The following is a 90,976-nucleotide window of genomic DNA, read 5'->3' as shown; positions in this document are numbered from 1 at the left end:
CTCTGCTCCCTCGATAGTGTCCACAATCCATCTTCACAGGATTCCGAACGGCTCCCCCAGCAGGTGTCCTACGTGCCTCGCGCGCCTGACGGCGCACTCGGAAGACGAAGCTGAGCGACCAGTGCATCGGTCGGCGGTTGGGCTCTGCGCGATTTGAAGGCTTCGCGCCCCCGCCGCCCGACCCCACCGTCGGTGCCACTGACACTTCTATCTGGCACAAACTGCGACATCTCTAATCGGCCTAGACAAGCTATGTAGCTGCAAAATGCAAATGTCAGTGCTGCGCAATTAAGTCGTCACAGTCTCCCCTGGTCGGATTTGGCCATGTGGACGCACAGACCTTGCGGTATCGGTTAGCCAGGCTATAAGATTCCGCGGAGATCGGAGCATTCTAATGAACCTGGCTTGGTCCAAAATCATGTTCGTGCCAGACCGGCAAGTCGCCGAACAAACCGCCTTGGCGTGGAAGTGGCTGGTCCCCGGCCCTTGGAAAATCATATTCTCGTCGATGTTTGGTGGCATCTTCCTGGAAAAGGAAGCCGGCGACGTCCATTGGCTGGAATGCGGTACTGGGCTCATTGTGAAGGTCGCGAACAGCGCCGACGAATTTCACACATTTCTCGGCGGAACGCGCGACGACGCCTGGGCTAGCCGTGTCGAAAATTGGTTTCTCCCGCCGCTCGTAGAGCAACTCCATGACGCAGGAAAGATAGCTGGTCCTGGTCAATGTTACGGTTTCACTATCCTGCCAATCTTCGAAGGCGGCAAATATATTGTCGAGAATGCATTTGTCGTGTCAGCGCAAGAGTGGCTCACCTTGACTGGGTCTGTCCATGAACAAGTGCGAAATGTGCCCAATGGCGGCCAAGTCAGGATGAAGGTCGTGGACTAGCCCGGCACGCTACCGCCCACCCGTCTTATGCTTATTCAGCAGGCGGTTCCCAAAGTTCGATGGCATTGCCTTCTGGGTCGAAGATGCGCGCAAAACGGCCCATTTCCGGGGAATCCCAGGCCGGATCCGTCTTGCATTCGATCCCCGCACCTCGCAGGTTGGAGAGCAGATCGTCGAGCGCCGAAACGCGGAAATTGATCATCCACTGCTTGTCGGCCGGGAAATAATCCGTGTCTGGCGCAAAGGGCATAAACACCGTCGAGCCGGCTTCCTGCTGCCACACACTCTCCGCGCTCGGCGGCGTGACACCCAGGTGCGTGCGGTACCAGTCCGTCAGGCCTTTGGGATCCTTCGCCCGGAAAAATAAGCCACCAATTCCAGTTACGGGCATGTCAACCTCCTGATCAGACTGCGTCGAAGCACAGGCTACGATATTCTGTCCGGCATGGCTATCCGTTGCGACGTCGTCCTACGGTTAGATCTGCGCAGTTAAGATGTCACATGAAGTTGCAAATGTGACGATCATTCTGCGCGGGGCTTGTATTGACGAATGACAGGTGTTATCTGCCCGCCCATGACCAGATACGGATATGAATCGTTTAGCACCACCACATAACGTCTCTCGTTAACCGAGGGGCTGGGCCTCTCACGTGTTCGTTCGAACCCTGGCAGGTCTCTCCTCCAGGGTTTTTTCATGCCCGGATTTCAAGGCCCACGCCTCGGAACGGGCGCACAAAAGGATTGTAACCATGCCGGCCATGTCGCTGCTCAGCGTCTCGGAAATTGTGCTCGCGGAAGCTCCGCGCGCCGCCGATGCCGCATGGGCAATCGCAACCTGACGCTCCGTGCCTGTGCCCGGAGCCGCTGACGGTCTCCGGGTTTGATCTTTTTCAACTCGCCGGGTTCCGCTCGGCGAGTTTTTTGTTTTGGGCCGCGCCACTTCCCGCAAAAGGGTGCGCGGCCCCTCCCCCGATTTGGCGCGCCAAATGCCAATGGCCGTCGGGCCCGGACTGATCACCCGGTTTCGGCGGCGTTTTAAAAAAGAAGGAAGTAAGCGTGAACTCATGACCAAGATACACGTGAATGTCGGCACAATCGGCCACGTCGACCATGGCAAGACCACCTTGACCTCTGCGATCACGCAGGTTCAGGCGGCGCGTCTGGGCGGCAAGGGCCTGTCGTTCGACGAGATCGACCGCGCGCCGGAAGAAAAGGCCCGCGGCATCACCATCAACACGACCCATGTCGAGTACGAGTCCGAAGTGCGCCACTATGCGCATATCGACTGTCCCGGCCATGCCGACTATGTGAAAAACATGATCACAGGCGCGTCCCAGATGGACGGCGCGATCCTGCTCGTCGACGCCACCAAGGGCGCGGCGAAACAGACGATCGAGCATATCCTGCTGGCGCGGCAGGTTGGCGTCCGCCATATGATCGTGTTCGTCAACAAGCTGGACGCCCTGGCCGAGGATGAGCGCGAAGACATGATGGCGCTGATCCAGCTCGAAACCGCGGCGCTGCTCGAAACCCAGGGCTATGAAGATACGCCCTTCGTGTTCGGCAGTGCCCTGAAGGCACTGGAAGCGGTGACGCGCGGTGACCTGGTCGATCCTGCCGTTCAGGGCATTGTCGATCTGGTGGCGGCGCTCGACCGCGCCATCCCCGATCCGGTACGCGACTTCGACAGTCCGTTCCTGATGCCGATCGAGGGTGTCCACACGATCGAAGGCCGGGGCACGGTTGTCTCCGGCCGTGTCGAACGCGGTGTCATCAAGGTCGGCGACAAGGTCGAGATTGTCGGCCTCGACAACGGCGGCCGCGAAGTCGTGGTCACCGGCACCCAGGCTTTCCGGAAGGATATTCCGGAGGCGCGTGCCGGGATGAATGTCGGCCTCCTGCTGCGCGGTCTCAAGCGTGACGGTGTCGAACGCGGCCAGGTCCTGTCCGTGCCCGGCGCCATCAAGGCCCGGACCCGCGGCAAGGCGCAGATATTCGTCCTGACCAAGGAAGAAGGTGGCCGGCATACGCCGTTTGGCGACGGTTACCAGCCGCAGTTCTTCTTCGGCGTTACCGACGTCACCGGCGTCATTACGGTTGCCGACGACGGTGTGGTGTCGCCCGGCGACCAGGCGGAGATCAGCTTTGATCTGCGCAAGCCGGTCGGCATCGAGACCGGCATGCGGTTCGCCATCCGCGAAGGCGGCAAGACTGTCGGCGCGGGCCTGGTGACCGAAGTCCTGGCCTAAGCAAAGCTCCCGGCGTCGGATTATTCCGGCGCCGGGAGTAGGTTTAAGAAGCGCCCGTGGGGCAATCTCAATAGGACTCACTCTGCTACTGATGGGGCTGGAGCTCAGAAAACAAAACGCAACTTGCCTGAATCGGCTCATACTCGCGGTCAGGCTTTATTCGAAATGAGAAAATACGTCCCAATGCCTTTGACTTCGTTAGGCAAATCAGGTCTGGCGATTGCGATGTCGGGAGCCGTGTTGCTGGCCGGCTGTGCCACCTATGCGCCTGCGCCTGTCACGGTCGGCACGGTGGGTGCCTACTCCGTCCATCGCCCCGACCTGCCGCCAGGCAACGATGTCCCTGGCCTGCTTCGCCTGGCCCTCGACCATGACCCGGCGGTCGCCGCGGCGCGCGCCACCCTTGCGTCGGCGATGGCGGCGCAAAAAGCGGCCCGTAACCTGCCGCCTTTGACCCTGAGCCTGACGGCGGAATATTCGAAGGATTCCGACCCGCAAAAACCCTGGCTGTACGGCGGCGCTGTCGGCATCCCGCTCGATATCGGCGCCAAGCGTAAGGCACGGAACACGTCGGCCGATCTGGCGGTTGTCAAGGCGCGTTACGCCCTGGGCGAAGCGGTATGGGCGTCGCGCCAGCGTCTTATGCAGTCGATCAGCGACCTTAGCCTCGCTCGCGATGAAATCACGGCGGCCCAAACCCTGGTAGAACAACGCATGGCCTTCCAGGCCCATATGGAAAAGCGTGTGACCCACGGCGAGGACGCCAATGGCCTGGTCGCCCAGGCCGGTCTCGATGTGTCGGCCGCCCGCCAGGTCCTGGCCCAGGCGCAAAACCGCCGCCTGCAGGCCATGGCTGCCCTGGCCCGGGCGCTCGATGCCGATCCGGCGGATGTTGAGGGCCTGGAACTGTTGCCTCAGCCCCTGACCCCGCTCGACACGGCGCAGATCGAGACCATGGTCGAAACATCGCTGTATGTCCGTTCGGACGTTCTTCTCGCCGTTGCCGATTATGATCTCGCGGAAAACGATTTGCGGCTGGCCGTGGCGGCGCAGTATCCCGATATCACTATCCAGCCCGGCTACACCTGGGAGCGTGGCGTGGTCAAGATTCCGCTCGCGCTTAACCTCACCCTGCCGCCGCTGGACGGCAATCGTGCCGCCATCGACGCCGCCCAGTCAGCACGGGTCGCCACCGGCAAGACGCTGGAGGATCGTGTCAAGACGGCCCGCGCCACGGCACTGCAGGCTGCATCAACCTATGAGGTCGATGCTGCAACGGCCGATACTATTCGCCGGACAGACCTGCCGACGTCGCGGGACATGGCCGCACGCACCGAACGGATGAAAAACGCCGGCGAAATCGACCAGACGGAAAACCTGCTGGCCCAGATCGACGCCACCCAGACGGAACTCAACCTGATCCAGGCCGAACGCACCGCGCGCAACGACCGGCTGACTCTGGAGGACGCGTTGCACCTGGCCTTCGATCCCGCCGAAACCCAGATACTGACCGACGTCATGACCAAGACTGCTGAAGAGGCGCGCCCGTGAAACCCTTTCCCTTCGCTTTGCTGCTTCTTCTGGCCGCATCTGCTGTCCATGCGCAGGACAAGCCACTGCAACTTGACGCCAAAACCCAGACACGCCTGCAACTCCGTGTCGCGCCCATCCAGGCGGCGCACAGTTCGGACTCGGTCACCGGCTTTGCCAGCGTCGTCGACCAGACTCCCCTCCTTACGATTCTCAGCGAGCTGGCGACGGCACAGTCGGCCTATAATGCGTCGCAGGTCGAGGCGACGCGCACCCAAGCCCTCGCCAAGGACGCTACGGTAGCAACCAAGGTGGCCGAAGCGGCCGTCGCTGCCGCCCACGCCGACCAGGCCAGGGTCACCCTGCTGCAACAGCGCCTGGCTCTCGAATGGGGCACCTATTTCTCGAACCTGTCCGACCAGGCCCTGCGCCAGTTGGGCGGCGACCTGGCCTCGGGTCGCGCCGCCCTGGTGCGCATCGACACGCCGTCCGGCCAGGGACTGAAGGGCGCACGATCGGCGACGCTGGACCTGGGCGCGCTCGGTTCGGTCGAAGCGCGCGTACTGGGCATTGCCCGCACCGCCGACCAGCGCCTGCAGTCGCCCGGATTAATGAGCCTGGTCACAGGCCCGAACGCTGCCTATCTCAGCAACGGCCTGACCATGAAGGCCACGCTCTATAATGGTGGGGGCAGCAGCGGCCTGCTGATCCCCAATGCTGCCCTCCTGCGCAGCGGCGGCAAGATCTATGCCTTCGTCAAGACCGGTCCGCAGGCCTTTGTGCAGCGTCCCGTTACAGCCACCAAGGTCACCCCCGACGGCCTGATCGTCGGCGACGGGTTCCAGCCCGGCGAACAGGTCGTGGTCCAGGGCGCTTCCGCCCTCCTGACGGCCGCTACATCTACGCTGGCGGGCGAATAGGCCATGCTGAGCGCCCTCGTCCGTCTCAGCCTTAATCATGCCCGGCTGGTGGCCCTGGCTATTTGCCTGCTGCTGATCGCTGGCGGTTTGACGCTGGTTCATGCCAACTACGACGTCTTTCCGGATTTCGTGCCGGCGCAGGCCGTGGTCCAGACCGAGGCGCCGGGCTTGGCCGCCGATCAGGTTGAACAACTGATCACGCGGCCGGTGGAACAGGCGATCAACGGTGCCGCAGGCGTGCAAAGCGTGCGTTCGGAGTCGATCCAAGGGCTCAGCCTGGTGACTGTCAGCTTCAAGGAAGGCGCCGAGCCGTATCGAGCGCGGCAGATCGTCGCCGAAGCGCTGAGCGAAGCCGCTTCCAACCTGCCTGCTGGCGCTGGGACGCCGAAGGTCGTGCCGCTGACCTCATCGACCATGGATCTGCTCAAGGTCGGCTTTGTCAGTGAAAAGCTGGACCCGCAGGACCTGCGCGACTTCGTTCAGTGGCAGTTGCGGCCGCGCCTTATGGCTGTCCCCGGCGTTGCCCGCGCCACCGTCTTTGGCGGAAGCGTCCGGCGTATCGAGGTTAGGGTCAATCCGGACGCACTCTCGGCGCGCGGCCTCAGCCTGGATGATGTCTTGAAAGCAACCCAGACCTCGACGGCGCTGAGCGGCGGCGGCTTTATCGATACCTCCGAGCAACGCATCCTGGTCGAACCGCGCGCTCAGGCCGCAACAGTGGCCGATATTGCCGCCACACCTTTGGCGGCGGCGACGGGTAACGCGCCCGGCACGCCGTCGGCTGTTGTTCACATTGGTGACGTCGCCGAAGTGGTCGAAGCTCCGGCGCCCGACTTCGGCGACGCCGTCGTCATGGGGCAGCCCGGCGTCCTGATCTCGATGTCCAGCCAATACGGCGCCAATACCTTGAAGGTCACGCGCGACGTCGAGGCCGCCCTGGCCGAGATGGCGCCGGCCCTGAAGTCTCAGGGCATAACCATGTCGGCCAATCTGCACCGCCCGGCCAACTTCATCGAAACGGCGCTCAGGGGCATAATGGACGACCTGCTGATCGGCGCCGTACTGATTGCCGTCATCCTGTTCGCCTTCATGCGTAACATTAAGACGGTTTTGATATCCTTTGTAAGTATTCCGCTTTCGCTCGTGGCAACCGTCATGCTGATGGACCGCATGGGCCTCAGTATCAACACCATGACCCTCGGTGGCCTCGCCGTCGCCCTGGGCGTCGTGGTTGACGACGCCGTCATTGACGTCGAGAATATCGTCCACCGCCTGCGCGAACGCCCCGAAAGCACCGGCATCGCTGAGACCATCCTGCATGCCTCGCTCGAGGTCCGGTCCCCGGTTATCTACGCCACCCTGGTCGTTGCGCTGATCCTCGTGCCGGTGCTTATGATGCATGGTCTGCAGGGCGCATTCTTCGCCCCTCTCGCCTTCGCCTTCATCCTGTCGACCCTGATTTCCCTGGCGGTGGCGATCATCGTCACGCCGGCGCTCAGCCTGATCTTCCTGCGCAGGACGGTACTGCCGAACGAGCCCAGGCTGTTGGTCAGCCTCAAGACCTGGCATGCCGGAGTGTTGGAAAAAATCTGCCTCCGTCCGCAGGTTCTGTTCGCCGTTTCCGGCCTGGTCAGCCTCCTGGCCGTCATCGGACTATTCTTCTTCCCCAGCGAACTGCTGCCGTCGTTCAAGGAAGGGCACTTTGTCCTTGCCGTTTCGGCCCAGCCCGGTACTTCGCTGTCGGTCATGCGGCGCTATGGCGAATCCATTTCGCAGGAGATTCTGGCTATAGACGGCATAGCCTCGGTCGAGCAGCAGATCGGCCGATCGGAAGGTGGCGAAGACACCTGGGGACCTGAGAAGAGCGAGTTCCACGTTGAACTCAAGCCCCACCTGTCGGGCGGCAAACAGGATGAAGTCGAGGCCGCCATCCACAAGGTCCTCGACGGCTATCCCGGCCTGAAAACCGAAGTCCTCACCTTTCTCGGAGATCGCATCGGCGAGTCCCTGACCGGTGAAACTGCCGCCCTCGCCGTCAACATCTATGGTGGTGACGGCGATACGCTTGCCACTACCGCGGAGCAGGTGTCGGCGGAACTGTCAAAGATCAAGTCGGCTGGCGACGTCCAGATCCAGACTCCACCGTCGACCCCAAGCGTCCATATCGATATCGACCGTGTTGCCGCAGCCCAGCATGGCCTCACGCCCGTCGACATACTGGGCGCGGTCCAGAGCGCCTACGAGGGTACCAATGCCGCGCAGATCTACCGCAACGACCGTACGCTCGACGTCGCCGTTACCCTGCCCAACGAACTGCGCCAGAGCCCGGAAGGCGTCAGCGACCTGCTGGTCCGTGGTCCAGGCGGTTCCATTGCCCGCCTCGGTGATATTGCCAAGGTGACGCTGGATGAAAGCCGCACCATCATTAAGCACAATGGCGGCCGCCTGGTCGAAACCGTTACCGCCAATCCGGCGCCGTCCGATGTCGCTGCCGTGACCAAGGCTGCCCAGGCCGGCATAGCTGCGCATGTCAAACTGCCGCCCGGGGTCTATGTCGAATATGTCAGTGTCGCCGATGAGGCGAAAAAGGCAACCCAAGAGTTGCTTCTCAACACAGGTATGGCGATCGTCGGTATTATCGCGCTCCTCAGTCTGGCTTTCGGCAATGCCCGTGCCGTCGGCCTGATCATCGCCTCGGCGCCCTTCGCGCTGGTCGGCGGGGTGATCGCGGTCGCCCTGACCGGCGGCAGCCTTTCTCTGGGATCACTCGTCGGTTTCGTGACATTGATCGGCGTCGCTGCGCGCAACGCCATCCTGCTTTTGGCTCATACCCAACAACTGACGAACGACGGCCACGCGTGGAGCCTGGAGACCATTATGCTCGCCACGCGTGAGCGCGTAACGCCCATCCTGATGACCGCCCTGGTCACGGCGCTGGGCTTGCTGCCGTTGGCCTTCGGCACAGGCCAGGCGGGACGCGAGATCCAAGGTCCCATGGCGATCGTTATTCTGGGCGGGCTAATTACCTCGACCATCATGAGTCTTGTGGTTCTGCCGGCCATGATCTGGCGCTTTGGTCGGGGCCGAGACGCTTGACTCCACCTTCCGGGAACCCGACACTAGCTGACGTAAAGACAAAGTTGCCGGAGGAAACCGATGAAGATCTTGAGCGCCCTGTTCGCTGCCATGGCGATGGCCTGCGCCACGCCGGCCCTGTGCAAGGAAAATTTCCATATCGGCGGGCGCACGACCTACACCGGCCAGGCCGAACACTCCACGCCAGGAGGCCCCACGATCGTTGTCCGCCCCTTCCATAGGTACCAATGGCCCGGCGTCTATTTCGAAACGCGTTTCAAGGGCCAAGCCATCGATATCTCCACTACCGACGGCTATAGCCGCTACCGCCTGCTGATCGACAACAACGCCCCGGTCATCATCGATCGCCCGGCCAATGTCGCCTTCCCCTACCACGTTACCAGCCTGAAAGCCGGCTGGCACACCCTGCGCCTCGAAAAACTGAGCGAAAGCCAAGGTGAACCCGCTGCCTTCTTGGGCTTCGACCTGCCGAACGGGCAGTTTGGCGACCTGCCCGTCCGTACACGCCAGATCGAATTTATCGGCGACTCTTACACGGTCGGCTACGGCAACACCTCGGGCAAACGCCAATGCACGCCCGAAGAACTGCGCCTGTCCACGGACACGCAGCAGGCCTATGGGCCCTTGACCGCCAAACATTTTAACGCCGACTACCAGATCAACGCTTTTTCCGGCCGCGGCATTGTGCGCAACTACGACGGCTTTGCCGGCGACTCCCTGCCGGAACTCTATCCCTATAGCCTTTATGACAAGAGTGAACGCTACGAAGACGCTGCCTGGAAACCCCAGGTCATCGTTATTGGCCTAGGCGGCAACGACTTCTCGACGCCGGTCAAACCCGGTGAAAAATGGCCGGACGATGCAGCGCTGCGCGCCGATTACGAAAACACTTTCGTTGCCTTCGTCAAAGCTCTGCGTGCGAAAAACCCGCAAGCCTTCTTCCTGCTCACCATGTATGAAGGTCCAACGGTTGCCGAAGAGGTCATCAAGGTCGCCGCCCGGCTCAAGGCGGACGGTGAAACGCGGATCGATACACTGGGGCTCGATGGCTTCGGCCTGAACGGCTGCGACTGGCATCTCGACACGACGGATGACAAACGCATTGCCGAGCAACTGACCGGCTATTTCGAGGCCCATGCCGAGCTCTGGCAGGGCCGGTAACCCAATTCAGATATCGTAACCCGGCCACCCATCACGGCAAATGGCGCCACACTGGATTCGGCGGCGAACAAGGTCTCCATCCGGACCAGGACAGTCGCACTCCGGGCCCTCCCCCCGGCTCTCTTAGCCCGGCTGGCGGTGAGAAAATTAACCTTTGTTATCAATTTTCTATCCGTCAGTCCTCAGACCTGTCCCCCAGCCCTAGGCAATACTCAATATTGACCGGCTTCTCATCTGTAAGATCAACGACTGCCAACGCTTGGCAAATCGCCTGACGCAGCTTAAGACTCCCAACAGGCGATTTGCCGTCACGCGGAACGGGAGCAGGAACATGGCATCGGGGGGATCCGAAACGGACAAGGTGCCATTCGGCCGGCTGCTGGCCTTTATCGGACCCTGCGTGCCCTTTGCGGCGCTGGGCTTGCCGATCGTCGCCATTCTGCCGGAATATTACGGCACGCAACTGCAGTTGGGCGCTGTGGTCGGCATCGTCTTCATGGTCGTGCGCTGTTTCGATATCCTGATCGATCCGCCGCTCGGCTATTTCATGGACCGGACGCGCACCAAGCTCGGCCGTTTCAAGCTGTGGATGCTGATCTGCCTGCCGATCTTGTTTGTCAGCACGGGCTTTATCTTCCTGGCACACAAGGGCGTAGGCACAATCTATCTCGGCCTATGGCTGTTTGTTCTCTATGTCGGCTTCTCGATCGCCGCGCTCAGCCAAGCCAGTTGGGGTACCGTTCTCTCTACCAACTATAATGAGCGTTCGCGCATCTTTGCTTGGTGGCAGGTCGGCAATATCTTCGGAATCCTGATGGCGGCCATTATCCCGGTTGCCGCTCAGTCCCTGGGCTATTCCTATAATCTCGGCGTGCAGATCATGGGCCTGTTCATCATGCTCACCCTGCCTTTGTCGATCGGCATTGCGCTGTGGCGTGTGCCGGAAAAGGTCTCGAATACCTCTACTCACGACCTGAAGCTCAGCCACTATTTCGATATGTGGAAGCGTAAGAACGTCCGCTGCATCCTGTGGGCGGATCTGTTCATGGGCCTGGCGCCCGGTGTCATGGCCGCCCTCTTCTACTACTTCTTCGAAGAGGCCAAGGGCCTGACCCGTATGCAATGCAGCATAGCCATGCTGCTCTATTTCGTCGCCGGGATTGCAGGCGCGCCGATCTGGACCTGGGCATCCAGGCGCCTGGGCAAGCATACGGCCCTGATCTGGTCCAGCGTACTTTTTGCTGCGCTATACGGCGCCATGTATTTTGCACCGAAAGGCAATTTCATCGTCTGCGCCATGATGACCTTTGCCAACGGCATTCCCTACGCTGCGTCTTTGTTGCTTACGCGGGCGCTGATGGCCGATATAGGCGACGAAGTCATGCTCGAAACCGGCCACGATCACAAAGGGACGCTGATGGCCATCCTGTCGGCGACAACCAAGGTCGGCTATGCCATCTCCGCCCTGACCATCACCCTGCTGGGCCTGCTGCATTTTAACGTCAAGAATCCCGCGGCCAGCCCGCCGGGCGCCGTGATCTGGGTCGAGATCTTCTTCATCGGCCTGCCGGTCATTTTCCTGATCCTCGGTGCGCTGTCGATGATGCGCTATAATCTGACGCCGGAACGCCACGCCCAAATCATGAGTGAACTGAAAGCAAAGGAAATCCTGTGATGGACGCGCCGGCGGAAGGAATGCAAAGCCTGCTTGAGGTCATGCGCCGTCTGCGCGATCCGGTCGGCGGTTGTCCGTGGGACAAGGAGCAGACCTTTGAGACTATTGCCCCCTATACGATCGAGGAATCCTATGAAGTCGCCGACGCCATCCAGCGCCAGGACATGCGCGACCTGAAGGAGGAACTGGGCGATCTGTTGTTCCAGGTTGTCTTTCATGCCCGTTTGGCCGAGGAACAGGGCCTTTTCGATTTCAATGACGTCGCGGCCGGCATGTCGGAAAAGCTGATCCGCCGCCACCCCCACGTTTTCGGCGACGCTGGCCATCGCGATGCAGACGAACAGACGGTGGCCTGGGAGGTCACCAAGGCTCAGGAACGCAAGGCCAAGAACAAGACCGGCATTCTCGATGATGTGCCGATCGGCCTGCCGGCCCTGACGCGCGCTGCCAAGCTGACCAAACGCGCCGCCCGGGTTGGCTTCGACTGGCCCAGCGTGCACGAGGTAGTCGACAAGCTGGACGAAGAAACACAGGAATTGAAGGCAGAGTTGGCGCAAGGCGATCTTGCCAAGGCACGTGAGGAGCTTGGCGATATTTTGTTTGTTCTGGCCAATCTGGCGCGAAAACTTGATGTAGAACCTGAAGACGCGCTGCGCCTGACCAACCGAAAATTCGTTCGCCGCTTTCAGTCGATCGAAGCCGCTCTTGCCGATCGGGGTCGCACACCCGACCAATCTAACCTGGAAGAAATGGACGCCCTGTGGAACGCGGCCAAAAGCACGGAACGCGAAGCCCAGTCATGACCGGGCCGCATAGGCTGCTGCCGAAGTCTGGCCGATCAAAGCGCCATATGAATATGATAGCTAGTGTCGCGCTCTGCGCCGGCTTGATGATCGCCTTCTATCTTTCGGTCGGTCAGGGCCATATCGACACTGATACCCACATCACCTTGGAACGGCATGACTGCGCGTTCGGCTGTCCGGCGTATCAGGTCGACGTTCTGGCTAATGGTGCAACTGTGTATCAGGGTCGCTCTGTGACGGGTTTGAACGGAATATATCGCTATAAGCTATCCAAATTCGCCGTACGACGCATGCTGCGCGTCTTCGACCGGGCCCGTTTTTTCGATCTGAAAGTCAACGGCTATGCGGTCGATCCGGCCAAGCCCGTCTGCACCCTGACCCTGACATCGGGACGGCAGAAAATGTCGGTCCGCCATAGCTGCAACGAAACGGCACTCGAAATTGCCAAACCGATTTCGGCGGTAGAACTGGCGACGCGTGTGGCTGATATAGCAAAAGGCCGGGTTCGCGCCACAGGCCTTCATCCCGCACCCACCACCCTGGCTCCCAATGATGTAGTTCGCCCATTAGCCGCCGACCATTTTCCGTAAAGCCGCGGTAATTGGTGTTGTTGCAGTTGCCGGTTACGATAGGCCATGGCAAATCGCAAATTCAGACTCAAGCTTAACCTGAACTTCGACCCTCAGATTATTCGGCTCGTTCTGATCGCCGGCGCTATTTTGGTAGCCGCCTTAGCCGCGATGGGTTTTACGCCGGCCTTCCAATCCTGGCACGATAAACAGGAACTGCGCCGCAGCCATATCACCTATATCCAATATCCGTGCGAAACGATGAATCCAGCCGGTGGCTGTCCTGCCTACCGACTGGACGTTTTCGGTGACGGCACGGTCATCTACAAAAGCACCAGCGACACCCGGATCAAGGGCACCTATACCTATCATGTCGCCGATGAACCCCTGCACGATTTCATGCGTGACTTCTCGGTCTCCACCTTCTGGTCCACACCCATGCCCGCCGGCCCAAGCCGTAATGGTGGCTCCTGTCTCGTCATCCTTCAGATGCACAACGAGACGCACCGCAATGGCTGCCTGAAATGGAAACCGGACAGCGACCAGGCGCTGGATGACCCTGGCGTCTCCGAAAGTGTGACGCAGTTGGAAGCTTTGACCCAGGTCAACAGCCTGGCGCGCGGCGACGGGCGAACACAGGAACTTATGCGCAAAGCTAAGCCTTATAAGGGGAAACTGGATAGCTTGTAATCCGAAAGTGTCGCTAGATACCCCTTGTGTGAAACAAGCAAAATGTATGATCGCTTGCATATGCGCAGTTAATTTGCCTTGCTGATTGCGAATCGCAAGCCGGCCGCTTAAGAGGTGCCGTGAGCCCTCAAAACGACCGGTGACCGACGTATGAAACGCACGACAAAAGCCACGCCGCCCCCTGCCCTTGGCAAGGCGCCCCGGTCGAAACTGGTACGCGCGGCGCCGGCTCCGGCAAAGCCGGCGGCGAAAATTCAGCCCGACAAGTCGCATCGCTCGCGCTGCCCGATCAACCTGACCCTGGAACTGATCGGCGACTCCTGGACCATGCTGATCATCCGTGACCTGATGCTGCGTGGTCACACGGGCTATCAGGCCTTTTTGCGTTCAGAAGAAAAGATCGCCACCAATATCCTGGCTGACCGACTCGTGCGTCTCGAGCAACACGGCCTCGTCAGCAAGGGCCCGGATCCGGCCGATGCGCGCAAGTTCATCTACGCTCTGACGGAAAAGGGCGCCGATCTCGCGCCATTGCTGGTCGAGCTCGCGCTGTTCAGCATCAAGCACGAAAAGCGCGTCGAGATGCCGAAGGAGGTTGTGCTCGACATGCAGCGCAACAAACCGGCCTTCGTGACACGCCTGATCCGCCATTCGGCGCCCAAGGTCCGCGCCAAACCGGTCCGCAAGACCGAGAGGCGCGAGCCCGGTGATGAGACGCTAAGCCTTTTTTGACAGGGCGGTTCGGTATAGTCCCAATCGGGATTGCCAACTCCATGCTATGGCGGCAAGCTAGCGCCGGACTGTCACGGGGCTAGGCATGAAGAGCATTATTCCGAAAACTTGTAAGGGTCCTGTCACGCGGGCTGTGCTCGGCGCAACAACGGCTATCGCCATTCTGGCGACGTGCCTGCCGGTCACGACCGGTATTGCCGCTGAATCGGTGACGGCGACCGCACCCCAGGCTTGCGGCGTGTCGGCCGAGGACCGCGCGTGGCTCGACAGGTCTGTTACCGCTTGGCGCAACAGACTTTCTCGCCTCGGTCCGCCGGGTGGAATTCGGCGCCGCACTGCCATTATCTTCGACTCCCAATGCATGCTGACCAGCGACGATGCGATGCAGTCGGCGGGTCCGGTAACCTGGACGGCTTCGCCGCACGACGGAATGGTGACTCTGCCGGATGGACAAAGAATGCCGGCGGGCGTGACTTCGTTTGCGGGTGGCGACAATCAGACCGGCTTTTTCGTTATGTCCACCCCCAGCGTTTGGCAACAGGGTGGTGTTCCAGGCGGCCCCATGGGGCTCGAAACCCTGATGACGGCGGTCATGCTCCACGAAGGCTCGCACATTCTGCAACTGAACACCTATATGCAGCGGATAACCGATCTGTCGCTTCGCAACGCCTTGCCCGACTCATTCAGCGACGACAGCATCCAGAAACGTTTCGAAAGCGAACCTGAGTTCAAAGCCTCGGTCGAGCGTGAAACCGATCTGCTCTTTAGCGCTGCGGCTGCTCCGGATGATGCCACCGCGCGTCAATTGGCAAAAGCGGCGCGGAAGCTGATTGCCGAACGGCAGAGTCGCTGGTTTACGGGCCAGGATGCCTATCTTGCCGAAGCGGAAGATGTTTTCCTGACACTCGAGGGTTCCGGGCAGTGGCAGGGCTTCGAATGGTTGATTAGCTCTGACGGCGCGGCGCTCGCGCCCGACGCGGCCATGTCGGGATTTGGCCGACGCAGCAAATGGTGGAGCCAGAAGGAGGGCCTTGCCCTGTTTCTGGTGGTAGATCGCCTGTATGGTCCGGCATGGCGCGGCGATGTATTCGGACCTGGAACGCTCACGGGTCTGCAGTGGCTCGACAGCGCTCTGGTAAAGTCCTAAAAATATAAATAAATGAGTTATATATTTGCCTTTCCTAATGCCGTCTCAGATCAACGGCGAAGCCACAACTAAGCTGCAGGAGATTTCCGCTACTCCATCGCCGCCAGATCGATATGCTCCTTCTCCGCTGGCCCCGCCTTCTTCTTTGGCGCCTCGATGAGCAAAAGCAGGGGAATGACCAGCAGGGTCAGGATCAGCATCAGCCAGAAGTTATCGACATAGGCTATCATGCTGGCCTGGCGCGTCACCTCGGTGTTGATGGCCGACAAACCGGCCACGCCGCTTTGTGCATAGATACTGTCCTGAAAGGCGCGATTGGTCGGCGTGATCATGCTGGCCAGGCCCTCGTGCGCCTTCTGGGCATTGGAGACCTGAAGCGCCTGGACCATGGCGATACCGATACTGCTGCCGATATTGCGCACCAGGCTGAAGATCGAGGTGCCGTCGGGCCGCAACTCCCCGGCCAGGGTCGCAAAGGAAGCCGCGCTGAGCGGAACGAAGACCAGACCCATGCCGATACCCTGGATAATGCCCGGCCAGATGATGTCGCCCTTCGACAGGACGATGGTGTATCGGCACATCATGGCCAGCGACACGGCGGTCAAGGCGAAGCCCACGGCCAGGATTAGGCGCAGATCGACCTTGCCGACCAGCCGTCCGACGATCAGCATGGCCAGCATGGTGCCAAGGCCACTGGGCGCGGTGACAATGCCGGCATCGACCGCCGAATAGCCCATCAGGCCCTGGAGCATCGATGGCATCAGGGCGCGCGTGGCAAACAGCACCATGCCGACGATGAAGATGAACAACAGGCCGGTGAAGAAGTTGCGGTTGAACAGCAAACGATAGTCGAAAAACGACTTGCCGGCCGGCAGGGTGACGGTGTGGATGATGAAACAGATCAGGCTCAACAGGGTGATGATCGCCTCGATCCAGGTCTCGGTCGACGAAAACCAGTCGTTCTGCTGCCCGCGGTCCAGGAGCATCTGCAAAGATCCAATGGCCAGACTCAAGGCCGCAAAACCGAAGACATCGAAACGGATGCTGCGCTTGGCAATCGATTTGGGGATATAGCGCCAGATGCCGAACAAGGCGGCCAGCCCGATCGGCACATTGATGAAGAAGCACCAGCGCCAGTCATAGGAATCGGTCAGCCAGCCGCCCAGCGTCGGTCCGAGAATGGGCCCAACCATGACGCCCATGCCCCAGACCGCCATGGCCGATCCGTGTTTTTCGCGTGGATTGATGTCCAGCAGGGTTGATTGCGACAAGGGCACCAGGGCGGCACCAAATATACCCTGCAACAGGCGCGCGGCGACCATCTCGCTCATTGAGCCTGCGATGCCGCAGAAAACCGAGGCCAGGGTGAAGCCGGCGATCGACACCAGGAACAGGCGCTTCAGGCCGAATCGGTCGCTCAGCCAACCCGTCAAGGGCGTGGCAATGGCGGCGGCGACGATGAACGAGGTCAGCACCCACGTGATCTGGTCGGAAGAGGCGTTCAGGCTGCCCTGCATGTGCGGCAGGGCGACATTGGCAATCGTGCCGTCGATCGCCTGGATGATGGTCGCGCCCATGATCGAGATCGTGATCATCGGCCGGTTAAGAGGCTCCGAATTCACAGGTGCAGAGGTGACGCCGGACATCAGGATATCTCAATAAGCGACTGTAGTTTTTCAAGGAGTAGTGTTGCGCTGTGCAGTTCAGCCGCGTCGATATCGCGGAGTAGTTCGACCCGCATGGCGTCGGCTTTTTCGCGCACCTTGGTATAGAGCGCCTGGCCATCCGTCGTTAGTACGAGATGCTTGACGCGACGGTCTGTCGGTGATGGCGTGCGCTCTACCAGGCCGGCCTTTTCCAGCCTGTCCAGGGTAGTGACCAGGGTGGCGGCCTCGACCGCCAGCAGCCCGGCCAGTTCGCTTTGCGATATTGGCCCGGTCGCCTTGGCGATATAGGCGACCGCCAGCCAGCCCGCCTGGGAGATTCCCAAATCCTTCATGCGCCGATCCAAAGCCATACGCCACAGGCGTGCGCTGTTATGCAAGGCGGCGGAAAATCGTTCTTCAGGAGTCATGGTAAGAAAGCTAATAGTTAGATTACTAACTATCTAGTCCTGAGTCTGCAGCTTGACAAGAGCCAACGGAAGATTTGCCGCGGTCCGCATAATGGGCTTGCCCGAATGCCCAGATCCGGTTATTTGTCAGACAAAATAAACATGCCGAGGAAATAATGAAATTACGTAGTTGGATCTTGGCAAGTGCCGCAATGTCGCTGGCGATCTTGGGTGCAGCCGTGGCCCAGCCGGTTACCTGGCATGCCGATAACGGCAACGGAACCTATACCAACCCACTGTTTTACGATGAATTTTCCGATCCTGACCTGATCCGCGTCGGCGACGACTTTTACCTGACTGGCACCACCATGCACACCATGCCGGGCCTGCCGATCCTGCATTCGCGCGACCTGGTCAACTGGGAATTCCTCACCTACGCCGCCGACAAGCTCGATCTGGGCCCTGCCTATCGTCTCGAGGACGGCAAGAGCATCTACGGCCAGGGGTTCTGGGCGCCCTGCTTCCGCTATCACGACGGCACCTTCTATATCTTCAGTAATGTCAATGGCGCCACGACCCAATTGCTGACCGCGAAGGATCCGCGCGGACCGTGGACGCGGACGGCGATGAAGCGCACCCTGCACGACCTATCGGTCCTGTTCAATGATGACGGCAAGGTCTATGTCGTCTGGGGCTACCAGGATATCCACCTCGCCCAACTGGACGCCAGCCTGACCGACATCGTCCCCGGCACGGAACAGATCATCATCCCGAAAAGCGACGGCATGGGCGAAGGGTCGCATTTCTATAAGTTCGGCCAGACCTATTTCATCACCAGCGCTGAGTGGAACGGTATGCGTATGGCGGCCGCACGATCTTCGTCACCGACTGGCCCGTACGAGGTCAATCTCGCCATCAGCCGCGACGAAGACTTCGGCCTGACGCGCGGCTATCGCGTCGGCGGGGACGCGCCGCCTTTCAAGCTCAACCCGCCCGATCCCACTGAACACGGTTGGGGCTCGCTGCACCAGGGCGGCCTTGTCCAGACGCCGGCTGGAGAATGGTGGGGCTGGTCGATGTACGACGCGAACTCTGTTGGGCGCCTGACGGCCTTGTCGCCGATTACCTGGCAGGACGGCTGGCCGTATTTCGGCCTGCCCGGCAACCTGACGCGCACCCCACGAACCTGGGTCAAGCCCAAGGCGCCTGAATCGGCGCCGCACGTGCCTTACGATCGCAGCGACGATTTTTCGGGTCACGCCCTAAAGCCGGTATGGCAGTGGAACCATGTCCCGCTGGACGGAAAATGGTCGCTATCGGAGCGGCCGGGTTATTTGCGCCTGCATACCCAGCCGGCCAGGGATTTCCTCAGCGCCCGCAATTCGCTGACTCAACGCGCCATAGGTCCGCGATCGACCCCAACTGTGTCGGTAGACCTGTCGGGCCTGAAGCCTGGCGACGTTGCAGGCTTGGCCCTGCTGAACCGTCCCTATGGCTGGATCGGCGTTGAACGGGCGAAGGACGGTCTGTTCGTCACACGCCACGACGAGCAAACAGGCGCGCCGGTGCGTGAAGCCATCACGGCAAAGCGCATCTGGTTGCGTGCCGATTGCGATTTCATGACCGAGAAAGCCACGCTCAGCTACTCGACAGATGGCAAGACTTTCAAAGCCTTGGGAGACGATTTTACTATGGCGTTTCAGTTGAAGACCTTTCAGGGCGTGCGCTATGCCCTGTTCGCCTTCAATGAAGCTGGCAAGGCCGGCGGCTATGCCGATTTCGATTCCATCGATGTCGCCGAGCCCGATGCCCAGGCGATGAAGCCTATCCCGTACGGTAAGGCGATCACCTTCGCGGCGGTTGACGGCCGTGCAGTGCCCTGGCTCGGCCAAGCCGTCGAAGTGGTCGACCGTGGTTTAGGCAGGGTGAGCCTGAAACAAGGCGACCGCTATCTGACCGTTGTCGAGGAAGGCGTCGTCAATCTGGCGCTGGCGCAGGACGGACCGTCACAGACCTTCCAGTGGAGTGAAACCCTCACGGGAGAAATCGTGCTGATGTCGTTGAAAACAAATCGCTATCTACGCGCCGACGGCGCCGTATTGCGTGCCGACAGCCCCGGCCCGGCGCCTGGCAGCCAGGACGGTACGCGGTTTAGCTGGCACTAAGCCCGACAAAGCGGGATTAGGCTCCGACCAGCCTTTCATAGCGTCCATAGGCCTGGTCGCTGAGCTTGACCTTGAGATGGACGCGTCCCTCGGCGTCCTCGTGACGGTCCAATACGCGGCCTTGCGCGTATAGAAATGCCAGGACGTCGCCCTGATGCGGTTCGAGAACGATATCGACCTCTTCGCCCGCAGCGTCGACCAGGGCGGCGATCTTGGCCAGCAGCGCCGGGACGCCCTCGCCGCTGACCGCCGATACCGGCATGGGCTTTTGTGCATCGCGTGAAGTTACAGCACGAGATTTGAAAACCTCTTTGGAATCATCGTCCAACAGGTCGATCTTGTTCCATACTTCGAACATGCGGGCGCGGTCGAGGTTGGGCAGGATGTGCAGCAGGACCTGCTCGACATCCTGTTTCTGTGCCTCGGTTTCCGAATTGGACACATCGCGGACATGCAGGATCAGGTCGGCCTGTTCGACCTCTTCCAGGGTCGCGCGAAAGGCTGCCACCAGCTCGTGCGGCAGATCGGAGATGAACCCCACCGTATCCGACAGTATGGCCGACCGTCCGTTGGGTAGTTTCAGCGTGCGCAAGGTGGTGTCCAACGTGGCGAACAACAGGTCCTTGGCCATGACTTCGGCATGGGTCAGGTGATTGAACAGAGTCGACTTTCCGGCGTTCGTATACCCAACCAGGGCAACGATCGGATAGGGCACCTTCTTGCGCTGGGTACGGTGCAGGTTGCGCGTCCGGCGCACCTCGTCGAGCTCGGTCTTCAGCTGCTTGATCTTGTCGGCGATCATCCGCCGGTCCAGTTCGATCTGGGTTTCGCCCGGTCCGCCGGTCGTGCCGGTGGCGCGTTGGCGTTCCAGGTGGGTCCAGGTGCGGACCAGACGGGACTTTTCGTATTCGAGGCGCGCCAGTTCGACCTGCAGCTTGCCTTCGCGCGTCCGGGCCCGGAGGCCGAAGATTTCAAGGATCAGGCCGGTGCGATCGACGACCTTGACGTCCAGCGCCTTTTCGAGATTTCGCTGCTGGATCGGTGTCAGGGCGCCGTTGATAACACAAAGCGTTGCCTCAGCTTCTTCACATAAGGCTTTGATTTCTTCAACCTTACCCTGGCCGAACAGGGTGGCGGGATTGAGCTTGCGGACGCGCACGCTAATTGATCCGGCGATCACGAGATCCAGCGCCAGGGCAAGGCCGACAGCCTCGTCCATGCGTGACTCGTCATGCAGGCGCACAGCTGCCTCGCCCGAACCACGGGCTATATCCGGGTCGACGACAACAGCCCGCACCACGTCAGGCGCGTGATCGATGAATTTATCGGACAACGATGATTCCCCTAATTGGGGCATCAATCATCGGAATCGTCTTCCTGTTCGTACAGTTGCACAGGTGCCGCAGGCATGATGGTCGAGATCGCATGCTTGTAGACTAACTGCGACTGGCCGTCGCGACGCAGCAACACGCAGAAATTGTCAAACCAGCTAACGATGCCCTGCAGCTTGACGCCGTTGATCAAAAAGATGGTCAAGGGAGTTTTTGTTTTGCGGACACTGTTCAAAAACGTGTCCTGCAGGTTTTGTTTCTTGTCGTGGGACATTGATCGGCCCTTCTCGTTTCGCAAATTTGGGGCGCACAATACACCCCACACAGACAGAATCGCATTCAGAGGTAGCATATTGGGTTCGCTTATTGGGAGAAACGCGAAACCACTCGGAATACGCCTGGATAATAGGCAAATAATCGCAGCGTTTTCAACCGCATTGCGGTAAATTTATTTTTCAGCCTGCATCTTGCGTCAGACCAAGGCCGTACGTCGGGCGCGGGCGATGTAGGAATCCCTTAGGCCGCTTGCCACAGGGCCCGGTTGGCCGTCGCCGATGCGGTGCCCGTCAATGTCGACAATGGGCATGACCAGGCTGGTCGCGGCCGTGATGAAGACCTCGGAGGCGGCCTTGGCCTCGTCCAGTGTGAAGGCCTCCTCGCGTAAATCCATACCGTTGTCAGCGATCAGGTCGATCAGGGTGAGTCGCGTCACGCCAGCCAGGATATTGGCTTCCAGGCTGCGCGTCTTGATGACACCGTCAGCATCGACCATATAGACATTGGTCGACCCGCCTTCGGTCACGTAGCCCTCATCGTCGACGAAAATAACCTCGCCGGCGCCCTGCTCCTTCGCAGCCTGCTTGGCCAGGACATTGGGCAGCAGACCAACCGTCTTGATATCGCAGCGTCCCCAGCGAATATCCGGTGTCGACATGGCCTTGATGCCCGTCATGGCCTTCCTGGCTGCAGCGATACGGTCGACGGGTCTGGCTGTGACCACGACTGCCGGCCGCGTGTGCATTGGAAAGACATGGTCGCGTGGCGCCACACCACGGCTGACCTGCAGGTAGACCATACCCTCACGAATGCGATTGCGGCGAACGACCTCCGACAGCACGATCAGAAGCGACTGGCGTGACATGGGCATGGCAATGCGCAATTCGCCCAGGGAACGCTCCAGGCGGTTCATATGACCATCCATGTCGGCCAGACGGCAATCGAAGACCGACCACACCTCATAGACAGCATCCGCGAACTGATAGCCACGGTCCTCGATCGATACGACGGCTTCGTTCTGGCGGACATAGGCGCCGTTGACATAGGCTATGCGGGACATGGAGAGATTCTTTAAAGACTTGAGATAGGGTGAAGAGACCTAACGATTACGCAGGGATGCCGAAGGCCTCATAAGCAAAACCTTACGTCAAATGAATCAGATATAGCTCTGAAAAATCTGCGCTAATCGGCGAAATCTGCGGTTAAACTTCTTACCGTCAGGCGTCTTCTTCTTCCGGACGGATATGGGCCAGGCCCAGCGATTTCAGCTTACGGTGCAGAGCAGAACGTTCCATGCCGATAAAGGTCGCTGTGCGGGAAATATTGCCGCCGAAACGCACGATCTGCGACGACAGATATTCACGCTCGAAGACCTCGCGGGCATCGCGCAGCGGCAGGGCGATGATGCGTTCCGGCCGGATGGCGCCGGCGACCGCCGATTCCACCACTTCGCTGGGCAGCATCTGTGCGGTAATCGGTTCGTTCGGATGGCCCGAAGCCAGGATCAGCAGGCGCTCGATATTGTTGCGCAACTGGCGGACATTGCCGGGCCATTCATGGACCTGGAGAGTCGCCATGGCGTCTTCCGACAGGGTGCGCTTGGGCAAGCCCTGCGCCGCTGCAATACGATCGATGAAATAGGACACCAGTTCCGCGATATCGCTGCGCCGTTCCGACAGGCCCGGCACGCGCACAGGCACCACATTGAGGCGATGGAACAGATCTTCGCGGAACCGCCCGGCCGAGATTTCCTGCGACAGGTCCTTTGAGGTCGATGAGATCACACGGACGTCGACCTGGACGTCCTGGGCGCCACCGACGCGGACAAAGCGTTGTTCGACCAGTACGCGCAAGATGCGGTTCTGGCTTTCCGGCGGCATGTCGGCGACTTCGTCAAGGAACAGGGTGCCGCCGTGGGCGCGCTCGAACACACCGATCTTGCGCGGCTTGCCGCCCTCGCCTTCTTCGCCGAACAGTTCGACATCCAGCCGTTCCGGTGTCATGCCGGCGGCCGAGATTGGGACGAACTCGCACTTGGCGCGGGGACTGACTTCATGGATCATCCGGGCGACCAGTTCCTTGCCCGATCCGGCGGGGCCGGAGATCATGATCCGCGAATTGGCCGGCGCGACCTTGGCAATCGTCGAGCGCAGCAGTTGCGCCGCCGCCGAATTGCCGATCAGGCCGTCCGGCACCACGGCCTGGGAACGCAGGCGCTTGTTTTCACGACGCAGCGATGTCAGTTCAAGCGCGCGCTGAACAACCATGATCAAGCGTTCGGTTTTAAACGGCTTTTCGATAAAATCGAAAGCGCCCTTCTTGATGGCCGTAACGGCTGTTTCGATGGTGCCGTGACCGGAGATCATGATGGCCGGGATGTCGGGATCCAGTTCGTGGATCACACCCAGCAATTCGATCCCGTCGAGCCCGCCACCCTGCATCCAGATATCGAGGACGCACAGGGAAGGCTTGCGAGCCTTGATGGCGCGCAAGGCTGCGTTGGAATCGGCCGCGGTTCGCACCGCATAACCTTCATCCTCGAGGATGCCGGCAATCAGTTCCCGGATATCGGCCTCGTCATCGACAACGAGGATATCAACGCCAGACGATACTTTCATTAGGATCTCACCATCTTTTGGCTCAGCAGTTTAGCCCCGGCCAAGCCGGAGTTATCGGTCGCAGGCAGGTTGACACCCACCTGGTAGCGCGGCAGACGCAGGACAGCCCGCGCGCCGCTTAGGTACACAGCATCATTCAGGTAGAACTCACCGCCGTGGTCTTCCAGAATGCGCTTCACAATGGCCAGGCCGAGGCCCGTGCCCTTTTCCCGCGTCGTGACATAGGGTTCGGTCAGGCGATCGCGATCCTTTTCCGGCAGGCCGATGCCGTCGTCCTCGACCTCGATGACCAGGAAGCCCTCTTCCAGGTGCATCTCGACGCGCAGGTGACCGACAATACCGTCGGCCGGGGTAATGGCATCGGAGCCGCGGTCGCGCATCAGGCGCGACGATATGGCCTCACCGCCGTTTTTCAACACATTTCCCAGGGCCTGGCCCAGCATGCGGCCGTCGCACACCACCTTGATCTCAGGCAGGGGCTCGACGATTTCGATGGCGATATCGGCGCGCGTAACGCGTTGCGAGAAGACGCAGGACCGGACCAGTTCCGCCGCCTCTTCCTCGGCAAAATTCGGCGCAGGCATACGGGCAAAGGACGAAAACTCGTCGACCATGCGCCCGATATCGCCGACCTGACGAATAATGGTATCGTTGAGACGATCGAAGGTCTCGACGTCTGTGGTGATTTGACCGCGGTACTTCTTGCGCAGGCGTTCGGCCGAAAGCTGGATCGGCGTCAGCGGGTTCTTGATTTCGTGCGCGATGCGACGGGCCACATCCTTCCACGCCGCGTTGCGCTGGGCCGCGATCAGGCGCGTAATATCGTCGAAGGTGAGAACGGCGCCGCCGGTCTCCAGTCCGGAAATACGAACGCGGACGCGCCGGGTTTCGCCGCGGCGGACCAGATCGACCTCCTGCTCTTCGACACGGTGCACCGAAACCTTGTCCAGAAGTTCGACAATTTCAGGCGCCAATTCGCGAATTCTGAGGGAAATCGCCTCACTTGAGGTGACGCCCAGGAAATTGGCCGCGTGACGGTTGATAGCTGAGACCTGCTCATGCTCATCCAGGCCGACAATGCCGGCGCTGATTTCCGACAGGACGGTTTCGATAAAGCGGCGACGACTCTCCGCCTCTTCGCCGGCCGCCTTCAACTCGGTCTGCTGACTCTGCAGGTCCGAGGTCATGCGGTTGAAGGCGCGCGACAGGACGGCGATGTCTTCGGATTGACGGGTTGTCATGACACGTGCGCTCAGGTCTCCGGCTGCTACCTTACCCGCTGCCTGCACAACTCGGGCCACCGGCACGGCAATGCTTTCCGCGGCAGACGTCCCGCCCCAGATGGCGCCGATCAGGACCAGAAGCACGGCCTCGAAATAGGCGGTAAAGAAGATAGCCTGGTTGCGGGCATTCTTCTTCATGACGTCGCGCAACTCCTGGGTTGCCTTGTCCGCTTCCGCGAGTTTCGTACCGAATCCAGGCGGATAAGGTTCTGCGCCATATATGACGGCGCCGCCGTAGCCTTCCAGCAGCAAGGAGACCCGATCGCCGTAAACGCCGCTCGATCCGGCACCGCCCTTGGCGAAGGCTTCACTCAGTTCACTCTGCGAAGGTGCGACGAAAGGCGGGGCATTGGGCTTTTCGGCACGCGCCAATATCTGACCGTGTCGATCGATGATGTAGACAGCCGATAAATGTTCCCGGGCGTCGAGATTTTCCTGCAGGGCGGTCGAAAACTTGACCCTGTCCTGGAACAGGGCGCGCGCCTCAGGCAAGTCAAAGACGTGCTGCAAACTGGTAATATCGTTGACGACACCTTCGCCGTGGACCGCGACATAGGCCTGTGCCACCTGAGCGCCATTTTCCACCGTCGTCTGGAAGCGACCGGCGTAGAAGGTATTGAGGCCCTGGCTCAGGAAGCCGAACATCAGGGCGACGATCGTCGCGGGTGCGACGGCGGCGAGCGAAAACAGAAAGACGAAACGCAGATGAAGGCGCGCGCCGGCATCGGCACCGCGACTTCGCGCAATGGCGATAAGACGCCGGATGACAAAAGCCATCAGGGTCAGAAGGAGGACTAGATTCAGGCAGATCAGAATGACGAGATAATCAATCGTCAGACCGCCCTGCTCAACGACAGCCTTAGTTCCGACCTTGCCTGGTCCGGCAACAATCAGCCAAACGATACAAAAGACCGTCGTCAGGATGGACGCGCCGTAGCCGGCGCCCAGCAGAAGGCGCTGCAAGCCCACAGAGCGGATATCACGCAGGCCGCGCGCCAGAAAATGCAGCCCTCGACGTCGTTTCGCTGTGTCCTTCAAGACCCAAGACCATCTGTTTTCATTTCGTGACATTTGCGCACTACTGTGTCCGAATATCAACATGAATGTTGCGGAGATACGTCAAATTTCGCAAAATTTGATCACAGGCGAAACGACCTGGCCATTTTCCGCTCAGTTGAACAAGACGCGCAGGGCCTGTTCAATCGTCGCGGGGTCGTCCATGCGGCAAAGACGCGCCTTGTCCTGGCGGCGGACGATGGCGTCATCCGTATAGGCCGTCGCCTCGACATAGGCGCCGAGGTGCTTCTTGAACATGCGCAGCCCGAGTGGCGCGCCATAAAAGTCCAGGCTATCGTGCATATGCTCAATGACAATGTCCGCGCGTTGCACCAAGCTGATGTCGGACCGGATGAAGTCGTCGTTCAGAGCCCGATCGAGCTCCTGGGCGAACCACGGACGGCCATAGATGCCGCGTCCGATCATGACGCCATCAGCGCCCGATTGGGCCAATGCGGTGCGGGCGCTGGCGAGGTCGACAATATCGCCATTGACGATGACGGGTATGGTGACCGCGCGCTTCACGTGGGCGACGGCATGCCAGTCGGCCTGGCCCTTGTAAAATTGTTGGCGCGTGCGTCCATGCACCGTCAACGCTTTAATGCCCAGGCTCTCGGCGCGTTTGGCCAGCTCAGCGGCGTTGTGGGAGTTGTCGTCCCAGCCCAGGCGCATCTTGACGGTCACCGGCCGTGACGTGGCGCCGAGCGCCGCCGTCATGATCCGTTCGGCCTGATCGAGGTCGCGCATCAGGGCAGAGCCACACAGAACGCCTGTGACCTCCTTGGCTGGACATCCGAAATTGAGGTCGAGAATATCGGCGCCGGCCTCTTCGGCCAGTCTGGCGCCGCGGGCGATATGGGCGGGCTCCCGCCCAACCAGTTGCACGATCTTGGCGCCGGAATGCTCACCCAACTGTGCTTTGCGCACGATATCAGCACGACCGGAATCCATTTCGGCACAGGCAACCATTTCGGTGGCCGCATAGGCGGCGCCGAGCTTTACCGCCATGCGACGGAACGGCAGGTCCGACACCCCGGTCATGGGTGCGATCAGCACCCGGCCGGGAATCGTGATGTCGCCAATGATCAGGTCTTCACCAATAATCAGGTCTTGGGTCTGCATCCGACCGCCTTACACAAAAAAGGCGCCAAAGGGAATGGCAGGCTTTGACCTTCGCGCGTCACGGTCCTAGAAGGGACGCGTCCGAAGGAGCTATCATGCACGCGATCAAACTGGCTGTCAGCGATGACGATATCCGCCGCTGCTTCCCCGTCATGCACATGCTGCGCCCTCACCTGAGCGATGCCGATGACCTGGTGACGCGTGTCAGCCGCCAGCAGGACTATGCCGATTGGCGACTGGCCTTTGTCGAGGACGACGGTCGGGTTGTGGCCTGCGCCGGGTTCCGTATCCACGAATGGCTGGTCTCGGGCAAGGTCCTGTATGTCGACGACCTGGTGACGGCCGACACCGGCCGCTCGAAGGGTTACGGCAAGGCCCTGCTTAACTGGTTGAAGGCCCTGGGGCGCGAAGAAGGTTGCGCCCAGTTGCGGCTGGACAGCGGCACGCATCGCGCCCAGGCGCACAAGTTCTATTTTCGCGAGGGCCTGACCATCCAGGCCTTCCATTTCGAGACAAACCTGTGAATCGGCCAAATAACTGGCATGCGGTTATCGTCGCCGGTGGATCGGGCAGTCGATCCGGCGGCAAGAAGCAGTGGAAGCCGCTGGGCGGCAAGCCTGTGCTCGACTGGTCGGTATCGGCTTTCGCCGGCGCCACCCAGATCGTCCTTGTCGTGCCGATCGAGGACGTCGCACTGGCCAGCGAGACCTATGGCGAAAGCGTCACCGTCGTTGCCGGCGGTCCTGATCGTGCTGCGTCCGTCGTCAATGGCCTGCAGGCTTTGGAGGCCGGCGACGAAGACATCGTGATGATTCATGATGCTGCTCGGCCGCTTCTAAAAGCAAACCATATCAGAGCCCTGTTGTCGGTTCTTGAAACGCGACGTGCGGCGATCCTGGCTCTGGCAGTCACAGACTCGCTGAAACGCGGCGGGGAGATTGTTGTCGACGCCCCGGCGCGCGACGGCCTGTGGCGTGCCCAGACCCCGCAGGCCTTTCGCTACGGCGATATCGTGGCGGCCTATGCCGCTTGGGCTGGAGGTGTCGCGACGGACGAGGCGACCGTGGCCGGTGCGGCCGGGATTGAGGTTGCCCTGGTCCAGGGTGATATCCGTCTGCATAAGCTGACCTATCCGGAGGATTTTGTCTTGCTAGAAGCCTTAATTGCGGCAGATAAGCCTCTGAAACAGATAAGGATTGGCCAGGGCTTCGACGCCCATCGCTGGGGTGATGGCGCCAGTGTCTGGCTGTGCGGCGTTGAAATCGTCCACGACAGGACCCTGATCGGCCACAGCGACGCCGATGCCGGCCTGCATGCCCTGACCGATGCCCTGCTGGGCGCGGCCGGCCTGGGTGATATCGGCGATCATTTTCCGCCGACCGACCCGCAATGGAAGGGCGCCTCGAGCGATCGTTTCCTGAAACACGCCGTCGACCTGATCACGGCCAGGGGCGGCGTCATCGTCAATGCCGATGTCACCTTGATATGTGAACGGCCGAAGATCAAGCCGCACCGCGAGGCCATGCGTTCCCGTCTGGCCGAGATTCTCGGCATTGACATCGATCGCGTCAGCGTCAAGGCCACCACGACCGAGAAGATGGGCTTTACGGGCCGCGAAGAGGGTCTGGCAGCTCAGGCTGTCTGTGCCGTCGAAATCTGAAGAAAAGGCAGTTATGTAAACCGCAGATTTCGCAGATTAACGCAGATTTTTCAGTGACTACTCACTATGTCCTGAGTACCGATAAGAGCAAAAAAGGACCGCAAAGCGGTCAAGAGAACATTTGCCCGCGCATTCTGCATGACGATCCAGCTCTGAAAAATCTGCGTCAATCTGCGAAATCTGCGGTTCCCCTACTTCACACCATCCGCCCCCATGACCTTTTCCAGGAAGGTATAATGATCGGCCTTCTCGGCGGCGGCCTGGCTGAGCGACGTGCCGAAGTGCCCTGAATCCGAATCCGTTCGGAATGTCACCACCGCTCCGGCTGCCTTCAAGGCTGCACCGAATTTACCCGAATTCCACGGCGCCACGCGATTGTCGTTCAGCCCGACATCGAGCATAACCGGCGGGTAGACCTGACCCGGTTTGACCGCCAGATAGGCGTCCATCTGGTACAGGGCATCAAAGCCGTCCGCTGTCGTCGCGTCGCCGAATTCGGCATACTGATTGGGGCCGTTGGCCTGGACAGCCAGGCGCGACGGATTCAACATGCCGGCATGGATAACCGCCGCGCCGAAATGCCCGGGGTAATGCGTCACGGAACCGCCCATGATGATACCGCCGGCGCTGGCGCCTGTGATGGCGACATGCGCAACGCTGCTATAGCCCTTGGCGACGACATAGTCCGCGGCGCCCATCAGGTCCTCGATACCCTTGTGCTTGTTCGGCCCCTTGCCCCCCAACCGCCACGCGTCGCCCTTTTCGCCGCCGCCACGGATGGCGACAAAGCCGTAGATATGGCCCTTCATCACCCATTCCAGCGTCATCGGGTCGAAAAACGGCTGGGTCGCCTGACCATAGGCGCCATAGGCATCAAGCAGGGTCAGCGCCTTGCCATCGGGCTTCGTACCCTTGGGCACAAGCAGGGTGACCGGAACCAGGGTGCCATCGGCGCTGGGCGCTTCGACATTGACGATATCGATCGCGGAGTCATAGTCCTTTGGCGCGTTGGCGCCGAGATGCAGGTCTGACACGGTACGCGTCGCCGGATCATAGGCCAGCAGTTGCCGCGGCTTGGTCCAGCTTTGCAGGGTGAAGACCAGCCCGTCTGCCGCCGGGTCGCTGTCGGTCAGGAAGGCGGCGCCGTCGAACGGCAGGTCGAGTTTCGTTGCCGTTCCGCCGTCATGTGACAGGCGTGTGAAGCTGTCGATGCCATTGCTCATGGAGCGGACATAGAGGCCGTCCCGGGCAACATTTATATTGGTAATGACGCTGGACTGGCTTTCCGGCACAACCACCCTGGCATCGGCCAGGCTGGGCCTGGCGCCCTTAAGGTCTATTTTCAGAAGTTCGCCATTAGGCGTTGTTTTCTTGGACAAAAGATAGAGCGCATCGCCGTACAGATTGGCGCCCTGAATGCCGTCCTCATAATTGACCAGACAGTTATATGCTGCATCCGCCTTTAGCAGATCGGTTTTCTTCACCAGGCACAGGCGTGCTTCGGCACGTGCACCGACAGCGAAGACGACAGCCCAGTCGGACTGGGAACTGACCGCGACAATGGGAAACTCCTGCGGTAGCAATGGCAAGGTGGCATTGGCGCCTGCCGCCACCAGGATGGGATCGTCGGCAGTCGCGCTGCCCATGACGTGATAACGGGCGCGCATGTTGAGCATCGGGTCGCTATCGGCGGTGGCTGGGGCCATTTGCGTATAGGTCATGGCCTTGCTGTCCATCGTCCAGTCGACTTGGAATTCGCCCCAGATATTGTCGAGCTGGTCAGGCAGTTTCACACCACTGTCCGTATCGTAGAATTCGACGCTGGTGATTTCATTGCCGCCGTGGTCGACATTGACCGCGATAATCCGGCCATTCGGCGACACGGAAAAACCGGTGACCGAAGCGTGCCCGCCGGCCGCCGCGACGGCGTTGGGATCGAGCAGGACCTTTTCCGTACCATCGGCCAGGCGTTCCATCAGAACGCCTTGCTTGCCCTGTTCCAGGCGCAGAAAGAATATCCGGCCGGCGACACGATGCTGCGCGCGGTTGGTCGTTGTGGCAGCGCCCGCCGCGCTAAGGGTTGCGCGCCAGGTATCGAGCGCCGGCGAGGCATCCAGCCATTGCCGGCCGACTGCGCCCTGGGCCTTCAGCCAGTCGGTAAAAGCGGCATTGTCGGCGCCTTCCATCCAGCGATAGGGATCGGCAATCTGGTTGCCGAAGACCGTTTCGACCGTATCGCCACGCGGCGCCACAGGTGCGGTTTCAGCGTGGACATTGGTGGCGAAGATAGGGGTGGCGAAGATAAGGAGGGCGGCGCAGGCGGTCAGACGCTTCATGGCAAGTCTCCGGAGGATGACACGACGCTAAACCGTCGCCGCCCGTCGCGTCAAGCAAGCCCACTGCGCAGACTTCAACCATTTCACAAAACCCATTGAATAATTATGGTATTTATTGCGAAGCATTCTCATGCTTATCGGCCTTGAAATGGCCGGATGGCCCGAATATATGACCCCAGTACCGCGTAGTCCTCCCCCAAGAATACAGAAGAGGTTTAGTCATGGCTTTCGAACTGCCGCCCCTGCCCTATGCCAGCGATGCGCTGGAACCGCATATGTCGGCCAATACCTTCAGCTTCCACCACGCCAAGCACCATAAGGCCTATGTCGACAACCTGAACAAGCTCCTGCCTGGTTCGGAATTCGAAGGCCTGTCGCTGGTCGACGTGATCAAGGCTTCGGAAGGCAAGAACCCGGGCGTGTTCAACAACTCGGCCCAGGTGTGGAACCATACCTTCTTCTGGCATTCGATGTCCCCAAATGGCGGCGGTGCGGCCACGGGCGCCATCGCGGACAAGATCGCCGAGGACTTCGGCACGTTCGACGCCTTTGTCGAGCAGTTCAAGACCGCGGGCGCGACGCAATTCGGCTCGGGCTGGGCCTGGCTGGTCCAAGGGTCCGACGGCAAGCTGAAGGTCGTCAAGACCGGCAATGCCGAAACCCCGCTGACCAAGGGCGACAAGCCGATTCTGACCCTCGACGTTTGGGAGCACGCCTATTATCTCGACTACCAGAACCTGCGGCCCAAGTTCATCGAGACCTTCCTGACCTCGCTGATCAACTGGGACTTCGCCAATGAGCGGCTGGACGCACCACTGTTCGACGGCGTTGCCTAAAACATGAAAGGCGGTCTCCGGACCGCCTTTTTTATGCTTCCACCACATGGCTTTCGCGTTTCCGCTGACGCCAAGTAAGTGAAAAGAAAGAGGTTTTCCCACAGATTTTCACAGATTAGCACAGATTTTTTGCAGTTGATTGCGGATCGCGAAGCGATCTCCATCTACCGAAGACGTAGGGCAGCGGCAAAGTAAACCATTGTAAATCTGTGCTAATCTGTGAAAATCTGTGGGCAAAATACGCTGCAAGTCAGAGCCATGAACACGCACAAGCTCGCCACTGAACTGGTCACTCTGCTCAAGGCGCGTCAGCGCCAGATCACCACTGTCGAAAGCTGCACCGGTGGGCTGATCGCCGGCGCCATTACGTCTGTTCCCGGCTCGTCAGACGTTTTTGAGCAGGGCTTCATCACCTATTCCAATGCCGCCAAGACCGCGCTGGTCGGCGTACCCGAACACCTGCTCAAGGCTCACGGTGCCGTCAGTATCGAGGTCGCCGCCAGCATGGCCGAAGGTGCGCTGATATCTTCTGGCGCGCAGCTGGCACTCAGCGTCACCGGCATCGCCGGCCCCGGCGGTGGGTCGGTCGATAAGCCGGTTGGCCTGGTCTGCTTCGGCCTCAGCCATATAAATCTCGAAAAACAGTCCGAAACCCTGGCGCAGGTTATGAATTTCGGCGATATCGGTCGCGACAAGGTGCGCGAACGCAGCGTCGAACATGCCCTGAAATGGGCGCTCAAGGCCCTGGATACTTAGACTGCCGGCTTCTGTTCGCTTGTATAGGCCGGGCACACGTTCTTCAAAAACAGGTCATACGGCAGGCGGTGATGTTTCATCGCTGCTATATCTTCGCGCAGCCACCCTCGGATTTGCTCCGCCTCCGGCCCCTGCTTTTCGTAAACCACGAGCGCGTCTTCGAAAATCTTCGCGCTCGCTGTGTAGTGGTCGTAAGCCTGTTGGGCTTCCGGGCAGCCCTTCGCAAAATCGCGAATTTCAAACGCTTTGTTTGCGGCATCCGCGTGGTCGGCGGCGACGAACATTTCCTTCGTTGCCCCTTCCAGGGCCTGACTGAACAACGTCCCGTCAACCTTGGCCTGAGCGGGCGTCGTTATAAAAACGAGCGCAAGGAGAGCCAGCCAAGCCCTACGCATTCTGCACACCGTAAAGCTCTCTTGCCCGGTTCTCAAACACCGTCATCATGCGGAAGACCGCGCGGTCGAAATTGGCCTTGAACAACATATCCAGAATCGGGTTTTTGATCTCGACATCCATGTCGAAATCGATCCGGGTTCCGCCTTCGACCGGCGTAAAGGTCCAGCGCCCGTCCAACTTCTTGAACGGCCCCTTGATAAAGTTCATGTCGACGCTGGTGTCGCCGCTGTTACGGATGACGCGTGTGGTGAACTTTTCCGCCAGCATCTTGAAGCCGACGCTGACATCGGCGTCGAAACGGCTGATGGGGCCGCCGGTTGCCTGGTGATTATAGGCCTGCAGCCGCGTGATGCCGGGTACAAATTCCGGATAGCGCTCGACGTCGCCCACCAATTCCCAAAGCTGCACAGGGCTATAGGCCAGAACGCGGTCGAGATGGAATTTGGTCATGGCGCCTTGTCGTCAGTATTTCGGTTTATTTAAGAACAGCCATGAAATCATGGCTGTATGCAAATATATTAAAGTTTTGCCGCACGCGCAGCGCGCAGCTTTTCGAAGTCCTCACCGGCATGGTGCGACGACCGGGTGAGCGGCGACGACGACACCATCAGGAAGCCCTTGGCGCGGGCGATCGATTCGTAAGCCTTGAACTCTTCCGGCGTGACGAAGCGATCGATGGCGGCATGCTTGCGCGTTGGTTGAAGATATTGCCCGATGGTGATGAAATCGATGCCGGCCGAACGCATATCGTCCATGACCTGCATGACCTCTTCACGCGTTTCGCCCAGGCCCACCATGATGCCCGACTTGGTGAACTGCTGCGGATCGCGCTCCTTGACGCGCTCCAGCAGACGCAGGCTGTGGTAATAGCGCGCACCGGGGCGAATCTTCAGGTAGTTGCGCGGCACGGTTTCGAGATTGTGGTTGAAGACGTCGGGCTTCGAATCGATGACGATCTCGGCCGCGCCGTCCTTGCGCAGAAAGTCCGGCGTCAGGATCTCGATTGTTGTCTTCGGCGACTGCACACGGATCTGGCGCACCACCTCGGCGAAATGCCAGGCGCCACCGTCGCTCAGGTCATCGCGATCGACCGAGGTAATCACGACATGCGACAGCTTCATCAGCGCGACGGTCTCACCGACACGGCGCGGTTCGTCGGTGTCGAGCGGCGCCGGCAAACCGGTCTTGACGTTGCAGAAGGCGCAGGCCCGTGTGCAGGTATCGCCCATGATCATGATGGTAGCGTGGTTTTTCGACCAGCATTCACCGATATTCGGACAGGCCGCCTCTTCGCAAACCGTGACCAGCTTGGCGTCGCGGACAATCTTCTGCGTGTCCATATAGCCCGAGGACCCAGGCGCCTTGACGCGCAGCCAATCGGGCTTTTTCAGGATCGGCGAATCCTCGCGCTTTTGCTTTTCGGGATGGCGCAACTCGCGCGCCGTGGCTTCGCCTTGACCGGACAGTCGATTGATTACGGTGACCATGGGTTCACTTTTACGGGTTGAAGCCCCTAATTGGCCTTTGCAGCCGTCAAGATCAAGTCAAATCCCATGGTTTGAACCATTAGGTTTGTTGCAAAGCGTGATCGCGATTCCTGTGGGGATGCGGCCCTGACGCCATAGCGCACGGCCCAATTCTCGACTATGGTTACCGTAATGGTGTCATTAACGCGTTCCAGGACAAGCCTCTGCATCGTGGCCGCCCTCTGTGTGGCCGCGCTCGTGGGCGGTTGCGGCAAGATCCAGGAGGCGACCAAGGACATGCAGCCGGGTAAGGCGTTTCTGGAAAGCCAGATACCGCCGGGCCTGTCGCCGCAATATTTCCCGCCCCAGGGTTTCGTCTGGGGCGCCTATCGCGCCAAGTCCCTGCCCGAAGCGCGCTACGGCGTTGCCTCGCCGCCGATCAATCCCCGGGCCCAGGTCCTGATCCTCGCCGATGCCGACTATCCGGCCGAAAGCTATTTCGAACTGACGCGGCAACTGCTCGATGCGGGCTACGGCGTGTGGCTGTTCGAAGCACCTGGCCAGGGCGGCGCCGGACGCTATCTGCTGCAGAGCGACGCCGTCTTCACCCCCAATGCACACGATGCCCAGACAGCGGTGAACGGCTTTATCAATGATATCGTCCACCCGACAGCGGAAAAGCCGCTATTTATCATCGGCACCGGCTATAGTGCCGTCAACGCCCTGTCCTTGTCGACGGTGCTGAAATCCGACGCCATCCGCGGCTTTGTCGGTTATGACCCCTATCTTGGCGGTGCGATCAACAAGGGTGCCGTCTGGCATCGCGAGGATGCGCCCTCAACCTACTGGGGTGGCATTGCCCAGAGCTGGCAGACCTCCAATCCGGACCTGCGCCTGCGCGTGAAGAGCGAAAACTGGCAAAAGCAGATACGGAAAAACTATACCGATCTCAATGGCCTGCATCTGCCCGTGATCTCGCTTAAGGCGGGCGGGGCTTCGGTCCTGGTCATCGAACCCAAGGCCGGAACGACGGGCAGTGCCAATGGCGCCAGCAGTCTATGCGCCCACCTGCCGCGCTGCCGCATGCAGCCGAATGACGGCCCGCAAGCCCTGGGACATGATCTGACCGCCTTTATCAAGACGGAACTGCCGAAAGCGGATTAAATATAAAAGACGCGGGTCAGGGGGAGCGACGACGTTGAAATTGAGAGATATGGTTATTGCGGCCATCTGGCTGATGACAGCCGGCGTGACCGCCTGCAGCCCCAAACCGGCCGATCCTGAAACAGCGAAGGTCGCGAAACTCGCAACGGCCGATAAGCCGCCGCAGGTCCAATCGGTTGCGGCAGCGCCTGACGAGTCGACGCTTCAGGCGGCGATAGAGCGCACGGTGCCGCACGGCACGCCGCCGGAATCGATCCACAGGCTGAAAAGCGACTGGAACGGCCAGGCTGTCGTCTTCGTCGACTATCCTGTCATGGTCAAATACGATGGCGACGATAAAGCCGACATTCACCTGACGGCTTTCGTGCCGGCGGTAAAAGAATATCGCGCCGTGAACATCGACACCCTGGAGCACGAAGGCGGAGACGCGGAAATCAGCGCCATCGCCTTTGCTAATGCCGACAAGGACGCGGCTAAGGAGCTAATCGTGCTTGTCACCTGGCCGGTCCGGCATGCCACGGTCTCCGGCACCCTGTATGAGGTCCGCATTTTCGACGATCTCGGTGCCGATGCCCGTCCTCTGATCGCACTCAATCAGCATTTCGGCAGCGGTTGTGACTGCTCAGGCGAGGATGCCGACCCGAAACGCTACGCGTTCAGGACCATTACCGAGATTCGCAAAGAACTGACCCGCATGGGATATTGACAGGGCCGATATCGCCTTTGTCGCGTGTCAATCGGCCCACCTACGAAAAACTTCGTTGACATCATACGAAGCATTTCGTATATAGCTGCCATGACAGTTTCAGATACCCCTCCCGTAAAAAAGCCGACCGAGTCGGAACTCGAAATCCTGCGCGTCCTGTGGGCCAAGGAATCGGCCACCGTCCGCGAAATTTTCGAGGTCCTCAGCCAGGAGCGCCCCATGGGTTACACCACGGTGCTCAAGACGATGCAGATCATGACCGAAAAGGGTCTGGTCGAACGCGTCGAGGCCGGCAAGGCGCATATCTATCACGCCACCATGCGTGAAGCCGATATGCAGGGCCAGCTTTTGCGGGACCTGAGCGAGAAACTGTTTTCCGGTTCGACCGCTTTGCTGGCCATGCACGCCCTGTCGATGCAGCCGGCCAGCGACGATGAATTGCAACAGATCAAGGCGCTCATCGAGCGCAGGCGAGGCCAATCATGACATCGGTCTACTTTGAAGCCTGGGGATTTACCCTGGTCCATTTTTGCTGGCAGGCCGCGGTCCTCGCCGGCTTGTACAAGCTGATCGATATCCTGGCGCCCAATATGCGCAACGCATCGCGCTACGTGCTCGGACTTGCAGCCTTGATCGCCATGGCCGCGCTTGCCGGCGCCACCTTTGTCTATGAAGTCCTCCGCCTGACGCCCGACGCCGTTGCACCGGTGTCGGGCCATGGCCAAGCTGTTTCCACCAGCCTGTTGCCGGCCATTGGCGCCGATACGGTGCTGACCATGCGTGCCTTGTTACCGTGGCTCGACGCAGCCTGGCTGCTCGGCGTCATCGGCCTGTCCCTGCGCATGCTGGGCGGTCTGTGGCTGATCCACCGCCTGAAGGCAGCGGCTCAGCCTGTGCCAGAAGCCCTCGCCAATCGTTTTGCCTGGGCCGTGCGCCGTCTCGGCCTGACCGGCAAGGTGAAGCTGCGTCTGCATCCCCACATTACCGGTCCGTTCGTTATCGGTGCCCTGCGTTCGGTCATCTATCTGCCGCTGTCGGCCGTGACCGCCCTCTCCCCGGAACAACTCGACGCCGTCCTGGCCCACGAACTGGAACATATCCGCCGCGCCGACTATGTGTGGAACCTGGTCCAGAGCCTGATCGAGACGGTGTTCTTCTTTCATCCGGCCGTGTGGTGGCTTGGCAGCCGCCTGCGCGAACAACGCGAACTGTGCTGCGATGACGCGGCGCTGAAGACCTGCACCGATCCACTGACCTACGCCACCGCCCTGCTCAGCCTCGAAGAACAGCGCCGCTCGGCCCCGCGTCTCGCCATGGCGCTGAACGGACAGGGCGAAGGCAAGAGCCTGGTGGGCCGTATCGCCCGTATACTGGGTGAAAAAGTCACCTTGCCGCGTGGCAAGACACGACCCCATGTTGCCCTGGCCCTGCCGGTTATCCTGCTGATGCTGGGCGTCTTTATCACGCCGGTCGCTCAGGTCGCCGCCAGCAGCGCCAAGGCGAAAGCCGAGATCGCCGCCGCTGCCACGGCTGCGGATTGCCCGATCGAGCCGAAGGACGCGCACCCCGGCCAGAGCAAAACCCGGCACGACCTTGCCGATGCCGCTGATCAGGACAAGACTCATAAACGCTGGGCTTTTGCCAGCGAAGACGGTGAATGGCAGGCGGAGTTCGATGGCATCGACCCGGACGCCATTGCCGAACAGGTCCGTGCCGATCTTATGGCGGCCAAGGCGGATATCCGCGCCCATAATGATGTCGATCCCGATGCAATCGCCGCTGAGGTCAAGGCCGACATGCAACGCGCCAAGGCCGATATGGAGCGCCAGGGGATCATGAACCACGGCATCGATCCGGATGCTATCGCGGAACAGGTGCGCAACGACACGATGAGAGCGCGCAACGACATGGCGCGCCTGGACGACATCGATCCCGACGCCATGGCTGAACAGGCCCGCGCCGACGCGCAACGCGCCAAGGACGACATGCGCCGTGCCCGCCGGATGACGCCGCCAGCCGCGCCAGAACCGCCCGAGGCGCCTGAGGCCCCCGAGGCCTACGACGAAGTCCCGGCCCCTCTGGCCGAACCTGCTCCGATGCCGGCTCCGGCTGCCGCCCCGGCGCCAGCTCCCATGTCCCAGCTTGTTCCCCCCACGCCTCCGGTCCCGCCGGTCAATGTGAAGGTCAAGAGCAAGGTCAAGATGAAGTCGGTCGCCGTGAATATCGCCGACAGCTAAACATAGCCTTGCAGCAGCCCTGTGGCGCGCCGCCTGGCTAGTCTGATGCTTCCTCTAAAATGTGACCTATTTCACTGTCTTCTCAACCATCATGATGGAACTGCGAAGAAAGAACTTGATCCCTTCTGTCGCAAAAGACCCCTCCGGCCCTCCGGGCCACCTCCCCATCTACGATAGGGAGGAGGGAGACAAGGCACGCCTAAAATACCTTGACGCCCTCCTCCTTGTTGCGAAGCAATGGGGAGCGGGGCGGCCCGTGCCGTGGCCCGAAGGGCCGGAGGGGTTACTTTTCAGTTCGGGCAATGCAGCCCCCTCAACTCTAGATGAGGCGATTGGCTAGCTTTATGTGGCAGGCCATACCCCATTATTGTCTGCAGGTCATTTGAAAGAACATCAAGATGGACAGCGACCTATTTGATTTTGTTATGAAAATTACCTTTGCCGCCCTCGGCGCTGTCTTCGACACGATCGTCAACGCGCTGGCAGATTAAGATAATAGGGGTGGACCCGCTTCGCGGATCAGCTATTATGTCCAAATGTTGCTGCTTAAGGCCTGGGGCTATGGTCGAGGCGGCTTGGACACGGGACGGGAAGGATCGCGGGCGGTGGCCCCCGGCGACCGGCACCCGAGGGGAGTTTGGAGCGCATGCAGCGCCAATTCGAAGTCGTCGGATTCGATCCGTCGCAGGCTAATACGTCACTATTCGATGCCCTGGCCAAGGCCCAGGCGAAATACGGCTCCGGAAAGGTCATTATCGAAGACCAGGACCGCAAACCCCTCAGCTACACGATGTTCCTGGCCGGGGTTTTCGGCCTGTCCCGCTTGCTGAAACGACATATCTCGGATCCGCGCGTCGGGCTTATGCTGCCGACCACGGTCGGTGGCGCCATGAGCTTCTGGGCGCTGCACGCCCTGGGCCGTGTCCCGGTCATGATCAACTTTACCGCCGGCCAGGCCAATATCCGCGCGGCGGCGAAGGTTTCGCAGATCAAGACGGTTGTGACGTCGCGTCTGTTCGTCATCAACGCCAAGCTGGACGACCTTGTCGAGGCGATGAGCCAATATGTGCGCATCATCTATCTCGACGATATCCGCAAGGAGGTCACGGCGTTCGACAAGGCCTATGCCCTGATGGCGTCGAAAATGCCGCGCCTGTTCGCCAAAAAGACCCGACCGGAAGATCCCGGCGTCATCCTGTTTACCTCGGGCAGTTTCGGCAGCCCGCGTGGTGTCGTGCTCAGCCAGGCTAACCTGGTCGCCAATACGCGGCAGATCGAGGCCCATATCCATTTGAAGCCTGAATGGATTGCGTTCAACCCCATGCCGATCTTCCATTCCCTGGGCCTGACCGGTGGCGTGGTCCTGCCGTTGCTGACCGGCATGCGCAGCTTCCAATACCCCTCGCCGCTGCACGTCAAGCAGATCCCCGGGCTGCTGAAGTCTACCAAGGCGTCGCTGCTTTTCTCGACCGACACCTTCGTCAACCAATATGCGCGCAATGGTGACCAGGATGATTTCGACACGTTGAAATTCATCGTCTGCGGCGCCGAGAAGGTCCGCGCCGAGACCCATGCCCTGTTCAAGATGCCGATCGTCGAAGGCTATGGCGTGACCGAGTGCTCGCCCGTCGTCGCGGTCAACGACCCTGAAGACAATCATTACGGCACGGTCGGCCGGCTTCTGCCCGGCATGCAGTACCGCCTGGACGCTGTCGAAGGCATCAAGGATGGCGGCCGGTTATATGTTCGCGGTCCCAATGTCATGTCGGGTTATCTCAATCCGGACACGCCGGACGTGGTCGAGGCGCCGAAGGATGGCTGGCACGATACCGGCGATATCGTCAATATTGACGATAAGGGACTGGTCCGTATCCTGGGACGCGCGAAACGTTTCGCCAAGATTGCCGGCGAAATGGTGTCGCTGACCGCCGTCGAACGCATCGCCGAAGAGGTCTGGCCGGACAATCGCCATGCCGTCGTCGCCATTGCCGACGACCGAAAGGGCGAACGGTTGGTGCTGATCACCGACAAGAGCGACGCGGAAGTGGCGCGTCTGAACGACTGGGCCAAGAAGAATGGCACACCGGCCCTAGCCATTCCCAAGAAAATCCTCAAGGTGGAAAACGTTCCCGTGCTGGGTTCGGGCAAGACCGACTACGTCACCTTGCAGAAACTGGCCGAGGTCGAAAGCCGGGCGGCTTGAGAGCAGCGACATTTGGCAGTCTTGACAGTCCCGGCGGTTTCCGCCAAAGCCCATTCATGACCAAGGCCCGTGCCACGATCAGCAAGCCTGTGCCCGAAGTGCGCTTCTGGGCCTGCTTTGCCGTGGTCTTCGCCCTGGTTGCGCAGGTCCTGTTCCCCATCCAGGCCATGGCCATGCCGAACAGCGATGGCTCGGCCTATACGCTGTGTACCGGCGACGCAGACGTCACCGTCACCAAGTCGACCAGGAGCCAGCCCGCCAAGGGCATCATGGGACTGAAATGCGCTGACTGCGTGCTGTCGTCGATCACCGCCGTCCAGACTGTAACGCCGGTTGTCTTGCCGGTTCGTCAACCTATCGCCCACGCTATTTTCCGCCCGGCCGCCCAGGCCTCGTGCATCAAGGCGCGCGCGCCGCCGCGTCCCCATTCCTGCGGTCCTCCGTCCCAGTTCCAAGCCTGATTAAACCCGCGCGACGGCCCGATCCGTCGCGTCCCAGACTTGCCTGAATTCGGACTTTCATCGTGACATCAACAGCTTCCAAGGCGCTCCTGATAGCGCTTCTCAGCAGTTCTTCGGTCCTGCCCATCGTCGCCCACGCAGATGATGCCGGTGACCAACCCAAAGAGGTCATCATCAAGGGGCAGCGCACCGCCCCCAATGTGCCGACAACGACCGAAGGTGTCACCGCCGAGGCCCTCGGCAAGACGGTCAATGTCGTCACCCCCGAAGACACCCTGCGCTATGTGCCGAATGTCCTTATCCGTCAGCGGCATATAGGCGATACCCAATCCCCTATCACAACACGGACGTCGGGCGTCGGCGCCTCGGCGCGCAGCCTGATCTATGTCGACGGCATTCTGCTGTCGTCCCTGATCGGCAACAACAATAGCAGCGCCTCGCCCAAATGGGGCCTGATAGCGCCGGAAGCCGTAGCCCGCGTCGATGTGCTGTATGGCCCGTTCTCAGCCGCCTATGCCGGCAACAGCCTGGGCAGTGTCATCGAGTTCACCACCCGCATGCCGTCGAAGCTCGAAGCGACGCTGGAGGTCCAGGGTGCGTCCCAGGCCTTCCGCAAATACGGCGACGATGACACCTATGGCACGTTGCGCTATGCCGGCAGCCTGGGTAACCGCAACGATCGCGCCGCCTGGCGGATCAGCTATAACCACCTCGACAGCCATTCTCAGCCACTCAGCTATATATCGGCGGCCAGCGCGCCAGCCGGCACAACGGGGGCCTATGACGACGCCAGCCGTTTGCGTGTGCCGGTGAAAATCCTGGGCACCGGCGGACTGGAGCACCAGGTTCAGGACAATCTGTCTGGCCGCCTGACCTACGACCTGAGCCCGGCCCTGACCGCAGCCTATACCTTCGGCCTGTTCCGCAATGACGATCGCTCAACCGTCAGCACCTATCTGCGCAATGGCGCCGGCGACAAGATCTATACGGCGGGCTTCTCCAGCGGCGTCTACCGCCTCGACGAAACCCAGTTGGCCCAAGGCCTCTCCCTGACCTCGCACCGCAATGGCGCCTTCGATTTCAGCCTGACGGCTTCGAGCTTCGCCTATCTCGACAGCCACCAAAGAACGCCGACGACCACCCTGCCCGCCGGGTTCGATGGTGGGGCGGGGACCGGCGCCTGGCTGGACGGCACCGGCTGGCACACCCTGGATGCCAAGGGGACCTGGCGACCCGACGGCCCGCATCTGGTGACCTTCGGCGCCCATCTCGACACCTTCAAACTCGACAACCCCAAATATGCCCTCAGCGACTGGACAAATGCTGATCCGGGCGCCGTGACCAGCGCCAGCCGCGGCCGTACAGAGACCAGGGCCCTGTGGCTGCAGGACGTCATGCGCATCGGCCCGCGTACCAAACTGACCCTGGGCCTGCGCGGCGAGGCCTGGCGTGCCTATGACGGCGTCAACTATTCGCTCAGCCCCGCTCTCAATGTCGCTCAGCCGGCCCTGAAGCGCGGCGCCATCTCGCCAAAGGTCGTCCTGGCTTTCAAACCAAAGCCCGACTGGACCTTGAAGGCCTCGGTCGGGGCTGCGACGCGTTTCCCGACCGTCAGCGAACTGTACCAGGCCATAACGACGGGCGCGGTCCTGAGTGTGCCCAACCCGAACCTGCGCCCCGAACGCGCCTTGTCGTCGGAACTGTCGGCCGGCCGCGAATGGGACAGCGGCAGCCTGCGCGTCTCCGTGTTCGACGAACACATTACCGATGCCCTGTTGTCGCAAAGCGCGCCGCTCCTTGCCGGCTCGAGCCAGCTGTTCAGCTATGTGCAGAATGTCGACCGGACCCACGCCCGGGGCATAGAAATCGTCGGTGACCAGCAGGACGTGCTGATCAAGGGCCTGCAGGTTTCCGGCTGGGTGACCTGGGTCGACGCCAAAACGACCAAGGACACGGCCTTTGCCGCGGCCGTCGACAAGAACCTGCCGCAGATTCCAAAGCTGCGCGCGGCGCTGGTCGTGACCTATAGCCGCGACAAACTGGACCTGACCCTGGCGGCCCGCTACAGCGATCGCGCCTTCGCCACGATCGACAATTCCGACACCTACGCCAATACCTATCAGGGTTTCAGCGGCTATGCCGTCGTAGACGCCCACGCCCGCTACCGCATGACGGATCACTGGACGGTCAATCTCGGCGTCAACAATCTCAACAACCGCAGCTACTTCCTGTTCCATCCCTTCACCCAGCGCACGGTGATCGCCAGCCTGAAATACAGCTACTGACATGGGCAAAATGGCAGCAAAACTAGGTGATATAGCGCGGCGGATGGTCGACTATCGCATGATCTGGCGGTGGCATTTCTATGCCGGTCTGGTCTGCATCCCGTTCATTGTCGTCCTGTCGATCACCGGGCCGATCTACCTGTTCAAGCCGCAGATCGAGACGGCGATCGACGCGCGCTACGACCATCTGGCCTTCACGGGTTCATTGCGATCGGCGGCCGACATGGTGGCCGCCGCCGAGCATGCCGTGCACGGCGGCCGTTTCAAAGCCATCGAGGTCCGCCCCGACGACCATGACGCGGCGCGGATCATTGTCCAGAAGGGCGGCGACAAGGTTCGTGTCTATGTCCATCCGCAGAATCTCAGCATATTGAAACAAGTCGCTGAAGACGCGCGCTTTATGAATGTGGTCAAGACCATCCATGGCGAGCTGTTCGCTGGCCGTTTCGGCCAGGTGATCGTCGAACTGGCGGCCAGCTGGGCCATCGTTATGGTCCTGAGCGGGCTTTATCTGTGGTGGCCACGCCAGGCAACCGGCCTGGCCGGTGTCCTGTGGCCACGCCTGAACATGGGGCGGCGTATCTTCTGGCGCGACATCCACGCCGTCGCCGGTATCTATATTTCCGGTCTCGCGCTGGTCCTGTTATTAACCGGCCTGCCGTGGACCTACGTCTGGGGCAATGGTTTCAAGGCCGCGCGCAGCCTGGGCCAACCGCCTGCGGCGCAGGCCTGGAGCCAGGGCCGCCACGACGAGCACCAGACGGCAAAGGCCGAAGGGACTGCGCCCGTCGACCTGTCGCAGTTGGATGCCATGATCGATATGGTCCGTGCGTTGGACGTACCGCCGCCAGTCATCCTCTCGGCCCCGGCTAAGGGTACCTTGTGGACGGTGACATCGGATAGCGGCAACCGCCCGCAACGCGTTACCCTGACCATAGAGCCCGCCATGCTGGAAGTGATCGGTCGCGAGGATTTCGGCGATAAGAAATTGCTCGACCGCGTCGTCGGCATCGGCACCGCGGCGCACGAAGGTCAGTTGTTCGGCTGGCCCAACCAGCTGCTGGGTATCATCACCGCGCTTGGCCTGCTGACCCTGTGCGTCACCGGCGTCATCATGTGGTGGCAGCGCCGCCCGGAACGGACTCTTGGTGCGCCGGTGTTGCTGCCCGATGAACGCCTTGGCCCGGGCTTGGCGATCCTGACCATCGTTTTGGCGTTGTTCCTGCCGGTGTTGGGCATCTGCCTGATCGTTGTCGCGGTAGTTGAACGGCTGGTCCTGCGCCGGATTGTCGGTGTAAGGGACTGGTTGGGACTAAAAGTCTGACCAACGTAAGAAACGTTCTCACCTGCGCTTGGCTACCTCTTTGGGGGAAGGTCTGATTTTACGGCAATTTTCAACGCGGAAAGCGCCGAAAGAGCAGACAAGGCGCCGAAAAAAGAAAAGTGAGCGGACAGAGTTTTGCCCGAAGGGCTTTATGCCAGGCCTGTGTCAACAGTCATCAAAAGGAAGCGCTTCGCGCGGTAGGAACCACGCCCAAGATTTCTGCGCCTTGTCCGCTCTTTCGGCGCTTTCCGCGTTGAAAATAGCTATAAGATCAAATCTTTACGCAGACATCGATGCCGTCCACAATCAGACAAACTTCATCGAGGACACATTGTGAAAATTCGATTTGCTGAGCGTGAAGACATTCCGCACCTGTTGGAACTCTATCGCCATCTCGACCCCAACGATAAAGAAACGGCCGTTGAGGACGCCATTAAAAGCTGGGAGCAATTGCAGCTCTATCCCGGCAGCAATATCCTGATTGGCTGCCTGGACCAAACCATCGTCACGACCTGTACGCTTGTCGTGATCCCAAATCTCACGCGTGGCGGCACGCCCTACGCCCTGATTGAAAATGTCGTGACCGACGCCGCTTTCCGAAACAGAGGCCTTGGCAAGGCGATCCTCAAAGCAGCGACCGAAGCCGCGTGGCATGCTGGATGCTACAAGGTCATGCTGCTGACTGGCTCAACACGCCCGGCCACCCTGAGATTTTACCACGGCGCAGGCTTTGAACAGAACAAGACCGGTTTCCAGATTCGCCGGATACCGCCGCGGGCCTCATAGGGGGACGCGCGCAGTTCGCAAACTTTCGAAAAGCAAGTTTAATATGCTTGCATTTCGCATATTTCGGAAGCATAAAAATTATCACGGTCACAAGAAAGCCGCCCCTTGTGGGGGCGGCTTTGGGTAGGCAAACCGTCTGACAGCTTTACAGATTGATCATCCGGCCGTCGGCGTCGAGCGACGCTTCCAGTATGGCTTCCGACATGGTCGGGTGCGGGAACACGGTCCCCTGCAGATCCTCTTCCGTCGCTTCCATCGTGATGGCCAGGCAGAAGCCCTGGACCATTTCCGTGACATTGGCGCCGATCAGGTGGGCGCCCAAAAGCGCGCCCGTCTTCTTGTCGAAGATCACCTTGACGAAACCACCGGATTCACCGGCCGCAATCGCCTTGCCGTTGGCCTTGAACGGGAAGCGGCCTATCTTGACGTCCAACCCCTTCTCTTTCGCGCCCTGTTCGGTAATGCCGACCGAGGCCACTTCCGGCGTGGCATAGGTACAGCCCGGGATTGGCGGATTGAGGTTGGACAGCTTCTTGCCAGCCATATAGTCGACGGCGTGGATAGCTTCGTGTGACGCCTTGTGCGCCAGCCAGGGCGGTCCGGCACAGTCGCCGATGGCGTACAGGCCCTTCACATTTGTCTTACCATGGCTGTCATTCTTGACGTGGCCGCGGTCCATCTCGACGCCCAGCTTGTCGAGGCCGATACCGTCGGTATTGGCCGCGATGCCGACCGCCACGATACAGCCTTCGGCCGTCAGGACCTCCGTCTTGCCGCCGATTTCGATCGACACCGCAACGCCGTCCTTGGGCTTTTCGACCTTGGTCACCTTGGCGCCGACACGGAACTTGATGCCGCGCTTTTCGAATGCTTTCAGCGCCTCGGCCGAGACCTCCTTGTCCTCGACCGGCAGGATGCGGTCCAGGGCTTCAATGACTGTGACTTCAGCACCGAGCGAACGGTAGAAGCTGGCGAATTCGATGCCGATGGCGCCCGAACCGATGACGACCAGCGACTTCGGCATCTTCTTGGGCGACAGGGCGTTGCGATAGGTCCAGATACGGTCGCCGTCCGAAACGGCGCCGATCGCCGGGATTTCCCGCGCCCGGGCACCGACCGCCAGCATGACGTTCTTGGCCTCGACGGTTTGCGAACCGCCATTGTTCAGCTTGACCACCACCTTGGGGGCGTCCTTGCCGGGTTCCAGCGTGGCGAAGCCCTCGATCACGTCGATCTTGTTCTTCTTCATCAGGTAGCCAACGCCGCCGTTAAGCTGCTTGGCCACGGCGCGCGAACGGGCAATGACCTTTTCAAAGTCGAAGCCCGGCTTTTCACCGGTCAGGCCGTAGTCGCCCAAATGATTGATTTTGTCGAAGACTTCGGCCGACTTGAGCAGCGCCTTGGTCGGGATACAGCCCCAGTTGAGGCAGATGCCGCCCAGCAGTTCGCGTTCGACAATGGCGACCTTCAGGCCGTTTTGCGACGCGCGGATGGCGCCTTCGTAACCGCCCGGGCCGGAACCGATAACCACGAGATCATAAGTCATATCAATTCCTTACGCCAGCATCTTGATGGGATCTTCGATCAACGGCTTGAAGACGTTGATGAACTTGGCCCCGATGGAGCCATCGACGACACGGTGATCGCAGGTCAGGGTCACCGACATGACGGTCGCCACGGCCAGTTGGCCGTTCTTGACAACCGCACGCGGTTCACCGGCGCCTACCGACATGATGCAGCCCTGCGGCTCATTGAGGATCGAGGTGAAGGTCTTGATCCCGAACATGCCGAGGTTGGAGACCGAGAAGGTGCCACCCTGGAACTCTTCCGGCTTCAGCTTGCGATCACGCGCGCGCTGGGCCAGGTCCTTCATTTCCTTGGAAATATCGGCCAGCGACTTGGTTTCCGCCTTGCGGACGATCGGGGTGATCAGGCCGCCATCGATGGCCACCGCTACCGCGATATCAGCATTGTGGTGCATGGCGATACCTTCGGGCGTGTAGGAGGCATTGGCCTCCGGCACGGCCTTCAACGCCAGGGCCACGGCCTTGATGATCATGTCATTGACCGAGACCTTGATGCCGCGCGCTTCCAGGGCGGTATTGATCTTGGTCCGCGCCGCCAGCAGGTTATCGAGTTCGATATCGACGGTCAGCGGGAAATGCGGAATGTCGCGGAAGCTTTCCGTCATGCGGCGGGCGATGACCTTGCGCATGCCGTCCAGCGGAACCAGATCGTAGGAACCGGCGGGAATACCCATCTGTTCCAGCGACTGGACCTTGCGAGGCTCGGCAGCAGGCGCCGAGGCACCGGTGGCCGGGGCCGGCTTGGCGCCACCCTTTTGCGCCTCTTCGATATCGCGCTTGATAATCCGGCCGTGCGGACCCGTGCCCTTGACCGACTTCAGGTCGAGATTGGCCATGGCCGCCAGACGGCGCGCCAGGGGCGACGCCGCGACGCGTGAACCGGCGGCGGCGGGTGCGGCAACCGGAGTCGCGGCAGCCGGTGCGGCTGTAGCTGCCGGAGCGCTGGCAACCGGTGCCGCCGCCGCAGGAGCGGCTTTAGGCGCCGGCGCAGCATCACCGCCCGACAGGCGGGCGATGGGCGTATTCACCTTCACGCCTTCGGTGCCGGCCTCGACCAGGATAGCCTCGACAGTACCTTCGTCGACGGCTTCCACTTCCATGGTCGCCTTGTCAGTTTCGATTTCGGCGATGACCTGCCCGGCGGAGATTTCATCCCCCACCTTGACGTGCCACTTGGCCAGAATGCCCTCTTCCATGGTGGGAGACAGGGCCGGCATCAGAATATCGGTCATGCTGTTCTCCTTAGCGGTAGGTCACGGCCTTGACGGCCTTGACGATCTTTTCGACGCTCGGAACCGTGAGGGCTTCGAGATTGGCGGCGTAGGGCATGGGCACATCTTCCTGGTGAACGCGCAGAGGCGGCGCGTCCAGATCGTCAAAAGCAGCTTCGACGACGCGGGCTGCCACTTCCGCACCAACGCCGCACGGGCCCCAGCCTTCTTCCACCGTGACCAGACGGTTGGTTTTTCTCACCGAGGCGACAACCGTGTCGGTATCCAGCGGACGCAGGGTGCGCAGGTTGACGACTTCGGCATCGATACCCTCGGCTGCCAATTGTTCGGCGGCCTTCAGCGCGAAACCGACCATGCGCGAATGGGCGACGATGGTGACGTCCTTGCCTTCGCGCTGGATCTTGGCCTTGCCGATCGGCAGGACGAAATCTTCCATATCGGGGATTTCGAATTCCAGGCCGTACATCATCTCGTGTTCGAGGAAGACGACAGGGTTCGGGTCGCGGATGGCGGCCTTCATCAGGCCCTTGGCGTCGGCCGCGTCATAGGGCGCGATGACCTTCAGGCCGGGGACATTGGCGTACCAGGCCGAATAGTCCTGGCTGTGTTGCGCACCGACGCGGGCAGCGGCGCCGTTCGGGCCGCGGAAGACGATCGACGACTTGATCTGGCCGCCCGACATATACAGGGTCTTGGCAGACGAATTAATAATATGGTCAATGGCTTGCATGGCGAAGTTAAACGTCATGAACTCGATGATCGGCTTCAGGCCCGCCATAGCGGCGCCCGAACCGATACCGGCAAAGCCCATTTCGGTGATCGGGGTGTCGATGACGCGGCGTTCGCCGAACTCTTCCAGCAGGCCGCGCGACACCTTATAGGCGCCCTGGTATTGGGCCACTTCTTCGCCCATCAGGAAGACCTTGTCGTCGCGGCGCATTTCCTCGGCCATAGCGTCGCGCAGGGCGTCACGAACGGTGATCTTGACCATCGGCGTACCGGCAGGGATTTCCGGATCGGCCGGCGCGGCCTTGGCAGCAACCGGGGCTGCCGCAGGAGCGGCTTCGACGGGTGCTGCGGCTTCCGGAGCCGCGGCGGCCGGTGCGGGTGCAGGCGCCGATACGCCGCCCTCGAGGCGCGCGATCGGCGTATTCACCTTGACGCCTTCGGTGCCAGCTTCGACCAGGATAGCCTCGACCTTGCCTTCATCGACGGCTTCGACTTCCATGGTCGCCTTGTCGGTTTCGATCTCGGCGATGACTTGCCCGGCCGAGACTTCGTCGCCGACCTTGATGAGCCATTTGCTGAGCGTGCCTTCTTCCATGGTGGGAGAAAGGGCGGGCATAAGTATATCCGTCATTGTTTCACCTCATCCGGCCATTGGGGGCGGATATCTGCAGATTTGATTTCGGGTTTGCGGCCTTGAGCCAGGCCAAAAGGGTCGCCTTCGCGTGTTTCACGGCCGGTTTCGGCAGCGTCTTCGGGATAGGCAAAGTCGTGTGCGGTCGGGTAGCAATAGAATGTCGACGGCCGACGGTCGAGCAGGCGCAGGTCGGCGTCTATGGTGGAACAGGTCTGCACGACCTGGACAGGCTTGCCGGCCACGGTGACCGTCTTTATGGCAATCGTCCAGGTACCGCGCGTTTCAAACTGCGACTGGCCGTCCCAGACATAGATCTGACCGTCCGGCGCCATATAGCGCACCCGCCAGCCGTCATCGTAGTCAAGCGGAGAGATGGTCGTCCGGCCAACCAGTTGCGAGCGGGCATAGCTCAGAAAATCATCCCGCGACAGGGTTTCCCAGGCCGCGTTCGGCGCCTTGCGGAGGCGGTAGCTGCCGTCCCTGTCCGCCGTCGTATAGACGATCTTCTCGTCGCTGAGCAGCGAATTGGCCAGGTGCATGTCCTGGCTCAGCACGGCCCCCGTCGTCACCTGCACCGTGGGCGCGTCGTCGGCCATGGCTGTGCTACAGGCCAGAAGACCTGCGCCGGCAAAACCCAGACATGCACGCAGCGCGATCGCCATGGATCAGGCCTCGGTATAGACTTCGGTGTACAGTTCCGACGGATCGGGCTCCGGGCTGGTCTGGGCGAATTCGACAGCTTCCAGGACGATCGCCTTGACGTCGTTGTCGATCGCCTTGATCTCGTCCTCGCCCACGCCCGCTTGCTGCAGCATGGTCTTGATGTGATCGATCGGGTCGCGCGTCGTCTTGACCTCGTCGACCTCTTCCTTGCTGCGGTACTTGGCCGGGTCGGACATCGAGTGGCCGCGATAGCGGTAGGTCTTCATTTCCAGGATGTACGGCCCCTTGCCCGAACGCGCGTGCTCGGCGGCGCGTTCGGCGGCGTCCTTGACCGCAAACACGTCCATGCCATCGACCGTTTCGCCCGGAATACCGAACGACGCGCCGCGTTGCGACAGGTTGACCGTGGCGGATGCGCGGGCCAACGACGTGCCCATGGCGTATTCGTTGTTTTCGATGACATACACGACCGGCAGCTTCCACAGCTGGGCCATGTTGAAGCTTTCATAGACCTGGCCCTGGTTGGCCGCGCCGTCGCCGAAATAGGTGAAGGAGACATTGCCGTTCTGCTTGTAGAAGTCGGCGAAGGCCAGCCCCGTACCCAGCGACACCTGCGCACCGACAATGCCGTGGCCGCCGAAGAAGCCGGTCTCGATGTCGAACATGTGCATCGACCCGCCCTTGCCCTTGGACGACCCTCCCGAACGGCCCGTCAACTCGGCCATGACGGCCTTGGGGGCCATGCCGGCAGCCAGCATGTGGCCGTGGTCGCGATAGCCGGTAATCACCTGGTCGCCGTCCTTCGACGCTGCTTCCATACCCACCGCGACGGCTTCCTGGCCGATATACAGGTGGCAGAAACCGCCGATCAGACCCATGCCGTAAAGCTGACCCGCGCGCTCCTCGAAACGGCGGATCAACACCATCTCGCGGTAATATTTCAGCAACTCGTCCTTGGAGACATTGCTCAATTTGTTGCCGGTTTCGCTGGTCTTCTGGGCGGCACGCGCCATGGACACCTCCTCTGCTTAAGGATCCGGCCGGGAATGATCTTCGGCCTCTGAATTTATTTCGATTGGATTGCGCCGAACGGGCAACACACATCGAAGGCCACTTCCTTTAGGAGAGGAGTGCCTTCGCGTAAAGGGCTAATGAAGGGTCAGGAAACGACGTTCGGACCGATACGGTCACGAATAACGTAGGCCGTAGGCTCGGAAAGGCCCAAAAGTACACGGGCGCGTTCTTCCAGCAAATCTTTCGACAGGTTGTCGGTACGCAAGTATTTGGCCCGAGCCTCCAGATCCGCACGCTCGGTCTTGAGTTCAGCGAGCTGTTCGGTCTTGGCCTTCATTTCAACCTCGCGCGATTCCTGCGAGAAGAAACCTTTGTCGCCAGTTAAATACTGTACGCATACATAGGTGAGTACAAGAGCGATCAATGCAGTAGGCAAGTAGGGCCTCAATCTGAATAACACGACTTGTGCCCTTTCTGGACAACGCAACGACTTCGCGGTCAGTTTTCGGCCATCGCAGTTAACAAAGGGTTACAAACCATGTCATTGCACCGCGAAGAATTTATCATGCCGATCACATCGTTTTTATCATTATTGTCAAAATGTTACCGGCGAGCCCGCCGGTGGGGCAAATCGACTGCGCTCATTGAAGGGATTGCTTGCCAGGGCGGTGCCAGGACAAGCGTGGGTCCTGATTTCGATTCTGTGTCTTCGGATGCCGTTGAGTGGCAAGGCCGAACGGCTTGTCACCGCTCCGCTCCATCCTTCCTTGACGCAAAAGAAAAAGCGGAAACCGCTATGGTTCCCGCCCCTTCCAGAAGACTGTTAAAGCTGTTTAGCAGCGGATGACGCTGACGCCGGCATAGACGGCTTCGTCGTCGAGTTGCGATTCGATGCGCAGCAGCTGGTTGTACTTGGCCAACCGGTCCGAACGGGCCAGCGAGCCCGTCTTGATCTGGCCGCAGTTCATGGCCACCGACAGGTCGGCGATGGTCGAATCCTCGGTTTCGCCCGAACGGTGCGACATGACCGAGGTATAGCCGGCGCGGTGCGCCATATCGACGGCGTCCATGGTTTCCGACAGCGTGCCGATCTGGTTGACCTTGACGAGGATCGAATTGGCCATGCCTTCGACAATGCCGGTTTCCAGGCGATCGGGATTGGTGACGAAAAGATCGTCACCGACCAATTGGATACGGTCGCCCAGGCGCTCGGTCAGGGCCTTCCAGCCTTCGTAATCGTCCTCGGCCATGCCGTCTTCGATCGAGCAGATCGGGAAGCTGTCGGCCAGGTTGGCGAGATAGTCGACCATCTGGTTCTGGTCGAGGATCTTCTTTTCGCCGGTCATGTTGTACTTACCGTCCTTGAAGAACTCGGTCGAGGCGACGTCCATGGCAAGCCAGAAGTCGGAACCGGCCTTGTAGCCCGCCTGCTCGCCGGCCTTCATGATGAAGCTCAGAGCTTCCTCCGCCGAGGCCAGGTTCGGGGCGAAACCGCCCTCATCGCCGACATTGGTGTTGTGGCCGGCCTGCTTGAGCGCCTTTTTCAGACTGTGGAAGATTTCCGCGCCCATGCGCAGGGCTTCGGAAAAATCCGGCGCGCCGGCCGGAACAATCATGAATTCCTGGATGTCGATGGGGTTATCGGCGTGGGCGCCGCCGTTGATGATGTTCATCAGCGGCACAGGCAGGACGCGGGCGCCGAGGCCACCGACATACTTGTACAACGACAGGTTCGACGACAGGGCGGCGGCGCGGGCCGTGGCAAGCGAGACGCCCAGGATGGCATTGGCGCCCAGTCGCGCCTTGTTCGGCGTGCCATCGAGATTGATCAGGGTCTGGTCCAGGCGGCGCTGGTCCAGGGCTTCGAAGCCCGAAATGGCTTCGAAGATTTCGCCGTTGACGGCGTCGACGGCCTGGCGAACGCCCTTGCCGCCGTAACGCTTCATGTCACCATCGCGCTTTTCGACAGCTTCGTGCGCGCCGGTTGAGGCGCCCGACGGCACAGCCGCACGGCCGAAAGAGCCGTCATCCAGGGTAACGTCGACTTCGACCGTGGGGTTACCACGCGAATCGAGGATTTCGCGAGCTGTGATGTCGATGATTTCGGGCATGGGGGGAGTCCTGCTATGTGAAACTTCGGATAAATGCAGGCGCGCTTTAGCAAGGACCGGCGGGGGTGGCAAGCGCGGCGGCAAGCGCATTGCAACCGGATGTCAGATGTGATGATACTTTGCCCAACCAAAAGTCACAAAAGCGTGGGGTGGATATGGCAAGGTTCGTCTCGATTCTGGCGATTACGGCGGCAATGGCATGCGCATCGGCCGCACCGGCGCAGACCCCGCCACCCGACGCCACGGAAGTCGTGATCAAGGGCGTTCTGCGGGCCAAGCCCGCACCGACTGATCCCCTGCCCCCGCTGGATATCTTCACAAAGGCGGCGCGAATCGAACAGATCGCCATCTCGCCCGATGGCAGCCAGGTCGCCTTCACGACGCACGTCGAAGGTTCGCACCTGATGGCGGTCTATCGCGTTGCCGACGACAGCAAACGCGCCATCAAGCTGGGTGACGATCGGTTGACCGCCATAAGCTGGATGGACAACGACCATATACTTCTGTCGGCCAGCCAGACCGGCCTGCGCGGCACATGTCCGGCAACCTCCAACCAGTACAAGGCCGACAACGACACCAAGATGTCGCTTGTTCAGGGGGGCGACGGTGCCACGCTGGCCCTGCTCAATTCCCTGCGCACACCCGGATGCGCCTTTTACGGCGTCCGCTCCGAAGAAGCCGTGACCGTGTTCAATCTGAAGACCGACACCGGGACCCGTATCGGCGACAAGATGAGCGAGTTGAACAACCTGGCGCTCGGTGTTCCGAAGACCGTCATGATCGACGGCAAGCCGAATCTGATGGGCCCGTTTCTGGAACTGCGCCTGGACTCAATTAACCGACAGCCCCTTCAGCGGGTCTATCTGTGGCGGACCGATCCCGAAACCGGCCGCGGCAAGCTGATCGACGACGGCGGCGGCGATCTCGATCGCGAAGCCCGCTACGTCGACGACTGGCTGTTCGATGGCCAAGGCGTGCCGTTCGCCCGCACATCCTATGACTTTATCAAGGAAACCTTCAGCATCCAGATTCGGGACGGGCAAAATTCCGGTTCCAAGGCATGGAAGCCGATTCTGACGCGAAAGATCGGCGATCGCGAACTGACCCTGGCACCCTATCTGGTTGGGCTCGGCCGCGACGGCAAGGCCATCGTCATTTTCGACAAGGACACGGCGACCGGTCTTTATCACTATTATGAACTGTCACCGGACGGCACATTGTCGGCAGCGCTGGAGCCCGACGATGCGCGGCGTGACCGGCCGATTTTCGATCCGGCCACCGGCCGCCTGGGCGGCTTTGTCAGCGACGGCGAGACACCGGACTACAGGCTCAGTGATCCCGGTCTGGCCAAAATCTATGCCGCGGCCCAGGAAGCGGCGCCGGCCCAGGCGGTCAGGATCGTCGACACGGCGCGCGATCCGCGCCGCATGATCATCTTTACCCAGGGCAGTGATGACGCCGGCGGCTACTTCTATCTCGACATGGTAAAGGGCAGCTTTGTCGACCTCGGCAATGACCATGCCGACATCCCGGCTGAATGGATAGCTACGCAGTCGCCCATGACCTATACGGCCGCTGATGGGCTCGAAATCCATGCCCTGCTCACCTACCCGACCAGGGCGGATAACAAGAACCTGCCCTTGATCGTCCTACCGCATGACGGGCCGGAAGGTCACGACGCCATCGGCTATAACTGGCTGGCCCAGGTCCTGGCGTCACGCGGCTATCTGGTCCTGCAGCCCAATTATCGAGGCTCGGAAGGTAACGGTCAGGCCTTTGTCGATGCCGGAAACGGCCAATACGGCGGCAAGATGCTGAGCGACATGGCCGCCGGCGTCAACGACCTGGTAGCGCACGGCGTGGCCGATCCGAAGCGCGTCTGCATCGTCGGCGCCGGTTTTGGTGGCTATGCGGCGCTTTCGGGTGCTGTGGCGGGCGACGGCACCTACGCTTGCGCTGCGGCCATCGGCGGCGTCTCCGATGTTGCGGACTATACGGCGTGGATCCGAATCAATCGGCCGCTTGTCGATCCGGACCGGATCGGCGGGCTGGAAGTCGATCCAACCTGGCCGCGCGCCTTTCGTCAGGCGGCTAATTCCCAGGCGACCTTGTTGCGCTACATCGGTGATGCCGATAGGGCCTTGATTTCACCCATTGGCAAGGTGAACGCGGCCGTACCGGTCATGTTGATTCACGGCGATAAGGACACGGCAGTGCCGGCCAGCCAGAGCCGCAGGATGCGCGACGCCCTGCAAAAGGCCGGCAAGGCGGTGGATTACAGCGAATTGAAGGGCTGCGACCACGATCTGACGACCGACACCTGCCGTCTGCAAACCGCCGAGGCCGTCGTGGCCTTTCTCGGCAAGTATAATCCTGCACAACAATAGGAAAAAGGCGCGGACCCTGGGATCCGCGCCCAAAGCCTATTGGCCGGTCGGCAGGGCTTTTACCGGATCGATGGGCTCGCCATTTTGCCAGACTTCGAAATGCATATGCGGGCCGGTCGTGACACCGCTGTTACCCGATGTTGCAATCTGTTGGCCGGCCGTTACGTGATCGCCGGTCTTCACCGTAGCGGCATCGAGATGGGTATAGCGGGTCTTCAGGCCACCGCCGTGATCGATTTCGACGACATGGCCCATATGCCATTTTTCATAATAGACAGTACTGACCGTGCCATCGCTGGCAGATACGACCGGAGTCCCGATCGGCGCTGCATAGTCAACGCCGGGGTGGAAGGCCTGTTTATGGGTGACGGGATTTATGCGGTCGCCGAAGCCACTGGAAATCGTAGCCTTGATCGGCACGACGGCCAGGATTGACGGACTGGCGGCTGCTACGGCAGCCACGTCCGGAGTGGCGCCAACGCGGGTGCCTTGCGACCAGGCAAATTGAGCCAGGGCCAGCGGTATGGCCAGGGCTGCGGCCATGGCATAAAGCCAGCCACGCGAAGGCTTGCGCCGGGCGGCCGGCGGGTGCATAATTTCGCTAATTCTCATGCGGTAATCTCCAGATTTATCGGATGTGAAGACCGCCGGAACACCTGACTGTGTGGAAATGGGCAGGGCGTTTCCGGCGGTATGCTTCAGGGTCTTGACCAGGGTCTGGGCATATATCCCGCGCATATCGGGCGTCGCACGCAAGACAGCGGCGTCGCAGGCCAGTTCCGCCGCCAGGCGGCAGCGCCGGGTCTGGGCGCGGACGAACGGATTGAACCAGAATACTACATCGACCCAGGCCAGTATGGCGAACCAGTGTCCGTCACCGCGGCGCAGGTGTTCGTGTTCGTGACGAACGATCAGGGCGATCTGGAGCTCATTGAAAGCCGCAACCAGGCTGCTCGGCAGCAGCACGGTCCGTCGGCCCCAGGCCAGGGGCGGCGCGGCAAATGTCGTCAGACGCACCCCACGGCCGACTCCTTCGTCGCGTATGGCCTGTGCTACCAGACGGGCCAGGTGTAGCTGGGCCAAACCCAGGCGCAGGGCCTGGAACGCCGCCACAGCGCCATACATCATCAGACCGACCATGGCCGCGACGCGAAACCAATCGACTGTCGGATGGGCCGCATCGGCCGGTTGGGCGGCCATCACGGCGACGTCGCCGCCGAACTCCGCTATATCGAGAACCGGCAGAGGCAGGCTCACCGGCGCCAGCGGCCCAAGGATGACAAAGACGATACCGGCGACGACCGGAGCCGTCAGAAACAGAAGGTTGAGCTTTTCCGCTTTGTCATCAGCCCATTGCGTCGAGGACTTCATCAATCGCTGCAGACCGGAAAACAGCGCGGTCCAGGCCAGTGGCAGCAGCCAGACGACCAGGATGGCAAGTTTGATATCGATATGGCTCATGACGCCTCCCCTTCGTCCTTAGGCGTGGCCGCCAACTGTTCCAGAAGCGTTTCCAGTTCGGCGATCTCGTCAGCCGACACCAGCTTGCTGTGCGCAAAGGTCGCGGCCGGCAGCGGGGTCTCGACATCCAGCACGTCACGGGCAAAGGCACTGGCCAGGGCAGCCACGGTTGCGAGCTTCGACTGGCCGGCAAGATAGATCTTCAGGCCGTGAACGGTTTCTATCGTCACCAGACCCTTCTCGACCATGCGATCGAGCGTCTTGCGCGTCGCGGAATAGGACCAGCCCGTATCGGGCGCGCTGGCATCGTGGATTTCACGCGCGCTCAGGCGGTGATGGCGCCACAAGTGGCGCAGCAACTTCAATTCATAATCTGTCGGCTTTATCACTTCCGTCCCCACGTCGTACGCATGCGACAGTGGTCGCACGACTGCGATGTGCGGTCAAGCGGGATTTACGGAGCTACAGTGTAGCCGTCGGACGGCGCTACCCAGATGATGGGTTGATCGAGATCCGAGCGCGCGACGCCATCCAGGCTGCCGTGAGCGACAAGCCCCTCACCCACAGGCTCATAGGTCGTGCAGATCTCGTGGTCGATCACCTTGTCCAGGGCATTCGAAACGGCGGCCAGAACGAACTGGGCCTGCTCCGACGGAAGCACCTGGCCGTCGACCGAGACCGTACCGGCGGCGATGTCGCGCTGGCTGATTGTGCCGCAGACAGCGCCGTCGATCACCCGCACCATTGTGGCGTTCGAAAGGGTTATGGCGGGTTGGCTGGACAGCAGGACCGTCACGGTGTTGGTAAAGGTACCGTCTCCGTTGTCGGTATAACCCGCCAGCGAATTGCAGGTCTTTTTCGCCGTGTCGGGGGAATAGCATTGTAACTGGCCGGCCCGCGCCGGCGCCAGTGGATCGGTCGCGGGCACAACGGCGTCCTGCATCATGACAGCGGCAAACAAGGGCAGGAAAAACATGGCGGACCTCCGGTTGACCTGCAAGGTCTCATGCAAATGCGCCGGTCATATGTCCTTTAGATCGGCATGTTTCAGAAACTGTCAGGCGCGTCCCGGCGCAGGCGCCCTTCATACTCGGCGATCGACTTCATGACGCCGGTCTGCCAGTCGGGATCAACGGCACGACCGATATCCCAGGCTTCCCAGGCTGTCACGACATCGAAGTCATCGAGCGAGAGGTTGCCGAGATCCGTGTAAACGTTGGCGCCCCAGGGCGCCGCAGCGATATGGAGCCAGTAGCAGTCTGCCAGGGACGGCACGGCGTCGATTATAGACCTGTCCCAGTTGGCGCTATCCGATGTGGAGCGGGCCAGGTTGGCGTAGGTGACATAGCGAAAAGTTCCGTAGGCAAGTTTGTCCATGTCCGTGGCCTGGGCGAGATATCGGGCCGCCGCTTCGGGCCCGGCACCTACGGTGCTGTTGCCGGCCATATCGCTGGCATCGACGAAGGGTTTCGACGCCGGCGACCGATAGACGGCTATGATCGAGTCGTTGATCGTCCTGACGTGGGCAAGGCCGTCAGCGCTGGCCAGTTCGCCGGTATAGAGTTGGGTCATCTGGAAAAACAGCAGGGTCCCTTCGAGATCGCGTTGATCGTGCGCAGCGGCGACGATGCCGTCCAGCACAGTCTGCAAGGCGGGTTTGGCCGGTCCGCTGCCATTTATCACCTTAATGGCCTGGCGCAGAGCGTGACCCCGCGGCGTCTCTTCGTGTGAAGCGATGACCGTGGTAGAGGTCAGACCTCTTGGTACGGGATAGCCTACCGCGGCCCGCTGGAAATTTGAAAACTCGAGGGTCTCGGTCGAGGAAGCGCCCGGTGTGCGGCGTTCGATGACGAGATGTTCCGGCCATTGCCCGGACGCCAATAGGGCGTGCAGGATTTGCGGATGCAGATCGACGTGACGGGAAAAATAGCGAGCGACAGCTGGGCGCTCGGCCGGTGTGAAGGCGAATGACGATGCACCGGTGCGGACCACCACTTCATCGCCCAGCCGCCACTGAGTTTCGTCGGGTTGTGTACGACGGGTCAGCGGGTCGGCCGGCTTGTACTGAATGGCCAGCTCCTGCTCCGGCCAATAGTTCGCGAGATCAGTGGATACGGGCTTCTTGCTCGCTGCCTCACGGAGCATCCCGTTGAGTGTCTTGCGGTTGCCAAGCTCGATAAGGCGAAAGGCCGGCGCGGCATAGCAACTGGCGTTGTCGATCTGGGACTTGCCGGTGGTCCAGGCCAGGCTGCGGCAGAGGGCAAAATCGTCGAGCCAGTGGTCGTCACCGGTTGTGACGTCAACGAAATCCGAAGCCAGGGTAACGGTGCCGGTTTGTGTGGTTTCCGTCCCAGAGTCCTCGCGAATAGTCCGGGTATAGCTGACGACAATGGCATCCTGGCTGGCGGTGGGCCTTTCCGTAAGGATGCGATCGGATCCCCAGTCGGGCGTCGGCTGAACAGCGTGTGCAGCCAGCGGCATGGCCGCCAGGACCGCGATCATCATTAGGTGTTTCAGCATGTGTCCCCCAGGTGCGTCAGGCAAGGGCTACGATCTGTACGCGGCGATATTATGGCCGCGGCGCGACCTGCGACATTATAGCCAGCGGCCGGTCTTCGGCGTCCTTGAAAAAAGCCATCCACTCCTCGGTGCCATCGTCATGACGATGGATCATGTGCGGCGCATGGGTAAAGTCAACGCCCCTCCCGATCAGCGCCTGGTGGGTGCCGTGGATGTCCCCGACACGGAAATAGAGGATTGACTCACCGGGGCCGGCTGTATCGTCACCGGACAGGAACAGCCGCACACCGCCACAGTCGAAGAATGCCAGGTTGCCGAAGCTGTAGAGGTGCGGCAGGCCCAGCACATCGGCGTACCAGCGCCGCGCCGCGTCTATGTCCTTTACCTTGCGCGAAATCTGACCCACCGGTCCCAAAGCCGTATCCATCTCCAATTCCTTTCCGGACAAGGCGCTGTGGCGCGCCACGCCCGTCCACTGCCGCAAGGCCACACGGTTCGGCAGACCAAGCTTTTGCAGTACATTGCTCACGTGATACTTGATCGCGTCCGGGGTGACTCCGCTGCGTTCGGCGATGGCGCGATTGGTCAGGCCGTGACGGACCGCTTCGGTTATCCGCCATTCCGCCGGTGTCAGTATGTCCGCCCACGCCGGACGGCCGCGTATGCGCCGCTGTGCCATGAGCCTGTCTTAGCACAACAGCCGGGTATTTTCCCTACCCGCCGGCAACCATGAAAAAACGCGGACTGCCTGAGCAATCCGCGTTCGAATTTTCAGCCTGTCCAGGGTTGCCCCCGAGCCGGTGACTAGTCCTTCTTCGGCGTCAGAACCTGACGGCCCTTATACATGCCGGTCTTCAGATCGACATGGTGCGGACGGCGCAGCTCGCCGGTGTCCTTGTCTTCGGTATAGGGATTGGGGCCCAGGGCGTCATGCGAACGGCGCATGTTACGACGCGAGGGCGAGGTTTTCCGCTTGGGGACGGCCATGGGAAGTCTCTCTTCTGGTCTGATGGCCGAAAGCAGACGCCTTCAGGCACGAAAATGGAGTGACCCGCGCATAGCAAGTCAGAAGGCGGGCCTTATGCATCAAGTCGCCTGCCGGATCAAGGGGCAAATGCGGAAAATTACCGCCTTGTCTTCTGGGCCTGCAGGGCAATGATCCTGTCACGCATCACTTCGATCACCATGGCGTCGAAAACGCGCGGCGACTTGTACCGCTTGCCATCTGTCGTCGTCACCATGACCCAGTGCGCCGTCCGGTTACGGCCGACGTCATAGGCAAAGGCCTCGACCGCGACGTCGGCAATATCGTCCGGCTTCAGCCGAACCTCATGCTGCCAGGTCGTAAGGCTCATCAGCCGCACGCGGACATGGTCGGAGGTGATGCGCCATTCCTTCAATCGCCCGATCGCCGCCCAGACAACGATCAGCAAGGCCAGCGGCAAGGTGATCAGGCAGGTCAGGATAAAGCCGATAACCGACGACTTGTGTGCCTCGACCTTCGGCCAGTCGCTATAGATGGTCGCCACGGCGACGACCAGCAGCAGAACGCCGATCAGGGCGAACATGGTACGCGCCACCATGCCGAGATTGTCCTTGAACGTCATGCCGCCTCCTGCGTTATGATGACCTTATAACGCAGAAGGCAGGGCACCGAAAGCTCAGTCGGCGAGTTGCGCCGAGGCCTCGATCTCGACCAGCCAGTCAGGGTTGATCAGAGCGCTGGTGCCGATGAAACTGGAGGCCGGGCGGATATCGCCGAAGATCTCGCCGTGGGCTTTGGCGGCTTCCTTCCAGCGCGAGATATCGGTCAGGAAGATGCGCGTGCGGATGATATCCGACGGCTTGCCGCCGGCCTGTTCCACGGCCTTGAGGATGATGTCGAGGCAGGCCTTGGTCTGTTCATACAGATCGCCGACGCCGGCCGTCTGGCCGTCCTTGATCGGCGCCGTACCCGAAACCTCGATACGGTTGCCGCTGCGCACGGCACGGGAAAAACCGATCTCGCCTTCGAAGGGCGAACCGGAGGAAACAAGCTGGCGGGTCATGACGGATCCTGTGGGTCGAAAAGATGCGCAGCCTATGCCGCGAGACCGGGGCACAGATCAACGATTTTCTTCACGAATAGATCACACTAGACGGCTGCGCTCCACGGCGGCGGCGATAAAGCTCTGGAACAGGGGATGTGGCGCGAAGGGGCGCGACTTGAGTTCGGGGTGATATTGCACGCCGATAAACCACGGATGGTCCTCGCGCTCGACGATTTCCGGCAGCAGGCCGTCCGGCGACATGCCCGAGAACTTCAGGCCGCAGGCTTCGAGACGCGGGATGTAGTCGCGGTTGACTTCGTAGCGGTGACGATGGCGTTCGGAAATGGCGGTTCCGCCATAGATTTCAGCCACTAAGGAGCCGTCTTTTAAGGCAGCGTCATAGGCGCCAAGACGCATGGTGCCACCCAGATTGCCACCGGCGGCGCGCTGGGTCAGTTCGTTGCCGTTCAGCCATTCGGTCATCAGGCCGACCACAGGCTCCGACGTGTGGCCGAATTCGGTCGAGGAGGCTTCCTTGATACCGACCAGGTTCTTGGCAGCTTCCAGGACCGCCATCTGCATGCCGAAACAAATTCCGAAATAGGGAACGGCATTTTCGCGCGCGAAACGGGCAGCTTCGATCTTGCCCAGGGCTCCGCGTTCACCGAAGCCGCCGGGAACCAGGATGGCGTGGACGTTTTCCAGCCGCTCGATGACGGCTTCCGGCGCGCCTTCGAAGGTTTCGGATTCGACCCAGTCGATCTTGACGCGGACATTATTGGCCATGCCGCCGTGATAAAGCGCTTCAATCAATGACTTGTAGGCGTCTTTTAAGACCGTGTACTTACCGACGACGGCGATCGACACCTCTCCGTCCGGGTGCTGATAACGCTTTGTAATATCCTGCCAGGACGACAGTTCGGGTTCACCGACGGCATCGATGCCGAAGACGTTGAGCACTTCGGTGTCGAGGCCCTGGCGGTGATAATCGACCGGCACGGCATAGATATTGTCGCTGTCCAGCGCCTGGATGACGGCCGATTCGCGGACATTGCAGAACAGCCCGATCTTGCGCCGTTCCTCGGCAGGAATCTCCTGCTCGCAACGGCACAGCAGGATATCGGGCTGGATACCGATACTTCGCAGTTCCTTGACGCTGTGCTGGGTCGGCTTGGTCTTCATCTCGCCGGCCGTCTTGACGAAGGGCAGCAAGGTCAGGTGGATAAAGCAGCACTGACGGCGCGGCAGTTCCTGGCCCAGTTGCCGGATCGCTTCGAAAAACGGCAACCCCTCGATATCGCCGACCGTGCCACCGATTTCGACCAGGATGAAGTCGGCGTCCCCCTGATCGGACAGGACGAACTGCTTGATCTCGTTGGTGACGTGCGGCACCACCTGAACGGTCGCGCCCAGATAGTCGCCACGGCGCTCTTTTTCGATGATGTTGGAATAGATGCGGCCGGTCGTGATGTTGTCGGTCTTGCGCGCATTGACACCGGTGAAGCGCTCATAATGGCCGAGGTCGAGGTCGGTTTCGGCGCCGTCGTCGGTCACAAAGACCTCACCATGCTGGTAAGGGCTCATCGTGCCGGGATCGACATTCAGATAGGGGTCGAGCTTGCGCAGGCGGACCTTGAAGCCGCGGGCCTGCAGCAGGGCCCCCAGAGCCGCCGACGCCAGGCCCTTGCCAAGCGAGGACACCACACCGCCGGTGATGAAAACGAAACGGGCCATATCCCTAACCGCCAAAGCCTAAACACTAAAGAACTGCCCACGGGTTTGTCACCCGTGGGCCTGAAAGAACGAAAACTAAGCTGATTCGGCGATCGTAAAGTCGCGCAATCGAGCCGAGACTGTATTATTGCGGCGCCGAACTCGTGGACGAGGCCGAAGCCTTCGGCGCCTGAACGGGCGAAGACGGCGCCGACGACGATGAAGACGGCGCGGTCACGGTTTTTGCCGGGGCTGGCTTCACCTGTGCAGGCTTTGCCGGCGCGGGCTTGGAAGCCGAAGAGGAAGCAGATGCCGAGGCCGGCGCCTTTATTGTCGGCGTACCTGTTGCGGGCAGCGCGCTGGACGGATGCGATGTCGAAGCTGCCGACGAAGCGGATGACGAGGTCGGGGCCGGGGTGATTGGCAAACCGGCCAACGGCAGATCCGCCAGGGACGGCGCGGCGGACGAAACCGATGCCGCGGCGGCCGGTGCCGGTTGTGACGCCGCGGGGATGGTCGGCAACTTGCCGGCCGGCAGGGTCGAGGTATCGACCTTGGCCGTGGCCGACTCGCTCTTGTTTTCCAGATTGCCGACAACGGTCATGGCGAGCGAGCAGATGAAAAAGGCCACAGCCAGGATCCCTGTCGTGCGCGTCAGCAAATTGCCCGCGCCACGCGCCGACATGAAGCCGGAAGGGCCACCGCCCATGCCCAGGGCACCGCCTTCGGAACGCTGGATCAGGACCAGGCCGCCCATGCTGATGCAGATGATGATTTGGACATAAAGAAGGATGTTGAACAGCATATGTGGTCTTTTACCTATAGGTCGCCTGGAGCGCGCCGGGCACAGTTGCGGTCGCCCTTAGCACTGTCACCGCGACTTGGCCATAGGGTTTGGAATTGCCTGACAGATTTATGGTGTGCGACGCCGATTACAAGGCCTCCGTTAACAAGAGCCTCAGTCGCCGGCGGCGATGATCGGCACGAACTCTTCGACGGTCAGCGACGCGCCGCCGACAAGAGCACCGCCCACGCCGGGCAGTTTCAGCAGATGCGCGGCGTTGGACGGCTTCACCGAGCCGCCATAGAGAATGTTTGGCGTCACATCGGTAAAGCGCTTCGCCAGACAGTCGCGGATCAGGGCGATCGCTTCGATGATCTGCTCATCCGAGGCCGTCAGTCCGGTGCCGATGGCCCAGACGGGTTCATACGAGACGTGAAAGGCCTGTCCCGCCAGGCTGTCCGGCAGACTGTCCGCCAGTTGACGGGTGAGAACAGCGATCGTCTGTCCCGCTTTTCTCTGGTCCAGGGTTTCCCCGATACAGACGATGGGCGTCAGGCCGGCGCGCAAAGCGGCGCCCACCTTGCGGCCCACCAGTTCGCAGGGCTCCAAATGCCCGTGGCGGCGTTCCGAATGGCCCAGAATGACCATGCCGGCGCCGCAATCGCGCAACATGGCGGCGGAAATGTCGCCGGTATAGGCGCCGGCATCCATATGATGACAATCCTGACCGCCCAGGATGATGCCGGAGCCTTCAACGGCGCTTGCCATCGCGGCAAGCAAGGTGGCGGGCGGGAAAAGCGCGACCTGCGCGTGGTGACCGCTGGCGGTCTGGGCAATAGTTCGGGCTACCGGAAGCGAGGCGCTGACGCCATTCATCTTCCAGTTAGCCGCGATCAGAGGGCGTTGTGGCATTACGTTCTGTTCTGGCTGTTTTTATGTGGCAGGCCCTGCAACCCCTCCCCATCTTTGGGGTAATCGGTTGCGGCGCTGCGAAAAACCATAGACCGGGAAACAAGGGCAAGCCAAGCAAAAAGCTTGAAACATGCAAATTCCCTTTGTAACAGCCTTATTCGTGCCTTAAGAGGGTGCACATTACGATGCCCGCAGCGGCGTCCTGACTGGGTGAAACAGATACATGATCAGCATCTTACGTGAGTTTACGAAGTCGTGGGCCTTCAAGGTCCTGATGGTGGTCCTGGTCGGATCCTTCATTGGATTCGGCGGCAAGTCGGTCTTTGGCGGCGACATGTTTGCCACCTTGTTCAATAACCAGAACGCCGTCGTCACCGCCGACAAGCGCATGATCACGCGCAGCGACTTCAAGATGGAATACGACCGCCTGCACCAGCAGTACGAGCGCCAGGGCAACAACTTCACCAACGAAGAGTTTGTCGAAGCCGGGCAGCATACCATCATGCTGAAGAAGATGACGGACGATGCCGCCTTCTCGGCCTGGCTGGACAAGATAGGCGTCAAGCCATCTGCCAAGCTGCTGGTCAGCAAGCTGGCGGCCATTCCTCAGTTCCTCAGCAGTGTCACGGGCCGTTTCGACCAGGAAACCTATCAAAAGGCCCTGGCCGGCGCGGGTTTTGCCGTCAAGGGCTTCGAGGCCCAGGAAAGCGACCTGATCGCCCAGCAACAGTATATGCATGCCGCCAAGGCCGGCCTGAAGCCGCCGCGTATCTTCGCCACGGCAGACACCGCACTCACCCTGCAATCGCGCGACGCCACAGTCTTTACATTGACGCCCCGGGACGTACCGCCACCTGCGCTGCCTACCGACGCGCAGCTGATAACCTATTACAACAGCCTGAAGGACAAGATATCGCGTCCGGAAATCCGCATGGCTACAGTCGTCATGTTCGCGCCGCAACAATATATGAAGGACATTGCCGTCGACGACGCTGAACTGCGCAAGGCCTATGAGGCCCAGCACGATACCCTGGTGACGCCCGAAACCCGCACCTTCGTTCAGTTGACCGCGCCCGACACGGGCACGGCCCAAAAGGTGGCCGCCGACCTGAAGGCCGGCCAGACGCCCGAAGCTGTCGCCAAGAAATACAAGGCGACACTGATCCCCTATAGCCTGCAGCCCAAGACGGCGATTGCCGACACCAAGGTCGGGGACGCAGCTTTTGCCCTGACGACCGGTCAGGTTTCTGATCCGATCCAGGGCAATCTGGGCATCGCTGTCGTCAAGATGGGTGAGATCAAGATCGGCTCCGCCCAGTCGTTCGAGAGCGTCCGTGAGAGCCTGGCCAACGCCTACAGGGCTGACAAGGCCGCCGACAAGGTCCACGACGTCAGCACCGCCTTCTACGAAGCCCTGCAAAAGGGTGAGGATTTCGACGCCACGGCCGCCCGCCTGGGCCTTCAGGTCGCCCCCCTTCCGCCAGTGACGGTGGACGGCAAGGTGATCAATCCAGAAACCGGCCAGCCGATCGTCGATCCGCGCACCGGCCAGCCTGCCGACTATTCCGCCTATGCGCCCTTGCTCAAGGCCGTCTTCGATCTGCAAAAGGCCGGCAGCGCGTCCGAGGTCCAGTCCCTGGGCCAGGGCGTCTATTTTGCCGTCAAGCTGGTAAACATCTCCCCCGCCGGCCCGCCGCCGATCGAGCAGATTCGCCCGCAACTCGTCTTCAACTGGCAGGCCGACCAAGTCCTCGATGCGCTGACCGCCAAGGCCGACGAAGCCCGTGCGCGCCTCGCCAAGGGTGAAGCCGTGGCGGCCGTGGCGGCAAGCTACAAGGCCACGGTTCAAACCTATAACGGCCTGACTCCCGAAACCGCCCAACAACAGAAACTGTCGCGCCCTCTCGCGGCACGTCTGTTCGGCATTCAGGCGGGCGACGTTTTCGTGGCCCAAACGGGTCAGCTGGAATTCCAGGTCGGAAAACTGGACACGATCCATCAGGGCACGCCGGCTGAGGCCAATGACCGCAGTCCGATGATTCAGGGCCAGTTGGGCGACATGGTCGCCTCGGACCTCATGGACCTGTCCAACCGCGGCGCGGCCAAGGTCATCAAGCCGAAGAGCAATATCAACGCCGTTTTGGAAGTCCTCAATGTCGACCCGCCCGCGGCCGACGCCAAGGGAGACGGCAGCAAGAAGGATAGCGGCAAGGCCGGTAAAGCCAAGTCGTGACGAGTTTGGGCCAAGATCTTAAGAGTCTGGGAATGACAGCCGTCGCGCAGAGTAATTTCGAAAAGGCTTATGACGCCGGACAGCCGCAGATCGTCTGGCGCAAGCTGATCGATGACCTGGAAACACCGGTGTCGGCCTATCTGAAGCTGGCGCGCGACAAGCCCTATGCCTTTCTCTTCGAGTCGGTCGAAGGCGGCGCACTGTCCGGACGCTATTCCATACTCACACTCAATCCGGATCTGGTGTGGCGCTGTTTCGGCAATCGCGCCGAGATTTCGTACGGCGATGCCATAACCAACGCGTTATATACGGCCGAAAGCGAACCGACCCTCACCTCCCTGCGGGCGCTCGTCGCCGCCAACCGCATGGCGATCCCTGAAGGGCTGCCGCCGATGGTGTCCGGCCTGTTCGGCGTCTTCGGTTACGACATGGTGCGATTGATCGAACCACTGGGCGAAGCCAATCCCGATCCTTTAAGCCTGCCCGACGCCGTTGTGGTCCGCCCCAGTGTGATTTGCGTGTTCGACAACGTGGCGCACGAGATTCTACTGGCCAGCCCGGTCTGGCCGGACGGTCAACGCGCCCAGGACGCCTATAGCACGGCCTGCAACCGTCTGGACGCCGTCGAGGCCGACCTGCGTGTTCCGCTGTCGGCTCAGCCGACACCGCGTGACCACAGCCAGGATCCGTTGATGTCGCCGACCTCGCCGTTCGATTATGGCGCGATGGTCGAGAAGTCGAAGGAATATATCGCTGCCGGCGACATCTTCCAGGTCGTGCCCAGTCATCGTTTCGAAGCGCCCTATAACCTCGACCCGTTTGCCTTCTATCGCTCTTTGCGCCGCCATAACCCGTCACCCTACCTGTTTTACCTCAATTTTGGCAATTTCCAGTTGGCCGGGTCTTCGCCGGAAATCCTGGTACGGGTGCGCGACGGCAAGCTGACTATTCGTCCGATCGCAGGCACGCGTCCGCGGGGCAAGACGGTTGCTGAAGACAAGGCGCTCGAAGCCGAATTGCTGGCCGACCCCAAGGAATTGTCAGAGCACCTGATGCTGCTCGACCTGGGCCGCAATGATGTCGGACGTGTCGCCAAGCCGGCCAGTGTACGGGTGACCGAGAAGTTCACCATCGAACGCTACAGCCACGTCATGCACATCGTGTCGAATGTCGAAGGTGATGCGCCCGCCGATCTCGATCCGGTCGACGCCCTGCTGGCGGCCTTACCCGCCGGCACCCTGTCCGGCGCGCCCAAGGTTCGGGCCATGGAGATCATCGACGAACTGGAATCGGTCAAGCGTGGCGTCGCCTATGCCGGCGGTGTGGGCTATATTTCCAGCGCCGGTTCGGTCGATGTCTGTATCGTGTTGCGCACGGCCCTGTTCAAGGATCGCATGATTTACGTTCAGGCGGGCGCCGGCGTGGTGGCCGACAGCGTGCCGAAGACCGAGTATGAGGAGACCTGCCACAAGGCTGGCGCCCTCATCAAGGCCGCCCAGGACGCCTGGCGCTACGTCTACCACAAGAACTGATCATCGACCCTTTTCGGTTCCGGCCATCACAGCGGTGGCTGCCGGTGCTTCGACGGAACTGCCCGACAATTCAAAATCGGCGGTCGGCGCGCTGACCGCTGCCGCAGCGGGTGTGCTTGGCCTGGCCGGGACCTTCTGAGGTTCGCCGCCGGCAATTGTCGCCAACAGGGCGCCCGACAGAGCCAGTCCCGCAATGGCCGCCAGGGGCAAGGCGCCGTTTCGACGGCGGTTAGCTCCGATCGACAACAGGTCCATGGCGTGGCTCAGGCGGCCGTCGCGCTCTTCATCGTCTGAAAGCGGGGTCCGGGTTACGTTGGGCATCAGGTCTGACCATATAAGCTTTGAGAATCGCGGCCAGCAATTGGCCCGATACGGCTTTAACCCGGCAAGCCTTAACCAATCTTAACCATGCTGCGAAATCTTATGGCTTGGAAACTGCTGACCCTTTGCTTAAATAGGCGCTTCGGAGGCGCTCCATGATCCTGGTTATCGATAATTACGACAGCTTTACCTACAACCTCGTCCATTACCTGGCCGAGCTGGGGGCCGAAACCAAGGTCTATCGCAATGACGCGCTCAGCGTACAGGACGCCCTGGCCCTGGCGCCCAAGGCGATTCTGTTGTCGCCCGGGCCTTGCGCGCCGGACCAGGCCGGCATCTGCCTGCCCCTGCTGCGCGCCGCCCCCGAAGACATGCCGGTCCTGGGCGTTTGTCTAGGCCATCAGGCGATCGGCCAGGCCTATGGCGGCGATGTCATTCGCGCCAAGACCTTGATGCACGGCAAGACGTCTCTGATCCACCACAACAATGTCGGCATATTCAAAGACTTGCCTAATCCATTTACAGCGACACGTTATCATTCTCTGGCCATCAAAAAAGAAACCCTGCCGGCCGATCTGGAAGTGACCGCCTGGACCGAGGACGGTGAGATCATGGGCGTCCAGCACAAGACGCGGCCGATTCACGGCGTGCAATTCCATCCCGAATCGATCGCTACCGAAGGCGGCCATCAGTTGCTGGCCAACTTCCTGGCCTTGGCCGGAATCGAAAGCCAGAACCTCTATGTCTGACGCCTTCAAGCCGCTGCTGGCGCGTCTGGCCGACGGCGCTACGTTGGATGGCGACGATGCCGAATCCTTCTTTTCCGCCTGCCTGCGCGGCGAACCCACGCCGGCGCAGGTCGCCGCGGCGGTGACCGCCATCCGGCTGCGCGGCGAAACGGTCGGTGAAATTGCCGCCTGTGCCCGCGCCATGCGCCAGGCGGCGATCAAGCTGGATCACCCCTATGATGTGGTCGATGTCTGCGGTACCGGCGGCGACGGCCTGCATACCTTCAACATTTCGACAGCGGTTGGCTTTGTGGCGGCCGGCGGCGGGCTGAAGGTCGCCAAGCACGGCAATCGCGCCATCACCTCGAAGTCCGGCACAGCTGATGTCCTGGCAGCACTGGGCGTCAATATCGAAGCGACCCTGGAGCAGCAAAAGCGCGCCCTGGATGAGGCCGGAATCTGTTTCCTGTTCGCCCAGGCGCACCACGGCGCCATGCGCCACGTGTCACCGATTCGCCAGCAACTGGGCTTCCGGACGATTTTCAATTTGCTGGGGCCGCTCAGCAATCCAGCCGGCGCCCGCCGCCAGGTCGTCGGCGTCCCCTCATCGCGTTTCGTCGAACCCATAGCCCAGGCCCTGGGCGCCCTTGGGGCGACCCACGCCTGGTCGGTGCACGGCTCGGGCATGGATGAACTGACGACGACGGGTGAAACCGAGGTCGCGGAATGGCGCGACGGCCAGGTGCGGCTGTTCCGTATCACGCCGGAGGCGGTTGGCTTGCCGCGCGCGGACCTGGCCGATCTGGTCGGTGGCGCCCCGGACTACAACGCCGCGGCCCTGCGCGCCTTGCTGGACGGCGAGACCGGTGCCTATCGCGATATCGTCCTGCTCAATGCGGCGGCGGCCTTCCTGGTTGGCGACAAGGTCGAAACCCTGCGCGACGGCATCGCCCTGGCGGCGGAGGTTATCGACAAGGGCCAGGCCAAACGCGCCCTGGAGACGCTCGTCGCAGTCACGGCTGTTGGGTCGCCTTCACTGTAAAAACATTCTTGGGACGCCGGAGACACGGGCATGGTTGATATTCTGGAACGCATCGCGACCTACAAGCGCGAGGACGTTGCCCAACGCCGTAGTGCGACGACGCTGGACGAGCTCGAATCACAGATTGAGACGATCGGCGCGCCGCGTGGTTTTGCCCGCGCCCTGGTCACCAACCAGAAACCTCAGAGTCTCTCGCTGATCGCCGAGATCAAGAAGGCCAGTCCATCGAAGGGCCTGATTCGCGAAGATTTCGATCCGGCATTCCTGGCGCATTGTTATGAAGCCGGCGGCGCGTCCTGTCTGTCGATTCTCACCGACCACCCCAGCTTCCTGGGCCACGAATCACACTTCCAGGCCGCACGCTCGGCCGTCTCCCTGCCCTGTATCCGCAAGGAATTTCTGGTCGATGTCTGGCAGGTGACCGAATCAAGAGCCTTGGGCGCGGATGCGATTCTGGTCATTATGGCGATGATCGACGACGCCCTGGCGGAGGATTTGATCAGTGCCGCCCATCACTACGGCATGGACGCATTGGTTGAAGTCCACGACGCCGACGAGATGATGCGCGCACTTAAGCTAAATTCCAAGCTTATCGGTATAAACAACCGTAATCTCAGGGATTTTAATGTCGATCTGGCGGTGACCGAAGCCCTGTCCGGCATGGTTGCCGCTGACCACATACTGGTGGCGGAAAGCGGCATCTTTACACCGTTAGACGTTCAGCGGTTGGCTGCTACCGGCGCAACGGCGATGCTGGTCGGAGAAAGCCTTATGCGTCAAGGTGATGTGACGGCGGCGACGAAAAATCTCCTGGCCGCAGCCTGAGATTAACTTGACTTTAATCCGGAACACATACAGAACATCTTCATCAAGTTCATGATTTGTCCCGGCCAACGGGGCAGGTGAACCACAGGGTGTTCGGCCATGCTGACGACGAAACAACGCGAACTGCTCATGTTTATCCATGAGCGCATCAAGGAAGCCGGCGTTTCGCCCTCGTTCGACGAGATGAAGGAAGCGCTGGATCTGGCATCGAAATCGGGCATCCATCGCCTGATAACGGCGCTGGAGGAACGCGGTTTCATTCGCAGGCTCGCCCATCGGGCTCGGGCCCTGGAAGTTATCAAGCTGCCCGATCAGGCGACGACCTCCGCCCCACCGCGCGGCCGCCAGGCCTTTGTGCCGCAGGTGGTTGAAGGGACGCGACCGACACCGGAAGCCCCCAAGGCGGTCAATGACGACACGCGCGAACTACCCTTGCTGGGCAAAATCGCGGCGGGCGGACCGATCGAAGCCATCGGCACAGAGCGCGACCGCATTCGCGTACCGGAAAACATGCTGGGCGCGGGGGAGCACTATATCCTCGAAATCGACGGCGATTCGATGATCAATGCCGGCATCCTGAACGGCGACTACGTCGTCATCAAGAAGACCGAGACGGCCCAGTCGGGTGAGATCGTGGTCGCGCTGGTCGATGATCATACGGCGACGCTCAAGCGCCTGCGCAAGAAGGGCGCGTCGATCGCCCTGGAAGCGGCCAATCCGGCCTATAAAACCCAGATCTACAATGATGCGCAAGTGAAGGTGCAAGGGCGACTTGTTGGCCTCATGCGCCGCTACCACTAACCTCTGACCCGGTCCGGTGGCCTGCAAATGCCCGTCTTCCTGCGCGCGCTTGCTCATGTACTTGAGTACACTTCGCTTCACGTGCTCGAAAGCCAGACATTTTCGGCTCACCGTGCCGGGCCAGCCGCGCTTTTCAATTTTCGCCGTCCTCGCTTTCCGAGATTGAAGACCAGTAACGATGACCGCGTAGCGGCTGGGCGGCCTTGATCGCCCAGCCGTTTTGCGTTCGCGTCAGTTCGAGCGCGCCCAGGCGTCTGAAATCCCCGGCGCTGATGTGATTGATGCCGGCACAGGCCTGCGGCCAGTCACCGACTGGATTGCGCAGCACGACCAGACCACTCGACCTGCACATTTCGGCCAGGCGGTCGGGTTTGGGCGGCTTGTTGCTGAACCAGAAGGCAACCTTGACCTGGTTTTCTGACGTCGGGATACAGCCATAGCCCTTGCACAGGTAGTTTCTGGCACGTTCAGTATCGTCAAGCGCGTCCAGGCCATAATGGCGCGTCCATTGCTCAAAGCCATACTGGCGCACCTTAGGGCGCAGGACATAGGCGCCATGGGCGGTGCGGATTGCGGCATTGCCGCCCTGCGGATCGATCCAGACGTCAGGCGCCGGCAAGCGCGGCCACCACAGGATAGCACTGGCGATGACGACACCAGCCCAGCGCAAACGCCCTCGCACCAGACATGTCCACAGGACGCCCAGAAGGGCCGCCGGCAGGACAAGTGGCGGCGCGGATGGCCAGGTGATCACGGCGTGCGGCAGGCCGGCGGTCAGGGCGGCCACGCGCTCGATCAGCCATAGTCCGGCAGCCGATATGCGCAGAAATATCCAGCCGACGGGTGTACCGGCCAGGACGGTGCCGACAGCCAGGCATGGCATGACGATAAAGCCCGTAATCGGGGCTTCGAACAGGTTGGACACCAGGCTGTAGACGGAGATACGGTTGAAATAGGCTATGGCCAGGGGCAAGGTGGCAAAAGTGGCGACCAGCGAGATGACCACAGACAAGCGCACACCCTGGACAGAGGTCTGTATCGCCCTCACCCACCACGGCACGCTGAGCTCTCTTATCTCAGATTCGTGGATTTCGTAGACCGCCAGCAAGGCCGCCGTCGCGGCAAACGACATCTGGAAACCTGGTTGAATAACCGCTTCGGGCGTGGTGAGCAGGATCGCCATGGCAGCCATGGCGAGGCCGCGCAGGCTGATGGCCTGACGATCGAACAGAATGGCGGCAAAGGCGACGCAGGCAACAATCGCAGCGCGGATAGCCGGCGCAGGCATGCCCGAGATGGACAGGTACAGCAGAATACAGACGAGGCTTATGGCGGCTGCCAGTTTCTTGATCGGAAAACTCAGGGCAAAGGCGGGAACCAAGGCCATAAGCCAGCGCAAGCCAAAGAAGACAAAGCCACCGACAACGGCCATGTGCACGCCAGATATGGAGAGGATATGGGCCAGGCCGGAATCGCGCATAGTGTCGATCAAGGCGGCTGGGACCAGGGCCTGATGGCCGGTGACCAGGGCCGCCGCGAAGCCGCCGAGTTCCGGATTATGAGCGAAACCCGGCGCAATCTGGTGCGATATCGCCTGGGTGAGATGCCAGCGGGCGCGATTGACCATCATGACCCACCTTAGACCGAGGTCGGCATGCGGCGCGTCGACCTTCTCAATCCGTCCGGGGATAAAGCCGACGCCGCCAACGCTTTGAAAATAGGCGCTTCGGGCGAAGTCGTAGCCATCCGGCATGGACGGCGCCGGCGGCGGATTCAGCAGGGCAAATGCGGTTATGGCGTCGCCGGGTTCGATGCCGGCAGCTTCCACGGCCCCGGACTTCAAAGAGACGCGCAAACGAATCGGCGTCTTGTCTGCCGCCAATCCGTTGATCGTCACCGGCGCCAGAAGCAGGCGCGGCTGATCCTGCGATGACGAGATATCGTCGATGACGAAGGCTGTAATGACATATTCGCTGTGCTCAGGGTCGATAACCGGCGCCCTGACTTGCTCCGTACGCAGTTTGGCCGCCGCAAATCCCACGCTGATAAACAGAATAAGCATAAGGATATTCGTACCGTAGCCGTCCAGCCTCATCCGTCGTGCCAGAAGCAGCAGCCCCGCCGTCAATATTGATGGAAGTAACGTCCATGCCCACGAGGGCTCCGATGGCAAGTACAGATAAATTGCGGCGCCCAGGCCCAGAGCCACCGGCAGCCACAGGAAAAGCCGCCCGCGCTGATGCTCCACAGCCGCACGAAACCACGCTGCGGCCGCAGTCGCGCCTGATCCGAACCATGCTGGCAAACGAAGCCCCTACCCCGTGGTTTAAAAATCGCTTGGGTGAAGGTTAAACCCGGTTATAAGGGCGCACCGTTTTCAGACCCGTTGACTGCACTTGATCATGACACAGCACCTTACACAAGACTCAGGCTCAACCGCCGTTGTTACGCGCTTCGCCCCCTCGCCGACCGGCTACCTGCATATCGGCGGCGCGCGCACGGCTCTGTTCAACTGGCTCTATGCCAAACATACCGGCGGCAAGTTCCTGATCCGCATCGAGGACACCGATCGTGAACGCTCGACGGCCGCGGCGGTCGACGCGATCTTCGAAGGCCTGAATTGGCTGGGCCTGCAGGCCGACGGCGAAATCCTGTTCCAGCACACCCGCGAGGGCCGCCACAAGGAAGCCGTGGCCGATCTGCTGGCGCGCGGCCGCGCCTATGCCTGTTTCATGACGACCGAAGAAACCGAAACGGCGCGTGAGGAAGCTCGCGCCGCCGGCCACGCCTTGCGCTCAAGCTGGCGCGACAGGACGGCGACGGCCGAGCAACTGGCCCAGCCGCATGTGGTCCGCTTCAAGGGCCCGCTGGACGAGCCGCTGGTGATCCACGACGCCGTCCAGGGCGATGTGCGCTTTAACACCAAGGACATGGACGATCTGATCCTGCTGCGATCGGACGGCACGCCGACCTATAACCTGGCCGTCGTGGTCGATGACCATGATATGGGCATCACGCATATTATCCGTGGTGACGACCATCTGAATAACGCCGCCCGCCAGAGTCTGATCTATCAGGCGCTGGGCTGGGATGTGCCGGTGTTCGCGCATATCCCGTTGATTCACGGCCCTGACGGCGCCAAGTTGAGCAAGCGCCACGGCGCCCAGGCCGTCGGCGATTATCAGGACCTTGGCTATTTGCCTGAGGCGATGCGCAACTACCTGGCGCGGCTGGGCTGGTCGCATGGCGATGACGAGATTTTCGACGATGCCCAGGCGATCGCCTGGTTTGACATCGGCGATATCAACCGCGCGCCCTCACGGCTGGATTTCGCCAAGCTGGGCTCGGTCAATGCCCACTGGATCCGGGCATGTGACGACGCGCGTTTGATCGACCTGATCGCCGCCGACCTGCACCGTCATGGCCATGTCGACGATGCACCGACGCGGGCGATCCTGGCGCGCACCCTGCCCCTGGTCAAGGAACGCGCCCAGACCCTTGTTCAGCTAGGAGAACTGGCGCATTTCGCTCTGGCGAAGGGGCCGTTTACGCTCGACGACAAGACAAAAAATTTGCTGACTGAGGAAACCGTGTCACGCCTTAAGCGTCTTCACGAAAATGTGTTGACGTGGACGGCCTGGGAGGCTGACGCAACGGACGCCGCATTGAAGAAATTCGTTGAAAATGAAGGCATTGGCTTTGGGAAGATAGGTCCGGTGTTGCGCGGCATCCTGTCCGGCGGCCATCCGGCTCCGGACATTTCCAAGGTTTTCGCTGCTCTTGGGCGCGAGGAGAGCCTGTCACGGCTGAATGAGGCTCTTTTCATTTAGGAAGACTGTTTATATAGCAGGCGCAGCGCAGTTTTCGTTGCGCCGCACAAACACAAACTAGGGGTAAGCGTAACATGTCCCAGACTCCACCAGCCCAGCTGACGCTCGGCGATAAGGTCGTCAACCTCCCCGTTTCCAAGGGCACGCTCGGCCCGGACGTCATCGACATCCGCAAGCTATATGCCGAGACAGACGCCTTTACCTACGACCCGGGCTTTACGTCGACGGCGGCCTGCGAAAGCAAGATCACCTATATCGACGGCGATGCCGGCGTATTGCTGCACCGTGGTTATCCGATCGGCCAACTGGCGGAAAAGTCGAGCTTCCTCGAGGTATGCTATCTGCTGCTGCACGGCGAATTGCCCAAGGCGGCCGAGTTCGAGCAGTTCGAGACGACGATTACGCGTCATACCATGCTGCATGAGCAGTTCGACCGTTTCTTCTCGGGCTTCCGCCGCGACGCCCACCCGATGGCCGTCATGACCGGCGCGGTTGGCGCCCTGTCAGCCTTTTATCACGACAGTCTGGACATCCATGATCTGCGCCAGCGCGAAATTTCGGCGCACCGTCTGATCGCCAAGATGCCGACGATCGCGGCGCGGGCGTTCAAGTACAATTTGGGCCAGCCGTTCGTGCATCCCCTGAACAAGCTGAGCTATTCCGAAAACTTCCTGCGCATGTGCTTCGCTGTGCCGGCGGAAGACTATGTGGTGAACCCGGTCCTGGCCAAGGCCATGGACCGCATCTTCATCCTGCACGCCGATCACGAACAGAATGCCTCGACCTCGACAGTACGTCTGGCGGGATCGTCGGGCGCCAATCCGTTTGCCTGCATCGCGGCCGGCATTGCCTGCCTGTGGGGCCCCAGCCATGGCGGCGCCAATGAAGAGGCGCTGAACATGCTGAAGGAAATCGGTACGCCGGAGCGGATTCCGGAATTTGTCGCCGGGGTGAAGGACCGCAAGTACCGCCTGATGGGATTCGGTCACCGGGTGTACAAGAACTACGATCCGCGGGCGACGGTGATGAAGCAGTCGGCCGACGAGGTTCTGGCGGCGGTGGGCGACGCCAATGATCCGTTGTTCCAGGTCGCCAAGGAGCTGGAACGCGTGGCCTTGAGCGACGAGTTCTTTATTGAACGCAAGCTGTATCCAAACGTCGACTTCTATTCCGGCATCACCTTGTCGGCCATGGGCTTCCCGACGACCATGTTTACCGTGCTATTCGCCCTGGCGCGTACGGTGGGCTGGATCGCGCAATGGAAGGAAATGATCGAGGACCCATCGCAGAGGATCGGCCGTCCGCGGCAGCTGTATACGGGCGCGACGCAGCGAGATTATGTGCCGGTGTCGTCGCGCGGTTAGCGCCGTCGCGTTTCGGGGTGTGGGGCCTGCGGCCCCACGTCTTCCTTTCCAATAAAATAGCCCAGCCCCCTTCAGGGCTTGGGCTTTTTTATTGGAATGACGACGGGGTTACGGACTCCACAACGCGGGGCGGATTGGGTTGATGCGCGCCAACTTATCCTATTGCCGGTCGCGCAAAACTGCGTTCCATAACGCGCGCAAGCTGGCAAGAAAGCCACCAGTGTTCCGAAGTGCAAAGTCACGCCAACGATAAAGCGGTACTTCATCGTCGGGCTCAACTGGGTCCTTTTGCGTAGGCAAGAGCGTGGGACGTTCGGGAGGCGGCACGTCCGCCTTCGGTTCTATGGACGTGCTCCACACGCGATCGCCATTGTCTCGCGTAACCACAAGACCGATCGGTGTTGGCGCACAAATGGTATCGTCGAATGGCCAGTGATCTTGATCTGGCACCTCTATAGTGACAAGGCTGCGATACATCAGCAGTTCGATGCGTTCATCATGGCTGAGCGGCACCAATTTTGCCTCTGTTTCCAAGCCGGCCTCGATCCAATGGGCGTCGTAGGGATGTAGCTCTGATGTTAAAGCTTCTCCGTCGACGTTAAAATGGAAGTAACCGTCGAAGAGATAGTCACGACGAAAATCTGTGCGCCATTGCGAATTATGCCCCCAGCCATGCGACAAATCGCTGACCTTACGGTTGCGTCTGCAGTACTCAAAATATAGGGTCGAGCGTTCGGCGATGTCTTTGTTTACATGGCTCTTGCCGGCGGACACGGCCACACCAGCGCGTGAGATCAGCAAGTTCCCTAACATCACCGCCGGCCACAGTTCGCGCAGTATAACCGGCGCCGCATCGTCGTCTGGAGTTTGTTCGACCGCTACAATCTCGTGGAAAAAGGGCGAGAAAGGTTTGGCGGTGACGGCATCCAACCCAAAGCGCCACAGAAAGCTGCGATATTCGTCAGGCGTCACATCCTGCGCCCAGTCGCTGTCAGATGAACCTGGTTCTTGAAAGGCAAGCAAAAGCAATTGGTTTACTCTGGAGAAGGCGTAGAGTCCCCAGAGTTCCTCCTGAGACACGGATGGCACAGGATCACCTGAGCGTTCCGACAGCGCGCGAAACCAGGAGACAGCTACGTTGCCCCAATCAATGCACCACTGCTCGATCATCTGCTCAGGACGTAGGTCAGCCTCGCTTTGACCGTAACGGCCTCTGTCAATAGCTTCGAACAGCGACCGAAACCAAGGTATGATCTGTTCGTTGGTTGACATTATGATCTAAGCTGCGACGAAATGGATTGACACGGCAACAACTCACACCGTGCTTATCTTGAGAAACTCCAGCACAGCCCCTGCCGCCAATTCCGCTGGCGGGCGCTGGCCGCGGCCCATCAGATCCAACGCCTGAAATTGGTCAGCTATCTGCTTGTCGCGTAAGGCCTTATCACCAAATCGCCGATCAATAGCCGCAACCAGCTTATCCGCTGTACAATTGTCCTGGATATACTCAGGCGCGATGTCTTTGCCAGCCGCGATGTTGAACAGGGTCACCCACTTGATCGTCGCAACGTTCTTGAAGATCCAGTGAGTCAGAGGCTCGACCTTATAGGCGATGACCATCGGACATCCAGCCAGGGCCAGTTCGGTCGACACCGTACCGGAACATGCCAGGGCCAGGGTCGCTGCGCGCATGGCGGAATATTTGTCGTGCTCGTTCTCGATCAGATGAAGGCGGAGATCGAGCCCTTCGACCATTGGCACAACCAGGTCACGCACGGTCTCAGCCACCGGCATGACCAAGGTCAGATCCGGATGTTCGCGGCTCAGTCGCTGCATAGTCTCGATAAAGACCGGCATCAACCGCTTGATCTCAGACGGTCGGCTGCCCGGCAGGACCATCAGCAAAGGCGCATCCGGCCCCAGTTCAAGCTTGCGCCGAAAAGCCAACGGATCGGCGCTTGCAAAATCAACATTGAGCGCAGGATTGCCAACGACGATGGTCTTCAGCCCTTCCCGTTCGAAATAGGGCGCGTCCATCGGATGCAGGGCCAACAGCATGTCGACTGCACCGGCCAGGGTTTTGGCGCGGCCCGGGCGCATGGCCCAAACCTGGGGACCGACATATTTGATCAGGGGGACGGAGGGCATGACTTTGCGGATAGCCTTGGCGGCGCGCAGGGTGAATCCCCACGAGTCGATCAGGACCACGGCATCGGGCTTTTCAGCCTGCGCCAGAGCCACGGTGTCGCGGACACGGGCATTGACCCGTGGCAGGGCCTTCAGCCCCTCCAGGAGGCCCAGGATTGACAGCTGAGCAATATCGAACGGGCTTTTGACGCCCTGCTCGGCCATACGGGCTCCGCCGACGCCGACAAAGGTCCAGTCGGTGTCGGGAGATTGGGCGCGAAGCTGCGCCATCAGACCGGCGCCGAGCATGTCGCCGGAGGCTTCGGCGGCGATGAGCATGAGCTTCTTATGCATGGTCGTCATGACCGTAGATAAAGATGCCGAGATCGTGGGCGCGAGCATAGACGGCGGGCTTGTCGATGATGAGCAGGTGGCGGGCGCGAGCGACGATACCGCACAGGCCGGCGGCGGCGGCGTCCTCGACGGTGGAGAGGCCGATGGTCGGCATGTCGAGGCGCAAATCCTGGATAGGCTTGGCCAGCTTGGCCAAAATTCCCTTGCGATTGGCAATTGACCCGCGGATTGATGGTGAAAGCGAAGTGATACGGCCAAGCATGGCCTGCGTACCTTCCTGGGCTTCGACGGCCAGGGTGATGCGACCGGCGACAACGACGGCCTGGCCGATATCGAGGGCGCCGATGGCGGCGGCGACGCGCATGGCTTCCTGGGCGTCTTCCATGGCGTCGGGCGATGGGTCGGGGCCGGCCTGGAGGCCCTGGCCAATCAGCAGGTCTGGGTTGGCTTCGTGGGCGCCTTCGATGTGGTAGCCCTGGCTGGCGATGACCTTGGCGACCTGGCGCAGGAGGCTATCGTCGCCGCCGCGGCCGGCGGACTGGATGCCGGGCAGGACGTTGGCGCCGCCCTGGTCCTTTTGCATGGTGTCGAAGTCGGGGCGCTGGACATAGCCGCACATGCAGACGGCTTTGCACTGTTCGACGCTGAGGATTTCGAAGAGTTTGGCGAAGTCGCCGAGACCGAGGGTGTGACCGGGATGGTCGTTCAGGGCAGTGTCGGAGAGCCCTTCGATGCGCACGACCGTGTAGGGACGTTGGGTCTTGGCGAGATAGGTGGCGATTTCGACGGGGAGCGCGCCGCCGCCGGAGATCAGGGCGAGTTTGTTCGGGGGATTTGACATGATCGGTCGGTCTTGCACCGTTGAGTTATGGGGTGTGGGGCCCGAGGCCCCACATACTTCCTGCATTTCTTTCTTCCTACCGCCGCGCGCGGCGGATAGGAAGAAAGAAGTAAAGACGTGGGGCCTCGGGCCCCACACCCCGTAACCTAATCAGATGGAAGGCAGATCGGCCGTGTCGAATCCTCACGGATAAACCGCACGATCTCCACCACCTGATCAATATCCGAGAAATTCTCCAGCACATCATCCAGCCGTTCCTGGAACGTGCCTTCCTCGGCAAACATCATGCGATAGGCCGTCCGCAGCGCCAGGATCAGCTCACGCGAGAACCCGCGCCGCTTCAACCCAACCAGGTTCAAACCCTCCAGCCGCGCATGGTTTCCCCACACCGAACCGTACGGAATGACGTCCTTGGTCACCACAGCTCCGCCGCCGATGAAACAATACCTACCCAGACGCGCGAACTGATGCACAGCACACGATCCGCCCAAAAATACGAAATCGCCGATCTTCACATGGCCGCCGACCGAAGCCAGATTGGCCAAAATGACATTGTTGCCCAGAATACAATCGTGCGCGATACCCGAACCCGACATAAACATGCAGTCATTGCCGACTTCGGTGACCCCGCCACCCTTTTCCGTGCCAGCATGCATAATCACATGCTCACGCACCAGGTTGCGCTCACCGACCATCAGCTTCGTCGGCTCGCCCCTGTGCGCCAGATGCTGCGGTGGGCCGCCCAGACAGGCAAACGGATGCACAACCGTCTCCGTACCGATCTCCGTAATACCATCGATCACCACGTGGGATTTCAGAGACACCCGGTCCTTCAGCGTAACCTGGGGCCCGACGATACAATAGGGCCCGATATTCACCCCCTCGCCCAGCATCGCCCCGTCATGCACGATCGCCGTTGGGTGAATAGTAACTGTCATTTTGGACTCTCGACCACCATGGCCGCAAATTCGGCCTCACACACAATCTTGTCGCCGACATAGGCTTCGCCACGGAACTTGAAGACATCGCCGCGATGACGCACCACCTCTACCGGCATGCGCACCACGTCGCCGGGGCGGACGGGACTGCGGAACCGTACACCATCCACCGACATAAAGAAGATGGTCTTGCCTTCAACTTCTACGTCCAAAGATTTCGACATCAGGACGGCGCCCGTCTGGCCCAGGGCCTCGATCAGCAGAACGCCCGGCATGACAGGGTTTTCCGGAAAATGCCCAGCGAAGAACGGCTCGTTGAATGTGACATTCTTGATGCCCACCATCGACTTGTTCTTCACCCAGTGCTCACCGCGATCGATCAGCAGAAAGGGATAGCGGTGCGGAATGCGCTTAAGGATTTCGGCATAATCCACCGAGACGTTCGAGTCCGCTGGCGAATCGTCCGATGAGCTTTTCGGCAAGGTTTCGGTGGAGGTTTCGGAAGAGGTTTCAGGTGCAGCTTCCGGCATCTCGTCATCAGTCATCGTCATCTAAGTCTCTTATCCCTTGTCCTTACCGGAGTCCTTGGCCGCCGCGTTCTTTTCCAGCCACACCACTTCACGCAGAAACTGCCGCGATGGCTTGGCCGGGAAACCCGAGACCATGGCGCCTGGCGGCACGTCCTTGAACACAATTGCCCCAGCGGCAACCTTGGCGCCAGCCCCAATTTCAATATGATCGATAATTCCAGCCCGGCCGCCGAACATGGCGCCGTCGCCGATACGTACAGAACCCGACAACCCGGAATGGGCAGCAACGATGCAATTACGCCCTATACGTACGTTGTGGGCGATCTGGACCATATTATCGACCTTGGTCGCTTCGCCGACAATGGTGTCTTCAAAGGCCCCACGATCGACGCAGGTGCCGGCGCCGATACTGACGTCGTCCTGCAGGATGACCCGACCCAACTGCGGCACATCGACCAGCCCGCGCGCGTCGCCGCTGACGCCGAAACCGGCCTCACCGATGCGGACACCCGATGCCAGTTGCACACGGTCGCCGATCAACGCGCAATAGATGGTGCTGTGGGCGCCGATATGACAGTCGCGACCGATACGCACACCCGGGCCAATCACCGCATAGGCTTCGACACGGGTACCCGCCCCTATCTCAACGTCCTGGCCTATCACGACGCCGACGCCCAAGGTCACGCTGTCTTCATGCCGGACACTGGGATGAACGGGCGCGCTGCCCTCATGCTTGCGCGGCCTGTACAGGCGCGCCGCCAGCCTGGCCCAGGATGCCTGCGGCGCCGGACTGACAATCGGCACACTCTTGTCGGGTACATGGTCGACATAGTCGGACTGGACGAAGACGAATTCTGCCTCCGTCCTGTGCAGATTTGTCAGATAGCGGCGGTCCGAAAAGAACGCTGCCTTACCGGGTCCCCCAAAAGATAAAGGGGCGCAGGCTGTTACGAACCCGCTCCCCTTCTTACCCGGCTTTGCCAGCCGGGTGGAGGTCAAGGCCGCCACCTGATCGAGGTCTATTTTTGAACCGATATCAAAAAAGCGCAGATCAGGCATAAGGCGGTCTAACTCGTTTTATTTCTTTGCGGGGGCGGCACCCTGAGCAGCTTGCTGCTGCTGATCGAGATGCACGCGTTCGAACTGGGGCAGTTGCTCGTTCGACGCATCCATCTTTTGCACAACCGTCGTGGTCAGGTCCATAGCCGGATTCACATAAGTGAAGGTCGTGGACTCATCATTGGCGCCAGCAGCTTCATAATGCAGCAGGCTGCCGGCTTCGACAACCATCGAACAACCCTTTTGCGTCACAACGGTGTTGATATATGGAATGGCGCGCGAGTACAGAGCCTGCTGAACGGCCTGGCTGGTGTACTGCATTTCCGCCTTGCGCAGCTGAACCTTTTGCTGGAAGGCTTCGGCCTTCTTCTGGAAAGCGGTTACCTTGCCTTCAAACGTCGTCTTGGCCGGGCCCGTCGGATTGCTGCGGGCGGTTGCCTGCAAGGCGTTCTTTTCGGTTTCCAGCGCTTCGCCCTCAGGCGACAGTTCGGCGTCAACCTGGGCGCCGATCTGAACAAGGCGCTCGGACGCGGACTTGCCCATGGCCGAATTGTTCACGACCAAATTGGTGTCGATAACGCACTGACCGGGTGCGGGAGCACCGAAGGTCGGCGGCGTCGGTGTAGCAGCCTGAGGCGCCACCGGAGCGGCGGCAGGCTTGGCCGCCTGCGCCAGGGACTGGCCGGCAGCCGTCAGAGCCAGCACGCTGGCGAGAGCAACAAACGAGATCTTTTTCATGGTTTGGAACTTCGTGTTTAGAATTGAGTGGATTGCGAGAAGCGGAAGGTTTCGACCTTATCATAGTCGGCTTTGGACAGCACCTGGCTCAGGTCGAACTGCACCGGGCCCATGGGCGATTTCCAACGAATAGTAATACCGGCGGAAGCCCGCAAGGCAAAATCATCCTTAACGTATGGATTGATCTGACCGGCCAGTGAACCGGCGGATGCAGGATATGTCTTCAGCGATTTATCAATACCTCCGAGTGTACCTATATCGATAAATAAAGCTGTTTTAAGGCCGTACTGGTCCGGCAGGTGGTTGGGTATCCCCAACTCCAGAGAGCCGATGGCGTAGGTCTGACCACCCAGGGCGTAACCGGTGGAATTGGACAGGTCGCGCGGACCAATACCGGCGTATTCGAAGCCGCGCATCGTATCGCCGCCCTTGAAGAAGCGGTCATTGACCCGCACGGAGTCGCCGCCGATCGGCACAATCGAGCCGGCCGTACCCGAAGCATGCAGGATCATTTCCTTTGCGAAGCCATGGTACCAATGGCCTTCACCCTCGGTACGGACGTATTTCACATCCCCACCAAGGCCGGCGAAGTCCTGACGCAGGATGCCCATCCAGCCGCGCGTGGCGTTGATGAAGTCGTTACGACGATCGTAGGACAGCGAGTAGCCCACGGACGACGTCACGCCGTTGCCGCAGTTGTACAGCAGACCATCGCAGTTGGTCGTGGTGGTCGAAACGAAGTCCTTGCGGATGTTATAACGCAGGCGCAGGACCGAGTAACCATTGAGGTTGTAGCCCAGACGCACGCCGGCGCCGGTCGATTCCGTGGAGAATGCGACGTTGCGGTAGTTGTAGGAGCTGGAGAACAGGTCGACACCTGCCGACACGTCGCGACCCATGAAGTGCGGCTCGGTGAAGGAGAAGTCGATGTCCTTCTGGATCGAACCCGTCTGGATGCGCGCCCGCACGTCCTGGCCGGTGCCGCGGAAGTTGCTCTGCGAAATGCCGATGTCGAGAATGAACTTCTGGATCGACGAGAAACCGGCGCCGAACGACAGTTCACCGGTCGGCTGTTCGATCACGGCCACTTCGATATTGGTCTTGCCGGCCTGCGGCGAAGGCTTTTCGCTGATCTTGACGCCGGTTTCACCGTCCTTGAAGAAGCCCAGGCCGGTTATGTACATCTTGGAGCGTTCCAGCAGCGCCTTGTTATAGGCGTCGCCTTCCGAAACCAGCATCTGACGGCGAATAACACGATCGAGCGTCGCCGTATTGCCGACGATATTGATCTTGTCGATATAGACGCGCGCACCTTCGTGGACGTTGAAGACCAGGTCGACCTTGTGATTGTTCGGATCGGAATCTTCCTGGGGACGAATGTCGACAAAGGCAAAGCCCGCGGCGCCGGCGGCAAAGGTCAGATCATCGACGGCCTTTTCAACCCGATCGCTTTCGTACAGCTGGCCAGGACGGATCGACAGCGAACGCTGCAGGTTTTCCGCCTTGAGCTTGTCATTGTCCGTCTTGATGGTGATACGGCCGAAATTGTACTTCTGGCCCTCATCCAGGGTGTAGGAGATGGCGAAGTCCTTGCGGTCGGGCGTCAGTTCGGCAACCGCCGATATGACGCGGAAGTCGAAATAGCCGCGGTTGGTGTAGAACTTGCGCAGCTGTTCGCGATCGTAGTCCATCCGGTCGGGATCGTAATTGTCGTTCGACGAGAAGAATTTCCACCATAACGACTTGCGCGTCACGATGACACCCTTCAGGTCGTTATCGGAAAATGCGCGATTGCCGACGAAATTGACCGACGACACACCCGTCTTGGGGCCTTCGTTGATTTCAAAGATCAGGTCGACGCGCTTTTGCGGCAGTTCGACAATCTTCGGCGTCACGGTGGCGGCTATACGGCCGCCCTTACGGTACAGTTCGACGACGCGCTGCACGTCCTCCTGGACCTTGGCCTTGGTGAAGACGCCGCGCGGACGAATCTGTACTTCTTCGCGCAGCTTGTCCTTGGTTATGGCGTGGTTGCCTTCGAAGACGACCTGATTGATGATCGGACTTTCGACGACCGTAACGACCATCTCGTTGCCGTTCATCGCAATCTGGACGTCGGAAAACAGGTCTGTGCGGTACAGCGTCTTGACGGCAAGGTCGATCAGTTCGGAATCGACGGTCGCACCAGCCTGGAACGGCAGGTAGGAGGTGATGGTCTGCGAATCGATGCGCTCATTACCTTCGACGACGATATGGTCGACATAGGCGGTCGCCTGGCGCGCCGGCGCGGCCTCTGCCGGAGCGGCTGCGGCCTCGTCCTGCATGTAGGTACGCGCCTGGGCGCCCGCGGCAAGGCCCATAGTGGCCAGGGCCAGGGCGCTGACGCTTAGGGTAAGGATACGGGAGCGGGTCATGAAGCCTCTTGTGGCAGCGTTATGTTGTACGAACGGGCAGTTACGAAATGCAGACATCAGCTGGAATGCCCAGCAAAAAGGATACGACTGAGGTCGTTCCAGTTGGCGAAAAGCATTAAGCCTAATATCAGGACTATGGCAATCCGGAAGGCCAGGTTTTGGAATCCTGCGGAAACTGGTTTTTTCGCCACACTCTGATAGGCGTAAAAGGCCAGATGGCCGCCATCGAGCACCGGTATCGGCAGAAGATTAACGAATCCGACGCCGATCGAAATGAAAGCGGTAAGGTTTACATAGTTCAGAATCAGATTCAAAGCCTTGTACCACCACGGCCCCTCGATCTTGGTCGCGTCGACGGCCATATCGCCGCTGGCCTTGGCCATGCCGACAATACCGCCAAGTTGCTTGCCGTCTTCTTTTCCAATGAAAATACGGCCGATATAGGTCAGGTTTGTTGCAAGGACATCCCACGTCTGACGGCAGCCCAGAACAAAGGCTTCGCCGATCCCGACACGCCTCGGCACGACGCTGTCCGTCAGACCGATCCCCAAAACCCCGCCCTGGACACCCAAAGGCTTGCCATCGGCGCCATACAGTTCACCGCGTTTCGGCATCGCGATCAGATCAACCATTGCCGTATTGCGTTCCACCGTAACAATCGTCGAGGTGTTCGAGCGTAGCGCGATCATGCGCTGAAAATCCACACCGGTGTCGACCTTGCGATGTTCGACCGCGACCAGGACATCATTGACGCGAAAACCCGCCGCTTCAGCTGGACTACCCACGTTTACCTGCCGGACGACCGGCCGACCGACCATCTGGCCGAACAGAGCTATCATGACAAAAAAGATCGCGATGGCGAGGACGAAATTGGCCATGGGGCCAGCCAGAATGATCAGAAAACGCTGCCACAGCGGTTTGAAGTGGAAATACTCACCGACCGCTTCTTCGCCTTCGCGCGCCAGAATCAGGGCGCGCGACGCTTCCAGGTCTTCCTGGCTTGGCATCATCGAAGAGATGTTTTCATCGCCGGCAAACTTGACATAGCCGCCAAACGGCAGGGCGCTGAGACACCATTCGACGCCGTTCTTGTCTTTACGACGCAGCAGTATCTTGCCGAAGCCGACGGAAAAACGCTCGACGCGTGTCTTGAACAAGCGCGCGACCCAGAAGTGTCCCAATTCGTGGAAGGTCACGATGATCGAGATGATGACCAGGATCGCCGGGATGCCTACGAAATTCAACAAACGCCGTCCTCCCTGTTACGCGACCTCTTATGCATGTTGATTGGCCGTCACAAACATATCCTGAACCAGCCGCCGCACATGCGCATCTATGTCCAGTGCAAGAGTCATTCTACCTTCGGACATATCACGCTTTGTGTGATCTTTGGAAGAGATAGACGGCAATTGAGCCCGCATCATGGCGTTTTCAACGAAATGGGCGATTTGTAAAAAACCGATGCGGCGGTCCAGAAATGCCTGAACGCACACCTCATTGGCCGCATTGAAGACATTGGTCATGCCCTCGCCCTGCGCCAGGGCCTCGCGCGCCAGTCGCAGCATCGGAAAAGCGTCCATATCGGGCGCCGCAAAGGTCAGGCTGCCGCGCGCCACCAGATCCAGTTTCGGCGCCTGCCAGGCGATCCGGTCGGGCCATCCGAGACAGTACGAAATCGGGACTCGCATGTCGGGCGTGCCCAACTGTGCCAGACTGGAACCATCGGCATATTCCACCAGGCTGTGGATCACCGACTGCGGATGAACAACGACGTCGATGCGTTCCTGCGGCATGTCGAACAGGTAGGACGCCTCGATCAATTCCAGGCCCTTGTTCGCCAGGCTGGCCGAATCCACGGTGATTTTCGCGCCCATCGACCAGTTGGGATGTTTCAGGGCCTGTTCCAGCGTCACGGACGCCAGGTCCGCTCGCGACTTGCCGAAAAATGGCCCGCCGGACGCCGTCAGAATGAGTTTGGCAATCTTTGCCTTTTGCGTCGCATCCAGCACCTGAAAGATGGCGTTATGCTCTGAATCGACTGGCAGCACCCTGCCCCCGTGTGCCTCGACGCGCTCGATGAGCGCCCGCCCGCAACACACCAGGCTCTCCTTGTTGGCCAGGGCCAGGATCGCCCCGGTTCCCGCCGCGGCCCAGACGGGCTTAAGTCCGGCTATACCGACAATCGCCGCCATGATCCAGTCGACCGGCCGCCCCGCCGCTTCGCAAACCGCCGCTTCGCCGCAGGCGATCTCAAGTCCGCTGCCACTCATAAGGTCCTGGAAGGCCGGCCATTGGCTTTCATCGGCCAGGACCGTCAGCGCCGGGCGATATTTCAGCGCCTGTTCAGCCAGAAGATCGACATTGCGACCGCCGACCAGGGCTTCGATGGCGTAGTCGAGGCTTTCAGGTCCCTGGGCCACCTCGTCGATCAGGCGCAGGGTCGATACACCGATCGAGCCGGTCGAACCTAAGATGGAAATACGCCGGGTCATATCTGGGTACCTAACAAGACCAGAAGACGTATACCGCCAAGCGCCACAATAGCAAACATAAGCCCGTCGACGCGATCCATCAGGCCGCCGTGGCCGGGAATTAGGCTGCCCGCGTCCTTGACCCCGAAACGCCGTTTTAGGGCCGATTCCCACAGGTCGCCCGCCATGGTCGACAACGCCACGATAAGCCCGACGATCGAGGCCGACGTATCGTGGGCGAAAAGGTGCGTCCAGTCCGACAGGGTTGCCGCCGTCAGCATGCCGGCAATGATCCCGCCGACGAAGCCCGACCACGTCTTGTTGGGTGAATAGCGCCGCCACAGCTTCGGCCCGCCGACCAGCTTGCCGACAATATAGGCGGCGCTGTCCGATGCCCAGGCGATCATGAAGGCGAACAGAACCCAATCGCCGCCGTGCGGCGACAGGCGCAGCCAGAGGATGACGATGGCAGGAAAGCCGATGTAAAGCGCGCCATAGGCGGCATCCATCCAGGCCAGGCCAAGGCGGTAGGCGTACAGGCCCGTGCACAATCCGCCGAACAGCAGGATCAGGAAGGACAGGCCGGGTGGGCCGAGATAGGTTGTGAACAAGGCCGCCAAGATAGCGACGGTCAGGGCGACCGATAGGCGTCCGGCGTTGGTCGGCGTCGCCATGGCGCCCCATTCGATACACAGCAGGCCGACGCCGATGCTGATCAGGATGAGGAACGGCCAGCCATCCTGGGTGACAAAAGGCCAGGCGCGATGCACCGTAGCTATCCAAAGCACGACAGGAATCAACACAAGGGCCGAGGCGACGCGGACCAGAAGTTCGCGTGTGCGGGTGCCGAGTACAGGCGGTCCTTCGGATTTGGGTGTCTTAGGCGGACTGGGCGGCATGTCCCGTATCCACTGCGCCGAACCGGCGATGACGCTGGGCATAGATATCGAGCGCCGCCTTGAGCGCGTCGTGATCATAGTCGGGCCAGAGGATGTCCTGGAAGACAAACTCGGCATAGGCCGCTTCCCACAGCAGGAAGTTCGACAGCCGGTGTTCGCCGCTTGTCCT

The 90,976-nt window shown here is 60.6% G+C and carries 80 protein-coding genes (1 of these 80 running past the window's edge); 35 read left to right on the top strand and 45 right to left on the bottom strand.

What is annotated here, in order from left to right; genetic code table 11:
- The first annotated feature begins 394 nt into the window (after positions 1 to 394).
- Positions 395 to 892, top strand: a complete 498-nt coding sequence (locus AC1DXO_RS22075; RefSeq protein ID WP_476980355.1) for a T6SS immunity protein Tdi1 domain-containing protein — start codon at positions 395 to 397, stop codon at positions 890 to 892.
- Positions 893 to 923: 31 nt separating this feature from the next.
- On the opposite strand, the gene AC1DXO_RS22070 is transcribed toward AC1DXO_RS22075, so the two are convergent.
- Entirely contained in the window at positions 924 to 1,283 is a 360-nt protein-coding gene (locus AC1DXO_RS22070) for a VOC family protein (protein ID WP_476980354.1), read from the bottom strand.
- A gap of 673 nt (positions 1,284 to 1,956) precedes the next feature.
- Here AC1DXO_RS22070 and tuf point away from each other — a divergent pair.
- The 11 genes from tuf to AC1DXO_RS22015 all read left to right on the top strand — a co-directional run bounded on the left by tuf (position 1,957) and on the right by AC1DXO_RS22015 (position 15,464).
- On the top strand, positions 1,957 to 3,141 hold the full coding sequence (tuf, locus tag AC1DXO_RS22065) for an elongation factor Tu (protein WP_476980353.1): 1,185 nt from the start codon (positions 1,957 to 1,959) through the stop codon (positions 3,139 to 3,141).
- 225 nt (positions 3,142 to 3,366) lie between these two features.
- Complete coding sequence (locus AC1DXO_RS22060; RefSeq protein WP_476980352.1) at positions 3,367 to 4,692, top strand: TolC family protein; 1,326 nt, start codon at positions 3,367 to 3,369, stop codon at positions 4,690 to 4,692.
- Complete coding sequence (locus AC1DXO_RS22055; RefSeq protein ID WP_476980351.1) at positions 4,689 to 5,591, top strand: efflux RND transporter periplasmic adaptor subunit; 903 nt, start codon at positions 4,689 to 4,691, stop codon at positions 5,589 to 5,591. The genes AC1DXO_RS22060 and AC1DXO_RS22055 overlap by 4 nt, the downstream gene beginning before the upstream one ends.
- A 3-nt stretch (positions 5,592 to 5,594) precedes the next feature.
- Positions 5,595 to 8,687, top strand: a complete 3,093-nt coding sequence (locus AC1DXO_RS22050; protein ID WP_476980350.1) for an efflux RND transporter permease subunit — start codon at positions 5,595 to 5,597, stop codon at positions 8,685 to 8,687.
- 60 nt (positions 8,688 to 8,747) lie between these two features.
- A complete protein-coding gene (locus tag AC1DXO_RS22045; RefSeq protein ID WP_476980349.1) occupies positions 8,748 to 9,848 on the top strand; it encodes an SGNH/GDSL hydrolase family protein in 1,101 nt (366 codons plus the stop codon).
- 331 nt (positions 9,849 to 10,179) lie between these two features.
- The gene (locus AC1DXO_RS22040) at positions 10,180 to 11,523 is read left to right on the top strand and encodes an MFS transporter (RefSeq protein WP_476980348.1); all 1,344 of its coding nucleotides are present in this window, start codon (positions 10,180 to 10,182) and stop codon (positions 11,521 to 11,523) included.
- 20 nt (positions 11,524 to 11,543) lie between these two features.
- A complete protein-coding gene (mazG, locus tag AC1DXO_RS22035) occupies positions 11,544 to 12,326 on the top strand; it encodes a nucleoside triphosphate pyrophosphohydrolase (RefSeq protein ID WP_476980347.1) in 783 nt (260 codons plus the stop codon).
- Between the two features lie 47 nt (positions 12,327 to 12,373).
- A complete protein-coding gene (locus AC1DXO_RS22030; RefSeq protein WP_476980346.1) occupies positions 12,374 to 12,916 on the top strand; it encodes a DUF6438 domain-containing protein in 543 nt (180 codons plus the stop codon).
- A gap of 45 nt (positions 12,917 to 12,961) precedes the next feature.
- Positions 12,962 to 13,585, top strand: coding sequence for a DUF6438 domain-containing protein (locus AC1DXO_RS22025; protein WP_476980345.1), 624 nt, complete (start codon positions 12,962 to 12,964; stop codon positions 13,583 to 13,585).
- Between the two features lie 150 nt (positions 13,586 to 13,735).
- A complete protein-coding gene (locus tag AC1DXO_RS22020) occupies positions 13,736 to 14,317 on the top strand; it encodes a winged helix-turn-helix transcriptional regulator (protein WP_476980344.1) in 582 nt (193 codons plus the stop codon).
- A gap of 85 nt (positions 14,318 to 14,402) precedes the next feature.
- The gene (locus AC1DXO_RS22015; protein ID WP_476980343.1) at positions 14,403 to 15,464 is read left to right on the top strand and encodes a hypothetical protein; all 1,062 of its coding nucleotides are present in this window, start codon (positions 14,403 to 14,405) and stop codon (positions 15,462 to 15,464) included.
- A gap of 89 nt (positions 15,465 to 15,553) precedes the next feature.
- On the opposite strand, the gene AC1DXO_RS22010 is transcribed toward AC1DXO_RS22015, so the two are convergent.
- Positions 15,554 to 17,110: a DHA2 family efflux MFS transporter permease subunit gene (locus AC1DXO_RS22010; protein WP_476980342.1), complete on the bottom strand. Its 1,557-nt coding sequence runs from the start codon at positions 17,108 to 17,110 to the stop codon at positions 15,554 to 15,556.
- The gene (locus tag AC1DXO_RS22005) at positions 17,110 to 17,463 is read right to left on the bottom strand and encodes a MarR family winged helix-turn-helix transcriptional regulator (RefSeq protein ID WP_476980341.1); all 354 of its coding nucleotides are present in this window, start codon (positions 17,461 to 17,463) and stop codon (positions 17,110 to 17,112) included. The genes AC1DXO_RS22010 and AC1DXO_RS22005 overlap by 1 nt, the downstream gene beginning before the upstream one ends.
- Before the next feature lie 266 nt (positions 17,464 to 17,729).
- Between AC1DXO_RS22005 and AC1DXO_RS22000 the strand changes: the two genes are divergently transcribed.
- Positions 17,730 to 19,682, top strand: a complete 1,953-nt coding sequence (locus tag AC1DXO_RS22000) for a glycoside hydrolase family 43 protein (RefSeq protein WP_476980340.1) — start codon at positions 17,730 to 17,732, stop codon at positions 19,680 to 19,682.
- 16 nt (positions 19,683 to 19,698) lie between these two features.
- On the opposite strand, the gene hflX is transcribed toward AC1DXO_RS22000, so the two are convergent.
- The 6 genes from hflX to dusB all read right to left on the bottom strand — a co-directional run bounded on the left by hflX (position 19,699) and on the right by dusB (position 27,368).
- Positions 19,699 to 21,015, bottom strand: a complete 1,317-nt coding sequence (gene hflX / locus AC1DXO_RS21995) for a GTPase HflX (RefSeq protein WP_476980339.1) — start codon at positions 21,013 to 21,015, stop codon at positions 19,699 to 19,701.
- Positions 21,016 to 21,038: 23 nt separating this feature from the next.
- Positions 21,039 to 21,287 (bottom strand): RNA chaperone Hfq, encoded by a 249-nt coding sequence (gene hfq / locus AC1DXO_RS21990; protein ID WP_189487146.1) that lies wholly within the window; start codon positions 21,285 to 21,287, stop codon positions 21,039 to 21,041.
- A 198-nt stretch (positions 21,288 to 21,485) separates the two neighbouring features.
- Positions 21,486 to 22,349, bottom strand: coding sequence for a D-amino-acid transaminase (locus AC1DXO_RS21985; RefSeq protein WP_476980338.1), 864 nt, complete (start codon positions 22,347 to 22,349; stop codon positions 21,486 to 21,488).
- A gap of 157 nt (positions 22,350 to 22,506) precedes the next feature.
- A complete protein-coding gene (ntrX, locus tag AC1DXO_RS21980) occupies positions 22,507 to 23,907 on the bottom strand; it encodes a nitrogen assimilation response regulator NtrX (protein WP_476980337.1) in 1,401 nt (466 codons plus the stop codon).
- Positions 23,907 to 26,228 carry a sensor histidine kinase gene (locus AC1DXO_RS21975; RefSeq protein ID WP_476980336.1) on the bottom strand — a complete coding sequence of 774 codons (2,322 nt, stop codon included), beginning with the start codon at positions 26,226 to 26,228 and terminating at the stop codon, positions 23,907 to 23,909. The genes ntrX and AC1DXO_RS21975 overlap by 1 nt, the downstream gene beginning before the upstream one ends.
- Positions 26,229 to 26,360: 132 nt before the next feature.
- Positions 26,361 to 27,368 (bottom strand): tRNA dihydrouridine synthase DusB, encoded by a 1,008-nt coding sequence (gene dusB, locus AC1DXO_RS21970; RefSeq protein WP_476980335.1) that lies wholly within the window; start codon positions 27,366 to 27,368, stop codon positions 26,361 to 26,363.
- A 95-nt stretch (positions 27,369 to 27,463) separates the two neighbouring features.
- Here dusB and AC1DXO_RS21965 point away from each other — a divergent pair, with 95 nt between their 5' ends.
- Complete coding sequence (locus AC1DXO_RS21965; protein ID WP_476980334.1) at positions 27,464 to 27,892, top strand: GNAT family N-acetyltransferase; 429 nt, start codon at positions 27,464 to 27,466, stop codon at positions 27,890 to 27,892.
- Positions 27,889 to 29,028 carry a bifunctional 2-C-methyl-D-erythritol 4-phosphate cytidylyltransferase/2-C-methyl-D-erythritol 2,4-cyclodiphosphate synthase gene (locus tag AC1DXO_RS21960; protein WP_476980333.1) on the top strand — a complete coding sequence of 380 codons (1,140 nt, stop codon included), beginning with the start codon at positions 27,889 to 27,891 and terminating at the stop codon, positions 29,026 to 29,028. Before AC1DXO_RS21965 ends, AC1DXO_RS21960 begins: the two co-directional genes overlap by 4 nt.
- A gap of 191 nt (positions 29,029 to 29,219) precedes the next feature.
- On the opposite strand, the gene AC1DXO_RS21955 is transcribed toward AC1DXO_RS21960, so the two are convergent.
- Entirely contained in the window at positions 29,220 to 31,364 is a 2,145-nt protein-coding gene (locus AC1DXO_RS21955; RefSeq protein ID WP_476980332.1) for a prolyl oligopeptidase family serine peptidase, read from the bottom strand.
- Between the two features lie 221 nt (positions 31,365 to 31,585).
- On the opposite strand from AC1DXO_RS21955, the gene AC1DXO_RS21950 reads away from it, so the two are divergent.
- Complete coding sequence (locus AC1DXO_RS21950) at positions 31,586 to 32,200, top strand: superoxide dismutase (RefSeq protein WP_476980331.1); 615 nt, start codon at positions 31,586 to 31,588, stop codon at positions 32,198 to 32,200.
- 258 nt (positions 32,201 to 32,458) lie between these two features.
- Entirely contained in the window at positions 32,459 to 32,956 is a 498-nt protein-coding gene (locus AC1DXO_RS21945) for a CinA family protein (protein ID WP_476980330.1), read from the top strand.
- On the opposite strand, the gene AC1DXO_RS21940 is transcribed toward AC1DXO_RS21945, so the two are convergent.
- From AC1DXO_RS21940 to lipA, 3 genes are all read right to left on the bottom strand, one after another.
- Positions 32,953 to 33,351 carry a hypothetical protein gene (locus tag AC1DXO_RS21940; protein ID WP_476980329.1) on the bottom strand — a complete coding sequence of 133 codons (399 nt, stop codon included), beginning with the start codon at positions 33,349 to 33,351 and terminating at the stop codon, positions 32,953 to 32,955. The two genes, AC1DXO_RS21945 and AC1DXO_RS21940, sit on opposite strands and share 4 nt — an antisense overlap.
- On the bottom strand, positions 33,344 to 33,802 hold the full coding sequence (locus tag AC1DXO_RS21935) for a type II toxin-antitoxin system RatA family toxin (RefSeq protein WP_476980328.1): 459 nt from the start codon (positions 33,800 to 33,802) through the stop codon (positions 33,344 to 33,346). Before AC1DXO_RS21935 ends, AC1DXO_RS21940 begins: the two co-directional genes overlap by 8 nt.
- A gap of 68 nt (positions 33,803 to 33,870) precedes the next feature.
- Positions 33,871 to 34,839 (bottom strand): lipoyl synthase, encoded by a 969-nt coding sequence (gene lipA, locus AC1DXO_RS21930; RefSeq protein WP_476980327.1) that lies wholly within the window; start codon positions 34,837 to 34,839, stop codon positions 33,871 to 33,873.
- Positions 34,840 to 35,049: 210 nt separating this feature from the next.
- Between lipA and AC1DXO_RS21925 the strand changes: the two genes are divergently transcribed.
- From AC1DXO_RS21925 to AC1DXO_RS21885, 9 genes are all read left to right on the top strand, one after another.
- Positions 35,050 to 35,982 carry an alpha/beta fold hydrolase gene (locus AC1DXO_RS21925; RefSeq protein WP_476980326.1) on the top strand — a complete coding sequence of 311 codons (933 nt, stop codon included), beginning with the start codon at positions 35,050 to 35,052 and terminating at the stop codon, positions 35,980 to 35,982.
- Positions 35,983 to 36,016: 34 nt separating this feature from the next.
- Positions 36,017 to 36,688: a hypothetical protein gene (locus AC1DXO_RS21920; RefSeq protein ID WP_476980325.1), complete on the top strand. Its 672-nt coding sequence runs from the start codon at positions 36,017 to 36,019 to the stop codon at positions 36,686 to 36,688.
- A 90-nt stretch (positions 36,689 to 36,778) separates the two neighbouring features.
- A complete protein-coding gene (locus AC1DXO_RS21915) occupies positions 36,779 to 37,174 on the top strand; it encodes a BlaI/MecI/CopY family transcriptional regulator (protein WP_476980324.1) in 396 nt (131 codons plus the stop codon).
- A complete protein-coding gene (locus AC1DXO_RS21910) occupies positions 37,171 to 38,925 on the top strand; it encodes a M56 family metallopeptidase (RefSeq protein ID WP_476980323.1) in 1,755 nt (584 codons plus the stop codon). The genes AC1DXO_RS21915 and AC1DXO_RS21910 overlap by 4 nt, the downstream gene beginning before the upstream one ends.
- A 646-nt stretch (positions 38,926 to 39,571) precedes the next feature.
- A complete protein-coding gene (locus tag AC1DXO_RS21905; RefSeq protein ID WP_476980322.1) occupies positions 39,572 to 41,128 on the top strand; it encodes an AMP-binding protein in 1,557 nt (518 codons plus the stop codon).
- A 56-nt stretch (positions 41,129 to 41,184) separates the two neighbouring features.
- Positions 41,185 to 41,589, top strand: coding sequence for a hypothetical protein (locus tag AC1DXO_RS21900; RefSeq protein ID WP_476980321.1), 405 nt, complete (start codon positions 41,185 to 41,187; stop codon positions 41,587 to 41,589).
- Between the two features lie 62 nt (positions 41,590 to 41,651).
- Entirely contained in the window at positions 41,652 to 43,874 is a 2,223-nt protein-coding gene (locus AC1DXO_RS21895) for a TonB-dependent receptor (protein ID WP_476980320.1), read from the top strand.
- 10 nt (positions 43,875 to 43,884) lie between these two features.
- Complete coding sequence (locus tag AC1DXO_RS21890; RefSeq protein ID WP_476980319.1) at positions 43,885 to 45,198, top strand: PepSY-associated TM helix domain-containing protein; 1,314 nt, start codon at positions 43,885 to 43,887, stop codon at positions 45,196 to 45,198.
- A gap of 375 nt (positions 45,199 to 45,573) precedes the next feature.
- The gene (locus AC1DXO_RS21885) at positions 45,574 to 45,984 is read left to right on the top strand and encodes a GNAT family N-acetyltransferase (protein WP_476980318.1); all 411 of its coding nucleotides are present in this window, start codon (positions 45,574 to 45,576) and stop codon (positions 45,982 to 45,984) included.
- Between the two features lie 145 nt (positions 45,985 to 46,129).
- Here AC1DXO_RS21885 and lpdA read toward each other — a convergent pair whose 3' ends face one another.
- The 7 genes from lpdA to eno all read right to left on the bottom strand — a co-directional run bounded on the left by lpdA (position 46,130) and on the right by eno (position 53,953).
- Entirely contained in the window at positions 46,130 to 47,530 is a 1,401-nt protein-coding gene (gene lpdA / locus AC1DXO_RS21880; RefSeq protein ID WP_476980317.1) for a dihydrolipoyl dehydrogenase, read from the bottom strand.
- A gap of 9 nt (positions 47,531 to 47,539) precedes the next feature.
- Positions 47,540 to 48,802 carry a pyruvate dehydrogenase complex dihydrolipoamide acetyltransferase gene (locus AC1DXO_RS21875; protein ID WP_476980316.1) on the bottom strand — a complete coding sequence of 421 codons (1,263 nt, stop codon included), beginning with the start codon at positions 48,800 to 48,802 and terminating at the stop codon, positions 47,540 to 47,542.
- A 10-nt stretch (positions 48,803 to 48,812) separates the two neighbouring features.
- Positions 48,813 to 50,162 (bottom strand): pyruvate dehydrogenase complex E1 component subunit beta, encoded by a 1,350-nt coding sequence (locus AC1DXO_RS21870; protein ID WP_476980315.1) that lies wholly within the window; start codon positions 50,160 to 50,162, stop codon positions 48,813 to 48,815.
- Entirely contained in the window at positions 50,159 to 50,827 is a 669-nt protein-coding gene (locus AC1DXO_RS21865; RefSeq protein WP_476980314.1) for a hypothetical protein, read from the bottom strand. The genes AC1DXO_RS21870 and AC1DXO_RS21865 overlap by 4 nt, the downstream gene beginning before the upstream one ends.
- A gap of 3 nt (positions 50,828 to 50,830) precedes the next feature.
- On the bottom strand, positions 50,831 to 51,841 hold the full coding sequence (pdhA, locus tag AC1DXO_RS21860) for a pyruvate dehydrogenase (acetyl-transferring) E1 component subunit alpha (protein ID WP_476980313.1): 1,011 nt from the start codon (positions 51,839 to 51,841) through the stop codon (positions 50,831 to 50,833).
- 146 nt (positions 51,842 to 51,987) lie between these two features.
- A complete protein-coding gene (locus tag AC1DXO_RS21855) occupies positions 51,988 to 52,278 on the bottom strand; it encodes an FtsB family cell division protein (RefSeq protein WP_476980312.1) in 291 nt (96 codons plus the stop codon).
- A gap of 397 nt (positions 52,279 to 52,675) precedes the next feature.
- Positions 52,676 to 53,953, bottom strand: a complete 1,278-nt coding sequence (gene eno, locus AC1DXO_RS21850) for a phosphopyruvate hydratase (RefSeq protein ID WP_476980311.1) — start codon at positions 53,951 to 53,953, stop codon at positions 52,676 to 52,678.
- Positions 53,954 to 54,108: 155 nt separating this feature from the next.
- On the opposite strand from eno, the gene AC1DXO_RS21845 reads away from it, so the two are divergent.
- On the top strand, positions 54,109 to 56,340 hold the full coding sequence (locus AC1DXO_RS21845) for an alpha/beta hydrolase family protein (RefSeq protein WP_476980310.1): 2,232 nt from the start codon (positions 54,109 to 54,111) through the stop codon (positions 56,338 to 56,340).
- 36 nt (positions 56,341 to 56,376) lie between these two features.
- Here the strand turns inward: AC1DXO_RS21845 and AC1DXO_RS21840 are convergent, their stop codons facing one another.
- The 11 genes from AC1DXO_RS21840 to tpiA all read right to left on the bottom strand — a co-directional run bounded on the left by AC1DXO_RS21840 (position 56,377) and on the right by tpiA (position 65,760).
- Positions 56,377 to 57,801, bottom strand: a complete 1,425-nt coding sequence (locus AC1DXO_RS21840) for a M23/M56 family metallopeptidase (RefSeq protein ID WP_476980309.1) — start codon at positions 57,799 to 57,801, stop codon at positions 56,377 to 56,379.
- Positions 57,798 to 58,190: a BlaI/MecI/CopY family transcriptional regulator gene (locus tag AC1DXO_RS21835; RefSeq protein ID WP_476980308.1), complete on the bottom strand. Its 393-nt coding sequence runs from the start codon at positions 58,188 to 58,190 to the stop codon at positions 57,798 to 57,800. The genes AC1DXO_RS21840 and AC1DXO_RS21835 overlap by 4 nt, the downstream gene beginning before the upstream one ends.
- A gap of 65 nt (positions 58,191 to 58,255) precedes the next feature.
- Positions 58,256 to 58,777, bottom strand: coding sequence for a hypothetical protein (locus AC1DXO_RS21830; protein WP_476980307.1), 522 nt, complete (start codon positions 58,775 to 58,777; stop codon positions 58,256 to 58,258).
- 71 nt (positions 58,778 to 58,848) lie between these two features.
- Positions 58,849 to 60,321, bottom strand: a complete 1,473-nt coding sequence (locus AC1DXO_RS21825) for a hypothetical protein (RefSeq protein WP_476980306.1) — start codon at positions 60,319 to 60,321, stop codon at positions 58,849 to 58,851.
- A gap of 49 nt (positions 60,322 to 60,370) precedes the next feature.
- Positions 60,371 to 61,000 carry a LuxR C-terminal-related transcriptional regulator gene (locus tag AC1DXO_RS21820; RefSeq protein WP_476980305.1) on the bottom strand — a complete coding sequence of 210 codons (630 nt, stop codon included), beginning with the start codon at positions 60,998 to 61,000 and terminating at the stop codon, positions 60,371 to 60,373.
- A 125-nt stretch (positions 61,001 to 61,125) separates the two neighbouring features.
- Complete coding sequence (gene rpmF / locus AC1DXO_RS21815; RefSeq protein WP_476980304.1) at positions 61,126 to 61,308, bottom strand: 50S ribosomal protein L32; 183 nt, start codon at positions 61,306 to 61,308, stop codon at positions 61,126 to 61,128.
- A 137-nt stretch (positions 61,309 to 61,445) separates the two neighbouring features.
- The gene (locus AC1DXO_RS21810; RefSeq protein WP_476980303.1) at positions 61,446 to 61,928 is read right to left on the bottom strand and encodes a hypothetical protein; all 483 of its coding nucleotides are present in this window, start codon (positions 61,926 to 61,928) and stop codon (positions 61,446 to 61,448) included.
- Positions 61,929 to 61,982: 54 nt separating this feature from the next.
- Positions 61,983 to 62,369, bottom strand: a complete 387-nt coding sequence (locus AC1DXO_RS21805; RefSeq protein WP_476980302.1) for a RidA family protein — start codon at positions 62,367 to 62,369, stop codon at positions 61,983 to 61,985.
- An 81-nt stretch (positions 62,370 to 62,450) separates the two neighbouring features.
- Complete coding sequence (locus AC1DXO_RS21800) at positions 62,451 to 64,085, bottom strand: CTP synthase (protein ID WP_476980301.1); 1,635 nt, start codon at positions 64,083 to 64,085, stop codon at positions 62,451 to 62,453.
- A gap of 124 nt (positions 64,086 to 64,209) precedes the next feature.
- On the bottom strand, positions 64,210 to 64,869 hold the full coding sequence (gene secG / locus AC1DXO_RS21795) for a preprotein translocase subunit SecG (RefSeq protein ID WP_476980300.1): 660 nt from the start codon (positions 64,867 to 64,869) through the stop codon (positions 64,210 to 64,212).
- 153 nt (positions 64,870 to 65,022) lie between these two features.
- Complete coding sequence (gene tpiA, locus AC1DXO_RS21790; protein ID WP_476980299.1) at positions 65,023 to 65,760, bottom strand: triose-phosphate isomerase; 738 nt, start codon at positions 65,758 to 65,760, stop codon at positions 65,023 to 65,025.
- A 223-nt stretch (positions 65,761 to 65,983) separates the two neighbouring features.
- Here tpiA and AC1DXO_RS21785 point away from each other — a divergent pair, with 223 nt between their 5' ends.
- Complete coding sequence (locus AC1DXO_RS21785; RefSeq protein WP_476980298.1) at positions 65,984 to 67,993, top strand: peptidylprolyl isomerase; 2,010 nt, start codon at positions 65,984 to 65,986, stop codon at positions 67,991 to 67,993.
- Positions 67,994 to 68,025: 32 nt separating this feature from the next.
- Complete coding sequence (gene trpE, locus AC1DXO_RS21780; protein ID WP_476980297.1) at positions 68,026 to 69,525, top strand: anthranilate synthase component I; 1,500 nt, start codon at positions 68,026 to 68,028, stop codon at positions 69,523 to 69,525.
- Here trpE and AC1DXO_RS21775 read toward each other — a convergent pair whose 3' ends face one another.
- Positions 69,526 to 69,846 carry a hypothetical protein gene (locus AC1DXO_RS21775; protein ID WP_476980296.1) on the bottom strand — a complete coding sequence of 107 codons (321 nt, stop codon included), beginning with the start codon at positions 69,844 to 69,846 and terminating at the stop codon, positions 69,526 to 69,528.
- A 155-nt stretch (positions 69,847 to 70,001) separates the two neighbouring features.
- Here AC1DXO_RS21775 and AC1DXO_RS21770 point away from each other — a divergent pair, with 155 nt between their 5' ends.
- The 4 genes from AC1DXO_RS21770 to lexA all read left to right on the top strand — a co-directional run bounded on the left by AC1DXO_RS21770 (position 70,002) and on the right by lexA (position 73,242).
- The gene (locus AC1DXO_RS21770) at positions 70,002 to 70,595 is read left to right on the top strand and encodes an anthranilate synthase component II (RefSeq protein WP_476980295.1); all 594 of its coding nucleotides are present in this window, start codon (positions 70,002 to 70,004) and stop codon (positions 70,593 to 70,595) included.
- Positions 70,588 to 71,616, top strand: coding sequence for an anthranilate phosphoribosyltransferase (gene trpD / locus AC1DXO_RS21765; protein WP_476980294.1), 1,029 nt, complete (start codon positions 70,588 to 70,590; stop codon positions 71,614 to 71,616). Before AC1DXO_RS21770 ends, trpD begins: the two co-directional genes overlap by 8 nt.
- A gap of 30 nt (positions 71,617 to 71,646) precedes the next feature.
- Complete coding sequence (trpC, locus tag AC1DXO_RS21760) at positions 71,647 to 72,441, top strand: indole-3-glycerol phosphate synthase TrpC (RefSeq protein WP_476980293.1); 795 nt, start codon at positions 71,647 to 71,649, stop codon at positions 72,439 to 72,441.
- Positions 72,442 to 72,540: 99 nt separating this feature from the next.
- Entirely contained in the window at positions 72,541 to 73,242 is a 702-nt protein-coding gene (gene lexA / locus AC1DXO_RS21755) for a transcriptional repressor LexA (protein ID WP_476980292.1), read from the top strand.
- Between the two features lie 133 nt (positions 73,243 to 73,375).
- Here the strand turns inward: lexA and AC1DXO_RS21750 are convergent, their stop codons facing one another.
- Positions 73,376 to 75,451: a ComEC/Rec2 family competence protein gene (locus AC1DXO_RS21750; protein ID WP_476980356.1), complete on the bottom strand. Its 2,076-nt coding sequence runs from the start codon at positions 75,449 to 75,451 to the stop codon at positions 73,376 to 73,378.
- 193 nt (positions 75,452 to 75,644) lie between these two features.
- Between AC1DXO_RS21750 and gltX the strand changes: the two genes are divergently transcribed.
- On the top strand, positions 75,645 to 77,072 hold the full coding sequence (gltX, locus tag AC1DXO_RS21745) for a glutamate--tRNA ligase (protein ID WP_476980291.1): 1,428 nt from the start codon (positions 75,645 to 75,647) through the stop codon (positions 77,070 to 77,072).
- Between the two features lie 74 nt (positions 77,073 to 77,146).
- Positions 77,147 to 78,436, top strand: a complete 1,290-nt coding sequence (gene gltA, locus AC1DXO_RS21740; protein WP_476980290.1) for a citrate synthase — start codon at positions 77,147 to 77,149, stop codon at positions 78,434 to 78,436.
- 159 nt (positions 78,437 to 78,595) lie between these two features.
- Here gltA and AC1DXO_RS21735 read toward each other — a convergent pair whose 3' ends face one another.
- From AC1DXO_RS21735 to uppS, 12 genes are all read right to left on the bottom strand, one after another.
- Positions 78,596 to 79,708, bottom strand: a complete 1,113-nt coding sequence (locus tag AC1DXO_RS21735; protein ID WP_476980289.1) for a hypothetical protein — start codon at positions 79,706 to 79,708, stop codon at positions 78,596 to 78,598.
- A gap of 42 nt (positions 79,709 to 79,750) precedes the next feature.
- Positions 79,751 to 80,926 carry a lipid-A-disaccharide synthase gene (gene lpxB / locus AC1DXO_RS21730; RefSeq protein ID WP_476980288.1) on the bottom strand — a complete coding sequence of 392 codons (1,176 nt, stop codon included), beginning with the start codon at positions 80,924 to 80,926 and terminating at the stop codon, positions 79,751 to 79,753.
- Positions 80,910 to 81,758 carry an LpxI family protein gene (locus AC1DXO_RS21725; protein ID WP_476980287.1) on the bottom strand — a complete coding sequence of 283 codons (849 nt, stop codon included), beginning with the start codon at positions 81,756 to 81,758 and terminating at the stop codon, positions 80,910 to 80,912. The genes lpxB and AC1DXO_RS21725 overlap by 17 nt, the downstream gene beginning before the upstream one ends.
- A gap of 146 nt (positions 81,759 to 81,904) precedes the next feature.
- Positions 81,905 to 82,696, bottom strand: coding sequence for an acyl-ACP--UDP-N-acetylglucosamine O-acyltransferase (gene lpxA / locus AC1DXO_RS21720; RefSeq protein WP_476980286.1), 792 nt, complete (start codon positions 82,694 to 82,696; stop codon positions 81,905 to 81,907).
- The gene (fabZ, locus tag AC1DXO_RS21715) at positions 82,693 to 83,247 is read right to left on the bottom strand and encodes a 3-hydroxyacyl-ACP dehydratase FabZ (RefSeq protein WP_476980285.1); all 555 of its coding nucleotides are present in this window, start codon (positions 83,245 to 83,247) and stop codon (positions 82,693 to 82,695) included. Before fabZ ends, lpxA begins: the two co-directional genes overlap by 4 nt.
- 9 nt (positions 83,248 to 83,256) lie before the next feature.
- Positions 83,257 to 84,285, bottom strand: coding sequence for a UDP-3-O-(3-hydroxymyristoyl)glucosamine N-acyltransferase (gene lpxD, locus AC1DXO_RS21710; protein WP_476980284.1), 1,029 nt, complete (start codon positions 84,283 to 84,285; stop codon positions 83,257 to 83,259).
- Between the two features lie 18 nt (positions 84,286 to 84,303).
- A complete protein-coding gene (locus tag AC1DXO_RS21705; protein ID WP_476980283.1) occupies positions 84,304 to 85,023 on the bottom strand; it encodes an OmpH family outer membrane protein in 720 nt (239 codons plus the stop codon).
- Between the two features lie 17 nt (positions 85,024 to 85,040).
- Positions 85,041 to 87,437: an outer membrane protein assembly factor BamA gene (gene bamA, locus AC1DXO_RS21700; protein WP_476980282.1), complete on the bottom strand. Its 2,397-nt coding sequence runs from the start codon at positions 87,435 to 87,437 to the stop codon at positions 85,041 to 85,043.
- A 56-nt stretch (positions 87,438 to 87,493) separates the two neighbouring features.
- Positions 87,494 to 88,684, bottom strand: a complete 1,191-nt coding sequence (locus AC1DXO_RS21695; RefSeq protein ID WP_476980281.1) for a M50 family metallopeptidase — start codon at positions 88,682 to 88,684, stop codon at positions 87,494 to 87,496.
- Between the two features lie 27 nt (positions 88,685 to 88,711).
- Positions 88,712 to 89,929 (bottom strand): 1-deoxy-D-xylulose-5-phosphate reductoisomerase, encoded by a 1,218-nt coding sequence (dxr, locus tag AC1DXO_RS21690; protein ID WP_476980280.1) that lies wholly within the window; start codon positions 89,927 to 89,929, stop codon positions 88,712 to 88,714.
- The gene (locus AC1DXO_RS21685) at positions 89,926 to 90,849 is read right to left on the bottom strand and encodes a phosphatidate cytidylyltransferase (protein ID WP_476980279.1); all 924 of its coding nucleotides are present in this window, start codon (positions 90,847 to 90,849) and stop codon (positions 89,926 to 89,928) included. Before AC1DXO_RS21685 ends, dxr begins: the two co-directional genes overlap by 4 nt.
- Positions 90,788 to 90,976: the 3' end of a polyprenyl diphosphate synthase gene (gene uppS, locus AC1DXO_RS21680; RefSeq protein WP_476980278.1), read on the bottom strand. Its footprint extends 585 nt past the window's final position; only the last 189 of its 774 coding nucleotides appear in the window; its start codon lies beyond the right edge, outside the window; its stop codon occupies positions 90,788 to 90,790. The genes AC1DXO_RS21685 and uppS overlap by 62 nt, the downstream gene beginning before the upstream one ends.

The organism is Asticcacaulis sp. P2_C5 (assembly GCF_056404555.1).
This window is presented reverse-complemented; position numbering and strand designations above follow the sequence as displayed.

Excerpts from the sequence above, each read along its gene's own strand:
- AC1DXO_RS21840 (WP_476980309.1), bottom strand. The coding sequence starts at position 57,801 with ATGAGCCATATCGATATCAAACTTGCCATCCTGGTCGTCTGGCTGCTG.
- dusB (WP_476980335.1), bottom strand. The coding sequence starts at position 27,368 with ATGCAGACCCAAGACCTGATTATTGGTGAAGACCTGATCATTGGCGAC.
- AC1DXO_RS21735 (WP_476980289.1), bottom strand. The coding sequence starts at position 79,708 with ATGTCAACCAACGAACAGATCATACCTTGGTTTCGGTCGCTGTTCGAA.
- AC1DXO_RS22030 (WP_476980346.1), top strand. The coding sequence starts at position 12,374 with ATGAATATGATAGCTAGTGTCGCGCTCTGCGCCGGCTTGATGATCGCC.
- AC1DXO_RS21725 (WP_476980287.1), bottom strand. The coding sequence starts at position 81,758 with ATGTCAAATCCCCCGAACAAACTCGCCCTGATCTCCGGCGGCGGCGCG.
- AC1DXO_RS22075 (WP_476980355.1), top strand. The coding sequence starts at position 395 with ATGAACCTGGCTTGGTCCAAAATCATGTTCGTGCCAGACCGGCAAGTC.
- AC1DXO_RS21805 (WP_476980302.1), bottom strand. The coding sequence starts at position 62,369 with ATGACCCGCCAGCTTGTTTCCTCCGGTTCGCCCTTCGAAGGCGAGATC.
- AC1DXO_RS21705 (WP_476980283.1), bottom strand. The coding sequence starts at position 85,023 with ATGAAAAAGATCTCGTTTGTTGCTCTCGCCAGCGTGCTGGCTCTGACG.
- AC1DXO_RS21905 (WP_476980322.1), top strand. The coding sequence starts at position 39,572 with ATGCAGCGCCAATTCGAAGTCGTCGGATTCGATCCGTCGCAGGCTAAT.
- AC1DXO_RS22045 (WP_476980349.1), top strand. The coding sequence starts at position 8,748 with ATGAAGATCTTGAGCGCCCTGTTCGCTGCCATGGCGATGGCCTGCGCC.
- tpiA (WP_476980299.1), bottom strand. The coding sequence starts at position 65,760 with ATGCCACAACGCCCTCTGATCGCGGCTAACTGGAAGATGAATGGCGTC.
- AC1DXO_RS21685 (WP_476980279.1), bottom strand. The coding sequence starts at position 90,849 with ATGCCCAGCGTCATCGCCGGTTCGGCGCAGTGGATACGGGACATGCCG.
- bamA (WP_476980282.1), bottom strand. The coding sequence starts at position 87,437 with ATGACCCGCTCCCGTATCCTTACCCTAAGCGTCAGCGCCCTGGCCCTG.
- dxr (WP_476980280.1), bottom strand. The coding sequence starts at position 89,929 with ATGACCCGGCGTATTTCCATCTTAGGTTCGACCGGCTCGATCGGTGTA.
- AC1DXO_RS21820 (WP_476980305.1), bottom strand. The coding sequence starts at position 61,000 with ATGGCACAGCGGCGCATACGCGGCCGTCCGGCGTGGGCGGACATACTG.
- AC1DXO_RS21870 (WP_476980315.1), bottom strand. The coding sequence starts at position 50,162 with ATGACGGATATACTTATGCCCGCCCTTTCTCCCACCATGGAAGAAGGC.
- hfq (WP_189487146.1), bottom strand. The coding sequence starts at position 21,287 with ATGTCCCACGACAAGAAACAAAACCTGCAGGACACGTTTTTGAACAGT.
- AC1DXO_RS21770 (WP_476980295.1), top strand. The coding sequence starts at position 70,002 with ATGATCCTGGTTATCGATAATTACGACAGCTTTACCTACAACCTCGTC.
- AC1DXO_RS21910 (WP_476980323.1), top strand. The coding sequence starts at position 37,171 with ATGACATCGGTCTACTTTGAAGCCTGGGGATTTACCCTGGTCCATTTT.
- pdhA (WP_476980313.1), bottom strand. The coding sequence starts at position 51,841 with ATGGCGCGTGCCGCCCAGAAGACCAGCGAAACCGGCAACAAATTGAGC.
- mazG (WP_476980347.1), top strand. The coding sequence starts at position 11,544 with ATGCAAAGCCTGCTTGAGGTCATGCGCCGTCTGCGCGATCCGGTCGGC.
- AC1DXO_RS22010 (WP_476980342.1), bottom strand. The coding sequence starts at position 17,110 with ATGTCCGGCGTCACCTCTGCACCTGTGAATTCGGAGCCTCTTAACCGG.
- AC1DXO_RS21935 (WP_476980328.1), bottom strand. The coding sequence starts at position 33,802 with ATGACCAAATTCCATCTCGACCGCGTTCTGGCCTATAGCCCTGTGCAG.
- eno (WP_476980311.1), bottom strand. The coding sequence starts at position 53,953 with ATGCCCGAAATCATCGACATCACAGCTCGCGAAATCCTCGATTCGCGT.
- trpC (WP_476980293.1), top strand. The coding sequence starts at position 71,647 with ATGGTTGATATTCTGGAACGCATCGCGACCTACAAGCGCGAGGACGTT.
- AC1DXO_RS21955 (WP_476980332.1), bottom strand. The coding sequence starts at position 31,364 with ATGAAGCGTCTGACCGCCTGCGCCGCCCTCCTTATCTTCGCCACCCCT.
- AC1DXO_RS22070 (WP_476980354.1), bottom strand. The coding sequence starts at position 1,283 with ATGCCCGTAACTGGAATTGGTGGCTTATTTTTCCGGGCGAAGGATCCC.
- AC1DXO_RS22025 (WP_476980345.1), top strand. The coding sequence starts at position 12,962 with ATGGCAAATCGCAAATTCAGACTCAAGCTTAACCTGAACTTCGACCCT.
- AC1DXO_RS21900 (WP_476980321.1), top strand. The coding sequence starts at position 41,185 with ATGACCAAGGCCCGTGCCACGATCAGCAAGCCTGTGCCCGAAGTGCGC.
- AC1DXO_RS21845 (WP_476980310.1), top strand. The coding sequence starts at position 54,109 with ATGGCAAGGTTCGTCTCGATTCTGGCGATTACGGCGGCAATGGCATGC.
- trpD (WP_476980294.1), top strand. The coding sequence starts at position 70,588 with ATGTCTGACGCCTTCAAGCCGCTGCTGGCGCGTCTGGCCGACGGCGCT.
- AC1DXO_RS21800 (WP_476980301.1), bottom strand. The coding sequence starts at position 64,085 with ATGGCCCGTTTCGTTTTCATCACCGGCGGTGTGGTGTCCTCGCTTGGC.
- tuf (WP_476980353.1), top strand. The coding sequence starts at position 1,957 with ATGACCAAGATACACGTGAATGTCGGCACAATCGGCCACGTCGACCAT.
- AC1DXO_RS21830 (WP_476980307.1), bottom strand. The coding sequence starts at position 58,777 with ATGTTTTTCCTGCCCTTGTTTGCCGCTGTCATGATGCAGGACGCCGTT.
- AC1DXO_RS22050 (WP_476980350.1), top strand. The coding sequence starts at position 5,595 with ATGCTGAGCGCCCTCGTCCGTCTCAGCCTTAATCATGCCCGGCTGGTG.
- AC1DXO_RS21810 (WP_476980303.1), bottom strand. The coding sequence starts at position 61,928 with ATGACGTTCAAGGACAATCTCGGCATGGTGGCGCGTACCATGTTCGCC.
- AC1DXO_RS21785 (WP_476980298.1), top strand. The coding sequence starts at position 65,984 with ATGATCAGCATCTTACGTGAGTTTACGAAGTCGTGGGCCTTCAAGGTC.
- AC1DXO_RS21940 (WP_476980329.1), bottom strand. The coding sequence starts at position 33,351 with ATGCGTAGGGCTTGGCTGGCTCTCCTTGCGCTCGTTTTTATAACGACG.
- AC1DXO_RS22000 (WP_476980340.1), top strand. The coding sequence starts at position 17,730 with ATGTCGCTGGCGATCTTGGGTGCAGCCGTGGCCCAGCCGGTTACCTGG.
- AC1DXO_RS21985 (WP_476980338.1), bottom strand. The coding sequence starts at position 22,349 with ATGTCCCGCATAGCCTATGTCAACGGCGCCTATGTCCGCCAGAACGAA.
- AC1DXO_RS22040 (WP_476980348.1), top strand. The coding sequence starts at position 10,180 with ATGGCATCGGGGGGATCCGAAACGGACAAGGTGCCATTCGGCCGGCTG.
- lpdA (WP_476980317.1), bottom strand. The coding sequence starts at position 47,530 with ATGACTTATGATCTCGTGGTTATCGGTTCCGGCCCGGGCGGTTACGAA.
- AC1DXO_RS22005 (WP_476980341.1), bottom strand. The coding sequence starts at position 17,463 with ATGAAGGATTTGGGAATCTCCCAGGCGGGCTGGCTGGCGGTCGCCTAT.
- AC1DXO_RS21890 (WP_476980319.1), top strand. The coding sequence starts at position 43,885 with ATGGCAGCAAAACTAGGTGATATAGCGCGGCGGATGGTCGACTATCGC.
- AC1DXO_RS21865 (WP_476980314.1), bottom strand. The coding sequence starts at position 50,827 with ATGGCGATCGCGCTGCGTGCATGTCTGGGTTTTGCCGGCGCAGGTCTT.
- gltA (WP_476980290.1), top strand. The coding sequence starts at position 77,147 with ATGTCCCAGACTCCACCAGCCCAGCTGACGCTCGGCGATAAGGTCGTC.
- AC1DXO_RS21965 (WP_476980334.1), top strand. The coding sequence starts at position 27,464 with ATGCACGCGATCAAACTGGCTGTCAGCGATGACGATATCCGCCGCTGC.
- lpxD (WP_476980284.1), bottom strand. The coding sequence starts at position 84,285 with ATGCCTGATCTGCGCTTTTTTGATATCGGTTCAAAAATAGACCTCGAT.
- secG (WP_476980300.1), bottom strand. The coding sequence starts at position 64,869 with ATGCTGTTCAACATCCTTCTTTATGTCCAAATCATCATCTGCATCAGC.
- AC1DXO_RS22020 (WP_476980344.1), top strand. The coding sequence starts at position 13,736 with ATGAAACGCACGACAAAAGCCACGCCGCCCCCTGCCCTTGGCAAGGCG.
- lpxB (WP_476980288.1), bottom strand. The coding sequence starts at position 80,926 with ATGACGACCATGCATAAGAAGCTCATGCTCATCGCCGCCGAAGCCTCC.
- lpxA (WP_476980286.1), bottom strand. The coding sequence starts at position 82,696 with ATGACAGTTACTATTCACCCAACGGCGATCGTGCATGACGGGGCGATG.
- lexA (WP_476980292.1), top strand. The coding sequence starts at position 72,541 with ATGCTGACGACGAAACAACGCGAACTGCTCATGTTTATCCATGAGCGC.
- gltX (WP_476980291.1), top strand. The coding sequence starts at position 75,645 with ATGACACAGCACCTTACACAAGACTCAGGCTCAACCGCCGTTGTTACG.
- AC1DXO_RS21775 (WP_476980296.1), bottom strand. The coding sequence starts at position 69,846 with ATGCCCAACGTAACCCGGACCCCGCTTTCAGACGATGAAGAGCGCGAC.
- trpE (WP_476980297.1), top strand. The coding sequence starts at position 68,026 with ATGACAGCCGTCGCGCAGAGTAATTTCGAAAAGGCTTATGACGCCGGA.
- AC1DXO_RS21945 (WP_476980330.1), top strand. The coding sequence starts at position 32,459 with ATGAACACGCACAAGCTCGCCACTGAACTGGTCACTCTGCTCAAGGCG.
- AC1DXO_RS21950 (WP_476980331.1), top strand. The coding sequence starts at position 31,586 with ATGGCTTTCGAACTGCCGCCCCTGCCCTATGCCAGCGATGCGCTGGAA.
- AC1DXO_RS21825 (WP_476980306.1), bottom strand. The coding sequence starts at position 60,321 with ATGCTGAAACACCTAATGATGATCGCGGTCCTGGCGGCCATGCCGCTG.
- AC1DXO_RS22015 (WP_476980343.1), top strand. The coding sequence starts at position 14,403 with ATGAAGAGCATTATTCCGAAAACTTGTAAGGGTCCTGTCACGCGGGCT.
- rpmF (WP_476980304.1), bottom strand. The coding sequence starts at position 61,308 with ATGGCCGTCCCCAAGCGGAAAACCTCGCCCTCGCGTCGTAACATGCGC.
- ntrX (WP_476980337.1), bottom strand. The coding sequence starts at position 23,907 with ATGAAAGTATCGTCTGGCGTTGATATCCTCGTTGTCGATGACGAGGCC.
- AC1DXO_RS21875 (WP_476980316.1), bottom strand. The coding sequence starts at position 48,802 with ATGACCGATATTCTGATGCCGGCCCTGTCTCCCACCATGGAAGAGGGC.
- lipA (WP_476980327.1), bottom strand. The coding sequence starts at position 34,839 with ATGGTCACCGTAATCAATCGACTGTCCGGTCAAGGCGAAGCCACGGCG.
- AC1DXO_RS22060 (WP_476980352.1), top strand. The coding sequence starts at position 3,367 with ATGTCGGGAGCCGTGTTGCTGGCCGGCTGTGCCACCTATGCGCCTGCG.
- AC1DXO_RS21915 (WP_476980324.1), top strand. The coding sequence starts at position 36,779 with ATGACAGTTTCAGATACCCCTCCCGTAAAAAAGCCGACCGAGTCGGAA.
- fabZ (WP_476980285.1), bottom strand. The coding sequence starts at position 83,247 with ATGACGATGACTGATGACGAGATGCCGGAAGCTGCACCTGAAACCTCT.